101 protein-coding genes, 1 tRNA gene and 1 pseudogene (2 of these 103 running past the window's edge) are annotated in these 115,343 nt (G+C 74.5%); 37 read left to right on the top strand and 66 right to left on the bottom strand.

Annotation, left to right across the window (positions count from 1 at the left end):
- From BJ968_RS27010 to BJ968_RS27005, 6 genes are all read left to right on the top strand, one after another.
- On the top strand, positions 1-282 hold the 3' end of the coding sequence (locus BJ968_RS27010; protein WP_179755181.1) for a DUF58 domain-containing protein. The gene continues 783 nt to the left of window position 1, outside the view; only the last 282 of its 1,065 coding nucleotides appear in the window; its start codon lies beyond the left edge, outside the window; its stop codon occupies positions 280-282.
- Positions 279-2,399 (top strand): transglutaminaseTgpA domain-containing protein, encoded by a 2,121-nt coding sequence (locus tag BJ968_RS21085; RefSeq protein WP_179755179.1) that lies wholly within the window; start codon positions 279-281, stop codon positions 2,397-2,399. The genes BJ968_RS27010 and BJ968_RS21085 overlap by 4 nt, the downstream gene beginning before the upstream one ends.
- A gap of 68 nt (positions 2,400-2,467) precedes the next feature.
- Positions 2,468-3,544 (top strand): 3-oxoacyl-ACP synthase III, encoded by a 1,077-nt coding sequence (locus tag BJ968_RS21080; protein WP_218885211.1) that lies wholly within the window; start codon positions 2,468-2,470, stop codon positions 3,542-3,544.
- Positions 3,541-6,204 (top strand): alpha/beta fold hydrolase, encoded by a 2,664-nt coding sequence (locus tag BJ968_RS21075; protein WP_218885210.1) that lies wholly within the window; start codon positions 3,541-3,543, stop codon positions 6,202-6,204. The genes BJ968_RS21080 and BJ968_RS21075 overlap by 4 nt, the downstream gene beginning before the upstream one ends.
- A complete protein-coding gene (locus BJ968_RS21070) occupies positions 6,201-7,178 on the top strand; it encodes an NAD-dependent epimerase/dehydratase family protein (protein WP_179755175.1) in 978 nt (325 codons plus the stop codon). The genes BJ968_RS21075 and BJ968_RS21070 overlap by 4 nt, the downstream gene beginning before the upstream one ends.
- 127 nt (positions 7,179-7,305) lie before the next feature.
- On the top strand, positions 7,306-8,415 hold the full coding sequence (locus tag BJ968_RS27005) for an App1 family protein phosphatidate phosphatase (RefSeq protein WP_179757132.1): 1,110 nt from the start codon (positions 7,306-7,308) through the stop codon (positions 8,413-8,415).
- A 358-nt stretch (positions 8,416-8,773) separates the two neighbouring features.
- Here BJ968_RS27005 and BJ968_RS21060 read toward each other — a convergent pair whose 3' ends face one another.
- The 6 genes from BJ968_RS21060 to flhA all read right to left on the bottom strand — a co-directional run bounded on the left by BJ968_RS21060 (position 8,774) and on the right by flhA (position 16,540).
- On the bottom strand, positions 8,774-10,486 hold the full coding sequence (locus BJ968_RS21060) for a diguanylate cyclase domain-containing protein (RefSeq protein ID WP_179755173.1): 1,713 nt from the start codon (positions 10,484-10,486) through the stop codon (positions 8,774-8,776).
- A 216-nt stretch (positions 10,487-10,702) separates the two neighbouring features.
- On the bottom strand, positions 10,703-10,945 hold the full coding sequence (csrA, locus tag BJ968_RS27000; RefSeq protein ID WP_179755171.1) for a carbon storage regulator CsrA: 243 nt from the start codon (positions 10,943-10,945) through the stop codon (positions 10,703-10,705).
- Between the two features lie 151 nt (positions 10,946-11,096).
- Positions 11,097-11,336 (bottom strand): hypothetical protein, encoded by a 240-nt coding sequence (locus tag BJ968_RS21050; RefSeq protein ID WP_179755169.1) that lies wholly within the window; start codon positions 11,334-11,336, stop codon positions 11,097-11,099.
- Positions 11,333-12,064 carry a PilZ domain-containing protein gene (locus BJ968_RS21045; protein WP_179755167.1) on the bottom strand — a complete coding sequence of 244 codons (732 nt, stop codon included), beginning with the start codon at positions 12,062-12,064 and terminating at the stop codon, positions 11,333-11,335. The genes BJ968_RS21050 and BJ968_RS21045 overlap by 4 nt, the downstream gene beginning before the upstream one ends.
- 35 nt (positions 12,065-12,099) lie before the next feature.
- On the bottom strand, positions 12,100-14,508 hold the full coding sequence (locus tag BJ968_RS21040) for a hypothetical protein (protein WP_179755165.1): 2,409 nt from the start codon (positions 14,506-14,508) through the stop codon (positions 12,100-12,102).
- Complete coding sequence (gene flhA, locus BJ968_RS21035) at positions 14,486-16,540, bottom strand: flagellar biosynthesis protein FlhA (protein ID WP_179755163.1); 2,055 nt, start codon at positions 16,538-16,540, stop codon at positions 14,486-14,488. Before flhA ends, BJ968_RS21040 begins: the two co-directional genes overlap by 23 nt.
- A 269-nt stretch (positions 16,541-16,809) precedes the next feature.
- Between flhA and BJ968_RS21030 the strand changes: the two genes are divergently transcribed.
- Positions 16,810-17,763 carry a phosphotriesterase family protein gene (locus BJ968_RS21030; protein WP_343078194.1) on the top strand — a complete coding sequence of 318 codons (954 nt, stop codon included), beginning with the start codon at positions 16,810-16,812 and terminating at the stop codon, positions 17,761-17,763.
- A gap of 120 nt (positions 17,764-17,883) precedes the next feature.
- Here BJ968_RS21030 and BJ968_RS21025 read toward each other — a convergent pair whose 3' ends face one another.
- The 10 genes from BJ968_RS21025 to BJ968_RS26995 form a co-directional block, all read right to left on the bottom strand.
- Entirely contained in the window at positions 17,884-18,273 is a 390-nt protein-coding gene (locus BJ968_RS21025; protein WP_179755161.1) for a response regulator, read from the bottom strand.
- Positions 18,274-18,335: 62 nt separating this feature from the next.
- Positions 18,336-20,156 carry a sensor histidine kinase gene (locus BJ968_RS21020; protein ID WP_179755159.1) on the bottom strand — a complete coding sequence of 607 codons (1,821 nt, stop codon included), beginning with the start codon at positions 20,154-20,156 and terminating at the stop codon, positions 18,336-18,338.
- Positions 20,153-22,378, bottom strand: a complete 2,226-nt coding sequence (locus BJ968_RS21015) for an ATP-binding protein (RefSeq protein ID WP_179755157.1) — start codon at positions 22,376-22,378, stop codon at positions 20,153-20,155. Before BJ968_RS21015 ends, BJ968_RS21020 begins: the two co-directional genes overlap by 4 nt.
- An 80-nt stretch (positions 22,379-22,458) precedes the next feature.
- Entirely contained in the window at positions 22,459-23,541 is a 1,083-nt protein-coding gene (locus BJ968_RS21010) for an EscU/YscU/HrcU family type III secretion system export apparatus switch protein (RefSeq protein WP_179755155.1), read from the bottom strand.
- Entirely contained in the window at positions 23,538-24,329 is a 792-nt protein-coding gene (locus BJ968_RS21005; protein ID WP_179755153.1) for a flagellar biosynthetic protein FliR, read from the bottom strand. Before BJ968_RS21005 ends, BJ968_RS21010 begins: the two co-directional genes overlap by 4 nt.
- Positions 24,330-24,334: 5 nt before the next feature.
- A complete protein-coding gene (locus BJ968_RS21000) occupies positions 24,335-24,613 on the bottom strand; it encodes a flagellar biosynthetic protein FliQ (RefSeq protein WP_179755151.1) in 279 nt (92 codons plus the stop codon).
- Positions 24,614-24,909: 296 nt separating this feature from the next.
- Complete coding sequence (gene fliP, locus BJ968_RS20995) at positions 24,910-25,800, bottom strand: flagellar type III secretion system pore protein FliP (protein WP_179757128.1); 891 nt, start codon at positions 25,798-25,800, stop codon at positions 24,910-24,912.
- Positions 25,800-26,318, bottom strand: a complete 519-nt coding sequence (locus tag BJ968_RS20990) for a FliO/MopB family protein (protein WP_179755149.1) — start codon at positions 26,316-26,318, stop codon at positions 25,800-25,802. Before BJ968_RS20990 ends, fliP begins: the two co-directional genes overlap by 1 nt.
- Positions 26,318-27,070 carry a flagellar motor switch protein FliN gene (fliN, locus tag BJ968_RS20985; protein ID WP_179755147.1) on the bottom strand — a complete coding sequence of 251 codons (753 nt, stop codon included), beginning with the start codon at positions 27,068-27,070 and terminating at the stop codon, positions 26,318-26,320. The genes BJ968_RS20990 and fliN overlap by 1 nt, the downstream gene beginning before the upstream one ends.
- Positions 27,067-28,011 carry a FliM/FliN family flagellar motor switch protein gene (locus tag BJ968_RS26995; RefSeq protein ID WP_179755145.1) on the bottom strand — a complete coding sequence of 315 codons (945 nt, stop codon included), beginning with the start codon at positions 28,009-28,011 and terminating at the stop codon, positions 27,067-27,069. The genes fliN and BJ968_RS26995 overlap by 4 nt, the downstream gene beginning before the upstream one ends.
- A gap of 125 nt (positions 28,012-28,136) precedes the next feature.
- Here BJ968_RS26995 and BJ968_RS20975 point away from each other — a divergent pair, with 125 nt between their 5' ends.
- Complete coding sequence (locus BJ968_RS20975; RefSeq protein ID WP_179755143.1) at positions 28,137-28,679, top strand: Uma2 family endonuclease; 543 nt, start codon at positions 28,137-28,139, stop codon at positions 28,677-28,679.
- Positions 28,680-28,797: 118 nt separating this feature from the next.
- Here the strand turns inward: BJ968_RS20975 and mprF are convergent, their stop codons facing one another.
- The 17 genes from mprF to flgB form a co-directional block, all read right to left on the bottom strand.
- Positions 28,798-31,344, bottom strand: coding sequence for a bifunctional lysylphosphatidylglycerol flippase/synthetase MprF (gene mprF / locus BJ968_RS20970; protein ID WP_343078192.1), 2,547 nt, complete (start codon positions 31,342-31,344; stop codon positions 28,798-28,800).
- A gap of 112 nt (positions 31,345-31,456) precedes the next feature.
- The gene (locus BJ968_RS20965) at positions 31,457-31,963 is read right to left on the bottom strand and encodes a flagellar basal body-associated FliL family protein (RefSeq protein WP_179755141.1); all 507 of its coding nucleotides are present in this window, start codon (positions 31,961-31,963) and stop codon (positions 31,457-31,459) included.
- Between the two features lie 34 nt (positions 31,964-31,997).
- Entirely contained in the window at positions 31,998-33,035 is a 1,038-nt protein-coding gene (locus tag BJ968_RS20960; RefSeq protein ID WP_179755139.1) for an OmpA/MotB family protein, read from the bottom strand.
- Entirely contained in the window at positions 33,035-33,808 is a 774-nt protein-coding gene (locus BJ968_RS20955; protein WP_179755137.1) for a motility protein A, read from the bottom strand. The genes BJ968_RS20960 and BJ968_RS20955 overlap by 1 nt, the downstream gene beginning before the upstream one ends.
- Before the next feature lie 3 nt (positions 33,809-33,811).
- On the bottom strand, positions 33,812-34,123 hold the full coding sequence (locus BJ968_RS20950) for a flagellar FlbD family protein (RefSeq protein WP_179755135.1): 312 nt from the start codon (positions 34,121-34,123) through the stop codon (positions 33,812-33,814).
- A 267-nt stretch (positions 34,124-34,390) separates the two neighbouring features.
- Entirely contained in the window at positions 34,391-35,767 is a 1,377-nt protein-coding gene (locus tag BJ968_RS20945; protein ID WP_179755133.1) for a flagellar hook protein FlgE, read from the bottom strand.
- Positions 35,768-35,818: 51 nt separating this feature from the next.
- A complete protein-coding gene (locus tag BJ968_RS20940) occupies positions 35,819-36,598 on the bottom strand; it encodes a flagellar hook capping FlgD N-terminal domain-containing protein (protein WP_179755131.1) in 780 nt (259 codons plus the stop codon).
- 90 nt (positions 36,599-36,688) lie between these two features.
- Positions 36,689-38,575, bottom strand: a complete 1,887-nt coding sequence (locus BJ968_RS26990; RefSeq protein ID WP_179755129.1) for a flagellar hook-length control protein FliK — start codon at positions 38,573-38,575, stop codon at positions 36,689-36,691.
- Complete coding sequence (locus tag BJ968_RS25985; protein ID WP_179755127.1) at positions 38,572-39,702, bottom strand: transglycosylase SLT domain-containing protein; 1,131 nt, start codon at positions 39,700-39,702, stop codon at positions 38,572-38,574. The genes BJ968_RS26990 and BJ968_RS25985 overlap by 4 nt, the downstream gene beginning before the upstream one ends.
- Positions 39,699-40,151: a flagellar export protein FliJ gene (locus tag BJ968_RS25145; protein ID WP_179755125.1), complete on the bottom strand. Its 453-nt coding sequence runs from the start codon at positions 40,149-40,151 to the stop codon at positions 39,699-39,701. The genes BJ968_RS25985 and BJ968_RS25145 overlap by 4 nt, the downstream gene beginning before the upstream one ends.
- Positions 40,148-41,470 (bottom strand): FliI/YscN family ATPase, encoded by a 1,323-nt coding sequence (locus BJ968_RS20920; RefSeq protein WP_179757124.1) that lies wholly within the window; start codon positions 41,468-41,470, stop codon positions 40,148-40,150. Before BJ968_RS20920 ends, BJ968_RS25145 begins: the two co-directional genes overlap by 4 nt.
- A 32-nt stretch (positions 41,471-41,502) precedes the next feature.
- Complete coding sequence (locus BJ968_RS20915) at positions 41,503-42,252, bottom strand: FliH/SctL family protein (RefSeq protein WP_179755123.1); 750 nt, start codon at positions 42,250-42,252, stop codon at positions 41,503-41,505.
- The gene (gene fliG / locus BJ968_RS20910) at positions 42,236-43,261 is read right to left on the bottom strand and encodes a flagellar motor switch protein FliG (protein ID WP_179755121.1); all 1,026 of its coding nucleotides are present in this window, start codon (positions 43,259-43,261) and stop codon (positions 42,236-42,238) included. Before fliG ends, BJ968_RS20915 begins: the two co-directional genes overlap by 17 nt.
- A 3-nt stretch (positions 43,262-43,264) precedes the next feature.
- Entirely contained in the window at positions 43,265-44,884 is a 1,620-nt protein-coding gene (gene fliF, locus BJ968_RS20905) for a flagellar basal-body MS-ring/collar protein FliF (RefSeq protein ID WP_179755119.1), read from the bottom strand.
- Complete coding sequence (gene fliE, locus BJ968_RS20900; protein ID WP_179757122.1) at positions 44,884-45,219, bottom strand: flagellar hook-basal body complex protein FliE; 336 nt, start codon at positions 45,217-45,219, stop codon at positions 44,884-44,886. The genes fliF and fliE overlap by 1 nt, the downstream gene beginning before the upstream one ends.
- Before the next feature lie 107 nt (positions 45,220-45,326).
- On the bottom strand, positions 45,327-45,722 hold the full coding sequence (flgC, locus tag BJ968_RS20895; RefSeq protein WP_179755117.1) for a flagellar basal body rod protein FlgC: 396 nt from the start codon (positions 45,720-45,722) through the stop codon (positions 45,327-45,329).
- Positions 45,723-45,778: 56 nt separating this feature from the next.
- The gene (flgB, locus tag BJ968_RS20890) at positions 45,779-46,129 is read right to left on the bottom strand and encodes a flagellar basal body rod protein FlgB (protein ID WP_179755115.1); all 351 of its coding nucleotides are present in this window, start codon (positions 46,127-46,129) and stop codon (positions 45,779-45,781) included.
- Between the two features lie 440 nt (positions 46,130-46,569).
- Between flgB and BJ968_RS20885 the strand changes: the two genes are divergently transcribed.
- From BJ968_RS20885 to BJ968_RS26985, 5 genes are all read left to right on the top strand, one after another.
- Positions 46,570-48,678 carry a methyl-accepting chemotaxis protein gene (locus BJ968_RS20885; protein ID WP_179755113.1) on the top strand — a complete coding sequence of 703 codons (2,109 nt, stop codon included), beginning with the start codon at positions 46,570-46,572 and terminating at the stop codon, positions 48,676-48,678.
- The gene (locus tag BJ968_RS20880; RefSeq protein WP_179755111.1) at positions 48,675-49,259 is read left to right on the top strand and encodes a hypothetical protein; all 585 of its coding nucleotides are present in this window, start codon (positions 48,675-48,677) and stop codon (positions 49,257-49,259) included. The genes BJ968_RS20885 and BJ968_RS20880 overlap by 4 nt, the downstream gene beginning before the upstream one ends.
- 157 nt (positions 49,260-49,416) lie before the next feature.
- On the top strand, positions 49,417-50,256 hold the full coding sequence (locus BJ968_RS20875) for an EamA family transporter (protein WP_179755109.1): 840 nt from the start codon (positions 49,417-49,419) through the stop codon (positions 50,254-50,256).
- A gap of 77 nt (positions 50,257-50,333) precedes the next feature.
- Positions 50,334-52,676, top strand: coding sequence for an EAL domain-containing protein (locus BJ968_RS20870; RefSeq protein WP_179755107.1), 2,343 nt, complete (start codon positions 50,334-50,336; stop codon positions 52,674-52,676).
- Positions 52,673-53,737, top strand: coding sequence for a GNAT family N-acetyltransferase (locus tag BJ968_RS26985; RefSeq protein WP_179755105.1), 1,065 nt, complete (start codon positions 52,673-52,675; stop codon positions 53,735-53,737). The genes BJ968_RS20870 and BJ968_RS26985 overlap by 4 nt, the downstream gene beginning before the upstream one ends.
- On the opposite strand, the gene BJ968_RS26980 is transcribed toward BJ968_RS26985, so the two are convergent.
- Both BJ968_RS26980 and BJ968_RS20855 read right to left on the bottom strand, forming a co-directional pair.
- Positions 53,716-54,657, bottom strand: coding sequence for a M48 family metalloprotease (locus BJ968_RS26980; RefSeq protein WP_179755103.1), 942 nt, complete (start codon positions 54,655-54,657; stop codon positions 53,716-53,718). The two genes, BJ968_RS26985 and BJ968_RS26980, sit on opposite strands and share 22 nt — an antisense overlap.
- Positions 54,658-54,679: 22 nt before the next feature.
- Positions 54,680-55,072 carry a BlaI/MecI/CopY family transcriptional regulator gene (locus tag BJ968_RS20855; RefSeq protein WP_179755101.1) on the bottom strand — a complete coding sequence of 131 codons (393 nt, stop codon included), beginning with the start codon at positions 55,070-55,072 and terminating at the stop codon, positions 54,680-54,682.
- Positions 55,073-55,191: 119 nt separating this feature from the next.
- On the opposite strand from BJ968_RS20855, the gene BJ968_RS20850 reads away from it, so the two are divergent.
- Genes BJ968_RS20850 through BJ968_RS20835 form a run of 4 tightly spaced genes read left to right on the top strand, consistent with a single transcriptional unit; the run spans position 55,192 to position 61,733 of the window.
- Complete coding sequence (locus BJ968_RS20850) at positions 55,192-56,628, top strand: cytochrome ubiquinol oxidase subunit I (RefSeq protein ID WP_179755099.1); 1,437 nt, start codon at positions 55,192-55,194, stop codon at positions 56,626-56,628.
- Positions 56,629-56,647: 19 nt separating this feature from the next.
- Entirely contained in the window at positions 56,648-57,673 is a 1,026-nt protein-coding gene (gene cydB / locus BJ968_RS20845) for a cytochrome d ubiquinol oxidase subunit II (protein WP_179755097.1), read from the top strand.
- Positions 57,674-57,693: 20 nt separating this feature from the next.
- Entirely contained in the window at positions 57,694-61,074 is a 3,381-nt protein-coding gene (cydD, locus tag BJ968_RS20840; protein WP_179755095.1) for a thiol reductant ABC exporter subunit CydD, read from the top strand.
- Positions 61,071-61,733, top strand: coding sequence for a M15 family metallopeptidase (locus BJ968_RS20835; RefSeq protein ID WP_179755093.1), 663 nt, complete (start codon positions 61,071-61,073; stop codon positions 61,731-61,733). The genes cydD and BJ968_RS20835 overlap by 4 nt, the downstream gene beginning before the upstream one ends.
- A gap of 5 nt (positions 61,734-61,738) precedes the next feature.
- On the opposite strand, the gene BJ968_RS20830 is transcribed toward BJ968_RS20835, so the two are convergent.
- On the bottom strand, positions 61,739-62,158 hold the full coding sequence (locus BJ968_RS20830) for a hypothetical protein (RefSeq protein ID WP_179755091.1): 420 nt from the start codon (positions 62,156-62,158) through the stop codon (positions 61,739-61,741).
- Between the two features lie 179 nt (positions 62,159-62,337).
- On the opposite strand from BJ968_RS20830, the gene BJ968_RS20825 reads away from it, so the two are divergent.
- Positions 62,338-62,502, top strand: a complete 165-nt coding sequence (locus BJ968_RS20825) for a hypothetical protein (protein WP_179755089.1) — start codon at positions 62,338-62,340, stop codon at positions 62,500-62,502.
- Complete coding sequence (locus BJ968_RS20820; protein ID WP_179755087.1) at positions 62,499-62,720, top strand: hypothetical protein; 222 nt, start codon at positions 62,499-62,501, stop codon at positions 62,718-62,720. The genes BJ968_RS20825 and BJ968_RS20820 overlap by 4 nt, the downstream gene beginning before the upstream one ends.
- Before the next feature lie 2 nt (positions 62,721-62,722).
- Here BJ968_RS20820 and BJ968_RS20815 read toward each other — a convergent pair whose 3' ends face one another.
- Together BJ968_RS20815 and BJ968_RS26975 are read right to left on the bottom strand one after the other, a co-directional pair.
- On the bottom strand, positions 62,723-63,265 hold the full coding sequence (locus BJ968_RS20815; RefSeq protein ID WP_179755085.1) for a glycosyltransferase family protein: 543 nt from the start codon (positions 63,263-63,265) through the stop codon (positions 62,723-62,725).
- 630 nt (positions 63,266-63,895) lie between these two features.
- Entirely contained in the window at positions 63,896-65,047 is a 1,152-nt protein-coding gene (locus tag BJ968_RS26975; protein ID WP_179755083.1) for an LbetaH domain-containing protein, read from the bottom strand.
- 217 nt (positions 65,048-65,264) lie between these two features.
- Here BJ968_RS26975 and BJ968_RS20805 point away from each other — a divergent pair, with 217 nt between their 5' ends.
- Positions 65,265-66,206 carry a methionyl-tRNA formyltransferase gene (locus tag BJ968_RS20805; protein ID WP_179755080.1) on the top strand — a complete coding sequence of 314 codons (942 nt, stop codon included), beginning with the start codon at positions 65,265-65,267 and terminating at the stop codon, positions 66,204-66,206.
- Positions 66,203-67,372, top strand: a complete 1,170-nt coding sequence (locus tag BJ968_RS20800) for an aminotransferase class I/II-fold pyridoxal phosphate-dependent enzyme (RefSeq protein WP_179755078.1) — start codon at positions 66,203-66,205, stop codon at positions 67,370-67,372. Before BJ968_RS20805 ends, BJ968_RS20800 begins: the two co-directional genes overlap by 4 nt.
- A 33-nt stretch (positions 67,373-67,405) precedes the next feature.
- On the opposite strand, the gene BJ968_RS20795 is transcribed toward BJ968_RS20800, so the two are convergent.
- Both BJ968_RS20795 and BJ968_RS20790 read right to left on the bottom strand, forming a co-directional pair.
- The gene (locus BJ968_RS20795) at positions 67,406-69,493 is read right to left on the bottom strand and encodes a glycosyltransferase family protein (RefSeq protein ID WP_179755076.1); all 2,088 of its coding nucleotides are present in this window, start codon (positions 69,491-69,493) and stop codon (positions 67,406-67,408) included.
- Positions 69,494-69,503: 10 nt separating this feature from the next.
- Complete coding sequence (locus BJ968_RS20790; RefSeq protein WP_179755074.1) at positions 69,504-70,580, bottom strand: glycosyltransferase; 1,077 nt, start codon at positions 70,578-70,580, stop codon at positions 69,504-69,506.
- An 84-nt stretch (positions 70,581-70,664) separates the two neighbouring features.
- On the opposite strand from BJ968_RS20790, the gene BJ968_RS20785 reads away from it, so the two are divergent.
- Both BJ968_RS20785 and BJ968_RS20780 read left to right on the top strand, forming a co-directional pair.
- Complete coding sequence (locus tag BJ968_RS20785; protein ID WP_179755072.1) at positions 70,665-71,189, top strand: hypothetical protein; 525 nt, start codon at positions 70,665-70,667, stop codon at positions 71,187-71,189.
- Complete coding sequence (locus BJ968_RS20780) at positions 71,186-72,622, top strand: CgeB family protein (protein WP_179755070.1); 1,437 nt, start codon at positions 71,186-71,188, stop codon at positions 72,620-72,622. The genes BJ968_RS20785 and BJ968_RS20780 overlap by 4 nt, the downstream gene beginning before the upstream one ends.
- Before the next feature lie 30 nt (positions 72,623-72,652).
- On the opposite strand, the gene BJ968_RS26970 is transcribed toward BJ968_RS20780, so the two are convergent.
- The 10 genes from BJ968_RS26970 to BJ968_RS20730 form a co-directional block, all read right to left on the bottom strand.
- On the bottom strand, positions 72,653-74,059 hold the full coding sequence (locus BJ968_RS26970) for a methyltransferase domain-containing protein (protein ID WP_179755068.1): 1,407 nt from the start codon (positions 74,057-74,059) through the stop codon (positions 72,653-72,655).
- A gap of 81 nt (positions 74,060-74,140) precedes the next feature.
- Positions 74,141-75,670 carry a glycosyltransferase gene (locus BJ968_RS20770; RefSeq protein WP_179755066.1) on the bottom strand — a complete coding sequence of 510 codons (1,530 nt, stop codon included), beginning with the start codon at positions 75,668-75,670 and terminating at the stop codon, positions 74,141-74,143.
- A gap of 12 nt (positions 75,671-75,682) precedes the next feature.
- Positions 75,683-77,215: a glycosyltransferase family 2 protein gene (locus BJ968_RS25980; RefSeq protein ID WP_179755064.1), complete on the bottom strand. Its 1,533-nt coding sequence runs from the start codon at positions 77,213-77,215 to the stop codon at positions 75,683-75,685.
- Between the two features lie 37 nt (positions 77,216-77,252).
- The gene (locus tag BJ968_RS20760; RefSeq protein WP_179755062.1) at positions 77,253-77,627 is read right to left on the bottom strand and encodes a hypothetical protein; all 375 of its coding nucleotides are present in this window, start codon (positions 77,625-77,627) and stop codon (positions 77,253-77,255) included.
- A complete protein-coding gene (gene fliS / locus BJ968_RS20755) occupies positions 77,624-78,043 on the bottom strand; it encodes a flagellar export chaperone FliS (protein ID WP_246314176.1) in 420 nt (139 codons plus the stop codon). The genes BJ968_RS20760 and fliS overlap by 4 nt, the downstream gene beginning before the upstream one ends.
- Positions 78,044-78,201: 158 nt before the next feature.
- Positions 78,202-79,644, bottom strand: a complete 1,443-nt coding sequence (gene fliD / locus BJ968_RS20750; RefSeq protein ID WP_179755060.1) for a flagellar filament capping protein FliD — start codon at positions 79,642-79,644, stop codon at positions 78,202-78,204.
- Positions 79,645-79,765: 121 nt separating this feature from the next.
- The gene (locus BJ968_RS20745; protein ID WP_179755059.1) at positions 79,766-80,593 is read right to left on the bottom strand and encodes a flagellin N-terminal helical domain-containing protein; all 828 of its coding nucleotides are present in this window, start codon (positions 80,591-80,593) and stop codon (positions 79,766-79,768) included.
- Between the two features lie 218 nt (positions 80,594-80,811).
- The gene (locus tag BJ968_RS20740; RefSeq protein ID WP_179755057.1) at positions 80,812-81,651 is read right to left on the bottom strand and encodes a flagellin N-terminal helical domain-containing protein; all 840 of its coding nucleotides are present in this window, start codon (positions 81,649-81,651) and stop codon (positions 80,812-80,814) included.
- A gap of 151 nt (positions 81,652-81,802) precedes the next feature.
- A complete protein-coding gene (locus BJ968_RS20735) occupies positions 81,803-82,636 on the bottom strand; it encodes a flagellin N-terminal helical domain-containing protein (RefSeq protein WP_179755056.1) in 834 nt (277 codons plus the stop codon).
- A 330-nt stretch (positions 82,637-82,966) separates the two neighbouring features.
- Positions 82,967-83,872 (bottom strand): sigma-70 family RNA polymerase sigma factor, encoded by a 906-nt coding sequence (locus tag BJ968_RS20730; protein WP_343078189.1) that lies wholly within the window; start codon positions 83,870-83,872, stop codon positions 82,967-82,969.
- A gap of 255 nt (positions 83,873-84,127) precedes the next feature.
- Here BJ968_RS20730 and BJ968_RS20725 point away from each other — a divergent pair, with 255 nt between their 5' ends.
- The 9 genes from BJ968_RS20725 to BJ968_RS20685 all read left to right on the top strand — a co-directional run bounded on the left by BJ968_RS20725 (position 84,128) and on the right by BJ968_RS20685 (position 89,966).
- Positions 84,128-84,475: a hypothetical protein gene (locus tag BJ968_RS20725; protein WP_179755054.1), complete on the top strand. Its 348-nt coding sequence runs from the start codon at positions 84,128-84,130 to the stop codon at positions 84,473-84,475.
- Between the two features lie 91 nt (positions 84,476-84,566).
- Positions 84,567-85,058: a flagellar export chaperone FlgN gene (gene flgN / locus BJ968_RS20720; protein ID WP_179755052.1), complete on the top strand. Its 492-nt coding sequence runs from the start codon at positions 84,567-84,569 to the stop codon at positions 85,056-85,058.
- 13 nt (positions 85,059-85,071) lie between these two features.
- Positions 85,072-86,466, top strand: coding sequence for a flagellar hook-associated protein FlgK (gene flgK, locus BJ968_RS20715; RefSeq protein WP_179755050.1), 1,395 nt, complete (start codon positions 85,072-85,074; stop codon positions 86,464-86,466).
- Between the two features lie 32 nt (positions 86,467-86,498).
- On the top strand, positions 86,499-87,386 hold the full coding sequence (flgL, locus tag BJ968_RS20710) for a flagellar hook-associated protein FlgL (protein WP_179755048.1): 888 nt from the start codon (positions 86,499-86,501) through the stop codon (positions 87,384-87,386).
- Positions 87,387-87,432: 46 nt separating this feature from the next.
- Positions 87,433-87,834: a flagellar assembly protein FliW gene (locus BJ968_RS20705; protein WP_179755046.1), complete on the top strand. Its 402-nt coding sequence runs from the start codon at positions 87,433-87,435 to the stop codon at positions 87,832-87,834.
- A gap of 231 nt (positions 87,835-88,065) precedes the next feature.
- Positions 88,066-88,473, top strand: a complete 408-nt coding sequence (gene fliW / locus BJ968_RS20700) for a flagellar assembly protein FliW (protein ID WP_179755044.1) — start codon at positions 88,066-88,068, stop codon at positions 88,471-88,473.
- Between the two features lie 67 nt (positions 88,474-88,540).
- Positions 88,541-89,047 carry a YbhB/YbcL family Raf kinase inhibitor-like protein gene (locus BJ968_RS20695; protein WP_179755042.1) on the top strand — a complete coding sequence of 169 codons (507 nt, stop codon included), beginning with the start codon at positions 88,541-88,543 and terminating at the stop codon, positions 89,045-89,047.
- A complete protein-coding gene (locus tag BJ968_RS20690) occupies positions 89,044-89,607 on the top strand; it encodes a YbaK/EbsC family protein (protein WP_425491540.1) in 564 nt (187 codons plus the stop codon). The genes BJ968_RS20695 and BJ968_RS20690 overlap by 4 nt, the downstream gene beginning before the upstream one ends.
- Positions 89,604-89,966 carry an SRPBCC family protein gene (locus tag BJ968_RS20685; protein ID WP_179755040.1) on the top strand — a complete coding sequence of 121 codons (363 nt, stop codon included), beginning with the start codon at positions 89,604-89,606 and terminating at the stop codon, positions 89,964-89,966. The genes BJ968_RS20690 and BJ968_RS20685 overlap by 4 nt, the downstream gene beginning before the upstream one ends.
- Here BJ968_RS20685 and BJ968_RS20680 read toward each other — a convergent pair.
- The 4 genes from BJ968_RS20680 to BJ968_RS20665 are packed head-to-tail and all read right to left on the bottom strand — an operon-like array spanning position 89,925 to position 93,494.
- The gene (locus tag BJ968_RS20680; RefSeq protein WP_179755038.1) at positions 89,925-90,884 is read right to left on the bottom strand and encodes an NAD(P)H-dependent glycerol-3-phosphate dehydrogenase; all 960 of its coding nucleotides are present in this window, start codon (positions 90,882-90,884) and stop codon (positions 89,925-89,927) included. The genes BJ968_RS20685 and BJ968_RS20680 overlap by 42 nt on opposite strands.
- 10 nt (positions 90,885-90,894) lie before the next feature.
- The gene (locus tag BJ968_RS20675; protein WP_179755036.1) at positions 90,895-91,713 is read right to left on the bottom strand and encodes a TrmH family RNA methyltransferase; all 819 of its coding nucleotides are present in this window, start codon (positions 91,711-91,713) and stop codon (positions 90,895-90,897) included.
- A gap of 9 nt (positions 91,714-91,722) precedes the next feature.
- A complete protein-coding gene (locus BJ968_RS20670) occupies positions 91,723-91,899 on the bottom strand; it encodes a hypothetical protein (protein ID WP_179755034.1) in 177 nt (58 codons plus the stop codon).
- A complete protein-coding gene (locus tag BJ968_RS20665) occupies positions 91,896-93,494 on the bottom strand; it encodes a putative bifunctional diguanylate cyclase/phosphodiesterase (protein ID WP_179755032.1) in 1,599 nt (532 codons plus the stop codon). The genes BJ968_RS20670 and BJ968_RS20665 overlap by 4 nt, the downstream gene beginning before the upstream one ends.
- 259 nt (positions 93,495-93,753) lie before the next feature.
- Here BJ968_RS20665 and BJ968_RS20660 point away from each other — a divergent pair, with 259 nt between their 5' ends.
- Both BJ968_RS20660 and BJ968_RS20655 read left to right on the top strand, forming a co-directional pair.
- A complete protein-coding gene (locus BJ968_RS20660; RefSeq protein ID WP_179755030.1) occupies positions 93,754-96,177 on the top strand; it encodes a fibronectin type III domain-containing protein in 2,424 nt (807 codons plus the stop codon).
- Positions 96,174-97,607, top strand: coding sequence for a diguanylate cyclase (locus BJ968_RS20655; protein ID WP_179755028.1), 1,434 nt, complete (start codon positions 96,174-96,176; stop codon positions 97,605-97,607). Before BJ968_RS20660 ends, BJ968_RS20655 begins: the two co-directional genes overlap by 4 nt.
- Positions 97,608-97,649: 42 nt before the next feature.
- Here BJ968_RS20655 and BJ968_RS23825 read toward each other — a convergent pair whose 3' ends face one another.
- Positions 97,650-98,324: a response regulator transcription factor gene (locus tag BJ968_RS23825; RefSeq protein WP_218885206.1), complete on the bottom strand. Its 675-nt coding sequence runs from the start codon at positions 98,322-98,324 to the stop codon at positions 97,650-97,652.
- Complete coding sequence (locus tag BJ968_RS20650; RefSeq protein WP_218885205.1) at positions 98,324-99,943, bottom strand: ATP-binding protein; 1,620 nt, start codon at positions 99,941-99,943, stop codon at positions 98,324-98,326. Before BJ968_RS20650 ends, BJ968_RS23825 begins: the two co-directional genes overlap by 1 nt.
- 157 nt (positions 99,944-100,100) lie before the next feature.
- On the opposite strand from BJ968_RS20650, the gene BJ968_RS20645 reads away from it, so the two are divergent.
- Complete coding sequence (locus BJ968_RS20645; RefSeq protein WP_179755026.1) at positions 100,101-101,525, top strand: CitMHS family transporter; 1,425 nt, start codon at positions 100,101-100,103, stop codon at positions 101,523-101,525.
- Here the strand turns inward: BJ968_RS20645 and BJ968_RS20640 are convergent.
- From BJ968_RS20640 to BJ968_RS20625, 4 genes are all read right to left on the bottom strand, one after another.
- On the bottom strand, positions 101,509-102,654 hold the full coding sequence (locus BJ968_RS20640) for an anhydro-N-acetylmuramic acid kinase (RefSeq protein WP_179755024.1): 1,146 nt from the start codon (positions 102,652-102,654) through the stop codon (positions 101,509-101,511). The two genes, BJ968_RS20645 and BJ968_RS20640, sit on opposite strands and share 17 nt — an antisense overlap.
- A gap of 3 nt (positions 102,655-102,657) precedes the next feature.
- A complete protein-coding gene (locus BJ968_RS20635) occupies positions 102,658-104,439 on the bottom strand; it encodes a SelB domain-containing protein (RefSeq protein ID WP_179755022.1) in 1,782 nt (593 codons plus the stop codon).
- Positions 104,439-105,779: an L-seryl-tRNA(Sec) selenium transferase gene (gene selA / locus BJ968_RS20630; RefSeq protein ID WP_179755020.1), complete on the bottom strand. Its 1,341-nt coding sequence runs from the start codon at positions 105,777-105,779 to the stop codon at positions 104,439-104,441. Before selA ends, BJ968_RS20635 begins: the two co-directional genes overlap by 1 nt.
- Before the next feature lie 15 nt (positions 105,780-105,794).
- Positions 105,795-105,890: transfer RNA gene (locus BJ968_RS20625), tRNA-Sec, on the bottom strand.
- A gap of 27 nt (positions 105,891-105,917) precedes the next feature.
- Between BJ968_RS20625 and selD the strand changes: the two genes are divergently transcribed.
- A complete protein-coding gene (gene selD, locus BJ968_RS20620) occupies positions 105,918-106,898 on the top strand; it encodes a selenide, water dikinase SelD (RefSeq protein WP_179755018.1) in 981 nt (326 codons plus the stop codon).
- A gap of 21 nt (positions 106,899-106,919) precedes the next feature.
- Here the strand turns inward: selD and BJ968_RS20615 are convergent, their stop codons facing one another.
- From BJ968_RS20615 to fdh, 4 genes and pseudogenes are all read right to left on the bottom strand, one after another.
- Positions 106,920-107,777, bottom strand: coding sequence for a formate/nitrite transporter family protein (locus tag BJ968_RS20615; protein WP_179755016.1), 858 nt, complete (start codon positions 107,775-107,777; stop codon positions 106,920-106,922).
- Positions 107,778-107,803: 26 nt separating this feature from the next.
- Positions 107,804-108,922, bottom strand: coding sequence for an NrfD/PsrC family molybdoenzyme membrane anchor subunit (gene nrfD, locus BJ968_RS20610; RefSeq protein ID WP_179755014.1), 1,119 nt, complete (start codon positions 108,920-108,922; stop codon positions 107,804-107,806).
- A complete protein-coding gene (locus BJ968_RS20605; RefSeq protein WP_179755012.1) occupies positions 108,919-110,073 on the bottom strand; it encodes a 4Fe-4S dicluster domain-containing protein in 1,155 nt (384 codons plus the stop codon). The genes nrfD and BJ968_RS20605 overlap by 4 nt, the downstream gene beginning before the upstream one ends.
- 215 nt (positions 110,074-110,288) lie before the next feature.
- Positions 110,289-113,537, bottom strand: a pseudogene (fdh, locus tag BJ968_RS20600) (formate dehydrogenase); the annotation flags it as partial.
- 66 nt (positions 113,538-113,603) lie between these two features.
- On the opposite strand from fdh, the gene BJ968_RS20590 reads away from it, so the two are divergent.
- Positions 113,604-114,446 (top strand): aldo/keto reductase, encoded by an 843-nt coding sequence (locus BJ968_RS20590; RefSeq protein ID WP_179755006.1) that lies wholly within the window; start codon positions 113,604-113,606, stop codon positions 114,444-114,446.
- A gap of 203 nt (positions 114,447-114,649) precedes the next feature.
- Here BJ968_RS20590 and BJ968_RS20585 read toward each other — a convergent pair whose 3' ends face one another.
- Together BJ968_RS20585 and BJ968_RS20580 are read right to left on the bottom strand one after the other, a co-directional pair.
- On the bottom strand, positions 114,650-114,982 hold the full coding sequence (locus BJ968_RS20585) for a hypothetical protein (RefSeq protein WP_179755004.1): 333 nt from the start codon (positions 114,980-114,982) through the stop codon (positions 114,650-114,652).
- A gap of 194 nt (positions 114,983-115,176) precedes the next feature.
- Positions 115,177-115,343 carry the 3' portion of a zinc-dependent alcohol dehydrogenase gene (locus BJ968_RS20580; protein ID WP_179755002.1) on the bottom strand. 811 nt of this gene lie beyond the right edge of the window, so the window shows 167 of its 978 coding nt (coding positions 812-978); its start codon lies beyond the right edge, outside the window — the gene reads right to left on this strand; the stop codon is at positions 115,177-115,179.

Below are 115,343 nucleotides of genomic sequence, written 5' to 3'. Positions count from 1 at the left end.
CTGCTGGTCCTGCTCCTGGACCCGGTCCCCGGGCTGGGCGAGGAGGGTTTCGAGGCGCTGCTGGCGTCGGCGAGCGCCCTGGTGCTCGCCGAGCGCGGCGCGGGCCGCCGGGTGGCGGTGCTGGACGCCGGGGGGCGGGCCGCGGAGGGGCTGGCGGCGCTGGACGTGCTGGCGGCCGCCGAGCGCGGTGCGGTGGCGCGGCCGGAGCTCGCGGTGCGGGCGGCGGGTCGTGACGGCCGGGTGCTGGTGGGGGACGGTCAGCGCTGGAGGTACCTGTCGTGAGCGCGCAGGAGCGCACCGGGTCCGAGCGCACCGGGGAGGCCGGGGACCTGCTGGCCACGCACGTCGCGTCGGGGCTGGCCGCGGCGTGCGCGGCGGTGGCCGTCGTGGCCGCGGTGCTGGGGCTCGTCGTGACGGACGGGGTGCCCGGCGGGGCGGTCGTGACGACCGCCGCGGCGGTGCTCGCGGCGGTCGCGCTGCAGCGGCTGCGGGGGGACTCGCGGGGGGACTCGCACGGGCAGCTGCGCGGGGTGCTGCAGGGGGTCGGCGTCCTCGGGGCGCTGGCGACGCTGGCGTGGTCCCCGCAGGTCGTGGCCGACCGCGGTGCGCTGGGGATCTGGCCGGTGCTGGCGAGCGCCGTGGCGGTGCGCCAGTTCGCGGTGGCCCGCACGGCGCGGGAGGTGCGCGCGGTGCTGGGGCTGGCGGTCCTGGTGACGGTGGCGGCCGCGGGGGTCTCCCCCACGAACGCCCTGGTGGGGCCCGCGGTGCTGGTCTCGGTGGCGGCACTGGCGGGCACGGCCTCCTCGGTGCCGCACCGGCCCGCCGACCGCGTCCAGGTGCGCCGCACGGTCCTCGGCGTGTCGGCGGCCTCGACGGCCGCGCTGGTGCTGTTCCTGCTCGTGCCGACCCCCCAGGGCGGACGGGCCCTGGGGTCGGCGGAGCTGGCGGCGTCGGCCCGCGCCCTGGGCGCGGACGGGGCGCCGGGGGACCTGGGGGCCGCCGACCGCTCGGCGCAGGCGTACGCGGGCGGCACGCTCGACACGTCCGCGCGCGGTGAGCTGCCGGACACGCCGCTGCTGTCGGTGCCGGTGGGCTCGCCGGAGCTGTGGCGCTCGGCGGTCCTGGACGCCTACGACGGGCGCACGTGGACGGCGACGTCGCCGGCGACGCCCTGGACGGCGCGCGCGGGGGCCACGCGCTGGAGCACCCCCGTGCCGGACGGCGCCTCGCGCGACGAGCGCACCGACGCGGTGCAGCCCCTGGCCGACTACCCGGCGCTGGCGGCGCCGGGCCTCCCGGTCGGCGTCGCGACGACGGCCGGGGTCCGGGCGGACGCGGCCGTGACGCACCTGACGCCGGCGGGCACCACCTACGAGATCACCTCACGGGTGGTGCCCTCGGTGGACGACGAGGGGCTGCGGGCGGTGGGCTCGGTGGGCCCGGTGGACGCGCAGCGGTGGTCCCAGCTGCCGGTCTCGGTGCCGGCGCGCGTGCGGGACCTGGGGGTGCGGCTGGCCGCGGGCGGCGACGCGGTGACCGCGACGCGGGCCGTGGCGGCGTACCTGCGCGCGAACGCGCGGTACTCGGTGGACTCGCCGGTGCCGGCCCCGGGCCGGGACGCGGTGGACGCGTTCCTGTTCACCGACCGCGTGGGCTTCTGCGAGCAGTTCGCGGCCGCCGAGGTCGTGCTGCTGCGCTCGGCGGGGTTCCCCGCGCGGCTGGTGACGGGTCTGGCCGGGGGCACCGAGAGCGGCGGGAGCCGGGTGCTGCGCGCCGAGGACGCCCACGCGTGGGTGGAGGTGTGGGTGCCGGGCACGGGATGGGTGTCTTCGGACCCGACGGCGGGCACGGCGGCGGCCGGGTCGGGGGCCGGGTCCTCGGCGTGGGCGCGGCTGTGGTCGTGGGTGCAGTCCGCGGGAGCCGCGGTGCTGGCCGGGCCGGGGCTGCGGTACGGCCTGGCCGGTGCGCTGCTGGTCGTCGCCGCGCTGGCGTGGTGGCTGGCGTGGTGGCTGGTGCGGCGGGCGGGCCGGGACGCGGCGGCGGTGCCGGTGGCCGCGGCGGAGCGGCGCGCCGACCCGGCGGTCGCGGCGCTGCTGCTGGCGGTGCGGCGCTGGGACGCGGCGGTGCCGGTGCCGTGGCGGCGCGGGGCGGCCGAGGGCGTCTCGGCGTGGCGGGACCGGCTGGTCGCGGCGGGCCCGCAGGGCCCGGCGGGTGCGCTGGGAGGGGCGTGGGACGCGGTGCCGGGCGCCCTGGCCGTGGTGGAACGCGCCTGCTACGGGCGCGAGCTGCCCCCGCGGGCGGAACTGGACGGGGCGCGGGCGGCGTTGGAGGCTGCGTCGTCCGCGGTGCTGGCGCTGCGGGCGGGTGCAGGGGCGGGTGGGGCGGGCGAGGCCCGGTGAGCGGATCGTTCGTCGGCGGTTAACCTGAGTTCCCGCCCGCGCGGCCAACGATGAGATCGGGGAAGCCCTTGTTCGACCCTTCCAGCTCCGACGCTGCCTCCGCGCACCGCGTGGGGTCGCCCTTCCAGGGCAACTCCACGTTCGCGCCGTCGAACGCCGCGCTCCTGTCGATCTCGCACGTGGAGGCGCCGGTGGTGGTGCCCTCCTCGCACTTCGACGACGTGCTGGCGCCGACGCTGGAGCGGCTGCGCCTGCGCCCGGGCCTGCTGGAGAAGGTCGCCGGGGTGCGCGAGCGCCGCTGGTGGGCCCCCGGCCAGGCCGCCTCCGACGTCGCGGCCGAGTGCGGGGCCAAGGCCCTGTCGGAGGCCGGGGTGGACGCCTCCCAGGTCGGCATGGTGATCTCCACGACCGTCACGCGCCCGCACCTGGAGCCGGCGGTGGCCACGAGCGTGCACCACGGCATGGACCTGCCGACGTCGGCGCTGAACTTCGACATCGCCAACGCGTGCCTGGCGTGGGTGAACGGCGTGCAGGTGGCGTCGGCGATGATCGACGCGGGGATGATCGAGTACGCCGTGGTGCTGGGCGCCGAGGACGTGCGCTCCATGCACGAGGGCACGGTCGCGCGGTTGCAGCGCGAGGGGATCACGCGCAAGGACTTCCTCAACGAGTTCGCGACGATGACGCTGGGCTGCGGTGCGGCCGCGGCGGTCATCGGCCGGGCGGACAGGCACCCGGAGGGGCACCGGATCGTCGGCGGGGTCTCGCGGGCGGGCACGGCGCACCACGAGCTGTGCATCGGGGACATGAACCACATGCGCACCGACGCCAAGCTGATGCTCACCGAGGGCATCGAGATCGTCGTGGACGCCTTCGAGGCCGGGGACGCGCTGTGGGGGTGGCGCGACGCGCGCAAGTTCGTCATCCACCAGATCTCCCGCGTGCACACCGAGACGCTGGTGAACCGGATCGGGGTGGACCCCGCGAAGGTGCCCATGACGTTCCCGACGTGGGGCAACGTGGGCCCGATCTCGCTGCCGATGACGCTCGCGGCCTCGGCCCCGGAGTTCTCCCCCGGCGACAAGGTCATCGCGATGGGCGTGGGCTCGGGGCTGAACACCGCGATGCTCGAGCTGGCCTGGTGAGCGCTGGCACGACGGGGGCGGTGCTGCCGGCGGTGACGCCGGCGGCGGACCTGCCGGGCTGGGACCCGCGCTGGTCGCAGCTGGTGACGGCACCGGACCACACCGGGGCGGAGCGGACCTGGCACGTGCTGGACACCGCGCCGCACGCCCGCGACGGGGAGGTCGTGGGCACGCTGCTGTGCGTGCACGGCAACCCGACGTGGTCCTACCTGTGGCGCGGTCTGGCCACGGCGGCCTCGGCGGTGCCGCTGGGCTGGCGCGTGGTGGCGGTGGACCAGCTGGAGATGGGCTTCTCCGAGCGCACGGGGGTGCAGCGCCGGCTGGCCGACCGGGTCGAGGACCTCGCGGGCCTGGTCGGGGCGCTGGGGCTGTCGGGCCCGGTGGTGGCCGTGGGGCAGGACTGGGGCGGGATCGTCGCCTCGGGGTGGGCGGCGTCGCTGCACCACCGGCCCGCCTCCCCCGTGGAGCTGGTGGGCCTGGTGGTGGCGAACACCGCAGCGAGCTGGCCGGCGGACGCCGGCGCCCCGGGGGTCCTCAAGGCGGTCCTGGCGCCGGGGGTGCGCCGGCGCGTGACGTCGGGGTCGGAGGCGTTCCTGCGCACGACGCTGGCCCTGCCGCGACCGGCGCTGCCCGCGGCGGTCAAGGCCGCCTACCGCGCGCCGTACTCCACCCCGGCCGAGCGCGCCGGGATCGACGCGTTCGTGGCGGACGTCCCCGTGGGGGCGCAGCACCCGAGCCGGCCCGCGCTGGACGCGGTGAGCGCCGGGATCGGTGAGCTCGCGGCGGCGGGGGTGCCGACCCTGGTGGCGTGGGGTCCGCGGGACCCGGTGTTCACCGAGTGGTTCCTGCGGGACTGGCGGGCGCGCGTGCCGCACGCCGACGTGCACCGGTTCGCCTCGGCCTCGCACCTGACGCCGGAGGACCCCGCGTTCGCCGACGTGGTGCTGCGGTGGCTCGACGCGCGGGTGCTGGCCCCGGCGGCGCACGAGGAGGCGCCCGACCCCGGGCCGGCGGTGCCGGTGCCGCCGCTGTGGGCGGCGCTGCGGGAGCGCTCGGGCGACCCGGCGGTGTCCGGGTCGCCGGCGGTCGTGGAGATGCGCCCCGACGGCACGTCGCGGGCGGTGTCGTGGGCGCTGCTGGCGCGGCGCACCGACGAGCTGGCGGCCGGTTTCGCCGCGCGCGGGATGGCGCCGGGGCAGCGGGTGTCGCTGCTGGTCCCGCCGGGCGCGGACCTGACCGCGGCGCTGTACGCGGTGCTGCGCGTGGGCGCGGTCGCGGTCGTCGCCGACGCCGGCCTGGGCGTGCGGGGGCTGTCGCGGGCCGTCACCGGCGCGGGCGTGGACTGGGTCGTGGGGGTGCCGAGGGCGCTGCTGGCGGCGCGGGTCCTGCGCTGGCCGGGGCGGCGGGTCGCGGTCGCGGACCTGGTCGACGTGGCCGCCGAGGGTGCCCGGGCGCTGGCCGCCGGGACGGCGCTGCCGCCCGAGCCGGGCCCCGGGGCCGAGGGCGCGGTGCTGTTCACGTCGGGCTCGACGGGCCCGGCCAAGGGCGTGGTCTACACCCACGGGCAGCTGGCGCAGCTGGCGCAGGCCATGGGCCGGGTCATCCGGATCGGGCCGGGGCAGCCGCTGGTGTCGGCGTTCGCGCCGTTCGCGCTGTTCGGCCCGGCGCTGGGCGCCACGGGCGTGGTGCCCGCGATGGACGTGACCAAGCCGGCGACCCTGACCGCGGTGGCGCTGGCCGACGCGGTCGCGGCGGCCTCGGCGACGTCGGTGTTCCTGTCCCCCGCCGCGGTCGTCAACGTCCTGGCCACCGCCGGGGACCTCGACGAGCGGCAGCGGCGGGCGCTGGGCACGGTCACGACGCTGCTGTCGGCGGGGGCGCCGGTGCCCACCCCGCTGCTGCAGCGGGTCAAGGAGCTGATGCCGCTGGCGGACCCGCGGACCCCGTACGGGGCCACCGAGGTGCTGCCGGCCACCGACGTCGGCCTGTCGGACATCCTGGCCGCCGGGGCCGGGGAGGGCATCTGCGTGGGGCTGCCGGTGCCGGGCGTCACGGTGGCGGTCGCGCCGCTGGACGCCGACGGCGTCGCCGGGGTGGACCTGGTGGGCACCCCCGGGGTCGTCGGCGAGCTCGTCGTCGGCGGGGAGCACGTCAAGGACCACTACGACCAGCTGTGGGCCACCCAGGCCGCCAGCGTCGACGTGCGGCCCTCCCCCACCCTGCGCGGCACGGTCCGGGCCGGGCGCTGGCACCGCACGGGTGACGTGGGGCACCTGGACGAGCAGGGCCGGGTCTGGGTCGAGGGCCGGCTGGCGCACGTGGTGACCACGGCCGACGAGGTCGTCACCCCCGTCGGGGTCGAGCAGCGCGCCGAGTCCGTGCCGGGCATCGCCCGGGCGGCGTTCGTCGGGATCGGCCCGCGGGCCGCGCGCCAGCTCGTCGTGGTGGCCGAGGCCACCGACGCCGTGCGGCGCACGACCGTCGCGGACCCGGTGCTGTCGCAGGCGGTGCGGACGGCCACCGGCCGCAACCTGGTGGCGGTGCTGCTGGTCCCGGCGCTGCCGACCGACGTGCGGCACAACTCCAAGATCGACCGGGCCCGCGTCACGGCGTGGGCCGAGCGGGTCCTGGCGGGCGAGAGGGCGGGGAAGCTGGCGTGAAGGTCCTGGTGACGGGGGCCAGCGGGATGCTGGGCCGGGAGACCGCGCGGGCGCTGGCCGCCCGCGGTGACGGGGTGCGCCTGCTGCAGCGCCGCCCGGCTGGTCTGGACGGCTTCGAGGAGGTCCTGGGCTCGGTGACGGACCCGGACGCGTGCGCGCGCGCCGTGGCCGGGGTCGAGGCCGTGGTGCACCTGGCGGCGAAGGTGTCGGTGACCGGCCCCCACCCGGAGTACGTGGCCACCAACGTCGACGGCACCGCCAACCTCCTGGCGGCCGCCCGGGCCGCGGGCGTGCAGCGGTTCGTCATGGTCTCCTCCCCCTCGGTGGCGCACGCGGGCTCGGCGCTGATCGGGGTGGGCACGACGCCGGCGGACCCGGCCGCGGCGCACGGGTCGTACGCGCGGACGAAGGCGCAGGCCGAGCTGCTGGCGCTGGCCGCCGACTCCCCCGGCTTCGCGGTCTGCGCGGTCCGCCCGCACATCGTGCTGGGGCCCGGGGACACCCAGCTGGTGCAGCGCATCGCCGACCGGGCCCGCGCGGGGCGGCTGCCGCTGCTGGACGACGGGACCGCGCTGATCGACACGACGTACGTCGACAACGCGGTGGACGCGCTCGTGGCGGCGCTGGACCGCTGCGCGGACGAGGGCGTGCACGGCGAGGCGTTCGTGGTGACCAACGGCGAGCCGCGCACGGTGGCGGAGGTCTTCGCCCGCATCTGCGCCGCCGCGGGCGTGCCCGCGCCGACGCGCCGGGTCCCCTCGGCGGTGGCCAAGGTCGCCGGCAGCGTCGTGGAGCGGGTCTGGACGCGGCTGGCGCTCCCGGACGAGCCGCCCATGACGCGGTTCCTGGCCGAGCAGCTGTCCACCGCGCACTGGTTCGACACCACCCGCACCCGGCAGCGGCTGGGCTGGTCGCCGCGGGTGCCGCTGGACGAGGGCTTCGACCGCCTCGCCGGAGGGTTCGCGGCCCGTTAGGGTCGCTGGGGTGATCAACGGGCCCGCCCTGACCCCCGCGCAACGACGGGCGCGACGCGTCCAGGAGGCGCGCCGAGACCTCGCCGACCTCGCCGGGGACCTCACCCCGCGCCCGGGCGAGCACGGCCTGCACCGGGCCGCGCGCATCGAGGACGCCGTCAAGGGCCTGGTGGGGTCCCGGCTGCGCCGGCGCGGCTACCACGCCCGCGCGCTGGCCTACCCCGGCTACGGCGGCCCCGGCTGGGTGCGGGTCTTCGGGCGGGTGCTGCTGGGCCGGGAGGGCACCCTCCAGGAGACCGAGCGCGACGAGGCCCGCAGCGTGCGGGGCTGGCGCAACTTCCTCACCGTCCCGGTGGCCGGAGCGGCGGTCACCGTGCGCATCGGCGGCCACGAACGGGTGGTGCACACCAGCCGCGACGGGTACGTCGACGAGCGCGTCGAGGTGGACCTGCCCCCCGGCACCCACGAGGTGGTCCTGACCGTGGGCCCGGAGTCCTTCGACCCGGGCACCCTGCCGCCGGACGTGGAGCTCGTCGAGGACGACACCGAGGGCGGCGCCGAGCGCCCCGAGGACAGCGCGGTCCGCCACAGCGGGACCGCGCCGGTGGTCGTCGTGGGGCCCGACCCGGTGACGGGGCTGCTGTCGGACATCGACGACACGGTCGTGGTGACCCGCCTGCCGCGGCCGCTGGTGGCGGCGTGGAACTCCTTCGTCCTGGACGAGCGGGCGCGCGTGCCGGTCAACGGGATGGCCGAGCTGTACCGGCAGGTGGTGGCCGAGAACCCCGGCGCGCCGGTGCTGTACCTGTCGACGGGGGCGTGGAACGCGGCGCCGACGCTGACGCGGTTCCTGCGCCGCTCCGGCTACCCCGACGGGCCGCTGCTGCTGACCGACTGGGGCCCGACGAACACGGGCTGGTTCCGCGACGGCTCGGCGCACAAGCGCGGCTCCCTGGCGCGGCTGGCGCAGGAGCTGCCGCAGGTGCGGTGGCTGCTCGTCGGCGACGACGGCCAGCACGACCCGACCCTGTACGCCGAGTTCCTCGCCGCCGCCCCCGAGCGGGTCGCCGGGGTCGGGATCCGCCGCCTGACCCCCGCCGAGCAGCTGCTGGCCGGCGGTCACCCGCTGGCCTCGGCGGCGACGCCGGAGTCCTCCCCCGTGCCGTGGGTCACCGGGGACGACGGCTACGAGATCCTGCACCGCTGGTACCGGGCGGGGATCCTGCAGGCCCCCTGAGGGCGGCCGCCCCCGGACGCGCGAAGGCCCCACCCCGGCAGGGGGTGGGGCCTTCGCGGTGCGGTCGGTCAGAGCTGGGTGCGGCGGGGGTTGGCGACCGAGGTCAGCTCCGCGGCCTCGCGCACGTCGATGACGACGGTCTCGGTGGTGGTGTTCTCGTCCATCTCAGGCCTCCTGGGGTCAGACGGTGCCGGTGCTTCGACCGCAGACGACGCTGTCCTCACCTGGTGGTGGCGGGTCGTTGGCAAGGTTAACGACCGCCCGTCGTCAGGCAATCCCCAGCTGCACCCGTTCGGGCGTGACGTTGGTCACCCGCCCGGACGCCGGCCGGACACGCAGCGCGAGGGGGTGCGAGGGGTCAGTCGGCGCGCCAGCAGGAGCGCCCGGCGGCCTTGGCCCGGTACATCGCCCGGTCGGCGGCGGCCAGCAACTCCTCGGGGCTCAGGCCGCCGTCGGTGCGGGCGGCGCCGACGCTGGCGGTGACGGTCACCGTGCGCGAGCCCAGGTCGACGGGGATGGTGATCCGCTCGCAGACGCGGTCGGCGATGGCCGCCAGCGCCTTGGCGTCGGCGACGTCCTGGCACACCAGCACGAACTCGTCACCGCCCAGGCGCGCGGCCAGGTCCCCGGTGCGCACCAGCCCGCTGAGCCGGTCGGCCACGTCGCGCAGCAGCTCGTCCCCGGCGGCGTGCCCGAGGGTGTCGTTGACGTCCTTGAAGTGGTCGAGGTCGACGAACAGCACCGCGCACCCGCCCCCGCGCCGCTGCGTGCGCCCGACGGCGGTGCGCAGCTGCTCCTCGGCCTTGGCCCGGTTCGGCAGCCCCGTCAGCGGGTCGTGCAGCGCGGCGCGCTCGAGCCGCTCGGCCTCGTTCCGGCGGGCGGTGATGTCCTCGACGAAGGCGAGGAAGGCCGGTTCGCCCGTGCTGGAGGACGTCAGCGACAGCGAGACCTGCGCCCACGCCGTCCGCCCGCTGGGCAGGTCGTAGCGCCGCTCCCGGTGCACGACCTCCGCGGTGCCCTCCAGCAGCGCCGCCAGCGCCTGCGCGGTGGGGGCCTCGGCGGGCTCGTCCCCGCCGCCGTCCCCGCAGGGGTCGGCGGGCGGGTCCACGAGCTCGGCGGCCGGGGCCCCGACCAGCTCGGACGCGTCGCGCTCGAGGAAGGTGCACAGGGCCTCGTTGACCTCGTGGATCCAGCCCTCGAGCCCGAACAGCAGCATGCCGACGGGGCCGCGGGCGAAGATCTCGTGGAAGCGCCGCTCGGAACCGGCCAGGGCGTCCATCGTCGTGATGGTCTCGGTGAGGTCCTGGGCGATGCCCACGGCCCGCACGGGCTGCCCGGCGGCGCCGCGGTCGGAGACGGTGGAACGGGTGTGCACCCAGCGCTCGTCGCCGTAGTCGCCCACGACGCGGTAGGTGCACTCGACGACCTCGCCGGGGCCCGCGGTCCGCAGCGAGCGGACGGCCCGCTCGACGCCGGGGGCGTCGTCGGGGTGGACGACGGCCAGCGGCAGGCTGCGGTCGGCCGAGGGCAGCCCCATGAGGGAGGCCCCGCCGGTGTTGGTCCACTCCACCAGGCCCGCGCCGAGGTTGATGCGGTAGATCGTGTCGGGGCTGGCGGCGATGACGGCCTGCTGACGGCCCAGCATGGTGCGCAGGGTCTGCGCCTGGGCGCGGGCGGCGGTGACGTCGCGGACGAGCAGGACCGCTCCCCCGTCGGTGGTGGCCCGCGCGTCCACGTGCGCGACCAGCAGCTGGCCGTCGGCGCGGCCGACGTCGACGTCGACCTCGACGTCCCCGGCGCGCACCGCGTCCAGGACGGCCGAGCCCGCGGGCACGGCGGTGGACAGGAGGGCGCGGTGGGCCGGCGGCGCCGCGGACCGGTCCGGGCCGGGGTCGTCCGCGCCGGCCGGGCCCAGGGTCGGCCCCAGCCACCAGGACAGGCGGTCCTCGCCGACGAGCTCGCCGGGGTCGCGGCCGACGGTGCGGGCGAAACCGGCGGTGACGTGCGCGACGCGCCCGGTCTCGTCCAGCAGGACGAGGGCGACGCCGGACTGCTCGAGGGCGGAGGCCACCCGGGACTCCGGGAACGCCCCGGCACGGCTCGACGACGGCGCTGCCGCCATGGTCCACCTCACCCCCGCTGGTCCCGCCGCTCGCGCGGGAGACCGCGCGACGTCTGGTCATGTCCTCGGACCGGACGGGGGTGACCTTGAGGGCTCGACGGGGACCGGTGCGGTGCCCCGTCGGCCGTCGGGCCGACGGGGGGTCGGCGGCGGGTCAGCGCGGGGTCACTGGGGGGCGCCGGCGCGGCGCACGATGCCCTGCAGGGCGGAGATGGCCTCCTCGGAGGCGGTGGCGGCGGCGATGTTCGCCTCGCGCACGGCCTCGTAGACCTCCTGGCGGTGCACCTGGACGTCCCGCGGGGCGTCGATGCCGACCCGGACGACGTCACCGCGGACCTCGAGCACACGCACGACGACCTCGTCGCCGATGACGACGGACTCCCCGGCCTTGCGGGTCAGGACCAGCATGCGACCAGTGTAGGTGACGAACCGTGGCCAGCCATGTCGTTCGTGTGACAAGAATGGCGCGTCCGCGTGACGCGGGCGGCGCCCGGGCGCTGACGCGCGGCGCCCGCCCTCCCCGAGGGGGAGGACGGGCGCCGGGACGTGCGGTGGGCGGTCAGCGGTCCCCGCGGCGGCGGCCGGTGGGCTCGTCCACGACCGGCTCGGCCGGGGCCTGCGCGGCCTGGGCCTGGTAGCCGCGCACGACCGCGCGCAGGACCTGGGCGGCCACCGAGGTGACGACCAGGGCCAGCACGAGGTGCAACAGGGCGGTGTCGACCTGGCCGGTGCCCCGGGCCACGGCCAGGATCGAGGGCCCGGCCAGCACCAGGCTGACGGCCAGCACGATCGCGGTCATCGGTCTCCTCCACGGCGTTGCCGGATCTGGGTCTGCATGACGTAGCGCCGCAGGCGGTCCGCGGCCGGGACCGGTTCGCTGAACGCGACGACGGCCTCGAGGCGGTCGGGGTCGAGGGCGCTGACGCACCGCACGACCTGACCGGCCTGGTCGACGGGCTGGCCCTCCAGGTCGAAGGAGAGCCGGGCCAGGCGGCCCAGGCGCACCCAGCTGCTGACCGGGACCGACAGCGCCGCCCCACCCTCGGACAGGTCCACCAGGTGGGCGGCCACGACGGCCTCCACCTCGGCATCGGCAGCACCGGCCTCGTCCTGGAGGGGGTCGCCGGCGACGGGCGAGACGTGCGCCCGCCCCGTGGCCGGGACCCGGGCGAAGCGGCGGCGCTGCTCGACCACGACCTCGCCGCACGGGGCGAGGTCCCAGGCCGGGACGCGGCGGCGGGTGACCTCGGCGATCAGGAAGTCCTGACGGCTCTGCCCGCGCTGACCGGCCCAGAGCACCGAGACCGCCAGCCCGGGGGCCACGACGTGCAGGTCCCCGCGGAAGCTGGGGGCCGCCACGACGAGGCCGCCCTCGGAGGCGTCCTCCACGCGGGTGGGGACGCGGACGGTCTCACCGCCGAACGCGTCGGGTATCTGGACCTCGACCCAGACCCGGTCGTTCAGACCGGGCCAGTGGGCCGGACCCGAGCGGTGCGGCGGTGCGCCCGCGGTGGCGCGTCTGGACATGGGTGCGTGATCCGGGGTTGCGCGGCGACGGGCGCTCAGCGCATCCCGGGGTCGCCGGCCGCGTCCAGCAGCAGGCCCGCCCAGGCGCCGGAGGTCGCGGGGCGGCCGTCGAGGAAGCCGACGGGCACGTCCAGGGACAGCACGTCCAGCGGGTCCGGGCTCTCGGCGGCGCGGTGCACGGCCAGGCGGCGGGCCGGCAGGCCGACACCCTCCAGGGCGCGCAGCAGGCTGGCGACGGCGTGGCTGCGGCGGGTGGCGTCGACGCAGACGACGACCGAGGCGGCACCGATCTCGGCGGCCATGCGGGCCGCGCGCTCGGCGTCGGCACCGGTCGGGCGGGCCGGGACGGCCACGGTCAGCGGCGCGCTCCAGCGGCGGGCCTGCTCCTGGCGGGCCGGCAGCTCGTCGGCGGTCACGGTGTTCTGCACGTCGGCGCGGCCCAGGACGAGCGGGGCCTCGGAGCCGACCTCGTCGGCGACCAGCAGCGCGGCGGCCACGACGGCGTCGGCCTCGCCGATGACGACCACGAGCTCACCGGCGCCCACGCGCAGCGGCGCGGGGACGTCGATGTCGCGCGCCAGGCGCAGCACGTCGCTGGTGTCCTGCGGTTCGCGGTAGGACATGCGCGACGACCCAGGGCGGTCGCTGTAAGTGGTCACGGGTTCACGGTAAGTCAGATCCATGGTCATCGCCTCGCTGTCGTCCCCGGTTCGGTTGCCTGCTCGTTCGACGCCGCGGTCGGCGGGGCGCTCGGTGGCGCGCTCACGCTGCGGCTGGGTGCGCACCGGACGGTCGTCCTGGCGCTCGTAGGCCTGCTCGAAGCCCTGACCGAACTGGTCGTAGGACTGCTCGTAGGGCTGGTCGTAGGGCTGCTCGAGCGCCTCGTAGTCGTGCGCCCACTCACCGCGGCGGTCGGTCTCGAAGCGCTCGCCGAACTGGTCGCCGAACTGGTCGCCGAACTGGTCCTCGACGGCCGTGGGGCGGCGCAGTTCCGGGCGGCGGGCCGGGCCACGGCCCTCCGGGCGGGTGCTCGCGCCGTTGGCTGCACCGAACTGATCGGACACGCGTTCCTCCGGGGTGCGAACGGGACGGTCGAAGCGGGACTGCACACGGGCCTCGGGGCGCCCCTCGCGGGGACGGGCGGGACGCTCCGACGTCGTCACGGAGCGTACATCAGCCGTTACTCCAGTCGCAGGAGTTCGCGTGGCGCCCGACCGCATCGCGGCCATCGTGCGGGCGAAGGAGTCGCTCTCGGTCGAGATCGGCCGGTGCGGGCGGACCGGGCGCTCGGCCGCGGCCTGCGCCGGGACCGGGCGCTGCGCGGGACGCTGCACCGGGCGCTGGACGGGGGTCTGCGCCCGGGTCGGGGCGGGGGCCTGCGCGGGACGCTCGGCGGCGCCCTGGCCGGCGGCGAACATGGCGCCCAGGCGGTCGGTGCCGTCCACGGCGTCGGCCGCGGCCAGCACCTCCCCCAGGGACCGCGGCGCGGTCGGCGCGGGCCGCTCCGCGACGCGCGCGGCCTGGCGGCGGCGGACCTCGGCGGTGCGCAGCTCGCGCTGGCGCTCCAGCTCGGCCCGCTCCCTGTCCCGGCGCTCGATCATCTGCTGCTGCATCCGCTCCTCTTCCAGGGCACGTTCGGCGGCTCCACGCTGACGGGCGACGCGCTCGGCCTCGGCCCGCTCGGCGGCGGCCCGCTCGGCCTCGGCGCGCTCGGCGGCGGCCCGCTCGGCCAGCACGCGCTCGGCCTCGGCGCGTTCAGCCTGCACACGCTCGGCTTCGGCGCGCTCGACCTCGGCGCGCGCCTGCTCGAGCAGCTCCTCCTCGAACGCGGCGACGGCCTGCTCGGCGGTCTCCTCGTCGGACTCCGCCGGAGCGGTGTCACCCGTTTGCGCGATCACGAGGTGGTCCTCGGCACCGGCGGCGGGAACCTTGAGCGCCTCCCGCACCTCGTCCTGCGCCTCGTCCTGCACCTGGTCCTGCACCTGGTCCTGCACCTGGTCCCGGACGTCCTCGCCGGCCGCGCCACCGCTGGCGCGCAGCATCTCCAGCAGACCCGCCCGGGCGGCCTCGAACTCCTGCGCGGGGGCCTCGGCGACGGCGATCGCCGCAGCGGGCGCGGCGGCCGGGGCGCTGAGGGCGGTGCTCTCGGCGGCGTCGGCGGCGGCCAGCAGGGCCTCGAAGTCGAGGGCCTCGCGCTGCTCCTCCCCCTCGGCGGGGACGGAGGTACGGGGTGCGGGGTCGGTCAAGGCGTCTCCTGTGCTGCCGTCGGCCGGGCCGTCCATCTCGACGGTCACCTCGTAGCGTTCCTTGCTGAAGAAGCCGGCGACGCCTCCGGAACGGATGCGCTCGGCGCGGACGACGCGGGCTGCGGGGCCGTGCTGCTCGCGGACCTCCTTCAGGAGGTCCTGCAGGTCAGAGCCTTCAAGAAGCAAGTGCATGGACACCGCTCACCGATCCAACCGTCTCGATCCGGGGGTGGTTGCTCACGTCGTCGTAGGACAGGACGTGCAGGCGGCCCACGGCCACCTTCAGCAGACGTCGCAGGGGCGCCCGCAGGGGGGGTGCGCACACCAGGACCGCGCTGATGCCCTGCCCTTCGGCACGTTCGAGGCAGGAACTTGAGCCGGTCACCAGGTGCTCGGCGGTCAGGGCGTCCAGGGCGAGGCTGGCGCCGTGCTCACCGGGTCGCAGGGACTCGGCCAGCTGCTGCTCCAGCACCGGGTCCAGCGTGATGACGTGCAGGACGCCGTCCTGCTCGTGGACGGCCGCCACGGCCGGGCCCAGGGCGCGGCGGGAGGCCTCCACGAGGCCGTCGAGGTCGGAGCCGGCCTTGGCGCGCAGCGAGAGCGCCTCGAAGATGCGGGCCAGGTCCCGGATCGGGACAGCCTCGTCGAGCATGGCCTGCAGGACGCGCTGGACCTCGCCGAGGGTGAGCACCGCGGGGGTGAGCTCGTCGACGACGGCGGGGTGGGTGCGCTTGAGCGCCTCGACCAGGGAGCGCACGTCCTCGCGGGACAGCAGGCGCGGGGCGTGGGTCCGCACGAGCTCACCGAGGTGGGTGATGAGCACGCTGGCGCGGTCGACGACGGTGGCGCCGGTGAGCTGGGCCTGGTGGCGCAGCTCGGCGGGGATCCACTTGCCGGCCAGGCCGAAGACGGGCTCGACCGTGGTGCGGCCGGGCAGGCCGTCGAGGTTGTCGCCCAGGGCCAGGACCTGCCCGGGCGGGGCCATGCCGCGGGCGACCTCGACGCCGGAGATGCGCACCGCGTAGGTGGACACGGGCAGGTCGAGGGAGTCGCGGGTGCGGACCGGGGGCACGACGAGGCCCAGCTCCAGGGCGATCTTGCGGCGCAGGGCGCGGACGCGCTCGAGCAGGTCGCCACCGCCGGAGGTGTCGACGAGGTCGACGAGGTCGGGGGCCAGGACCACCTCGAGGGGGTCGACGCGCATCTCCTCGAGGAGGTTCTCGGCGGCCTCGCCGGGGTTGACGGGCGCGGGGGCCAGCTCGGCCAGCGCGGCCTGGCGGGCGGTCTCCTTGTCCCGCTTGGCGATGCGGGTGGAGGCGAAGATCGCCGCGCCGCCGATGACGAGGAACGGCAGCTTGGGCATGCTCGGGATGAGCGCCAGGACGATGAGCGCACCGCCGGCGATCTGGAAGGCCAGCTTCTGCGAGGACAGCTGCTTGATCGCCTCCGAGCCCATGTCCCCGGTGCTCGTGGAGCGGGTGACGATGAGGCCGGTGGCCACCGACAGCAGCAGCGCGGGCACCTGGGAGACGAGGCCGTCGCCGATGCTCAGCAGCGCGTACTTCTGGATCGACTCGGCCGGGCCCAGGCCGTGCTGGACCATCCCGATGGCGAAGCCGCCGATGAGGTTGATCAGCACGATGATGATGCCGGCGATGGCGTCGCCCTTGACGAACTTCGAGCCACCGTCCATGGCGCCGTAGAAGTCCGCCTCGGCGCTGACGTCGGCGCGGCGCTGGCGGGCGGTGGCCTCGTCGATCAGACCGGCGTTCAGGTCGGCGTCGATGGCCATCTGCTTGCCGGGCATGGCGTCCAGGGTGAAGCGGGCCCCGACCTCGGCGACGCGCTCGGCGCCCTTGGTGATGACGACGAACTGGATGACGATGAGGATCAGGAAGATCACCAGGCCGATGACCAGCGACCCGGAGATCACGAAGTGGCCGAAGGCCTCGATGACCTTGCCGGCGTAGCCGTTGGACAGGACCAGCCGCGTGGAGGCGACGTTCAGGCCCAGCCGGAAGAGCGTGAGCACCAGGATGAGCGAGGGGAAGACCGAGAAGTCCAGGACCCGCTTGACGAACATCGTCATCAGCAGCGCGATGAGCGAGAGCGTGATGTTGAGGGCGATGAGGAAGTCCAGCAGCGCCGCCGGCAGGGGCACGACGAGCAGCAGGACGATGCTGACGACCCCCGCGGGGACCACCAGTTGCGAGAGGTTGGGGAGTCTCACTGCACCGCCTGTCGATCTCGGGACCCGTTCGGGTGTCCCTCGTCCAGCGGCCCGTCCAGGGCCTCGCTTCAGCCTTCCTGGCTACGCCCTCCTTCGGCACGCGGCACCGCGACCTTTAACCGGCCCGGCCTCACCCGTCCGGGTGCACCCGCCCCCGCGGGCGGCGCGCGCCGCGTGACCTCCGGCCCGGGGGTGGCGGAGCGGGGCGACGGCGCTCCTAGGATGTCGGGCCCTGGACCGAGGTCCACCCACCGCCGCCGGGAGACGACGTGACCGAGCCGACCGACACCGCCGCGCGGGGACGACGCCTGCACACGACGCTCGGCGCCCTCGGCGCGCAGGACGTGGGCCTCGTCCTGCCGCACGAGCACCTCCTCGTCGACTTCCGGCCCGCCGGCTCCCCCGGCTTCGCCCGGGCCGACCCGGCCGTGTTCGCCTCCGTCGTGGACCCGCTGCTGGCCGGGGCCGCCGCGGCCGGGGTCACCGCGCTCGTCGAGTGCACGCCCCCCGGCCTCGGGCGGCGCGTCGACCTCGTCCTCGACGCCAGCCGCCGCACGGGCCTGCCCGTGGTGGTCGCGACCGGGGTCTACCGGGAACCGTGGGTGCCGGACTGGGTGTACGGCGCGAGCGACGACGAGCTCGAGGCGTGGATGCACCGGGAGCTGACCGAGGGCGTCGAGGGCTCCGGCGTCCTGGCGGGGTTCATCAAGATCTCGGCGGCCGAGGACGGCATCCGGCCGGTCGAGGAGCGCGTCGTGCGCGCGGCGGCCCGGGCCGCGGCGCGCACCGGGGCGCTGGTGGGGTCCCACACCACGGACGGGCGCGTGGTGCTGGGGCAGATCGACCTCGCCGTGGCCGAGGGCCTGGCCCCGGACCGCTTCCTGTCGATCCACACGCAGACCATCACCGACCCGGGTCTGCGGCAGGCGATCGTCGACCGCGGTGCGTGGATCGAGTTCGACGACGTCGGGCAGGGCGGTCGGGACGGGGACGCCCGGACGCTGGAGCTGGTGCTCGACAGCCTCGCGGCGGGGCAGACCGGCCGGGTCCTGCTGTCCCACGACGCGGGCTGGTTCGACCCGGCCCTGCCCGGTGGCGGCACCCCGCGGCCGTTCACGGACCTGACCGGCTCGTTCCTGCCGGCGCTGCGGGCCGCGGGGGTCGGGGCCGGGGTCCTCGACGAGCTCTGCGTCCGCAACCCGTTCCGCGCCTTCGCGCGGTGAGCCGCGCCCCCCGCGAGCACGACAGCCCCGCTCCCGGGGTCGGGGGCGGGGCTGTCGCGGCCGGTCAGCGGTGGTGGGTGACGGCCGGCGGGGTGGTCGGCGGGGTGGTCGGCGGGGTGGTCACCAGCCGGCGGCGGCCTGCCCGGCCCCGGCGAGGGCCTTGTCGATGGCGGCGGCCAGCGCGCTGACGACGAACGGCTTGGTCAGGTAGGTCGCCCCCAGCGCCTCCCCGGCGGCGATGTCCTCGGGGCGCACCCGCGCGGACAGGAAGATGGCGGGCAGCTCGGCGTGCTCGGGCTGGGCGCGCAGGTTGTGCAGCAGCTCCAGGCCGGTCATCCCGGGCATGGCGACGTCCAGGACGACGACCTCGGGGGTGCCGCGCTCGGCGATGACCGTCAGGGCCTCCGGGCCGGAGGCCGCCGAGACGACGCGGTGGCCCAGCCCCCGCAGCCGCAGCTCGACGAGCTGGCGGATGTCGGGGTCGTCCTCGACGACCAGCACTCGAGCCATGGCGGGGTCCTCCTGGACCTGGAAGGGGCGTGGGGGTTCTCGTCCGGCCTGTTCGGCCGGGTTCAGGCCGACCTGAGCGGCGCGGTGGTCCCGCCCACCGCACCGGCCCCGGGCTGGACGCCGGCCCGGTCCCCAGTCTGGCCGACGGCGGGGAAGGTGGCGCGCAGCGTCGCGCCGCCGCCGGGGGTCGGCTCGGCGGCGATGCGCCCGCCGTGGCGCTCGACGATGCGCTGGCAGGTGGCCAGCCCGATGCCGTGCCCGGGGCGGCGCTGGGCGCCGGTGCCCTCCCCGCCGGTGCCGGCGACGGCGAACATGGCGAAGACCTGCTCGCGCTGGGCGGCGGGGATGCCGCGGCCGTTGTCGGCCACGGTCAGCTCCCAGCCGCCGGTGGGCAGGTCCCGCACGGCGACCTCGACGTGGCTGGCGCGCGCGGGGTCGCGGTAGCGCACGGCGTTGCCGACGAGGTTCTGCAGCAGCTGGCGCAGCAGGACCGGGTCGGCCCGCACGTGGGCGGGCGCGCCGCCGGGACCGGCGCCGCGCTCGGCGTAGGTGATGCGCGAGGGCGCGGCCGCGGTGCCGAGGTCCTCCACGACGTGGGACAGGACGTCGCGGACCGCGACGGGCTGCAGGACCAGGCCGGTGGAGTCGGCGCGCGCGTGCTCCAGGACGGCCTCGATGAGCCCCTGCATGCGCTGCGCGGCGCGCAGGGCGGTGCCGGCCCACTGCGCGCCCTCGGGGCCCAGGGTGGTGGTGTGGACGTCCAGCAGGAGCTCGAGGTAGCCGACGACGGCGGTCAGGGGGGCGGCCAGGTCGTGGCTGGCGACGGCGGCGAGGTTGGCCAGCTCGTCGTTGGAGCGCCGCAGCTGCTCCCCGGCCCGTTCGAGGGCCTCGACGTGGGCCCGGTCGGCGGTGACGTCCTGCATGGCCACGACGGCGCCGATGACGGTGCCGGCCGCGTCGTGCAGCGCGCGGCCGGTGCAGACCACCCGCACGGGGTCGCCGTCGCGGGGGGCGATGAGCACCTCCACGCCGCGCACGGCCTCCCCGGCCAGGGCGCGGCGCAGGGGGACCTCGCCGTCGGCCAGCGGGGTGCCGTCGACGGCCAGGAGCCGGTGCGCGGCGCCGGAGGAGCCGTCGGGGCCGTGGACGAGGCCGTGCAGGCGGCGGGCGGTGGGGTTGAAGACGGTGAGCCGGCCCGTGGCGTCGCACGCCACGACGGCGACGTCGACGGAGTCCAGTAGGGCGAGGGTGAACTCCTCGCGGCGCTCCAGCTCGGCCAGGGTCAGCTGGGCCAGCTCGCGCTGCTCCTCGACCTCGGCGGCCAGGACGGCCTGCTCGCGGTGGCGCCGGTGGCGCTCGAGCAGGGCCACGACGACGCCGGCGAGGTCGCGCAGCCGCTGGACCTGCTCACCGGTCAGGTCGTGGCGGACGGTGTCGAAGACGCACAGGCTGCCCAGGTGGTGCCCCTCGGGGCTGACCAGGGGCGCGGAGGCGTAGAAGACGACGTCGGCGAGGCGGCCGTCGACCCAGGCGGAGTCGCGGTAGCGGGCGTCGGCGCGGGCGTCGGGGACGACGACGACGTCGGGGTCGCCGAGGTTGCGGGCGCACAGCGACTCCAGGCGGTCCGAGGCGGCGCCGCGGAAGCCGACGGCCGACAGCTGGCACTGGCGGTGGGCGTCGATGAGGTTGACGGTCGCGGTGGGCACCCCGGCGAGGGAGGCGGCGATGCGGACCACGGCGTCGAGCTCGGGGTCGCCGGGGCGGTCGAGCAGGCCGTAGCCGCGCAGCGCGGCGACCCGCTGGGCCTCCCGGTGCGGGGGCAGCGGCCGGGGGCCGCCGGCGGGCACGGGTGCGGGGGCGGGGGACGTGGGGACGGTGGTCATCGGGCACCTCCTGCGCCGAGGTCGAGGGGTTCGCGGGCGGGCGGGGGCCCGGGGGGCGCGGTGAGCTCCCCGGACCGCAGGGGCAGGGTAAGGACGGCGGTGGTCCCCCGGTCCTCGACGGAGTCCAGCTCGACCCGCCCGCCGTGCAGGCGGAGCAGGTCGCGGGCCACGGTCAGGCCCAGGCCGGTGCCGGGGACCTGCTGCAGGGCGGCGTTCGAGCCGCGCGCGAAGCGGTCGAAGACCCCGGCGACCTCCCCGGCGGGGATGCCCATCCCGTTGTCCTGCACGACGATCCGCACCGCGTCCGGGTGGCGTTCGACGCGCAGGCGGACGAGGGACCCGGCCGGGGAGAACTTCACGGCGTTGTCGACGACGGCCAGCAGGGCCCGGTGCAGGTGGTCGCGGTCGCCGGGCACGCTCAGCCCGGCGAGCTCGTCGGGGGCGCTGGTGCAGCGCACGGTGCCGCCGCGGGCCGGGCCGGCGGCGACGGTCGCCAGGACGCTGCCGACGAGGTCGGCGAGCTCCGTGGTGCCCCGGCCGGGGGCCGCGGACTCCACGCGGGACAGCAGCAGGAGGTCCTCGATGAGGGCGCGCAGCCGCTCGGTGTTGCGCTCGACGATGGCGAGCACGGCGGCGACGTCGTCGCCGACCGGTCCCAGGGCCCCGTCGCGCAGCAGTTCCAGGTAGCCGGCGATGGAGGTCAGGGGCGTGCGCAGCTCGTGGGAGACGGTCGCCAGGAGGTCGGACTTGACCGACTCGACATCGCGCAGCTCCCCCAGCAGCCGTTCCTGGGCGCGGTACAGGCCGGCCAGGACGAGGGCGCGGGCCAGGTCCACGGCCACCGACCGGGCCAGCTCGACCTCCTCGGCGCTCCAGTCGCGGGGACCGCGGCCGCACACCAGGGTGAGCAGCCCGTGCGGGTTCTCCCCCACCCCGATGGGCACCAGCAGCACCGCGCGGGCGTCGGTGCCGCGCACGAACGCGTCGGGGACCGCCGAGCGGCCGCGCGCGGCGCGGGTGTCGGCGACGGCGTGGACGTCCCCGGCGGCGTGCAGCCCGGCCAGCCAGGCGCGGGCGTCGCCGGGGACCTCGCCGGGGACCTCACCGGGGACCTCGCCGGGGGCGTCGGTGAAGACCTCCTCGGCCAGCGGCAGCAGGGGGTCGCGGGCCCACTCCCCGGCCACCGGCCCCAGCCCGGTGCCGCCGGGACCCACGGGACCCTCGGGGTCCCGGGGGTCGCGGAGCATGCGCACCCACGCGCGGCTGACGTCGAGCTCATGGCCCAGGCGGGTCACCGCGACCTGCAGGGCGTCGCGGGCGACGAGCTGGTCGCGCACCTCGCGGCCGATGTCGCCGGCCACCCGGTGCAGGTGGGCGGAGCGCTCGGCGGCCTCCAGCAGCCGGCGGTTCTCCCGGGCCAGGTCGTTGACGGCCAGCGCGACCGTGCGGACCTCCGCGGGCCCGCCGGCGGGGTCGGCCTGGGCGCGGCGGTCACCGCGGCCGAGGGCGTCGAGGACGTCCACCAGGGCGCGCAGGGGGTCCACGAGGGCCCGGCGGGTGCGGGCGCCGGCGGTGGCGACGACGGCGAGCGCCGCGAGGAGGGTCAGGCCGGTGCCGGCCAGGGCGCCGTAGCGGACCAGGTTCTCGGTGCTCGTCGCGTCGCGGCGCTGGTGGCGGGCCAGGGCGTCCAGGCGGGTGTTGGCGTCGCGCGCCGCGGCGTACGCGGCGACCTCGGCGGCGGCCCCGGCGGTGTCGGCGGCCCCGCGGTCGGGGTCGGTGCTGGCCAGCCAGACGTCGATGAGCCGGGACTGCTCGGTGAACAGGCTGCGCTGCAACGGGTCGGTGAGCAGGGACTGGACGCGGCCGCGCAGGGCGGGCAGGGCGGCCACGGCGTCGGTGTAGGTGCGCAGGCGCGCGGGCTGGCCGCTGTCGCGGTAGTCGCGGACGGCGGCGTCGGCGTCGGCGAGGGTCAGCTGCACCGTGGCGTTGGCGGCTTCGAGGCCGCGCAGCTGGGTCTCGCGGTCGCGGGAGGCGCCGGTCAGCAGCAGGCCGCCGGCGCCGGTGACGCCGACGAGCAGCAGGAGGGCGACGACGCCGCCGAGGACGCGGGTCAGGCGGGCGGCGACGGAGGCGCCGCGGGTGGTGCGGGCACCGGGCGCGGGGCGCGGGGCGTGCCCGCCCGGCGCGCGTCGCGCGTCGTCACCATCACCCGTTCGGCCCACGTGTGCACCATCGGCCCCGAGGTCCGCCACCTTGAACCCCCTCGCCCGCGGGACTCCCCCACCGCGGGCGCCCGCCCGGCTCAGGCCGGGACCGTGTGGGCCTCGCCGAACGCCGTGAGCGAACCGCGCGTGCGCAGGCTCATGACGAAGGCCAGGACCTTGGCGACGGCGGCGAAGAACTCCGGGGGGATCTCCTGGCCGACCTTGACGCCCTTGTACATGGCGCGGGCCAGCTCGACGTCCTTGACGAGGGGCACGTCGTGCTCCTTGGCCTTCTCGCGGATCTTGGAGGCGATGGCGCCGGCGCCCCGGGCCACGACCTTGGGCGCGCCGGTGCCCGGCTCGTAGCGCAGGGCGATGGCGATGTGGGTGGGGTTGACCAGCACGACGTCGGCCTTGGCGACGTCGGCCATCATGCGGTTGCGGGACATGGCCATCTGCTTGGAGCGGATGGCGCCCTTGAGCAGCGGGTCGCCCTCGGCGTTCTTGTGCTCCTGCTTGATGTCCTGCTTGCTCATCTTCAGCTTGCCCATGACGCGGCGCCGGCTCATGGCGTAGTCGGCGGCGGCGATGAGCAGACCCACGACGATGGTGACGACGATCATCTTCACGACGGCCGCGCCGGTCATCGACAGGACCGCGCCGGTCGGCATGAGGCCCTGGCCGATGAGCTCGGGGGCGAGGTTCTTGACGACCAGCCACACCGCGACGCCGATGAGGACGGTCTTCAGCAGCGACTTGACGCCCTCCCACAGCGCCTGCGGGCCCCAGTGCTGCTTGAAGCCGTTGACGGGGTTGAGGTTGGAGAACTTCGGCTTCAGCTTCTTCGGCGCCGGCCGCAGGGTGCCCTGGACCGCGCCGGCGACCACGACGGCCAGGACGGTGGCGACGGCCAGCGGCCCCAGGACGCCGGGGATCCCGGCGAAGGTGTCGGTGAGCACGCTCAGGGCCCGCCCGGGTTCGGGGTCGGCGGCGACCTCGGCGATGCGGCCCAGGGTGCGCTGGCCCAGGACCTTGCCGGCCTCGATGGTGTGCGGGATGGCCACGGCGCCGGCACCGGTGGACAGCCAGGCCCCGACGTCCCGGGAGAACGGGATGTTGCCCTCGTCGCGCGCCTCCTTGAGGCGCTTGGCGGTCGGCTTCTCGGTCTTCTCCCCGCTCACCCGGTCCCACCCCCGACCACGGGGGTGACCATCCGCACGACGGTCTCGCGGGCGGTGTCGGCCATGTCGGAGACGACGCCGGGCAGCAGGGAGAAGGTGAAGCCGGCCAGGGTGAGGCAGATGAGGATCTTCACGGGGAAGCTCATGGCGAAGACGTTGAGGGCCGGGGCGACGCGCGACAGCAGGCCCAGCCCGATGTCGGTGATGAACAGGACGGCGATGAGGGGCGCGGCGATCTGCAGGGCGGACAGCGCGAGCTGGCCGACGCCCTCGGTGAAGACCCTCGCGACGGTGCCGGCGTCGACGCCGGCGTTCAGCGGCAGGACGTCGAAGGAGCGGAAGAACCCCTGCAGGATGAGCAGGTGGCCGCCGGTGACGACGAGCAGCGCCGTCGTGGTCCACGCGTAGAGCTTGCCGAAGATGGCCGTCTGGGTCTGCATGAGCGGGTCGTAGGCGCTGGCGAGCTGGAAGCCGCCGAAGAGGTCGAGCATGTCCCCGGCGGCCTGCACGGCGGCGAACACGAGCGCGACGAAGGCGCCCATGACGACGCCGACGAGGGCCTGCTGGACGACGGCGGTGATGAGGGCGGCCGGCTCCACGGCGGGGACGGTGCCGCGCAGCCCCTGGGCCAGCGGCAGCGCGATGGCGACCGACAGCATGGCCTTGACGCGGCCGTTGACGGCCTTGTTGGCGAACGGCGGGGCGAGCACCACGAAGGCGGCGGCGCGCACCGAGGCCAGCAGGACCGCCACGAGCAGGTCGAGGGGGACGTTCGGGAGGCCTTCCACGCGGCTCAGCCGCCGTGGGTCAGCAGGGCGGGGATCTGCTCGTACAGCGCGGTGGTGAAGCTGGTGAGCTCCCCGAGCATCCACTTGCCGCAGATGACGATGGCCGCACCGACCGCGAGGGCCTTGGGGACGAAGGAGATCGTCTGCTCCTGCAGCTGGGTGACGCTCTGGAACAGCGAGATGCCGAAACCGACCGCCAGGGCCGTCAGGAGCATGGGGGCGCAGAGCTTGGCGGCGAGGACGAGAGCGGTCATCCCCAGGTGGATGACGGTCACGTCGGTCATCAGCTTCGCCTTCCGGTCGCGGGGGTGTTCTGCAGACTGTTTCGGCCGTACGGGTGAAACCCTTGAGCCCGAACGGGTCAGCGCCCGCGGCGCCCGTCCCTCACCTCCCCACCCCGCGGTGATCAAGCACTTCGGTGATCGAGCACTCGTGGACAGGAGTGCTTGATCACCGAAGTGCTTGATCACCGCGGGGAGGGGGTGGGAGGGGCCGGGACGCACGACGCCGCGCCGCGGCCCCGGGCGGTCGGGACCGCGGCGCGGCGTTCGGGTGGTGGCAGCGCCTGCGGCGCAGCGGGTCAGCCGGCGTAGGAGGCGACGAGGGACTTGATGACCAGGCCCCAGCCGTCGACCATCACGAACAGCAGCAGCTTGAACGGCAGGGACACCGTGACCGGGGGCAGCATCATCATGCCCAGGCTCATCAGCGCCCCGGAGACGACGATGTCGATCACCAGGAAGGGGATGAAGATGACGAACCCGATGATGAACGCGCTGCGCAGCTCCGACAGGGCGAACGCCGGCACGAGCGTCGTCAGCGGCGTCTCCTCGCGGGTCTCGGGCAGGTCCCGCTTGGCGGCCTTGGTCATCAGCGCCAGCTCCTCCGGGCGCGTCTGCTTGAGCATGAACTCCTTCATCGGCTGCGAACCGTCCGTGAAGGCGACCGTCGCGGTCTTCTCGCCCTTGAGGTAGGGCTGGATCGCGGCGTCGTTGACGGCGCTGAACGTCGGCGCCATGACGAACATCGTCAGGAACAGCGCCAGACCGGCCAGGACCTGGTTCGGCGGGGTCCCCTGCAGGCCCAGGGCGTTGCGGGTCAGGCCCAGGACGATGAGGATCTTGGTGAAGCTCGTCGTGAGCAGCAGCAGCGCGGGGGCCACCGACAGCAGGGTCAGGGCGATGATGACGGTGATCGACTGGCTGGGCTTGCCGTCCAGGCCGTTGATCGTCACCGACCCCGAGACGGGCCCGGTCGGCGCGGCCGGGGCCGCCGGTGCCGTGGGGGCCTGCACGCCCGCGCCCAGCGCGGTGCTCATGGCGGCGGGCGCGGCGGCCACGGCGGGGGCGCTCGCGGGGGCCGACGCCTGGGCGCTGAGGGCGCCCCCGACGACCAGGCCGCCGGAGAGCACCAGCGCGGCGGCCAGGCTCCGCGCCCGGCGGGGGGCGCGGCGGGTGGCTCGGGACTCCATCACCTGCGGGTCGTCCTCTCACGCAGAACGTCGACTGCCTTGGACCAGGTGGCCGGGGACAGGGCCGAACCGCTCACACCGGGGGCGGTGTACCGGGCGGGGGCCTTCACGGCGATCGTCTCGCCGGCCTTGCGGACGTACCGCTCCCCCACCGCGGGGGCCGGGACGTCCGGTGCGTCGTCGGCGTCCGTGCCGTTCGTGCGCTCCGCCGCGTCCGTGGCGGTGCCGCCGACCTCTTCGACAGCTTCGGCCGAGGGCTTGAACACGGCCTCGACGTCGGTCTCCCCCAGCAGGCTCACCCCGGCGTCGGAGACCCCGACGACCAGGGCCTTGTCGCCGACCTTGACCAGCGCGACGGCGGCCTTCGCACCCAGGCTCTGCTTGGCCAGGACGGCGAAGTCAGCCCCGCCGGCCGCGGCGCCCTGACGGCGGCGCAGCCAGCGGGAGATCAGGTACACCAGGCCGAGCACCGCGACCAGCGAGATGCTCGTCCGCGCGATCGCGGCGACGGCGTCCATCAGGCGCCGGCCTCCGGGGTGACGATCTCGGTGATGCGGATGGCGTAGTCCTCGTCCACGACGACGACCTCACCGCGGGCGATGAGCTGGCCGTTGACCAGGATGTCGGCGGGCGAGCCCGCCGCGCGGTCCAGCTCCACGACCGAGCCCGGCGTCAGGGCCAGCAGGTCCTGCACCGTCATCGAGGTGCGGCCCAGCTCGACCGTGACGTCCATCTGCACGTCGCGCAGCAGGTCCATCGTGCGGCGCGGGCCGGCGGCGGCCGGGGACGCACCGGCGAACGCCGCCGCCGAGGGCGCCGGGGCCGGGGCCTCGGTCTGCGCGGTGAGGGTCAGGCCGATGAGGGCCAGGGTCTCCCCCGCCGCGTCGACGACCGCGACCGCGCCCCCGTCGAGCTGGCGCAGGGCCTGGGCGGGGTCGCCCTCGACACCGGCCTCCAGGACGCACTGGCCCAGGGCGTGCACGACGGTCTCCAGCGCCGGGCGCAGGGCGTCGACGGGGTCCAGGGCGCCCTCGGGGCTCATGAGGAGCGTGTTCAGCGTCTCCTCCCCTACGATGACGGTGACGCGGCCGTTGGAGGCGCCGGCGAAGTTCGCCGACACGGCGGTGCCCTCGTCGCCGAGGTCGGGGGCCTGAGCGACCGCGAGGACGCTGGAGATGGTCCCGGGCGCCGACAGGGGCAGGACGGCGAGCGCAGCCTGGGCGGCCTCGCGCAGCGTGGACATGAGGTCGGCGTGGGTGGCGGTGCTCATCGTGCGTTCTCCTCGGGGGTCGGGACGATCAGGCAGGCGAGTTTGGCGCCGCGCGTTCCGGCGACGGCGGAGGCCACGGAAGCGCCCTGGGCGACGACCTCGAGGGGCTCGTCGGCGCGGTGCGGCAGACGCAGCACGTCTCCGGGGATGAGGGAGAGGATCTCGTCGGGACGCATCTGGGCGGCCTTCATGCGCACCGAGACGTCGACCGGGATGTTCTCCAGGTGGTCGTCGAGGCGGTCGCGCATGAGGCGGCGGACCCGCAGCTCCTCGGGGCTCGCCACGCGCAGCTCGGCGGCCGTCAGCGCCGCCGACAGCGGGTCCAGCGGCATGGCCAGGGTCGCGGTGCCCGTGACGCCCTCGATCTGCAGGTGGAACGCGGAGACGATCATCACGTCGGTGGCCGCGGCGGCCTGCGCGAACGCGGGGTTCTGGTCGATCGCCGTCAGCTTGGGCTTGAGGTCGGTGACCGTGGCCAGCGAGGAGGACAGCTCCACGAGGGTGCGCTCGACCAGACCGCGGGCCAGGACGGCCTCGATGTCGGTCAGCTGCCGGCTGGGCTGGGCGTTGGTCCCGGTCCCGCCGAGCATCCGCTCGATGCTGGAGAGCACGAAGCCGATGTCGACGTGCAGGACCGCCGCGCCCACGAGGGGCTCGGGGTCGAACACGGCCATGACGGTCGGCATCGGCAGGGAGGCCGCGTACTCGTCGTAGCTGTACTGCTGGATGCCGTCCAGCTCGACCTGCACGGTGGTGCGCAGGGTCGAGGACAGCAGCGTCGCCCACTGGCGGCAGAAGCCCTCGTAGGTGATCTCCAGCACGCGGGCGTGCTGGCGCGACAGCTTGGTCGGCCGTCGGAAGTCGTACGGGACGGGGACGCCACGTCGCCGGGAGCGACGGGTGCCTGTCCGCTCTGCGGTGCTGGGGGTCTCGGCTGCCACGAGCTGTCTATCGGCACGAACGGCCGTCACCCTTTAGCGCGAGCCCGAACGGGTGGTCCTGGACGCTGCGGCTCAAGGTCGGCGAGAGCCCGGGACGGGCCGGGGCGCCCGCGTACGCTGGGGACGTGGCAGCTGAGGTGAGCGAGACTCCCCAGGCGGTACCCATGTCCTGGGAGGAGTTCGGTGAGCTGGCGGAGGACGTCCGCGGTGAGTACGTCGACGGGGCGCTCGTCGTGAGCCCCCGCGGCACGGCCCGCCACCAGCTCGCCGTCGCCAACGTCCGCGAGCTGCTGCGCGGCTTCGAGGGGGTCGCGCTGAGCGAGTGGGCGTGGCGGCCGGCGGGTGCCGCGCGCGAGTACCAGCCGGACGTCATGCTCCTGGCCGGTCTCGACCCGGACGCGCACTTCACCGAGGAGCCGCCGGTCCTGGTCGTGGAGGTCACCTCGCCGTCGAACGCCGCGAAGGACTGGGTCCGCAACCTGCGCGACTACGCCCGCTACGGCGCCGCGAACTACTGGATCCTCGACCACGGCGACCGGTGCCTGTACGCGTTCACCCTGGTCGAGGGGCGCTACGAGCCGGCGGGGCAGGGCGGGGAGCGGGTGGAGATCACCGGCGGTGCCCTCGCGGGGACCGTGGTCGACGTGCCGCCGCTGTGGAGGGCGTGAACGCCGCACCGCGGCGGTGGTCCCGGGCGCGGACGCCGACGGCTCCCCCGCCGCGTGCGACGAGGGAGCCGTGGAGGGGCTGGTGAGGGCCCCGGGGTGGGGGGTGACCGGGCGCGGGTCAGCCGCGCAGCAGCCCCCGCACGCCGCCGCCGACGAGGGTGGCGACCCCGGCCATGGCCGTCGGCAGCGCCGGGCCGCCGGGCGCGGCGACGTAGCAGGACCGCCACTGCGGGGCGAACCCCTGCTTGAAGGTGCGCAGGCCCTGGAAGTTGTAGAAGCGCTCGCCGTGGGTCCACACCAGGTGCCCCAGCCGCTCCCAGGCCAGGGCCCCGGGGCAGCGGGAGGCGCTGGTGAGCAGCCCCGACAGGGGGGCCATGCCCATGTTGAACGTGGCGTAGCCGTTCTCCTGCGCCCACAGGATGCACTCGACGAACAGGTACGTCATGACGGTGCGGGGGCCCTCGGGCAGCCGGCGCATGAGGTCGACCTGCACGTCGCGGCCGTCGGCGCTGGTCCACAGCGTCGCGAAGGCGGTGACGCGCCCCTCGTGCCGGACCAGGACCAGCGGGAAGCGGCGGACGTAGTCCTCGTCGAAGGCGCCGAGGGAGAAACGCTTCTCCCGGCCGTTGCGGTGGGTCAGCCACGCGTCGGAGACCTCCCGCAGGTGCGGCAGCAGCGGCTCCACCTCGTGCGCGGGGACGAACTCCACCGACATCCCCGACTTCTGGGACTTGTTGCGGCAGTTGCGCAACCCCATCCGGGCCTTGCCGGCCAGGGTGAACCCCTCCAGCGGCACCACGGCCTCCTCCCCCAGCTTGGCCAGGCTCAGCCCGCACGCGCGGTAGAGGTCGGCGTGGTCGGGGGCGACGTTGTAGAACACCGGCCGGCCCCCGCGGCGGTCGACCTCGGCGACGAAGCCGGTGACCAGCTCGCGCACGTCGGCCGGCTCCCCGACGGGGTCGCCCATGACGACCCAGCTGCGGCCCTGGACCTGGTACATGAGGAAGGCGGTGCCGGCGGGGTTGAAGTGGAAGAGCTTGTCCCCGGTGAAGGCGAGGTGGGACAGGCAGCGGCCGGAGCGGGTGACGATGTCGGCGGCGCGCGCCACCTCCTCCCCGGCCAGGTCCGCGGGCTCGACGCGCGGGCCGACGGCCACGCCCCGCGAGACCCAGCGGCCTCCCACGAGGAGCCCGGCGGCACCGGCGGCGACGGCGAGCACGTCCCAGCCGCGGCCGGGCCCGCCGGCGTGGCCGCTGACCTCGTGCCACCACAGCGCCGGCCCGACGAGGGCGGCGGCGGTCAACGGCAGCAGCAGGTCCTGCGCCCGCCAGGCGCGCGGCGCGAGGAGCTGCAGCAGGGGCCGCAGGAGGGACCCGCCGCGGTGGAACGCCGGCCGCGCGGGCAGGAGCCCGGCCGCGAGCAGCGCCGTCACGGCGGCGGCCGGGAGGTCGTCGCGGAGGGCGGCGGCCGCGGCGAGCCCGAGCAGGGCCGCGACCGCCGCCGTCCAGGCCGCCCGCAGCCGCCGGTGCAGGCCCCACGCGAGCAGCACGGTCGCCAGGCCGATCAGGCCGGTCGTGACGTGCGAGGTGTCCACCGCGCGACCGGGCACGTCCCCGGCGACCACGACGGCCGCACCGGCCGTCCCGACCCCCAGGGCCAGCCACGTCGGCAGCCCGACCGCGCGCGCCGTGGGCAGCTCCAGGGCCGGCAGCCGCCGCAGCTCGTGCCGCAGCAGCAGCACCACCGCCGGCAGCATCGGGACGAGGAAGTAGCACAGGCGGTAGCCGACGAGGGCGGCGGCGAACTGGGCCGGTGACGTGAGCGGGCCCGTGAGCAGCAGCAGCGTGGACTCGAAGACGCCGACGCCGCCGGGGGTGCTGCTGAGCAGGCCGGCGACGGTGGCGGTGGCGAAGGCGACGGCGAAGGTGAGGAAGGGCGGCCTGTCGGCCGGGGGCAGCAGCACGAACAGGACCGCGGCCATGGCCAGCCACTCGACGCTCGACAGGACGACCTGCGCCAGCGCGGTCCCGAACGCGGGGCGGTGCAGGCGCCGGCCGCGCAGGCCCACCGACGCCGGGCCGGCGGCGGTCCACAGCAGGTAGCCCAGGACACCGGCGGCCAGGACGGCACCGACGGTGGTGGCCGCGGCCGGCGACACGTGCAGCGCCGCGGCGACGCCGGTGGGGTCCAGCAGCGCCCCGCCGCCGACGAGCACCGCCGCGCCCAGCGTCAGGGTCAGCAGGTTGAGCCCCACGACGCGGGCCACGTCGGTGCGCGAGACGCCCCAGGAGGTGTGGAACCGCGCGCGCAGCACGGCACCGACGACGGCGGAGGCGCCCAGGGAGTTGCCGAAGGCGGTGGCGACGAAGGCGGCGGTCCCGTAGCGGCGGAAGGGCATCCGGTGCCCGACGTGCCGCAGCGCGAGGGCGTCGTAGCCGGTCATCGCCAGGTGCGAGCAGGCCGTGGCGGCCAGCGCGAGCAGCAGTCCCGCGGGTCCGACCGCGCGCAGGGCGTCGGCGACGTCGGCGGCGGACAGGTGGCCGAAGGTGCGGTGCAGCACGGCGACGGCGACGACGACGGCGGCGACCGCGACGCCGCCGCCGATCGCGGCCCGCACGGGGAAGCGGCGTCCGGGGGCGGCCTGCGCGGCGGTGGGGGAACTCACGGTTAGAGGGTCGGCAGGACGGCCGGATCCCTTGAAACGGGTTCCCCGGGGCCGGGAACGCGAACACCCCGGGCGGTCAGCCCGGGGTGCTCGGTGCGTGCTGGTGGTCCTGCTACTGCATCACAAAACTCGTCAGGTAGATCCCCATGACGGAGTCGACCTCCTCGCCCTTCTCGTCGTGCGTCTTGTACGCCTCGACGATCTTCTCCTGGAGCACCTCCTTGTGGTGGGCGCGCTGCTCGGCGTTCTGCAGGTCGGCCATCGACAGGTTGGAGAACTCGGAGATGATCAGGTCGTAGGCCTTGGAGCCGTCGAGGGCGTCGCCGCCGCCGCCGTGCCCGCCGCCCTCGGAGGCCACGCCCTGCAGGCCCACGCCGATCTTCAGGTAGTGCCCGTCGGCCAGGTTGACGCTGATGGGGTCCAGCGCGGTGACGGTGCCGGGGGTCAGGGTGGGCGTCGGGGCGGCCTCGGCCGCCGAGGCGGAGTCGCCCTTGGTGAGCAGGAAGACGCCACCGCCGGTGCCGCCGGCCAGCAGCACGGCCGCGGCCGCGCCGATGATGATGAGCTTCTTCGCGCCGCCGGGCTTGGCCTCGCCGTCGCCCTTGTCCTTCTTGGCCATGGTGGCCTCCTTACGGGTTCGTGGGTCAGTCAGGTCAGTGGGCGACGTTGCTCGCCAGGTCCGGCGCGATGCCGGCCGAGAGGTCGCTGGTCGCTGCTCCGGCGCCGTCGGTGGTGCTGTCGGTGCCGGTGGTGGTGCCGTCGGTGTGCGTGTCGGTGGTGCCGGTGAGCTCCGCCGGCCCGTCGCCGGTGGCGGTCTGCTGCGCGACCTCCGGCAGCAGGGCCTTGACGGCGTCGGAGCTGGGCGAGGCGACGACCAGGTCGACGCGGCGGTTGCCGGTCAGGGCCTTGGGGTCCTCGTCCGGGTACAGCGGCCGGGAGTCGGCGTAGCCGGTGCCGGACAGCCGGACCGGGGCGATGCCGTGGGAGATGAACCGCGTCACCACGGTGTTGGCCCGGGCCGAGGACAGGTCCCAGTTGTCGCGGTACCGGGCGTTGCCGTTGAGGGCCAGGTTGTTGGTGTGACCCTGCACGGCGATGTCGTTGGGCAGCTGCGCCAGGATCGGCGCGATGGTGTCCAGGACCTCCTGGCCCGTCGTCTCCACGTCGGCGGAGGCGTTGGCGAAGAAGACGTTGTCGGCCACCAGGCCCACGACCAGGCCGTCGGCGGTGATCCGGTAGGTCACCTGGTTCTGCTGGCCCTTCTCGGTCAGGGCCGCGTCGATCTTCTTCTCGATCTCGCGGTAGTCCTGGACCTCCTCCTTGGCGGCGTTGAGGTCCTTGGCCTTCTGCGCGGTCTGCGCCGACTGCAGGATCTGCTGCACCTGCTCGGAGGAGGTGTTCAGCTGCTCACCGGTGGAGTACGGCGAGACCTGGACGACCGAGTTGCCGTTGGTGACGTCCATGACGCCGGAGGCGCCGGAGACCGCCTGGTTGCTGTCGGGGGTCCCCTTGCTGAGACCGTCCTTGAACTGGGCGAACTTCAGCTGGTCGATCTGGCTGAGGGCGAACAGGACGATGAACAGCGCCATGAGGACCGTCAGCATGTCGGCGTAGGAGACCAGCCACCGCTCGTGGTTGACGTGCTCCTCGTGCTCCTCGTGCTTGTGGCGCCGCTTGTGCGCTGCGGACATCAGGCCGCCTTCTTGTCCGGGACCGCGGTGCCCGGGGGCAGCAGGCTCTCGAGCTTCTTGGCCACCGAGCGCGGGTTGGAGCCGGCCTGGATGGCGAGGATGCCCTCGACGACGAGCTCCATCTGCGCGGTCTCCAGGCCCGAGAGGCGCTGCAGGCGGGACTGGACGGGCAGGAAGAAGAAGTTGGCGGCGGCCACGCCCCACAGGGTCGCGACGAACGCGCCGGCGATCATCGGGCCCAGGGCCGCGGCGTCGGACAGGTTTGCCAGGACGACGGTGAGGGAGATGACGGTGCCGCAGATGCCGACGGTGGGGGCGTAGCCACCCATGTCGCCGAAGATCTTCGCGGCCTGCTTGTCAGCGGCCTTCTTCGCCTGGATCTGGGCGGTGAGGATCTCGTACAGCTCGTCGGGGTCGGTGCCGTCGATGGCGGTCTGCAGGCCGTCGCGCAGGAACTGGTCGTCGACCTCCTTGATGGCGTCCTCCAGGGCCAGCAGGCCCTCGCGGCGGGCGCGCTCGGCCATCTTGACGATGACGGAGACGGTCTCCGCGGAGTTCTTCGGCTTGCCCAGGAACGCCTTCTGCAGCTGCTTGATCGAGCCGAGGCCGTCCTTGAGGATCCCGCCCATGAAGCCGACGCCGATGGTGCCGACGAAGACGAGGACGAGGGGGCCGGGCAGCAGGATGTCGGTGACCGCACCGCCCTCGTGGTTCTGCGCCCAGAGGATGGCGGCGGCGGCGATGATGAGGCCGCCGAGGGTTGCGAAGTCCATGGCTCACGGCCTCCTGCGGTGCAGCTGCACCGGGGCCGGCAGGTCGCCGTCGGTGTCGCTGGTGGTCTGGGTGTCGGTGTGGGTCGGCAGCTCGAGGACGTCGGCCGTCCCCGTCTCCTCCAGCGAGTGCGCGGTCGCGACGACGCGCGCGCGGAAGGCCATGACGCGCTCGACGATCTGCGCCAACGGCTCGGTGACGACGAACTTCGCGCCGTCGACGAGGGTGATGACGGTGTCGGGGGTCGAGTCGACGCGCTGGATCAGATCGGGGTTCACGGCGAACACCGACCCGTTGAGGCGAGTCACGAGGATCACGTGTGGTCCGTCCTTGGCGGTGGAGGCGGGGGCGCCCGTCCGTGGGCTGGGTGGTTCCACCCAGTCCATCGGCCCGGCGGGGTTCGACCTGAGAGGGGGTTGCAGGGTGCACCCGTTCGTGCTAACGCACCGGTTTCCGTCACGCTCTGCAACCACCCTGGACGCAGAACACCCTCCCGGAGCAGGTGCTCCGGGAGGGTGTTCGGCAGCTCCGGGCCAGCCCTTGAACGGGCCCGGGTCAGCGGCCGGGGGGCCGGCCGCTCAGGGTCAGCGCTTGAGGTTGACCAGGTCCTGCAGGATCTCGTCCGAGGACGTGATGACCTTCGAGTTCGCCTGGAAACCGCGCTGGGCGAGGATGAGGCTGGTGAACTCGGCCGACAGGTCGACGTTGGACATCTCCAGCGACCCGGCGAGCAGGCCACCGCGGCCGGCCTGGCCGGCGATGCCGTAGACGGGGTTGCCCGAGTTCGTCGAGACGCTGTAGAGGGAGTTGCCCTCCTTGCGCAGACCCGCGACGTTGTTGAACGACGCGATGGCGATCTGCCCCAGGGTCTGCTTGTACCCGTTGGAGTAGTTGCCGGTGATGACGCCGTCGGTGCCGAACGCGTAGCTCGTCAGGGTGCCGATGGGGGCGCCGTCGGTGCTCGGGTTGATGTTGCTGGCGCCGGAGGACCCGACGTAGGCGGTCAGGGCCGACAGGTCGATGGTCAGCTCACGGCCGGCCGGGCTGCCCGGGGCGGCGACGAAGACCTTCTTGTGGGCCGCGTCGACCGAGGTGCCGCTGGGGTCGAAGCTCAGCGCCTGGTCGGTCGCGGTGGCGGTCCCCGCACTGCCGGCGGTGGTCGTGGACGGCACGACGGTGCCGTTGGCGTCGGTGACGACCATCTTCCAGTCGTTGCTCGGCTGGTACTTGTCCGGGGTGGCCCCGCTGGCCGGGGTGTGGAAGACGGTGTTGGTGAAGGTCACCGTGTACTTGGTCAGGATGCCCTGGGCGTCGTAGGCGTTGACCGCCGTCGTGACGACCGTCCCGGGGACCTTGGTGGTGCCGGCGGGCGCCGTGCCCGGCAGGGTCGGGTCGGCGGTCGGCACGGCCGTGGGCGTCTTGAACGTGCGGTCGATGTTGCCCTTGAGGGTGCTGGACGTCGTCGCGACGGCCGGCATGACCGCGTCGGAGGGGATGACCAGCTTGCCGATCTGGGCGTTGGTGTTGATGGCGCCCTGGGCGTCGGCCTTCCAGCCCATGACGTACCCGCCGTCGTTGGTGACGATGGAGCCGTTGGCGTCGAGGGTGAACGACCCGTTGCGGGAGTAGAACGTGCCCTCGCCCTGCTGGACGGCGAACATGCCCTCGCCCTGCAGCATGAGGTCGGTCGACTTGCCCGTGGCCTGCGCCGAACCCTGCGTCATGTTCTGCGTGATCGCGTTGACACGCACACCCAGACCGACCTGGGACGGGTTGGTCCCGCCGCTGGAGTTGGTCGGGGCGCCGGCGGCCTTGGTGAGCTGGGACAGGGTGTCGGCGAAGACGACGCTGGAGCTCTTGTAGCCGGTCGTGTTGACGTTGGCGATGTTGTTGCCGACGACGTCCATCATCGTCTGGTGCGAACGGAGGCCGCTGACACCGGAGAACATGGAGCGGAGCATGCTTCAGACCTTTCGAGGGGGCTGACGGGGAACTGGAGGGGCGAGCGGAGGTCAGGCGGACGGCGAGGAGGCCGTCGGACCCGGGGTTCCGGTGGTTCCGGAGTTCGGGGTGGTGTCAGACGCGGTGGCCGGGGTGGTTCCCGTGGTCTGAGGGGTTCCCGTGGCTCCGGAGGTCCCCGTGGCACCGGTGGTGCCCGGGGTTCCGGAGGACGCGGTGGACGAGGCGGGGGCGGTCGTGGCCGGGGCGGTGGTCGCCGGGGCCGCGGTCCCCCCCTCGGCCGTCGCCGTGGCCTCCGCGGCGGCCTTCGCCGCCGCCGCGTTGAGCGCGGAGGCGTCGATCGAGCCGACCCCGGTGACCTTGGACAGGACGACGCTGACGCCGTTCACGTTCAGGACCGGTTCACCGTTGGTGCCACCGACCGAGCCCTGGGAGAAGGAGACCGACTTGACCTCGCCGGTCACGACCTGGCCGTTCTCGTCGGTGTAGGAGACCGTCTGGCCGACCATCGTGCTGGCCTGCAGCTTGTTCTGCGCCGCCACCATGGTGCTGGACTGCGTGGCGACGTCCTGCATGGCCTCCAGCGCCGAGAACTGCGCCGTCTGGGCCATGAAGGCCGTGGTGTCGGCCGGCTTGGACGGGTCCTGGTACCGCAGCTGGGCGACCAGGAGCTTGAGGAACATGTCCTTGTCGTCCTTGGTCTTCGCCCTGGCCGCCGCGGACGTGTCGGTCGCGTTGGCGGTCCTCGTGGCGCTCGCCGCGGCCAGCGCGTCCGAGTTGGCGCTGAGCTGGGCGTAGTAGCTGCTCGAGCCGCTGGCCGCATCGATCGTCATGCATACTCCTTCGGCGGAACGGGTGAGGGTCTGTAGCCCGAACGAGGTGTTCACAGCGTCCAGCCAGGTGAACGTCCCGCCCGGGACGGGTCAGACGCTCAGGTCCAGCCGGCCGTCGGCCGCGGCGGCGGCCTGGCGGGCCGTGCGGCGCTCGGCCGCGGCGGCCGAGAACGCCGACCGGGCGCTCTGCCCGGCGTCCTGCTGCGCGGTGGAGCCCTGGCGGCCCGACGAGCCCTGCTGACCGGCGCCGGACTGCGCGTCGGCCGAGCGCTGCTGCTGCGAGGACCCGGAGTCGGCGCGCACGTCGACGGTGGTCTGGGTGAAGCTCGTGGTCGCCAGCTCCCGCTGCAGGTCGCCGACGGCGGCCTTCAGCGCGTGCCGGGCCGCCTCGGAGGCCCCGGCGAGGGAGACGTGCAGCGCTCCCCCGGTGACCTCGGCGGTGATCCGCACCGGCCCCAGCCCCTGGGGGGTGACCTCGACGCTCATGCGGTGCACGGCGTCGCCGGCCGGCAGCTCCTCGACCCTGCCCGCGACCCCGTGCGCGAAGGCGGCGGGGTTGGTCAGGGGCAGCGGGGCCGGCGGGGTGGACGCGGTCGCCACGGCGGGCGCGGTGACGGTGCCGGCCCCGGTGACGGTCGGGGGCAGCGCGGGCACCACGGCCGCGGCCGGGTCGAGGTCGGCGGGCCGGCCGGTGGCCGCGGCCGTGACCGGCGGGGCGATCGGCTGGGTGACGGCGGGGCTGGCGGCCAGGACGGTCGGCAGCGGCTGCGCCGGGGTCTCCCCCGCCGCGGCGCGCGGCGGGGCCACGACGGCCGGCTGCGGCGGCGCGGCCGGGTTCTGGCCCGGCTGCTGCCCGGTCTGCTGGCCCGTCTGCTGGCCGGTCTGCTGACCCGTCTGCCCGGTGGTCACGACGGGCGTGGCCGCGGCGGGCGTGGTCGGCTCGGCCGGCGCCGCGGCGACCGGCTGGGCGGTGCCCGCGCCGGTCGGGGCCACCGGGGCGGCCTGGGCCGCGACCTGCTGCGCCGCACCGGCGACGGCCGGGGCGGCGGGCACCTGGCCCTGCCCGGGCACGGCGGCCGGCGCGGCCTCGGCGGACGGCTGCGCGACGTGCCGCGGCAGGCCGGTCAGGACGGTCTGCACGGCCGCGGCGGGCGCGGACGTCGCCGGGCCGGCCGGGGTGGAGGTGACCGTCGCGGCCGCGAGCGCCGCGTCGACGGGGCTCAGGGGGCCCTGCGCGCTCGGGGCCGGGCCGGTGGCGACGGACGCCTGGCCGGGCGTCGGCGCGGTGGGCTGCGCGGACGACGGCGCGGTGGCCGGCGCGGTCGCCAGGGCGGGGCCCTGGGCGGTGGTCTGCGCCGACGCGGCGGGCAGGTCGGTCGCGGCGGGGGCCGCGCTGGGACCGGCGGCCGGGCCCGTGGTGCCGGTGGCGGCCGCGGGGACCGGCTGCGTCGCGGCGACGCCCCCGACGGGCGCCTGACCCCCGGCGGCCGGGTCGGTGGGCGCGGTGGGGGCGGTGGGCGTCAGGGCGGCGCGCAGCGCGGCGGGCAGGCCGAGCAGGGAGGGGTCGACGGGCACGGTCGGCAGCTGCGCGGCGGCGGCTCCGGCGTCCTGGGGACCGGTGCCGTCGGCCGGCTCCGTCCCGCCCTCGGCGGGGCCCTCGCGGCCCGGCCCGCCGCGCTGGGCCGCGGGCCCCTCGGCGCCGTGCTCGACCCGGTCGGTGGCCTTGTGCGGGTGGGCGTGCGGGGCGGCCGGGCGCTCGGCGGCGCGGTCCTCGGGCCGGGTCTCGGGCCGGGTCTCGGGGCGGGTCTCGTCCCGGGGGGCGGGCCGGTCCTCGCGCGCGGAGGTCCGCAGCTCCTGCACGGCCTGCCCGAAGGAGTCGGCGAAGTCGGCGGCGGAGCCGGTGGAGGACGTGGAGCGGACGGTGTCGCGGGCGGTCGGCGCGCAGGGCAGCGTCGTCACGGACAGGTTGGTGCTCACGCGGCACTCCCGAGGTCGGCGGTGATCTTCTTGACGTAGTCCTGGGTCTCGCGGAACGGCGGGACCCCGCCGTACTTCTTCACGTTGCCCGCGCCGGCGTTGTAGGCGGCCAGCGCCAGGGACACCGACCCGAAGGTCTTCAGGTGCTGCGAGAGGTACTTGCCCGCGGCGTCGATGGAGGCGAAGGGGTCGGTCGGGTCGAGGCCCAGGCCGCGGGCGGTGGCGGGCATGAACTGCATGAGCCCGACGGCCCCGGCGCGGCTGCGGGCGGCGGGGTTGAAGCCCGACTCCTGCTTGGCGACGGCCTTGAGCAGGCCGGCCGGCAGGCCGTACTGCTGCTCGGCCGCGGTGAAGGCCGCCTCGTACGGGGCGGACTTCGACGTCGTGCTGGACAGCGCGGCGGGCCGCACGTAGGAGGCGGTGCCGGTGCCGCTGGTGCCGGTGAGGCCGCTGAGGCCCGTGAGCAGGCTGGCGGCCACGGCGGTGCCGGCCGCGGCGGTCGCGGCCGTGGTCCCCAGGCGGCGGATGGTCATCGGGGTCTCCCAGACCTTCGAGATCTTCACGACGTCACCCGTCTTCGGCGCGTGGAGCATCTTCCCGTCGCCGACGTAGATCCCGATGTGGTGGCCGTTCTCCAGGACGACGAGGTCGCCGGGCTGGGCCTGGGCGAGGCCGGGGACCGCGGTGCCGACCTTGGCCTGCTGGGCCGCGGTGCGGGGCAGGCTGAGGCCGAGCTGCTTGCCGGCGTACTGGATGAGGCCGGAGCAGTCGAAGCCGCCGGGGGTCGCCCCGCCCCACTCGTACGGCGTGCCCAGGTACTGCTGGGCGACCGACAGGAGCTTGGCCCCGGTGCTGGCGCCGGTGCCGGCCCCGGTGCCGGTGCCGGTGCTGGGGTCGGCCAGGGTGCGCAGGCCCCGCGTGACGGTGCCGGCGGCGCGGGACCCGGCGCTGGACAGCGCGTCGGCGAAGCCGGTGGAGGTGCCGGCGACCTTCGCCGCGGCGGTCGAGGCGGTCGAGGCGGCGCTGAGCACCTGCCCGGTGACCTGCCCCGGGACCTGGCCGGAGAGCTGGGCGATGCGGGACTGGATGTCGCTGATGCGGGACTGGACGTCCTCGACGAGGCTCACGGCTGGTCCCCTCCCTGCTGGGCCCGGCGACGGGCGCGGGCGGCGAACTCGGCGACGGTGCGGTCGTCGAGGGCCTTCTGGTCGGCGCGCAGCGCCGCCTCCTCCTGGGCGAGCTCGTGCCGTTCGACGATGCGCTCCAGGGACCGCTCGGCGCGGCGGGCGCGGGCCCAGGAGGCCTGCTTCTCCCCCAGGTCGGCCTCGGCGCGGGCCACGAGGGCGCGGGCGTTGTCGAGGTCGGCCACGAGGGCGGAGCGGCGGGCCACGGCCGCGGTCCAGGCGGCCATGGTCTCGTCGGTCAGGTGCGCCTCGCCCAGCTCGCGGCGGACGCGGGCGGCGCGCCGCTGCTCGTTGCGCAGCACGGCGTTGGCGGCCGCGACGTCGACCTTGATCTGGTCGGCCTGCACCTTGCGCAGCTTCAGCAGGGCCAGGATGGCCTTGGTGGCGCTCACCGCACTCCTCCGAAGCTGCTCGCCAGCTGCTGCAGCTGGGCCCACGCCCGGGCGGCGGGGGTGATGTCGTGGATGTCCTGGCGCAGGAAGGCGTTGATGGCGGGCAGGTGGGCCACGGCCGCGTCGACCTCCGGGTTGGCGCCGGGCTGGTAGGCGCCGACGTCGATGAGCTCCTTGGCGTCGCGGTGGGCGGCCATGACCCGTCGCAGGGCCGTCGCGGCGGCCTTCTGGTCGGGGGTGGTGACGCGGCCGGCGACGCGGGAGACCGACTCGAGCACGTCGATGGTCGGGAAGTGCCCGGCGGTGGCCAGGCGCCGGTCCAGGACGACGTGGCCGTCGAGGATGGAACGGGCGGCGTCGGCGATGGGCTCGTTGTGGTCGTCCCCGTCGACCAGGACCGTGTAGATCCCGGTGATGGAGCCGGTGACGCCGGGCCCGGCGCGCTCGAGCAGGCGGGGCATGAGGGCGAAGACGCTCGGCGGGTACCCGCGGGTGGCGGGGGGCTCGCCGACGGACAGGCCGATCTCGCGCTGGGCCATGGACACGCGCGTGAGGGAGTCCATCATGAGGACCGCGTCGGCGCCGAGGTCGCGGAACGACTCGGCGATCGCGGTGGCCGTCAGGGAGGCGCGCAGGCGCAGCACGGGCGCCTCGTCGGAGGTGGCGACGACGACGACGGAGCGGGCCAGGCCCTCGGGGCCCAGGTCGTCCTCGAGGAACTCGCGGACCTCCCGGCCACGCTCGCCGATGAGGGCGAGGACGGACACGTCGGCGGACGTGCCGCGGGCGATCATGGACAGCAGCGAGGACTTGCCGACGCCGGAGCCGGCGAAGATGCCGAAGCGCTGCCCGCGCCCGGCGGGCACGAGGGTGTCCAGGGCGCGCACGCCCAGGCTCAGCGGGGTGTCGACGCGGCCGCGGCTCAGGGCCGGCGGCGGGCTGTTGTGCAGCGCGGCGCGCGGGGCGGCGGTGAAGGGCGCACCGCCGTCGAGGGGGTTGCCCAGGGCGTCGACGACGCGGCCGAGCAGCGAGGGGCCGACGGGGACGTCGGAGGGGCGGCGGGTGGCGACGGCGGGGGCGCCGGCGGCCAGGCCGGTGAGGTGGCCCAGCGGCAGGCACCGCAGGGTGCGGCCCTCCGCGGCGACGACCTCGGCGGGGATGCCGTGCTGCCCGCGGCCGAGGAGGATCGTCTCCCCCACGGCGGCTTCGAGGCCGGTGACCTCGACGGACAGCCCGACGATGGCGCTGACGCGGCCGGTGATCTGCGGGGCCGCGGCCGTGGCGGCGCGGGCGACCTGGGGGGCCAGGAGCTCGCGCACGCCGGCGGCGAGGCGGTGGGACACCAGCTGGGTCACGCCAGGACTCCGTTCGTGCCCTCTCCGACGAGGGCAGCCAGGGCGCGGGAGACGCTGGCCCGCAGGCCGGCGTCCACCTCGGTGTCACCCTGGCGGGCGACGGCGTCACCCGGTGCGACGGTGGGGTCGGGGAGGAAGCTCACGAGTTCTGTGTCGGACAGCGAGTGCTTCCCCTTGAGGGCGTCACCCGTCAGGGCCATCAAGTCCTCGGGGTTGACGCGCACGGTGACGGGCTTCTCCCCGTCCAGGGGCTTCAGGGCGCGGCGCACGGCCTCCCCGACCTGGGAGTCCATGAGCTGGACCTCGCGGTCCAGGACGGCCCCGGCGAGCTCCAGGGCCAGCTCCAGGACGGTGTCGGCCAGGGCGCCGACGGCCGGTTCCCGCTCGGCGCGCAGGGCGTCGCCGGCGGCCAGCAGGGCCTCCTCGGCCCGGGTGCGGACCGCGCGGCGCTCGTCGCGGTCCAGCCGGGCCGCGGTGTGCGCGGCCTCCTTCTGGGCCTCCAGCTCGGCGGCGGCCTTCTCCGCCGCCTGCCGCATGCCGGCGGCCCAGCCGGCGGCGTAGCCCTCGGCGCGGGCCCGCTCGCGGCGCGCCGCGAGCTCCTCGGTCTCCTCGCGCTGGGCGAGGTCGAGGCCCACGAAACCGCGGGCCGAGGTGCTCGTCGCGGCCGGGACCGCGACGAACACCCGGGGCTCCCGGCCCGTGGCGGGCCGGGAGTCGGCGAGCTGGAAGCTACGCGACGAAGTCATCGTCACCACCGCGCGTCAGCACGATCTGGCCGGACTCCTCGAGCTGGCGGATGATCGCGACCACCTTCTGCTGCGACTCCTCGACGGCGGACATGCGGACCGGGCCCATGAGCTCGATCTCGTCGAGGAGGTTCTCGCGGGCGCGCTCGGAGACGTTCTTGAGGATCTTGTCCCGGACCGTCTCGGTGACGCCCTTGAGAGCGGTGGCCAGGTCGGCCGTCTCCACCCCGCGCAGCACCAGCTGGATGGCGCGGTCGTCGAGGGTGGTGATGTCCTCGAAGACGAACATGAGGCCGCGGATCTCCTCGGCCAGCGCCGCGTCCTTGGCCGCCAGGCCCTCCAGGATGGAGCGCTCGGTGCCGCGGTCGGCGCGGTTGATGATGTCGACCAGGGGCTGGACGCCGCCGACGGCGGTGTTCGTCTTGGCCTGCAGCACCGTGGAGGTGCGGCGCTGGACGACGTCCTCGACGAGGCGGACGTACTCGGAGCTGGTCGCCTCCATCGTCGCGATGCGCAGCGCGATGTCGGCCTGCATCTCCGAGGACAGCCCGCCGAGGATCATCGAGGCCTGGTCCGGGCGCAGGTGCGCCACGACCAGGGCGATGGTCTGCGGGTGCTCACCGGTGAGGAAGGTGAGGATCTGCTGCGGGTCGGCCTGGTGCAGGAACTGGAACGGCTGCACGACCGCGGCCTCGGCGACCCGGCCCAGGACCTCCGCGGCCCCGTCCGCGCCCAGCGCCCCCTCCAGGAGGGACTGGGCGTAGTCGAGCCCACCGAGCCCGCCGCGCAGCGGCGAGGCGATCATGGAGTGGAACTCCTCCAGGACCACGCCGGCGACCTCGGGGCTGACCGAGCGCAGGCGCAGGATCTCGGCGGTCAGCTCCTCGATCTCCGCGGGGCGAAGGTGACCCAGCACCTTCGCGGCGTTCTCCTGACCGACCTGCAGCAGCAGGACGGCGGCCTTCTGCGCCCCCGTCAGGGGAGCGACCTCGAGCTCGGTGGACACCACGGGTCAGGACCTCCGATCGGCGAGCCAGCCGCGGAGCAGTTCCGCGACTTCCTCGGGCTGGCGGGAGACGAGTTCGACGACCTCGGTGCGGCGGGCGGCCGCGGCCTCCAGGGCCGGGTCCACCGGTGCTGCTTCGAGCGCCACAGGCTTCTCGACCGCCGGGGCGATCTCCTTGAGGTCCTCGCCCGGGGCGGTGATGTCGCCGAGCTGGAGGGGGTCGACGTCCAGGACGTCGACCGTCTCCACCTTGCGGCGGCGGAAGGCGACGAGGATGACGATCAGCATGATCAGGACGAGCAGGGCCAGGGCCGCGGTCTTGCCGTACCCGATGAGCTGCGCCTGCTGGTCGGCCTTCTCGGCCTCGGCCAGCTCCTCGGCGGCGCTGGCGGCGGCGGTGGTGTCGAACGCGGTCTTGACGACCGTGATCTGGTCCCCGCGGGTCGCGTCCACGCCGGCGGCCTGGGTGGCGATCTGGGTGACCTGGTTGACGTCCGCGGCGCCCGCGGCACCCTTGGCGCCGGCGTTCAGCACGACCGAGACGGTCTGCTTGGTGACCTTGCCGGGGGCCTGCTTGATGACCGTGTTGGTCTCGTTGATCGCGTTGTTGCTGGTCGTGTCGTCCTTGGCGTAACCACCGCCACCGGTGGTGCCCGTGGTGCCGGGGACCGCGATGTTGTCCGGGCCCAGGACGCCGGTGGCGGCGGTACCGGCCCCGGAGCCCTCGTAGGTCTCGGTGCTCTTGGACTGCGCCAGCGGGTCGATCCTGTTCGGCTGGGTGTACTCCTTGGACTGGACGGTCTTGTCGTCGAAGTCCAGGGTCGCCTTGACGGTCGCCTTGACGTTGCCCTTGCCGTAGATGCTCTCCAGGTACGTCTGCAGGTCCGAGGAGGCCGAGGCGTTGTAGTCGCTGGTCTTCTCGTTCTGCGCGCTGGAGCCGGTGCCGTCGGTGGACAGCGTGTTGCCCTGGTCGTCGACCACGGAGACGTTCTTCGGGTCCATGCCCTCGACGCCGCCGGCGACGAGGTTGACGATCGCGGTGACGTTGTCGTTGGTCAGCGTCGTGCCCGGCTTGAGCTTGAGCAGCACCGACGCGGTGGTCGGGTCCTGCTCGTCGAGGAAGACGTCCTTCTGCGGGACGGCCAGGTTCACGACGGCCTTCTGCACGCCGTCGATCGAGGAGATCGTGGTGCCCAGGACGTCCTGCAGCGCGATCTGGTACTTCTTCTGCTGCATGAACTCGGAGGTGGTGACCCCGGAGTCCTCCAGCAGCGTGTACCCCGAGCCGGTGTCGGCGGGCAGGCCCGCGCCGGCCATGGCCAGGCGCTCGGCGTCGACCCGGTCGGCCGGCACGAGGACGGTCTTGCCGCCGTCGGCCAGCTCGAACTCCACGCCGTCGGCGGTGAGCTTGTCGGTGATGGCGCTGGCGTCGGTGCCCGACAGGTTCGTGAACACCGGCGCGAACGTCGGCTTGGACGCCCACTGGGAGAAGACGACCGCGCCGGCGACGAGGGCGGCGACCACCGCGATGACGACGGCCTTCTGGCCCGTCGAGAAGGTCCGGAAACCGGAGACGAAGTTCTTGGCGTTCTCGACGATCGCCGCGCTTCCCTTGGCCTTGGCCATCAGACCTGCATCCTCATGATCTCGTTGAAGGCGTCGACCGCCTTGTTGCGGACAGCGACGGTGAGCTGAGTGGCCAGCTGCGCTTCGTTGCTGGCGATCATGTAGTCGTGGACGTTGGTGAGGTCACCGGTGGCCGCCTTGAGGGCCAGGTCGTCCGAGGTGGACTGCAGGCCCTGGAGCTTGTCCAGGCCGCCCGAGAGCAGGGACGCGAAGTCCGTGCCCGAGCTGCCGCCCACCGGGGTGCTCGCCCCGACGCCCGCGGTGCCGGTGACCGTGACGGGCGCGACGCTGCCGGTGTAGGAGACCCCGCTGCCGCCGCCGATCGCGCTGGTCATCTGCGCGTTGTCGGTGTCGGCGATCCCCTGGCCGTAGCCGGTGGCCAGCGTGCCCAGGGTGTTGGCGACGTCGCCGACGCCACCGATCGACTCGATGCTCACCTAGCTCACCCCTTCCCGAGCTGCAGGGCGGAGGAGTAGGCCTCCTTGGCCGTGGTGATGGTCTGCAGGTTCGCCTGGTAGGCGCGCTGGGCCATCATCAGGCTCGTCATCTGGCTGCTCATGTCGATGTCGGGGTACTTCACGTACCCCTGCTCGTCGGCGAGGGGGTGGGTGGGCTCGTACACCCGCCGGCCCTCGGCGCTGCCGGTGACGATGCCGGCGACCTGGGTGCCCTTGCCGTCGGCGGCCTCGGCGGCCACGACGTACTTGGCCTCGTAGGCCGGGTCGGACGTGCGGGTCGCGGTGTTGATGTTCGCCAGGTTGTCGCTGACGGCGTCCATCCACTTGCGGTTCACGGTGACGCCGGTGCCGGCGATGCCGATCGCGTCGAAGATGCTCATGGGTTTCGCTCCGGATGTCAGGTCAGGGGGCGGGGATCAGGAGGGGTGCGTCCCCGTCATTGGCTGCTCATCGCGGTGCGCAGCATCGAGTACTTGGAGTTCAGCGCGCCCAGCACCGTCTGGTAGCTGAGGTTGGTCGAGATGTTGGAGATCGTCTCCTCGTCGAGGTTGACGTTGTTGCCGTCCTCGCGGGTCGGCTCCAGCGACTTCCTCGTGGCGATGCCGGTGCTCGCGGCCGCCCGGGCGTCACCGCCGGCGACGGCGCTGGCGAGGGCGTCCTCGAACTGCACCTTGTTGGCCAGGTAGCCCTTGGTGTTGATGTTGGCGATGTTGTCGGCGATGGCCCGCTGGCGCGCCTGCAGACCGTTCAACGCGGTGTGCAGCGCGACGCTGGTGAGATCGGACACGAGGCCACCCTCCGGGGTTTCGAACTAGGGGATCTGGCGGGGATCTGCTGGGTGCTGGCTGGTGCGGACCGGGGTCCTTGAGGCTCAGACACTCCTTCGGCCCACGGGGGTGGGTCCTTGAGCCCCGACCGGTGCGCAGCAGCACGGTTCGGCGGCGATCCCCCCGTCGCGGTCACCACCGTCACCCGGACGGCGGTACCGGCCGGCCGGACCTCACGCAGGGTCAGCGCCGGCTGCCCCTCGCGGGCGGGGACGGCACCGTCCCCTCCCCCGTCCGGTCCCCCGCCGGCGTCCGGCGCGCGCCCGCGGCCGCGGCCGCGCCGCTCACCGCGCGTCCACCGGTTGGGCCGGACGGGTGACCCACGGCCGGCCCATCCAGGCCCTCAAGGTCCCGGCCGGTCCCGCCGAGGTAGGTGGCAGCGATCCACCCGTCCCACCGGATGACCGACGAGACGCCTGACGAGAAGGACACCGCCGCCACCATGGACGACGCCGAACGTTCCACCGACCCGGGGACCACGCCGGGGACCACGCCGGTGACCCCGGGCGAGCTGCCCCGGCTGGCCGCCGAGGCCGAGCGGCTCGCCGCGGGCGAACCGTGCGCGCACCGCGCCGACGTGCTGCGCGAGCTGGCCGGCTCCGTGCGGGCCGAGGCCGACGGCGAGGACGGGCGGCTGGGCCGGTGGGCCGACGCGGACCTGTTCCAGCTGCTGGACACCGACGCCGCCACGGCGCCGCTGGAGCAGCGCCGCAGCCTCCTGCGCTCGGGGTCGCTGCGCACCGTCCTGGTCTTCGCCCCGATCATGGTCACCTGGATCGGCCTGCTGTTCGCCGGCCGCGCCTACGGGGCGATGAGCCGCGCCGGTGAGGCCGACGGCGGCGAGTCGTTCCTGCAGCTGTGGCTCGACGGCTTCGGCGGGCGCACCTTCTTCTCCCTGGACCGCGTCGCCGAGCTGGCGGTCCTGCTGATCTCCGCGGCCATCGTCGCGGCCGTGGCCACCGACCGCCGCCAGCGCGTCGACGACCTCGCCGCCGCGCACGCCGACGAGTCCCACCGGACCGTCCTGCGCGCCTTCGCCGCCCGCGCCACGCTGGCGCTGGCGCCCTTCCGCAGCAACGCCGCCGAGCAGCTGGGCGCGCACTTCGAGCGCGGCCTGACCGAGCTGGGGCGCCTGGTCTCCGAGACGATCCGGCTGCACGCCGACACCAGCGAGCTCGTCGCGACCGTGCGGGCCTCGGCCCAGCACGCCATCACCGCCGCCGAGCTGGCCAACACCGGCGGCGCCGACGTGGCGCGCGCCGCGACGCAGCTGCAGGGCGCCGTCACCGAGGCCGTCAGCACCCACGGCGCGCTCATCGCCGCCGACCGCGAGCAGCACACCCGCACCCTGGCCGAGTCCACCGCGACCCTCAGCGAGCACCTGGAGCAGGTCCGCGCCGGCACCGCCGAGGCGCTGCGCGAGGGCCTGCAGGGCCGCGACCGGGTCCTGTCCGCCGTCGAGGGCGTCTCCTCGGCGGTCGAGGCCCTGTCCACCCAGACCCGCGAGTCCATCACCGAGCTGTCCACCGCGGCGGCGACCATGAGCCGGCACTCCGCCGACTTCGGCGAGGCCGTCACCGGTCACGTCGCGGCGCTGTCGACGACGGCCCGGGAGTCGGTGGAGACGATGCACGCCACCGTCGTCGAGAGCGTCCAGCAGGTCACCACGATGACCGGGGAGGCGTTCAGCGAGCACGTCTCGGCCTCGGCCGAGCACGCCGCGCAGACCATGGAGACGCTGCGCCGCGACGTCGCCCGCACCTCCGAGGCGGCCGAGGCCGCCCTGGGCACCGCGACCCACGTCCTGGCCACCGCGGCCGAGGCCGCCGACCGCCGCGTGCGGCACGAGGAGCGCCTGGCCGACCTGCTGGCCACCCAGAACGAGGTCCTGGACTCCTGGCGGGGCATCGAGAACCGCCTGGTCGAGGCCGCGCACGACATGCGCTCGGTGCCGCGCTGGCTGGAGAAGGTCCAGCACGAGCACGCCGACGCCACCGGCCGCGCGCTGCGCAGCATCGGCTCGACGCTGCGCGAGGACGTCTCCGCGGTCGTGGCGCAGACCCTGGCCATGGCCGGTGAGGACCACGTCCGGCAGGTCAACCGGGCCTACCGCGACGCCTCCCGCACCCTGACCCAGGACCTGACCCAGACCCTGGGCCACGAGCTGGGCACCGTGGTCGACCAGGTCATGGGCCAGCTCTCGCACCAGGTCGACACGCTGCCCGAGCGCATCGCGATCGCCTCGGCCCGTCAGCAGCAGCGCACGGCCCCCGTCGCCCCCCAGCGCCGCCCCGACCCGCGCCCCGAACCCCGGCCCGAGGCCCGCGCCGAGGTGCGCCAGGACGTGCGCCAGGACGTGCGGCCCGAACCCGCCCGGCGCGTGGTCCGCGCCCCCGAGCCCCGCCCCGAGGCCCGCCCCGAACCCGAGGTCGAGGAGCAGTTCGTGGCCGTCGCGCCCCGCACCCTGCAGGACCTGGCCGCCCGCCGCTACGCCCGGGTCGGCCAGTGAGGCGCCCCGCGGTCCGCGTCCGCGGCGCGCTCGGCGGCCGCCGGGAGAACGCCACCGTCGGCCTGGCCGGCTGGGTCTTCGCCGACGCGCTGCTGGCCCTGACGATCATCGGGCTGGCGGCCGGCGGGGCCGTGCACGCCGGCGCCGACGACCAGAGGGCCGTCGCGGCCACCGTGGCCCCCACCGCCCCGGCCCCCGTCCCGAGCCCCACGCCCGTCCCGACGGTGACGGTCACCGCCCCCGCGCCGGTGCCCTCGATGCCCGCGGGCGTCGCGCAGGCCCCCGTGGTGCTGCAGGTCGACGTGGACAGCTCCTCCGACGAGGCGATCCGCGCCTCGGTCGCCGCCGCCGTGCAGGACCTGGCCGCCCAGGGCCGGCACGCCGCGTTCGTCCTGACCTTCGGGACCTCCGGCGACCCCGGCAGCGGGACCGCCCTGGCCCGCCGCGTCAACGCCCAGCTCGACGTGGCGGCGCCGGGGGTCTTCACCGGCTCGGCCAAGCGCGACTTCTGGCGCGCGGTCAACGCCCAGTCCCCGCAGGCCGGGGTCGTGCAGCTGGAGCTGTACCTGTTGCAGCAGTAGCGAGATCCACACAGGTGGCGGAAGGTCCTCAAGGGGGCGCGCGCGGTGGTCGAGGAGACCCCGTGCGCGCCCCCTGCTTCGTTCCGGTCCCCGGTCCCGCCCCCGTCCACCCGCCCGTGCCCGCGTCCGTGCCCACGGCCACGCCCGGGAGCCGGGCGTGAGCGCCGGGCTGGCCCTGCTGGCCAGCGTCCTGTGGGGGTCCTCGGACTTCCTCGGCGGCAGCGTCAGCCGGCGCCTGCGCGCCGTGCAGGTCCTCGCCGTCTCCCAGGTGCTGTCGGCCCTCGTGCTGCTGGCCGTCCTCGCGGGCTCCGGTCAGCTGGGCCGGCTGCCGGCCGGCGGCTGGCTGGGCTGGTCGGTGCTCGCCGGGGTGACGTGGGCCGGGGCGATGGCCGCCCTCTACACGGCGCTGGCCCGCGGCACCATGGGCGTGGTCGCGCCCATCGCCTCCTGCGGGATGCTCGTGCCCTTCGCCGCCGGGCTCGCCCTGGGCGAGCGGCCCGGCGCGCTCGCGGTCCTCGGCGCCGCGCTCGCGCTGGTCGGGGTCGTCGGGGTGGCCGGCCCGGAGCTGTCGCCCACCGCGAAGCAGCCCTCGTCGGCGGTGTGGCTGGCCCTGCTGGCCGCGCTGCTGTTCGGCGTGGAGATCTTCGCCCTGGCCCGCGGCAGCGAGTCCTCGGTCGCCGGGTCGCTGCTGGCGATGCGCCTGACGTCGGTGGTCCTCGTCGTCGCCGCCGCCGTCGCGGGGCGCCGCGGCAGCGGCCCCGTCCAGGCCCGGGACCTGCCGGTCCTGCTGGCCCTGGGCTTCCTCGACCTCGCCGCCACCGCGGCGTTCGCCGTGGCCTCCGGGAGCGGGATGGTCAGCGTCGTGTCCGTCCTGGCGTCCCTGTACCCGGCCGTCACGGTGCTGCTGGCGCGGCGCTTCCACGGCGAGCGGCTGACCCGGGTGCAGGTCGTGGCGGTCTGCCTCGTGCTCGTCGGCGCCGTCCTGACCGCGCTCTGAGGAACGCCCACCACCCGTTCGGCGGGTCGAGCGTTGGCTCAGCGCAACCGATCCCTCCTGTGACCTTGGAGGTGGACGTGGAACCGACCGCACAGCACCGTCTGGTGCTGCCCGCGCGCGCCCAGCGCGCGGCGCACGTGCTGCTGCTGCTGTTCCCGGCGGCCTTCGTGCTCTCGACGCTGCCGGGCGTGCGCCCGCACGCGGGGTACTCCTTCGCGCTGGACGGCCTGCTGAACAACCTCGCCTACGAAGCCGCCGCCGCGCTGTGCCTGGTCCGCACGCTGGGCCACGACGGCCCGCGCCGCGGCGGGTACCTGCTGACCGCCGCGCTGGCGGTCTACGGCTCCGGCAACGTGTTCTGGACCGCCTTCGTGCGGCCGCTGCCCGACCAGCCCTACCCCTCCGGGGCGGACGTGGGCTTCCTGCTCTTCTACCCGCTCGTCTTCGTGGCCCTCATCCTGCTGGCCAAGGGCCGCGACGCCCGCCACGCCCGCAGCCTGTGGCTCGACGGCGTCGTGGGGGCGCTGGCGGTCGGGGCGGTCGCCGCCGCCGCGGTCATCGGCCCCATCGTCGCCACGACCGGTTCCTGGGCCGCGGTCGCCACCACCACCGCCTACCCGGCCCTGGACCTGGTGCTGCTCATGGTCCTGGCGGCCGTGCTGGCCCTGTTCGGCTGGCGCCCCCCCAAGGGGCTGTGGCTGCTGGCCGCCGGGCTGGTCGTCTTCGTCGTCGCCGACGTGGCGTACCTGTTCTCCACGGCCACCGGCACCTACGTCTCCGGCGGGCTCACCGACGGCGTCTGGGTCACCGGGGTGGTGCTCATGGGCTTGACGCCCGGCTGGACCTCGGCGCCGACCGGGCCGCGGCTGCCGGCCTGGGCGCTGCTGTCCATCCCCGTGCTGGCCACCGCGGCCGCCCTGGGCGTCCTGGTCGTCGACCACCGCTACCCGCTGCACCCGGTCGCCATCGCGGTCGCCGCGGCCACCGTGCTCAGCGCGCTGGCCCGGCTCCTGTTCACCCTGCGCGAGGTCACGCGCCTGGCCGAGCAGCGCGAGCTGGCGCAGACCGACGAGCTCACGGGGCTGGGCAACCGCCGCGCCCTGTACGGCCGCACGCCGCAGCTGCTGGCGGGGTCAGACGGGGACGACCACGTGGCTCTGCTGCTGCTGGACCTCGACGGGTTCAAGGAGGTCAACGACAGCCTCGGGCACCACGCCGGGGACGCCCTGCTGCGCGACGTCGCCCGCCGCCTGCGGGAGATCGCCCACAGCCCGCGCAGCGTCGTCGTGCGCCTGGGCGGCGACGAGTTCGCCGTCGTCCGCGCGGGCGTGGGCACGGACGAGGCGCTGGAGCTGGCCACGGCGCTGCACGAGGCCCTGCACCAGCCCTACGACCTCGAGGGTGTCCACGTCCGCACCCGCGGCAGCATCGGCGTCTCGGTGCTGCCGGTGGGGACCGCGGAGCTGACCACGCTGCTGCGCCAGGCCGACGTGGCCATGTACCACGCCAAGGCGCGGCAGCTGGGCAGCTTCGCCTACTCCCCCGACGTCGACGAGTTCGCCTCCGGGGAGCGCCTGGAGACCGCCGAGCTGCTGCGCTCCGACATCGCCGCGCGGCGGATGCTGCTGCACTACCAGCCCAAGGTGGACGTCGCGACCGGCCTCGTGCACGGCGTCGAGGCGCTCGTGCGCTGGGAGCACCCCCGGCGGGGCCTGCTGTTCCCCGACGCCTTCCTCCCCGTCGTCGAGGCCGCCGGGCTGATGGAGGACCTCACCCGCGCCGTGCTGGAGCAGGCCCTGGACCAGGCCGCCCGGTGGTGGCGCGCCGGCCGCCCGCTGGCGGTCGCGGTCAACCTGTCGGCCTCCTCCCTGGGCGACGCCCGGTTGCCCGACCGCGTCCAGGACCTGCTCACCGCCCGCGGCCTGCCCGCCCACCTGCTCGAGATCGAGATCACCGAGGACTTCCTCATGGCCGACCGCGAGCGCGCCCAGGTGATCCTCGAGGGCCTGCGCCGGCGCGGAGTGCGGGTGGCCGTGGACGACTACGGGACCGGCTACTCCTCGCTGGCCTACCTGCGCCAGCTCCCCCTGGACGACCTCAAGCTCGACAAGTCCTTCCTCACCGACCTCGTGGGCGACCCGCGGGCCCTGGCCATCGTCCGCTCGACGATCGTGCTGGCCCACTCCCTGGGCCTGCGCCTGGTCGCCGAGGGCGTCGAGGACGAGGAGACCAGCCGGGAGCTGGCCGCGGCCGGCTGCGACGTCCTGCAGGGCTGGCTGTACGCCAAGGCGCTGCCCGCCGACGCGCTGGACCGCTGGCTGCTCGAGCACGTCCCCGTCCCCGCCCTCGTCCCCGCTCCCGTCCCCGATCCCGTTCCCGCTCTCGTCCCCGCCCCTGCGACGCCTGGACCTCTCTCGTGAACCTCACCTGGACCCTGACCCCGACCGTGCCCGCCCAGCGCGACGTGCACGTCCTGACCGGCCCCGAGGCCGTGCGCGAGGCCGTGCACGCGTCCGGTGCCCCCTCGCCGACCGCGGCGACCGCCTCCCCGGCCTGGGTGCGCGCGGCCTCGGCCGGGGCACCACCGGCCTCGCTGTGGGCGGTGCAGCTGCGCAGCGCCGGGCGGGTGGAGGCGCTGGCCGTCCTGCGCGACGACGTCCACGACGACGGGACCTCCACGCGGCTGCTCACCGGTGGCGACGGCTACGAGGCCGGTGTCCTGGCCGCCTCCCCGAGGGCGGCCCGCGCGCTGGGGGCCGCCCTGGCCGCGCAGGCCGACCGCCGGGGCACGGCGCTGCGGCTGGAGGACCTGCCCGACGACCCGCTGGTCCGGGCGCTGGCCGCCGGCGCGGGCGCGCGGGTGCGCGCGCTGGACCCGGTGCCGGTCGTCGTGCGCCCCGGTGAGGGCGAGGCGCTGGTCAGCGCCGGGATGCGCAAGAACCTGCGCAAGACGGCCAACCGGCTGCGCACCGACGGCGTGGACGTCGAGCTGCGCATCAGCACCGACCCGGCGGCCTTCGCAGCGGCGGTGCCGGAGCTGGAGGTGGCCTACCGCGACCGCGACACCGTCCACGGCATCGCGTGCGCGCTGGACACCCCGCAGGGCCGGCGCACGTGGCGCTCGCGCCTGGAGGCGCTGGGTGAGCTGGGCCGCCGGGAGCTGGCCGAGCTGCGCCTGGACGGGGAGCTGGCCGCGTACGTCGTCGGCGTGCCCGGGGGCCCCCGCTACGGGATCTTCGAGGGCCGGTTCGTGACGCGCTGGGCGCGGTACTCCCCCGGCCGGCTGCTGGAGCACGCGGTGCTGGAGCACGCCTTCGCCAGCCCGGGGGTGCAGGTCGTGGACTGGATGACGGGGGTGGCCCCGGAGACGCTGCTCGCGGTGAGCCGCTTCGAGTCGCGCCTGTGCCTGGACCGGCCGGCGCCGGACCGGGTCCCGCCGGTGGGTGCGCGCCGGGTGCCTCAGCCCGCCAGCGCGCGGTAGCTGGCCTGCAGCCAGGGCACGGCGACGGCCAGGGTGGGCCCGCCCAGGACGACGGCGGCGGCGGCGTAGACGGCCACCGACAACCCCCGGGGGGCGGGCCGGGCGGCCAGGCGGCGCACGCGGGCCAGGGCCGCCGAGCCCACGGGCATCTCCGACTCCACCCCGCCGCCCGCGTCGGGCTGGCCCGCGAGGGCGACCAGGGCGCGGGCCAGCGGCAGGGAGCCGGTGCGCCGGCGGGCGGAGTCGTCGGCGAGCATCTCCACGAGCAGCCGCACCGAGTCGAGGGCGGCCTGGCTGGAGACGACGCGGGGGAAGGCGGCGTGCAGGGCGGTGAAGCCCTCCAGCACGAGGTCGTGGCGGGCGCGCAGGTGGGCCCGCTCGTGGGCCAGGACGGCGCGGACCTCCTCGGGGGTCAGGGAGTCGAGCATGGCGTCGGAGACGACGACGCGGGCGCGCACGCCGGGGACGCAGTAGGCGACGCGGCCGGGGCCGGTCAGGACGCGGACACCGGTCTGGGCCAGCAGGGCGGCGTCGACCTCGGAGGTGGACTCCTTGCGGTGCAGCAGGTCGACCATCTCGCGGTGGCGGTTGCGGCGGCGGCGGGTGCGGATGCCGACGAGGGTGGCCACGACCCAGAAGCGGACGGTGACGACGGCGACGAGGGTCGAGCCGAGCCCGATGAGGGTCGTCTGGACGGGGCCGTGCCGTTCGAGGAAGGGGAAGCCGGGTTCCTCGGTGAACAGCAGAGACAGGGAGGCCAGCCCGGCGCCGAGGGTCGCCAGGACGGCGGCCAGGGCGATGGACTGCCACAGCACGAGGGCGGCGCGCGGCACCTGCCAGGTCCAGCGGGCGCGGGCCAGCAGGGCCGGGACGGGTCCGGCCAGGAGCAGCGCCAGTGCTGCGAACCAGACGGCGGTCACCCGGAGAACCTACGGGGTCCGGTCAGGCGGTGGGGGCCGCGTCCCCCGGGCCGCCGGCGGCGATCTGGTCGAGGGCCTCGCGCAGGGCGGCGGCCTCGGCGGGCGAGACACCGCCGATGAAGTGGACGAGGGCGGCCTGGCGGTCGTCGACGGTGGGCACGCCGCCGAGGGCGTCGAGCATGAGCTCGGCGACCATCTGCTCGCGCGAGGCGGCCGGGGTGTAGCGGAAGGCGCGGCCCTCGCGCTCCTGGCGCACGACGTGCTTCTTGGCGAGGCGGTCCAGCACCGTCATGACGGTCGTGTAGGCGATCTTGCGGTGCTCGGCCAGCTGCTCGTGGACCTCGCGCACGGTCAGCGGCCCGGGGGCCGCCCACAGCCGGTCCATGACGTCGCGTTCGAGTTCTCCCAGGCCCACGCGGGGATGTTACGTCAACCACACCGGTGAACGCGAGCCGTCGTACTACCGATGGGCGTACTACGCTTAGTCGTAGTACGACGCACCGTCGTAGTAGCCCCGGAAGGACCGGACCCGCTGTGACCATCGAGGCGCTCACCCGTCTGCAGTTCGCCGTGACGACGCTGTACCACTACCTCTTCGTGCCGCTGTCGATCAGCCTCGCGCTGTTCACCGCCGTCCTGCAGACCGCCCACGTGCGGCACGTGGCCCGCACCGGCGACGACCGCTACGGCCGGCTCTCCCTGCTCGTCGGCAAGCTGCTCATGACCACCTTCGCCGTCGGCGTCGTCACCGGCCTGGTCCAGGAGTTCCAGTTCGGCCTGTCCTGGAGCGCCTTCGCCCGCTTCTACGGCGACGTCTTCGGCCCCACCCTGGCCGTGGAGGGCATGCTCGCCTTCTTCCTGGAGGCCACCTTCCTGGGGCTGTGGTGGTTCGGGCGCGACCGGCTGCCGGTGCTGGTGCACCTGGCCACCATCTGGGTCGTCGCGGTCGGCACGGCCATCAGCGCCTTCGTCATCCTCGCCGCCAACTCCTTCATGCAGAACCCCGTGGCCTACACCGTCGACGCCGCCACCGGCCGCGCCCGCCTCGGCAGCTTCCGGGACCTGCTGCTCAACGAGCTCAACCTCGCGGCCTTCCCGCACACCTACGCCGGGGCCGTCATGGCCGGCGGCGCCCTGGTCATGGCCGTCGGCGTGTGGCACCTGCTGCGCGGGCAGTACGCCCACGGCACCCCCGAGTTCGCCGCCTTCCGCACGCTGTCGCGGTTCGGCGCCTGGGCCACCCTCGCCGGCGGCGCCCTCGTCTCGATCAGCGGCGACCTGCTGGGCAAGGTCATCACCGAGGTCCAGCCGATGAAGATGGCCGCCGCCGAGGCGCTGTACCGGACCACGACCGGCGCGCCGTTCTCGATCTTCTCCTACGCCCCCCTGGGCAGCGACGACCCGACGTTCTCCGTCGAGGTGCCCGGCTTCCTGTCCTTCCTGGCCAAGGGGTCCTTCACCGCGCAGGTCCTGGGCCTGAAGGACCTGCAGGACGCCTACGCCGCGCAGTTCGGCCCCGGCGACTACACGCCCTCGATCCCGGTGGCGTTCTGGAGCTTCCGGCTCATGATCGGCGTCGGGATGTTCGCCGCGGTCGTCGCGCTCGTCCACCTGTGGGTCACGCGGCGGTCCCGCACGCTCGACCCCGACCCCCGGCTGGCCCAGGGGCTGCTGTGGTCGGTCGGCCTGCTGCCCCTGCTGCCGCTGTTCGCCAACTCCTTCGGCTGGATCTTCACCGAGACCGCCCGCCAGCCCTGGCTCGTCTTCGGCCTGTTCAAGACCTCCGAGGGCGTCTCCCCCGGCCTCAGCTTCGCCGAGGTCGCCACCAGCCTCGTCGCCTTCACCCTCGTCTACGGCGCGCTGGCCCTCGTCTGGGTCAAGCTCGCGGTCCGGCTGGTGCGCCGGGGGCTGCCCGAGCTTCCGGCCCCGGCGCCCGAGCCCGCCGACGACGAGCTCACCCCGAGCTACTGACCCCGAGACCCCTGGAGAGATGACCGTGGACCTGCCCGTCCTCTGGTACGGCGTCACCGTCCTGGCCTGGGTGCTGTTCTTCGTCCTGGAGGGCTTCGACTTCGGCGTCGGGTTCCTCGGGCCGCTGCTGGGCCGCACCGAGGCCGAGCGCGGCGCCGCCGTGCGCACCGTCGGCCCCGTCTGGGACGGCAACGAGGTGTGGCTCGTCGCCGCGGTCGGCGTGACCTTCGCCGCCTTCCCCGACTGGTACGCCGCCCTGCTGTCCGGCCTGTACCTGCCGATGATCGCCCTGCTGCTCCTGCTGGCCGTGCGCGGCGTGGCCATCGAGTTCCGCGGCAAGCACGACACCGCCCGCTGGCGCGACGGCTGCGACGCGGCCCTGGCCACCAGCTCGCTGCTGCTGGCCGGGACCTGGGGCGCGGTCCTGGGCGTCCTGGTCTCGGGCCTGGCGCTGTCGCCCGACGGGGAGGTGCACGGCGGCGGCCTCACCCGCTCGCTGGCCCCGGTGCTCGGGCCGTGGGCCGTCCTGGGCGGTTTCGCCGGCGTCCTGCTGGCCACCGTCCACGGCGCCACCTTCCTGTCGCTGCGCACCACCGGCGTCCTGCGGGTGCGGGCCCGCCGGCTGACCGTCGCCGCCGCCCCCGCCCTCGTCGTCATCGCCCTGGCCCTGTTCATCGCCGCCGGGCACGCCGTCGTGGCCGCCGCCGCGGCCCTGCTGGCCCTGGCCGCGGTCGCCGCCTGGCGCCGGGCCGAGGCCCTGGCCTTCGCCGCCACCACCGCGGCCGTCGCCGGTACCGTCGTGGCGGTGTTCACCGCGCACCTGGCCGAGGGGTCGCAGGTCCTGCTGCGGTCCACGCTGTCCCCCGCCGGGGACGTGACGCTGCGCGCGGCCGCGGCCTCCGACGGGGCGCTGCACCTCATCACCGTCGCCGGGGTCGTCGTCCTGCCCGCCGTCGTGGCCTACCAGGCGTGGTCGTACTGGGTGTTCCGCCGCCGGGTCGCCACCGGGTTCGCGCGCGAGCCGCGGGTCCGCGTCGCCCGGTGAGCGGTCCGGGGAGCGGTCCCGTGAGCGGCCGGGCGGCCCGGCCGCGGGGTCCGGTCGACCCCCGCCTGCTGCGGCACGCCCGGCCCGCGCGCGCCGGGATCGCCGCCACCGCGGCCGTCGAGGTCGTCCAGGCCGCGCTCGCCGTCCTGCAGGCCCTCGCCCTGGCCGACCTCGTCACCGGCCTGTGGCAGGGCCGGGTCGCCGGCCTGGGTCTGCTCGCCGGGACCGTCGCCGGGCGGGTCGTGACCGCCTGGGCCGCCGCGCACCTGGCCCAGCGCACCGCCACCGCCGTCCGCGACGACCTGCGCACCCGGGTCCTGGCCCGGGCCCTGGAGCTGGGCCCGGCCTGGGTGGAGCGGTTCGGCCGGGCCCGGCTGGCCGCCGTCCTCACCCAGGGCCTGCCGTCCCTGGACGGCTGGTTCACCCGCTACCTGCCGGCCCTGGTCCCCGGCGTCCTGCTCCCCCCGGCGGTCCTGCTGCTGCTGGCCCTCACCGACCTGGAGTCGGCCCTCACGGTCGCGCTGACCCTGCCGCTGGTGCCCGTGTTCGCGGTCCTGCTCGGCAAGGCCACCCAGGCGCGCGCCGACCGCCAGTGGCGCACCCAGCGCGCCCTGGCCGCCCACTTCCTCGACACCGTCCGCGGCCTGCCGACCCTGCGCGCCCACCGCCGCGCCGCGCGCCAGGTCGCCGTCGTGGCCGCCACCACCGACGCCTCCCGCCGCGCCACCCTGTCGGTGCTGCGGGTCGCGTTCCTGTCCTCCACCGCCCTCGACCTCGTCGGGACGCTGTCGGTCGGCCTGGTCGCGGTCACCGCGGGCATGCGGCTGGCCGGCGGCACCCTGGACCTGCACACCGCCCTCCTGGTCATCCTGCTGGCCCCCGAGGCCTACCGGCCGCTGCGCGAGGTCGGCGCCCGCTTCCACGACTCCGCCGACGCCGCGGCCGTCGTCGCCGACGTCGACGAGGTCCTCACCGCCCCGGCCCCGGCCACCCCGGCCGTCCGGGCCGCCGGGGGGCACACCGAGGGGATCCGCCTGCGCGGGGTCGAGGTGCGCCGCCCCGACGGGTCCGCGGTCCTGACCGGGTTCGACCTCGACGTCGCGCCCGGGCGGCTGCACGTCCTGGCCGGCCCCAGCGGGGCGGGCAAGACGACCGCCGCCCGCGTCGCCGCGGGCGTCCTCGTCCCCGACGCCGGGACCGTGGAGCACGACCCGGGCGCCGTGGCCCACCTGCCCCAGCGGCCGGGGTTCCCGCACGCCACCACCGTCGCCGAGGCCGTCCGCGCCGGCCGAGACGTCCCCGACGAGCTCGTCGCCCGGGCCCTGCGGGACGCCGGGGCCGGTGAGCTGGACCCCGCGGGCGCGCTCGGGGAGGACGCCGGGGGCCTGTCCGCGGGGCAGCGCCAGCGCGTGGCCCTGGCCCGCACGTTCCTGTCCGTCCGCCTCGGCGCGCGGGTGCTGGTCCTGGACGAGCCCACCGCCCACCTCGACCCCGCCGGGGAGGCGGCCGTCGTGGCGACGCTGCGCCGGCTCGCGCACGAGGAGGGCTGCGCCGTGCTGGCCGTCGCCCACCGCCCCGCGCTGCCGGCCGCCGCCGACCGCACCACCACCCTCACCCGCCCCGCCCCCGCTACTCCCCCCGAACCCCCCGCGCCCCTCGCGCCCACCGAACCCGCCGCGACTCCCGCTCGAAGCACGGTTAGGGCCCCCCAACCCCCCGTCGCGGGGGCCCGGACCGTGCTCGGAGCCCCCCGGGTGCGGGGCCGCTGGGCCGGGGCGCTGGCCGTCGCGACGGGCGTGGCCGCCGTCCTGGCCGCCACGACCCTGACCGCGGCCGCCACCTGGCTGCTCGTCACCGCCGCCGGCCGTCCACCTGTGCTGACGCTGTCGGTGGCCGCCGTCGTCGTGCGCGCCAGCGCCACCGCCCGCCCGCTGCTCGTCTACGCCGAGCGCCTGCTCAGCCACGACGTCGCCTTCTCCCGCCTGGCCCGCTGGCGCTCCGACGTCGTCGCGGCCCTCGTGCCCCGGCTGCCGGGACGGCTGACGCGGCAGCGGTCGGGCCGCTCGGGGCAACTGCTGGTCCAGCTCGTCGACGACGTCGACGCCCGCGTCGACGGCACCCTGCGGTACCGCCACCCCGTGACGGTGACGGTGATCGCCGTCGCGCTCGCCCTGGCCGCGGCCGCGGTCCTGTCCCCGCGCCTGGCCCTGGCCGCGCTGCCCGGGCTGCTCGTGGCCCTCGTCGTGGCCCCCGTCGTCGCCGGGCGCGCCGAGCGGGGCGAGGACGCCCACCGCGAGGACGTCGGGGCCCTGTCGGCCGCCACCGTGGAGACCCTCGACGCCGTGGAGGACCTGCAGACCCTGCGGTCGGTCCACCCCCTGCGCGCCGTGCAGCGCCGGCAGGCCGCGCTGGCCCGCGCCGAGCGCCGGCGCGCCCGGGCCGCGGCGTGGACGGCGGGGCTGACCAGCGCCGGGACGGGCCTGGCCGTCCTGGGCCCGGCCGTGGCCGCCGGCGGCTCCCCCGCCCCGCTGGCCTGGGTGTGCGCCGCCGTGCTGGCCGCGGTCACCGTCGCCGACGCCACGCGCGCCCTGCCCGACGCCGCCCGCGCCCGCGAGCGCGCCCGCCGGGCCGCCGCCCGGGCCTCAGCGCTGCTCGCCACCCCGGTCGCCGCGGTCGAACCGGCCGCGCCGCAGCCGCTGCCGGCGCCGACGCGCACGGTCCTGCGGCTGCGCGACGTCACGGCCGGCTGGGACGGGCCCACCCTGCGCCACCTGGACCTGGACCTGGCCGCCGGGGACGTCGTCGCCGTCCGCGGCCCCTCCGGCGCGGGCAAGTCGACGCTGGCCGCGCTGCTGCAGCGCTTCCTGGACCCCGCCGCCGGGCAGGTCCTGCTCGACGGGGTGCCCGTCACGTCCCTGGCCGGGGACGACGTGCGCTCGGTCGTGGGCCGCGTCGGCGACGACGAGCACGTCTTCGCCACCTCGCTGCGGGAGAACCTGCTGCTGGCCGCGCCCGGCACCGCCGACGACGCCCTCGTCGCGGTGCTGCACCGGGTGCGCCTCGGCGAGTGGTTCGCGGCGCTGCCGCACGGCCTGGACTCCCGCCTCGGCGACGGTGGCGCGCCGCTGTCCGGCGGGGAGCGGCGGCGCCTGGCGATGGCCCGGGCCCTGCTGGCCGACGTGCGGGTGCTGGTGCTCGACGAGCCCTCCGAGGGGCTGGACGAGGTGACCGGCGCCCGGCTGGTGGGCGACCTCCTCGACGCCCGCGGGGACCAGGCCGTGCTGCTGCTGGCGCACCGCGTCGAGGGCGTGGACCGGGCGGGCCGGGTGTACGACCTGCTCGACGGCCGGCTCGTGCCTGCACCCCTCCCGCAGCGCGGGGGGACTACCGTGCGGTCATGAGGCGCTCACGCTCCGTCGCGCTCGCGTTGCTGCCCGTCCTGCTGGCGGCCGCCCCGGTCCTGGACCGGCGCACCCGCGACGTGTCCGACCCGCCGCTGCCGACGTTCACGTCCACGGTCTCCCCCGTCAGCGCCGCGGAGCTGTCGGCGTCCTGGCGCCCGGGGTGCCCCGTGCCTCCCGAGCAGCTGCGGACGGTCGCGGTCACCCACGTCGACCTCGCCGGCCACCCCGCCACCGGCCGCCTCGTGGTGCACGCCGACGTCGCCGACGCCGTGGTCGCCGTCTTCGCCCGCCTGTACGCGCTGCGGTTCCCGGTCGCGCGGATGGTCCCCGTCGAGGCCTACGGCGGCTCCGACGACGCGTCGATGGCCGCCGACAACACCTCGGCCTTCAACTGCCGCGCCACCACCGGCGGGTCGGGGTTCTCCGAGCACTCCTACGGCACCGCCATCGACCTCAACCCCGTGGAGAACCCCTACGTGAAGGGCACCACGGTGCTGCCCGCGGCCGGGCGCGCGTTCACCGACCGCAGGCCCGCCCCCGGCGTCGTCCTCGCGGGGGACGCCGTCGTGCAGGCCTTCGCCCAGCACGGGTTCTCCTGGGGCGGGGACTGGAGCTCCCTGAAGGACTACCAGCACTTCTCCGTCTCGGGCGACTGAGGGGCTCAGCCGCGCAGCAGCCGGGTGGCGTCCTCCGCGCTGAGCCGGACGTCGACGACCAGCGGGACGTCCCCGGCGCTGGCCTCGGCGACCGCCCCGGCGATCTGCGAGGCGCGCTCGACCTGCACCAGGTCCACGTGGTCGGGGACGCCGGGCAGCGGCTCCCGGCCGCACCCGCACACCACCAACACCGCCCGGCGCTCGCGGACCCGGTCCACCGCGTGGGCCAGCGGTCCGTCCAGGGCCTCGCGCGAGCAGATGCCCACCGACAGCGCCGCGGGCCGCGTGGCGGGGGTGCCCAGCCAGCGCCCGAACTGGTCGTCGTCGGTGGGGACGCTCACGTCGACCTCGGAGTACCCGGCGAAGCACTCCCGCAAGTGCTCCACCAGGTCGGCGGTCAGGGATTCGAGCGGATCTCGGGCCACGTGCAGCTCCAGGTGACGAGCGGGAGAGCAGCCGCGTCTCGACCGGGCCTGACGTTAACGCTGAGTCCCTGCTCGCGCACCCCCCGGTGCCGGGTCCCGTTTCGGGGTGCGGGCGGCGGGCAGCAGCGGCACGGTGTCGGGCACAGGAGCACCACCGTCCACGGAAGGACCGAACGAAGTTGCTGGTCGTGCTGTCGTGCCTCGCCCTCGTCGTCGCGGGCTTCGTCGCCGCGCTGCGGATGGAGGCGGCCTGGTTCGGGCCGGGCCCCACCACCGCCGCGCGCCCCCCGGCCGTCCCCGGCCCGCGGGAGGAGGCGGTCCCGCAGGGGGTCCCCGCCCCGTGAGCGCGACCCCGGAACCAGGGCTCCCCGAGCCCGGGCTCCCCGAGCCCGGGCTCCCCGAGCGGCAGGACACCGAGCGGGCCGCGCGCCGCGCCGCCCTGCTCGCGGCCCGGCACGCCGCCTGGGTGCGCCGCCGCGTGCGCGGGTTCCAGCCGCGGCGGCTGCCGGTCCCCCCGACCAGCGGCACCCGCCCGGCCCGGCCCGGCCGCGACGAGGACTGAGGTCAGACCCGGCCGAACACGCCCCGCTGCGAGGGGACCCTCGCCGTCGTCGCCACCGGCTGGCACACCGTCAGCACCGAGCTGGGCACCTCGGCGACCGGGCCGGTGAACCCGTCCCCCTGGTGCACCAGCCGCGCCGAGCGGTGCGTCCCGCGCACCACGTCGTCCACCCGCACCGACAACGCCGGCAGGTCCGCGGCCGCGCGCAGCAGCTCCCGCAGCTCCTCCGGAGCAGCGGTGACGCGCTCCCCCGCCAGCACGCACAGCGCCCAGTCCGCCTCCACGTGCGCCAGCGCGGCCTCCCGGGCCCGCGCCTGGTCGTCGGCCCAGAAGCCCGAGACGACCGTCACTGCCGGGTGCAGCGTCGCGTCGAACGCCGCCGTGCCGGGGGTGAGGTGGTCGGCCGTGTCGTAGACGACGACCTCGTCCGCGACGTCGACCAGACCGCGCAGGTCCTGCTCCAGCGCCGGGGCGAGGGTCGCGGTGTCGGGGGTGCCCTGGAGGACGAGGCACGCGGCGAGGGTGGTGCGAGCGGCGTCAGCCATGATCATCCCGTCGTTCGGGGAGCGCCCCGTCCGCGCTCCTGACGGTCCATCGACCGGGAGGGCCGGAGTGTTTCGCACGTCACACGTTCTTAACACGGTGTTGACCACACCTGCGGGTGCGCGACGGCCGCCAGGCTCGGACTCACGCCGAAGACCTCAGGCGGCCCTTCTGGAAGACCGGTGATCCCGACCGCGGAAGATGACCGGCGCGTGCAGGCGACCGAGAGCCGCCGGCGAAGTGACCGTCGACGCGGTCGGCACGCAGCTGCTGCGGCGGACCGCACCCTCTCACGGTCGAGGGCTCACCCCTGAGGCGCGCTCGATCGGTCGGCCCGCGCGGTTCTGCAGCACTCTGCCGTCGGATCCGCCTGACACACTGGAGAGACGTCGACACCAGGGTGAGGGTCCACTCCCTCGTTCCCGCCGACACTGTCCTCGAGGAACACGGGCGTTGACCACCCGCCTCAACAGTCACCTGGAACGCACGAGCGGGGACGACTTCCCGAGGTCACCATCGCCCGCCTCCGCTGTCCCCGCACAGCGCCGACGGGGACGAGGGGTCTTCGTGGTCGCCGTTGGACAGCCACCGGATGTTCCGGTTCCGCGGTGGGTGAGGTCATTGGCGCAGAGCTACGACTCACCCGCCGGGTCGAAGTGCCGCAAGAAGTCCGCGACGTCACGCCGGAACCACTGGTGAGCCCCCGTCACGAACGGTTGCAGCCAGTTCCACCACGAGACGGCGAGGAGGCGCTGGACCGTCGCGTCGTCGAACCGTGGTCGCAGCACCCGGGCGGGAACTCCTCCGACGACCGTATAGGGGGGAACGTCCCTGACGACCAGCGCCCCTGCACCGATGACCGCCCCTGTCCCGATCACGACGTTCCCCATGATCCGGGCGCCGTACCCGATCCAGACGTCGTCCCCGACGACCAGCCGCTCGCCCACGGCGCCATCCGGGGGATCGTCGTAGGGGACGTCCGGCACCAGGATGCCGATGGGGAAGGTGGAGGCGGACCGCATGCGGTGCACCCCCCGTTGCACGAGAGGGATCTCGCGGCCGTCAGCCGCGAAGACTCGCCCGCCGGGCAAGATGATCCGCGCTTCGTCCGCGATGGAGCAGTACGCCCCCACTTCGATCTCATCGAGCGGCGCGTAGGACTTGATCAGCGTACTGGGGCTGCTGTAGGAGCCTGGCCCCGCAGTGAACTTCCCGGGCACCACCTGCATGCTCGCGCCGATGTCCCGCGGCGTTCGGGACCGCGCACTGACGCACCCCGCGCCGGCAACTCGAGCGACTGCGAGATCCGCTCGGAGGCACCGCGTGACGAGCTCGGGCACAGCGTCGGTGTCAATCGTCGCCTCGAGGCTCAGCTTCTCGAGGAGCGGGAGGGCGTCCGCCGCCAGGGCGGCGTAGGGGGCAGGATCCGAGGAGGCTGCCAGGGCCATGCTCAAGCCGCGCCCCACGGCGTCCACGAGGACCGACAGCGCGGAGGGCCTGGGGGCTGAATCGCTCACCCCCAACCAGACGACCTCGCCTCGGGCGACCTCCGCACCAGCGATGAGGGCCTGGGCTCGGGTGGCTCCAGGGAGCCGGAGCACGCGCGCACCTTCGAGCCTGTCGAGGAAGCCTGTGACACGCGGGTCGGCGGACGTGTCGACGATGACCGTGGTGACTGCGTGGCGCTCCTCTTCCAGGACGTCGATCGCCTCCGCTAGCGCCGTGATCGACGCCACGACGGTTTCGATAGGCGTGTCCGCGACGAGGACGACGGCGCATTCCACGTGTCGATCGTAAGCGGCCGCTCGCCACGCGTCCCGCGCAGGAGAGCGAGTGGCGCCGCTGGTACTGGAGCAGCGCCGAGGTGCAGCACCTGGCGCGCGAGCTAGCTTCGGTGGTCGACGGCGTCGTAGCTCGGGATCAAGTGGTCGTTGCCGCTGATGCTGAGGAACGGACTCTCACCACGTCCACCCCACGATTCAATCTGCTACCGTGCGTAACATGGCTTTTACGGGCCGTAAGGTCGTCCTGGCGGGTAACAACAGCCCAGCCATCGAGGTGCTGCGCCTCCTCCTGGAACGCCTGGACGCGGGGTCCGTGCTCGCGGTCGCTCCCACTGAAGGCTCGAAGCACGAGTGGCAACCTTCTCTGGCTGACGCGGCCCACGCAGCCGGCGTGCGGTGCCTGCAACCTGCAGACGTGAACGACCCGTCCACCATCGCCGCAGTGCGCGAGCACGACGCCGATCTCCTCCTGTCCGTCTACTACACGCAGATCTTCAAAGCACCCTTCCTCGCTGCCATCAGAGGGCCCAAGATCAACTTCCACCCGGCCCTCCTGCCGCGGCACCGAGGTACTGCTCCGCTCATCTGGGCGATCGTTTCGGGTGACGCCATGGCGGGAGTCACCGCGCACCACATCGACGAGGGCATCGACACCGGTGCCCCCATCGCCCGGAAGCCCTTCCCCATCCACCACGAGGACACCGGTTTCGACCTGCACCGCAAGGCGACCCGCCTGGTGCACCGCATGGCAGCCGACCTCCTGAACGACCTCCTCACGGGCCGCCCCCTCCCGAACCAGGAGGTCGGGCACCATGAACCGAGCTACCACGGCCGCGCGGACGCGCGGTTGAACCACCTGAACTGGAAGGATTCCAGCCACCGGATCCGCAACATCGTCCGGGCACTTGCCCACCCGTTCCCGGGAGCGTACGTGATCGCGGGCGCCGAACGCGTGATCTTGGAACGCGTGCAGTCCGTGGAGCCATCGGCCGACCTCGGCAGCCGTCCGCCCGGCAGCGTGGAGCTACCCCACGGCAAAGGGCCACTCGTGTGGACCTCCACGGGGCTGTTGCGCATCGAGACGTGGAGGGACGGGGATGCCATGCGCTCAGGGGAAGAAATGAAGCGCTTCCTCCACGAAGGGATGATGTTGCGGTGACGTACCACCCCTCGCCGATCATCTTCGGGCAGCCCTGGTTCGACCACGAGGAGGAAGAACTCCTCGTGCAGACCCTTCGTAGCGGGTGGATCGGCCAGGGTCCCCTGGTACAGCGTTTCGAAGAGGAACTCGCCCAGTACCTGGGATCACCACACGTCGTGGCCACCAGTTCCTGCACCGCCTCCCTCCACCTGGCTCTGGTGGCGATGGGTGTTGGTCCGGGTGACGAGGTCATCACCACGCCGTTCACCTTCGTCGCCACCGTCAACGCCATCGAACACGCGGGCGCCACCCCGGTCCTCGTGGACATCGACCGCGACACTTTCTCCATCTCGGCAGAATCGATCGAGGGCGCTCTCACCAGCCGAACCCGCGCCGTGGTGCCGGTCCACTTCGCAGGGCGCGCTGCAGGGCTCAGCGAGATCTACCGGCTGGCGGAGGAGCACGACCTGGTCGTCGTCGAAGACGCCGCTCACGCACTGGGTGCGGTGCATGACGGAGCGCGGGTGGGCAACGCCCAAAATCCCCGTTCTTTGACGTGCTTCAGCTTCTACCCCAACAAGAACCTGGCCACTGCCGAAGGAGGGGCGATCTCACTGGCCGATCCCGAGACCGCACAGCGCTTGAAGTCGCTCCGACTGCACGGACTCGACGGCGACGCCTGGGCCAGGTACCGGACTCGAACCTTCCAGCCCACCCTGGCGACCTACCCGGGATTCAAGTACAACTTCACCGACCTCCAGGCTTCCATCGCCCTCGGCCAGCTGCACAAGCTGGAGGGCTTCCTCGCCGGCCGGGAGTTCCTCGCCGACTGCTACGACGAACTCATCAGCGATCTCCCAGGCGTCCGGATCGTCGATCGCGGCCGGCCGACGATGAACCACCGTCACGCCCTGCACCTCTACCAAGTGATCATCGAGGGACCCACCGGGCGCCGTGACCAGGTCCTCGATGAGCTTCGCGGTCAGAACATCGGCGCGGCGGTGCACTACGTTGGCGTCAACCAGCACCCGTACTACCAGGAAAAGCTTCCCGGGGACTTCCCCAACTCCGATTGGGCGACTGACGCGCTGCTGACCCTACCCCTGCACCTGCACATGAGCCGGCGCAGCGTGGAACGCGTGGCCAGCGGTCTCATCAGCGCGCTGGAGCGCACCCGGACCTAGATCGTCCACGCACCGTTTCCCCGGCGCCGGACGTCAGAGCACGTCCACCTCCACGGACGTGCCCGGCGCCGTGGCAGCTTCACGCACCTCCCCTGCGAGTAGACGCTCGCGGTGCGCGAAGAGGCAGACGTCGTGCGTGCTCCCGATCGCGCCATGGACGCGTTCCACACCCGTGGCGTCGACGAGGCGGGGCACCACCGCTTTTGCTCCACCCAGGTCCAACAGGTGGGACATGCACGCCGCAGCTGTGGTTGCAGTCAACCGGACGTCGTCGGACAGAGCGACGAGCCAAGGGGCAACAGCTCGCCCGAGAGCTCGTTCCCAGCTCAGCTGCATCGATGTCCCCACGTCTGCCAGGTCCCCGAACGTCGATGGGGAGCACCGCTCGTCGACTGCAGCTTCTTCGACGTGGGCGATCCCCTCGGGACGCAGATCACCGAGGACGACGTGGACCTCGAGACGGCCCCACCCCTTGAAAGCGGTTTCCACCGTGCTCAATCCACGTTCCACCTCGGCACGCCCTCCGGAGAGGACGAGCAGGACGGACAGGTCGGGGGGACGTAGTTCCTCGGGTGCGACGGCGCTCGCCGCATGCGTTGGATCGAACACCTCGACCTTCGAACGGTCCCGAAGGACCTCGATCAGCGGGCGGACCAGTCCGCTCACCCGGTGCCCTCGAGCGACGACTGCGTCGGTGAGGCCAGGACTGGTCTGCACCTGCGTGAGCGCCCGCTCCTCAGGGGTCGTCACCTCGGCGCTGTCGAGGAGCTGATCCACCGCTGCGGGCCACTGGTGGCAGTGCGCGTCGAGGATGTCCTGACGGAGAAGGGCACCGCGCTGTGCCGCCGCGGCCGGATCGACCAGCAGGGCTCGCACGGCGCTCAGCCATGCCGACGGATCGCTGGCAACCAGGAGGTGGGTCTCGGCCGGGTCATCGGCGGCGAGCGTGCTGCCACTCACCCACGCGGGGCGGTAGGAAACCACCGGAACTCCGGCCGACGCAGCGTCGAGCCAGGAGGTGTAACTGGCGAGGGGGTAGGAGTCCACGTAGGCGGTCGCTCCGGCGAAGGTGCGCAGGTCCGTGTCCACGTGCCCACGGAGGTGGAGCCGAGCTCCGTGAGCCTTCACCAACGGCGCCCAGGTGCGGTCGTGCGGCCGAGGGCCGATCGCTGTGAAGGTCACCGTCGGCTCCGCGTCCAGCAGCATGCCGACGAGCGACACCAGGGTCTCACCTTGGAAGGGGACGAACTTGTGCGGACTCGCGACGGTCATCACGTGTCGCGTGGCCGGTTCGGACCGACGCCCCGTGGGCACTTGGGGCACTTGGGGTACTTGGGGTACTTGGGGTAGTTGGGGTAGTTGAGGCGACAGTGGGATCGGCAGCAGCGTGAGACGCCCCGGGTGGACCCCGCGCCGGGTCATGGACAGGTCGAGCCCGCTCTGCCGCAGGCAGACCACCTTGTCCGCAGCGGTGACCCCGGGCCAGAAGACGTGGTCGGCGTGGTTCAGGAGAAGGACCGGCACGGTGCGGTGCGGGTGCGCGACCGCTGAGATCGACAGGACGTCGAAGGGGTGGACGTTGAGGACCACCGTGTCGGCACGGGCCGCAGCAGCCCGGAGAGCGCGCAGGCGCCCGAGGCGTGTGCCGTTCAGACGGACGACCTCGCCGCCGCAGGCCTCGACGGCTGCCACAAGCTGCGCCGGCACCGCACCTGCGTGCTGGGTGAGGACGACGTCGTGACGGATCCCGGCCTGCTGCTCGATCCAGCGCCAGGTCAACCGCGTGTGACCGCCGACCGCGTACGCCTCCGTGAGAACGTGCAGCACACGACGAGGGGCACCAGGGACCGGGCGACCAGCAGGCCAGGCACCAGCAGCCTCCCCGGCTACGGTGAGCAGCTCCTCCATCTCGGCGCTGACGAAGTCCCCGCTGTGGTCCAACCACCCGACTTCGGCGGCCGCGGTCAACAACCCCAAGCCAGCCTCGACGTCACCGGCTGCAATGGCGGCACCAGCCTGAGACTCCAGACGCCGCCTGCGACGGGCGGCGCGTTCGGCCAGAGCCGGGAAGCCGCCTGGGAGCCGGAGGCCGGGACCGGTGTCGCGCGGGGAGAAGTTCACGACTGCACTCCTAAGGTTCTTGAACGGGAGGACTCACTCGATGGGTGACCGGAGCGCCCGCCGCACGCTGCAGAGCCAGCTGCATCTCACGACAGAGTGAACGCAGTTCACGGACCGCCTCGGTCCCGCGAATCCGGCCGTCCAGATCGACGAGCTGGTCGACGTGGGCCAAAGCCTCCAGCGCCTCACCAGGGCGTCGCAGCTGCGCCAGCGCCTGCGCACGCAGCCAGTCGCAGTGCTTCGTTCCCGCTCCCCGCGCTCGCAGTTGCTCCGCGAGGCCGAGCGCGAGATCCGGCTGCCCTGCACCGAGCAGAAGCCGGGCCAGGTAGTCGGTGGCCCGCTGCCAGGAGCGTCCGTCGGCCTCGGCGTCGCGCACTGCTTCGAACACCTCGACCGCTCGTTGCAACTGCCCCGCCCCCATGTGCGCACGTCCCAGGTCGAGGGCCACGTCAGCTACCGCACGAGGATCGACTCCCGGCGTGACGAGCAGTTCGTCGAGGGCCCGTCGAGCCAGGACGGCGTTGCGCTCTCCTTTGCGTCGAAGCGCCTCCGGGGTCGAGTAACCCGAGTGGTGGAGACTGAGCACGGCAGGGGGCACGAGTGCGGGTTCAGCCTCCGGGTCACGCTCGTGCAGGATCCGCTCGTGGAGCCGCCCGTTCCACCTGGCTCCATCCCTCCTGAAGAGGCGCACCGCGGTGAAGGAGTAACCCCCGGCGGGTGGGACTTCCTCGTTGAGAATGGTGACGAGCCGTCGCGGAGGACCACCGCTGTCCAGGTGAGCCCGCAGGGCGCGAGGATCGGCGCTCACGACTTCGTCGGCGTCCAGGCTGAGGACCCATTCGCCCCGAGCAGCGGCGAGCGCGGTGTTGCGCGCGGCGGCGAAGTCGTCTCGCCAGGCCCCCTCGACCAGGACGACGTCCCGCCGGTGCAGCTCCTCGAGCGTGCCGTCAGTGGAACCGGTGTCGTGCACGACGATCTCGTCGGCCAAGCCGGGCAGAGCGTCGAGGCACTCACCGACCCGGTGCACCTCGTCGCGGACGATGAGCACCGCGCTGAGGAAGGGCGCACGAGCCGGTCGAGCGGTCACCACACCATTCTGGCGGACGACCGGCCATTGCGCTCAGTAGTCACTCGCTTCCCTTCCGCAACGATGAGCGCATAGGGTGCTGCCATGCGGTTGTTCGCCCTCTGCCCCGGTCAGGAGGATCTCGCCGGAGCGCAACAAGTGCACCGCGTGGTCGAGTCCGCCGCCGCCCTGGCTTACGAGGCCGCCGTCGTCCACTCGGCGGTAGACGGCGCCACGTGCGAGGCGGCGTCAGCGTCCAGCACCGTCACCGACTTCCCCGACGCACCGGACGCGCTCGTCCTCGTGCGCAACGAAGACGTGCTGGCCGTTCTGGACATCAGGCTCTGCGTGGTAGCGATCTGGTGGGTGGAGGTCCTCGACTTCCCCGCGGACCTGGAGCGCGCGGCACAGGACCAGGGGTTGGGGCCCGGGTTGGTGCCCCTGGTGCACGGGACCGTCTTCACGCACCTCGCCGCGGACTCCCAGGCGCAGCAGTACCTGTCCAGCCGCGGGTGCACCTTCGCCAGGCTGGAGGCGGACGCCGGGCCGACGGTGCTGAACCAGCAGGTCTTCGACCTGGTGTCGCAGCAGGAGGTGAAGCACCTGTCCGCGACGCAGTGGGTGAGGTGACCGCGTCGACGACCCGGCGGGCCACGATCTCCATCGTGCAGCCGCGCGGGTACGTGCACTCCCTCGTCCTGCTGGACCCGGCCTTGTACCTGCAGGAGCAGTTGCGCCGACGCGGGGTCCGCGTGCAGGTCGTGAAGAACCGGCTCACCGCCGGGGAGGTCAACTTCGTCTTCGGAGCCCACCTGGGCTTCGACCGCCGTTGGTGCGAGCAGTTCGACTGCGTCTTCGTGAACCTCGAGCAGCTGGGCCCCTCCGGGGCAGCCCTCTCGAACCGGTACCTGCAGCTGCTGCGGGAGAACCGCGTCGTGGACTACGACCCCGCGCACCGTGAGCACCTCGGGCCCGCTCACGCCGCGGCACCCCTGCTCTCGTTCGGTTACGCCCCCTACCTGGCACCTGCCGACCCGGTGCCGATCGAGGAACGCCCGCTCGACCTGCTGTTCTTCGGAAGCTTCAACGAGCGCCGCAAGACCGTCCTCGAACGCCTCCAGCGGGCAGGGGCGAACGTCTTCACCGCACCCTTCGGCGTCTACGGGGCCGACCGGGACGATCTCGTGCGCCAGGCGAAGGCCGTGGTCAACGTCGGTCACTACGGCAGCGGCCGGTTCGAGCAGGTCCGCGCCTCGGTGGTGCTCTCGTGCGGAACCCCTCTCGTCAGCGAGGTGCGCCCACCCGGTGACGACGTCGGCGTCTACACCTCGACGGTGCACTGGTTCGACCCGGAGGCGCCGGAGGCGTTCCTGGAGTTCTTCCGCTCACCCGAGTTCGCAGCGCGCTCGCACGCCATGTTGGAGGAGTTCGCCCGGACACCCGCTCCCGCGGCTGGGGTGTACGACGAACTGGCGAGCTGGGCGAAGGTCTCCCCGGTGCCGACCATGCCGGTGCCGTCACTGCGTGAGGCCGCCGCGCGCGACGGCTCACCGGTCCGCGTGGTCCTCGACGCACCCGAGGGGTACCGCCCCGGCTGGGTCAACGTGAGCACCCGCCCCGAACGACGCCCCGACTGGCTGCTGCCCGCATTCAGCGACCGCGGCGAGCTCACCGTCGCCACCGAGCGGTGGGGTCCGGTCGGTGTCGTGGGCGGCGAGGCCGACGTGGTGGAGCTCGGCGAGGTCGACCCGCACCCGGTACGACTGGACGCCGTGCTGCGCTGGGCGCTGCACCTGCTCGCGGAGAACGGGGCGGTGTCCTTGGTGTGGCCCGGCGGCGCACCGGTGGAGGTCCTGGAATCCGCTCTGCAGGAGCTGTGGCTTCACGAGGACCCGAGGCACCTGCTCGCCCTGATGCACGCTTCGGCAGTACCAGCCACCCCGGGGACTCCAGCCGGCTCGCCTCCCGCCGCACGAGTCGTACTGCGCAAGACCCCCTGCTCCCCCACCCAGCGCAGCCTAGGGATGGCGGCGGGCCAGACGTTCGGCCGCTACGCCGAGTGAAGAACGGCACCGACCGGATGCCAGGGCTGCTCAGACGACGACGGCGACCACGCGCAGGAGTTCCAGCGGCGGTTCCCCGCCGGCCCGCCGCCACTCCCGCGTCCGCAGGTCCCAGGTGGACGCTGCGTCGTAGACGCGCGTCGTGAAGGGCAGGGAGGTGACGACGCGGAAACCCTCCTGCTCCAGCAGCGCACGCAGGCCGCGCTCGGAGAAGTGGTGGAGGTGGCCGGGGTGCTCAGCGAGCCAACGAGCCGGGTCACGTCGGGCTGTCCACGCCTCGCCGTTGGGGACCTCCAGGAGGAGGTGCCCCCCGGTCTTGAGCAGGGCGCGGACGTGCCGGAGGAACTCCGCCGGCTCCGGTAGCCGGGGCAGGACGTGCCAGGCCGCGACGGCGTCGAGGGTGTTGTCGCGCAACGAGACGCGCAGGTCGGCGATCGAACCGGCCAGGGTCGCCAGACCCAGCTGCTCGCACTCGCGCGCGGCCCGCGCGTCGGACTCCAGAGCGACGACGGTGTACCCGTCGTCCTGCGCGGCGCGGGCGAACTCCCCCGTGCCGGCCCCCACTTCCAGCAGGGCGCCCTGGGGGCGGTGCGTCTCCAGCCAATCGACCCGGATGCGCGCCTCACGTCGTCGTTGCTCACGCCCGGCGGGACTCATCCACGCGCCTTCGCGACCCTCTGTCCCTCCGGGGACGGGGAAGGTGACCGCCGTGCCGCACTCGGTGCACGTCACGAGCTCGGGCGCGCCGTCGGCAGTGGCGCGGACCGGGTTGGTGCAGCAAGGGCAGGCCGCCTCGCGGACGGGGGACGCCGGGAACCACTTCGCCCGGAACTCCGCGTCGCAGCGATGGTAGTTGTCCTCGTCCCCCAGACCTCCCTTGGTGTGGTGGAAGAGGTCGAACTCCACTACCCGGACACGCTTGCCGGCCGCACGCGCGGCGAAGCAGAAGTCCACGTCGTAGCCGTGGAAGCCGGTGTAGCGGTCGGCGTCGAAGCGCAGGTTCCGCACTGCCCAGGGTGAGAGCACCATGAGCAACCCGTCCACGCTGTCGGCGTCGTGCTCGCCGCCGCCGAAGTCGACGGTTCCCCGGGTCTCGGTGCACCGGCCGAGCCCTTCGGCCTGCCACCAGGCGAGCGACGTCACCCCCCGGGCTCCGACGGTCCCGACCACGGCGACCTCGGGGTCGGCCAGCGCGGTACGCACCTTGACGCAGAAGTCCGGGTCGCGGATCTCGGTGTCCTCGTGCAGCAGGACGAGCGCTTCGAGGCCCTCAGCATCGCCGAAGGCGTCGAGGATCTCGTTGTAGGCCGTGAAGATGGAGTCGTTGTCGCGGGACTCGGCGATCGGTGCGTCCGGTTCGCCGTGGCGGGCGATCCCGGCGGCGGCGAAGTCCCGGAACTTCTGCTCGGTGCCGATGCAGACACCGAAGGCGATCACCGGCCACCTTCCGGCGACGAGGAAGGGGGAGCGGTCCGCGGGCCGGGCTGGAACCTCATGGGTATCACTCTATGTCACACGTCACACACGTTCAGTCGAAGCGGGTAGGAGAGCTGCGGTGAACCGCGGTGCCACTCGGCGGAGCCGGGGCAGCAGCCGGGCCGCGGTCTCCTCGTCGATGGCCGCCAGCAGCGGCTCGAGGTGCCGCAGCGCCGCGTGCTCCCCGATCTCCACGAGCACCGCGCCGCTGAGCACGCGCGTGACGAGGTCGCGCTCCCCACCCGTGAGGACGCGCCGCAGCGGGCAGTGCCCGGCCAGGCCGGCCTCCCGCAACCGCAGCGACCAGGTGAGCGCCTCGTCGAAGGGCAACGTGGCCCACTGGCCAGCCGCCGCAGCCAGCACCGCGGGACGGCAGCGATCAGCCGCCCACAGCCCCTCGAAGAACGCGCAGGTGACCTCCGCTCCGTGCGGGGCGAGCTCACCGATCCACGGCACGAGCAGGGCTTCGGGCACGGCACGCGCCAGCCGGCCCGGGCCGCCGGGCGCGCGACCGGCCAGTAGGACCGCCCGGACCGGGGACACCACGAAGGTGCTGGCCGCCACGTGCTCGACCAGCAGGTCGACCGCCTCGTCGAAGCGGGCGAGCCGGGTGAGGGCGTCGATCAGGGTGTCGGCGAAGGTGAGACCCGCGGCGATGGCGCTGTCCACCCGCACGGTCCGCGCCTGCCTCGCCAGCAGCGCCACTGCGCTGGCAGCGTCCCCGGTGCTCAGCGCGAGCCGGGCGGCGAGGCCGTCGCGCACGGCGTCGGTCTCGCCCCACTCCCGCAGTCGGCCGAGCCAGGGCGCGGCGAGGCTCGGCTCCCCCACGGCCACGGCGACGTCGACGGCGACGTGCGCGGCCCGCAGACCCAGGTGCCCGGACAGCGATCCGGGGTCGGCCTCCGCCAGAGCCACCGCAGCCCGCGACGGCTGCCCCGCCGCCCACGCCGCGCGGGTGACCTCGACCAGGTGCGGACCGGTGTCCTCCCCGTCGCGGCGCGCGCGGGCCAGGGCCTGCTCGGCCACCCGCAGGTTGCGGTCGTCCTTCCCCTGCGCGCGGCGGCGCGCGGGATCCAGACCGCTGTGCTCCAGCAGGAGCTCGGTCGTCCCCGCTCCACGGACGGGAGCGCCGATCGCCACGATCTGCTCGTGGATCGCACCCTCCCAGCGGCACGTGGCCGGCCGCAGGAGACGGGGGACGAAGCACTCCACGGACCGGCCGGTGCCGGCGATGACCTCCGACACCTGCGCGACGTGGAGCCAGTCCACCGTGCTCGCGCGCAACGCGTCGCGGAAGGCCCCTGCGTCACCGCGGACCAGCTCGTCGGCGTCGACGGCGAAGACCCACCGACCCCGGCAGTGCTCCAGCGCCCGGTTGCGCGCCGCCCCGAAGTCGTCGTCCCAGAGACCCTCCACCACCACCGCACCGAACTCCCGCGCGATCTCACGCGTGCGGTCCGAGCTCCCGGTGTCGTAGACCACGATCTCGTCCACGAAGGGGCCCAGCGCCTGCAGCGAAGCCGCCAGCACGTCCTCCTCGTCCTTGACGATGTAGCAACCGCTGACCAGCACGGCGACCCCGGATCAGGCCGGGACGAGGGCGGCGGCGAAGGCGGGTGCGACGGCCCGCAGCTCGGCCAGCAGTGCCGGGACCTCACTCTCGTCGAGCTGCTCCAGGAGCGGCTCCAGGACAGCCAGGACCTCGCCCTCGCCGATCTCGACGAGGACAGCGCCGCTGAGCACGCGCGTGCGGGCGTCCCGTTCCGGGGATGCGACGATGCGCCGCAGCGGGCACTCGTCGGGGAAGCCGGCTTCCCTCAGGCGCAACGACCACACGAGGGCGCGCTCGAAGGGGAGCTGGAGCCACCGGCGGCTGGCGCTGGCCAGGACAGCTGCCGTGGACCCACCGCGGACCCAGAGCGCTTCGAGGAGCTCGTCCACGAGGCGCGGGTCGCTGACCTCCAGCTGCCCCAGGCAGGGCACGACGAGCTCGGCCGGGAGAGCCTCGGCGAACCGGCGCACCCCGCCGTCGAGCTGGGACAGCACGAGCAGGGAACCCGCGTAGCTGGTGCTCAGGCGCCCCCCGGCCACGTGCCGCAAGAGCAGGCTGACCGCCTCCTCCAGACGTTCCTGCTTGAGGAGGGCGTTGACGTGCACTTCGGCGAACGTCAGTCCCCGGAACACGACCCCGTCGACCTGGGGAAGGTGCTCCTGGTCCTGCAGCAGCTCCACGGCCCGAGCCGCGTCACCGGCGGCCAGGGCGATCCGGGCCTCCAGGCCCGCCAGCACCGGCTGGGTCTCGCCCCAACCGGCAGCGGCGGTCAGCCACTCGCGAGCCGCCTCCAGGTCCCCGGTCCCCGTGGCGGCCGCGATGGCGTTGTGCGCAGCCACCACGCCCTGAGCGGAGGTCAGGACCCGGCGGTCGACCTCGGCGAAGGCCGCGGCGGCCTCCTCCAGGGCCCCGGCCATGAGCGCTGACCGACCCAGGTCGATGAGGTGGGTGTCGAGGCGGGGAGACCCGTGCGGGCGGGACTCCTCGACGCTGCGCCGGGCCAGCCGCAGGTTGCGCTCGCCCTTGCCCCGCTGGTGCTGGCGGACGGTGGTGTACCCGCTGTGCTGAAGCCCGACACCGGTGGTGGGCTGGGCAGCGGGAGCGCCCTGGGTCGTCATCAGCTGTTCGTGCAGCGCACCCTCCCAGTGGCACAGCCGCCGCAGGAAGACCCGGACCAGGGGGAAGCTGAGCGTCCCCGTCACGCCGTCCCACGTGTCGGAGGTCAGCGGCACGCTGAGGGCCGTGGCGTCCGAGCGCTGGAGGCAGCGCCGGAAGGCGCGGGGGTCACCCGTGGCGACCTCGTCGGCGTCGACGGCGAAGACCCACCGACCCCGGCAGTGCTCCAGCGCCCGGTTGCGCGCCGCCCCGAAGTCGTCGTCCCAGAAACCCTCCACCACCACCGCACCGAACTCCCGCGCGATCTCACGCGTGCGGTCCGAGCTCCCGGTGTCGTAGACCACGACCTCGTCCACGAAGGGGCCCAGCGCCTGCAGCGAGGCCGCCAGCACGTCCTCCTCGTCCTTGACGATGTAGCAACCGCTGACCAGCACCTGCTGGTTCGACATGCGCGTCTCCTGGTTCGGTGTTCGGGACGGGCCGTGTTCAGGCCGAGCGGTCGACGAAGACCGGCCGGGCTTCCGCACGGTCCATCTTGCCCAGAACGCGCCGTTGCGCGCGCACCTGGACCATGGCCTCGGCGAGCCGCTCCCCCAGGCTGAGCTGGCGCTGGAGCAGGCGGCGCGCCCGATCGGCGAAGTCCCCGGGCATCGGGCCCAGTGCGGTGTCGGCCACCCAGTCCTGGGCCACGGGGAGGGGGACGTCCTCCAGCTGCTCGACGCTGCCGTCGTGCAGGTGCTCCAAGAGCTCCTCCGCGGCCCGGACGTCCAGTTCCAGGGCGTCGAGGGCCTCGGTCCAGGCCTCCCGCCAGCGGCGGTCCTCCCGCGTCGCCACCTCGACGGCTCCGGGAGTGGCCGTCATGCGCTCGTCGGAGGGGGCGTCGCGCCGAGGACCTCCAGAGCGGCCTGGCGCCAGGCCTCGGCCAGCGGTTCGACGACCTCGGTGCGGGCACTGCGCACGCGCTCGGCGTCGCCCTCGACGTTGGCGGCGACGAACTCCTGGTAGAGCCAGGTGTAGAGGGAGCCCAGCCCCTGCGCCCCCTCCCACGCGTCGGTGTTCAGGCTGGACAGGAGTTCACGGACGATGTCCTGGGCGTGGACGAGGTTGGTGTGCGCGCTCGTCCGGTCCTGCGCTCCCAGGGCTTCCTCGGCCCGCTTGAGGTCCAGCACCAGGCGGTCGTACAGCATGACGAGCAGCGCCGACGGGCTGGCGGTCTCGAGGCTGTTCTCGAAGTAGCGGTTCTTGTTCGGGACGCGACCGAAGGTCATCGCGGGCATGCCATCGTCCTCCGTGAGTGGGGTGTGCTTGCACCGCCCTATCGGCACCGACCGGGCGAACCGTAGGGGTTGCCGGCACGGACGCGCCGCGAACGACGGAGGGCCGGGTGGACGCGGACGTCCACCCGGCCCTCGCCGGTACCACGGTCAGGACCGGGTCAGCCGAGGCTGGCCAGCTGGCCGGACAGCCAGGAGCCCTGGGTCTTGAGCTTGCTCAGGGAGGACTCGAGGTTGGCGTAGTACTTCGCGTACGCCTCCCGCTTCTGGGCCAGCCGGGTGTCCCAGTCGGAGATCCGGCCCTGCATGGTCCTGATGGACGTCTCCTGGGAGGAGATCGACGTCTTGAAGGGTGCGACGGCGTCCTTGGCCAGCGTGCTGAGCCGCTCGACGAGCCCGACCGCGTTGCTCTTGGGATCGGCCGACGTGGGCGCCAGCAGCTTCTGCACGCCCGCCGGGTCCTTCGCGAAGGCGGTGAGGAACTTGTCCTTGTCGAAGGTGAGCGTGCCGGTCGACGTCGACTGGATCCCCAGGGTGGCGGGCGACGCACCGTTGCCGAGCGCGCTCGTCACCGTGTTGAGCAGGTCCGTGCGCAGGGTGCGCAGCGCGCCGTCCCCGCGCAGGGGGCCGGCACCGGTGAGCTTGCCGTCCGCCCCCACGGTCCCGGCCTTGGACTGCGTCGTGAGCTCGCTCAGCGCGGTGTTGGCCGCGTCGACGAGGGCCTGCATCGAGGCCGCGACGGCCTTGGGGTCGCTGGCCACGGAGACCGACACCGGCTTGTCGGCGGCGGTCTTGGCGGACACCGTCAGGGTGACTCCGGGCATGATGTCGGAGAACGTGTTGGTCGCCGACGTGACCTTGACCGCCAGGGTCTTGGTCGCATCGTTGGGGTCCGGCACGTTGCCGGGCAGGACGATCTGGGCGTCCTTGGGGCTCGACACGGTGGTGAAGTCAGACGAGAAGGGCACGGGGGCGCTGTAGGGGTCGCCGACCTTGCGCTCGTTGGGCGAGCCGTTGGACGGTACGAAGCCGAAGTCCCCCTTCTTCTCGCCCGTCGTGGTGGAGGTGATCTGGAGGCGGTACTTGCCGTCGCTGACGCGGACCGCGACGGCGGTGATGCCGAGGTTGGTCGCCTTGTTGATGGCGTCCACCACGTCGGACAGGCTGCCGGTGCTGGGACTGACCGTCCCGACGATCTTGCCGTCACGAACGACGTCCAGGGGGTAGCCGCCGAGCGCGTTCGCGGCGTTGTCCGTGAGGGCCATGCCGGCCTCGTCCTGGCTGATGACGGACCGCCCGGCGGCCAGTTCCTTGACCTGGAAGCTCAGAGCACCGGCAGGGGCCGTTGCCGCGGCAGTGACCGCCACCGAGGTGTCGGAGGTGGTGGCGGTGCTGGGCGACCACCCGGCCGCCTTCTTGAGGTTGTCCGCCGCGGTCTGCAGGGCGGTGAGCTTGGTGTTGATGGACTGGAACGCCGTGACCTTCTGCTGAGCAGCGCTGACGCTGCTCTTCAACCGGGTCTGCGGCGCCGCGTCCACGGAGATGAGCGAGTTGATGATGCTGGTGGTGTCCAGGCCGCTGGAGAGGCCGTCGACGGAGGGCATCGCTCTTCCTCCTTTCCCTTCGGTGAGTAGTTGGAACGCAGACGACGACGGGGGTCACCGGGTCTCCGGTGACCCCCGCGGCGAGGTCCTGCTGGTTTCAGCCGGCCTCGAAGGAACGGTCTCAGCCGCGCAGGAGCGAGAGGACGTTCTGCGAGGCGGAGTTGGCCTGGGCCAGCATGCTCGTCCCGGCCTGGGACAGGATCTGGCTGCGGGTGAACTTCGTCATCTCCTGCGCCATGTCGGTGTCGCGGATCGCCGACTGCGACGCCGACAGGTTCTCGATCGACACGTTCAGGTTGTTGATGATGTGCTGGAACCGGTTCTGCGCCGCACCCAGGTCCGCACGCTTCGCGGCGATGTTCGTGATCGCGGTGTTGATGGTGCCGATCGCGGTGGACGCGTTGGCCATGCTCGTCAGGTCGCCACCGTTGACGTTCGTCCCGGCGACATCGGCGGAAGTCAGCGCGATGGCGGCGACGACGAGGGTCTCACCACCGTTGGCTCCCACCTGGAAGGTGGAACCCGCGGTGCCGTTGAACAGGGCCGTCGTGCCGAACTTCGTCTGCGACCCGATGTCGTTGATCTGCTGGGCCAGCGCCTTGAACTCCTTGTTCGCGGCGGTGCGGGCGGTGTCGTCGGTGGTGACGTTGGAGGCCTGCACGGCCAGGTCGCGCATGCGGGTCAGCATGTCACCCACGGTCGACAGCGCGCCGTCGGCGATCTGCACGTAGTTGACACCGTCCTGCGCGTTGCGCGCCGCGGTGCTCAGGCCACCGATCTGCGCACGCAGACCCTCGGAGACCACCAGGCCGGCCGCGTCGTCGGCGGCGCGGTTGATGCGCAGACCCGAGGACAGCTTCTCCAGGGAGGAGTTCAGCGCCTTGTCGGTCGCCTGCAGGTTGCGGTAGCTGTTCAGCGCCGCGGTGTTGGTGTTGATGCGAAGACCCATGGTGACTTCCTCCGTGATGTGGGGTCTGACGGTGTACCCGTGCGTGGCCATCCGTGGCCGACGTTCTCTTCATCGGCAGTCTCGCGCCCGACTTGAGCTCCGAGTGCGTTGCCGGTTCCGAACGTGTGGTGGACGTGCGGGAACGAGGAAGGGGACCGCCCGATGGACGGTCCCCTTCAAGTCGACGAGCCGGGGTCACCGGCGCGGTGAGAGCTCGATCAGCCGCGCAGGAGCGAGAGGACGTTCTGCGAGGCGGAGTTGGCCTGGGCCAGCATGCTCGTCCCGGCCTGGGACAGGATCTGGCTGCGGGTGAACTTCGTCATCTCCTGCGCCATGTCGGTGTCGCGGATCGCCGACTGCGACGCCGACAGGTTCTCGATCGACACGTTCAGGTTGTTGATGACGTGCTGGAACCGGTTCTGCACCGCACCCAGGTCCGCGCGGGAGGAGGCGACCTTCGTGATCGCGTCGTTGATCTTGCCGATGGCCAGCGACGCACCGGCCATGCTGCTGAGGTCGAGGCCGGCGATGCTGCCGCCCGCGACGCCGTCGTTGCTGCCGCCGTTGAGGGTGATCGCGCTGACGACGATGGTCTCGCCCTGGTTCGCGCCGACCTGGAAGGTCGCCCCGGCCGCACCGTTGTTGAAGAGAGGGGTACCACCGAACTTCGTCTGCGAACCGATCGCGGTGATCTGGTCCTGCAGGGCGGTGAACTCCTTCTGCACCGCGGTGCGGGCGGTGTCGTCGGTGGTGACGTTGGAGGCCTGCACGGCCAGGTCGCGCATGCGGGTCAGCATGTCACCCACGGTCGACAGCGCGCCGTCGGCGATCTGCACGTAGTTGACACCGTCCTGCGCGTTGCGCGCCGCGGTCGACAGACCACCGATCTGCGCACGCAGACCCTCGGAGACCACCAGGCCGGCCGCGTCGTCGGCGGCGCGGTTGATGCGCAGACCCGAGGACAGCTTCTCCAGGGAGGAGTTCAGCGCCTTGTCGGTCGCCTGCAAGTTGCGGTAGCTGTTCAGCGCCGCGGTGTTGGTGTTGATGCGAAGACCCATGGTGACTTCCTCCGTGATGTGGGGTGCTCTCGTCGTGAGCCGTCCGTGGCTGGCGACGTCCGTGCCGTGGTGTGCGCTCCACCGGTCCCCGGCGAGCGTCGTGAGGGACCGCGGGACCGCCGGTCAGGACGGTCCCGCGGTGAGGGCTCGATCAGCCGCGCAGGAGCGAGAGGACGTTCTGCGAGGCGGAGTTGGCCTGGGCCAGCATGCTCGTCCCGGCCTGGGACAGGATCTGGCTGCGGGTGAACTTCGTCATCTCCTGCGCCATGTCGGTGTCGCGGATCGCCGACTGCGACGCCGACAGGTTCTCGATCGACACGTTCAGGTTGTTGATGACGTGCTGGAACCGGTTCTGCACCGCACCCAGGTCCGCGCGGGAGGAGGCGACCTTCGTGATCGCGTCGTTGATCTCCCCGATCGCGGCAGAGGCCAGCGCCATGGTGGTCAGGCTGCTGGAGCTCAGGGTGCCGCCGGCGATGCCGCCCGCGGTGTTGCTCAGGGTGATCGAGCTGATGACGATGGTCTCGCCCTGGTTCGCGCCGACCTGGAAGGTCGCCCCGGCCGCACCGTTGAAGATCCCCGTGCCGCCGAACTTCGTCTGCGAGCCGATGTTGTCGATCTGGGTGCGCAGCGCCTCGAACTCCTTGTTCGCGGCGGTGCGGGCGTCGGTGTCGGCGGTGACGTTGGAGGCCTGCACGGCCAGGTCGCGCATGCGGGTCAGCATGTCACCCACGGTCGACAGCGCGCCGTCGGCGATCTGCACGTAGTTGACACCGTCCTGCGCGTTGCGCGCCGCGGTGCTCAGGCCACCGATCTGCGCACGCAGACCCTCGGAGACCACCAGGCCGGCCGCGTCGTCGGCGGCGCGGTTGATGCGCAGACCCGAGGACAGCTTCTCCAGGGAGGAGTTCAGCGCCTTGTCGGTCGCCTGCAGGTTGCGGTAGCTGTTCAGCGCCGCGGTGTTGGTGTTGATGCGAAGACCCATGGTGACTTCCTCCGTGATGTGGGGTCTGACGGTCTACCCGTGCGTGGCCGTCCGTGGCCTGGCACTCCCTTCATCGGCAGCCACCGCCTCGACCTGAACAGGAACCTCAGGGCGAACGGGTGACGCTCCAGCACCGGCACTCGCTGGAGTCCCTCCAGCCACTCGCGTGCCGGCTCTGCACCGACGGGACCGGGACAACCCACACCCCGGTCCTTCTGTAACCAGTCAACCACAGAGAGTGCTCACCTGTCTCGGGAACGCCGAGAGCCCCGCACCGGAACGGTGCGGGGCTCTCGACGGTGACCTGCGGGCGCGGCCGTCCGCGCGGGCTCAGGCGGAGCGGTGCAGCGGCGCGACGACGCCGGCCGAGGCGAAGGCGGACAGCGCCAGCCGCGCCTTGAAGTCGGAGTGGGCGCCGACGGCGGCGAAGTAGGACTCCTTGCGCTTGACCGCCGCGGAGGACGCGCCGCCGCGGGCGGCCACCATCTCCGGGGACAGGTGGGTGTTCATGCCGTCGCGCAGCAGCGTCAGCGCCTCGGCGCGCATCTGGGAGATGCGCGACTCGGAGACCCCGAGCTCCTCGGCGAGCTCGGCCATGGGCCGCTCCTGGACGAAGTAGCCCTCGACGACGTGCCGCAGGCGCTCGGGCAGCACGGCGACGGCCGAGCGCAGGTAGCCCAGCCGCTCGCGGTGCAGCAGCTCCTGCTCGGGGCTGGGGATCTGGGTGGGCAGGTGGTCGTCCAGGGACGCGCCCTCGGCCGTGAAGCCCTGCATCGACAGCACCATCGAGCGCTGCGCCTCGTCGCGGGTCTCGGCCAGCTCCTTCTCCGAGACGCCGAGGGTGGCGGCCAGCTCGGCGGCGGTGGGGGTGCGGCCGAGCTCCGCGGTCAGCTCGTCCTCGGTCCGGTTCAGCTTGCGCTGCCGGCTGCGGACGCCGCGCGAGGCCCAGTCCGCTCCCCGCAGGTCGTCGAGGATGGCGCCGCGGATGCGGGTGTTGGCGTAGCGGTTGAAGGGGACGCCGGTGGTGGGGTCGTAGGCCCGCGACGCCTGGAACAGCGCCATCAGCCCGGCCGAGGTGAGGTCGTCGCGGCTGACGTGCGACGGCAGACGACCGATGAACTCGCTGGTGATGTAGCCGACGAGGGGCAGGTGCTTCTCCACGAGCGCGTGGCGCTCAGCGGCGGAGAGCTCGATCACGGGGAGCTCCCGGGTGGCGGAGGCGGTGTCTGCGGTCACACACCCCTTCTCGGCACGCCGCCCCCGCCGACTTGAGCGCCGAACGGGTGACGGCTGCGCGCCGGCCGCTGCGCCGAACAGGTCGCGCACCGTCACCGGTCGTGGTCGGCACCGCCACCCGGGTGGACCCTCCCCCGGACGGCGCGGGTCCCTTCAGTCGCGGGCCCGGACCGGCCGATGGTGGGCGGGTGCGCCCACGCCGCGAAACCACGTGGCGGGTGTGGCGCTTGAGGTTCGTGTTTCTGGAGGGAAGACGTGAAGCCGCTGTGGGAGGTCGTCCGCGACCTGGAGTTCGCGTACAAGAAGGGGCGGCTCACCCCGTCCTTCCTGGACGACTACGCCGTCAAGCACGGTGAGCGCATCAGCGCCCTCTACGCGCTGTGCGCCAAGAACTACCTCGACGTCGAGCACGAGATCGGCCGCAACGACCACCTCGCCCGCGAGCGGGAGATGAGCGTGGACCAGAACGCCGTCAACCGCGCCATGGAGGAGGAGGCGCGCGTGCTGAACCAGGAGATGCGCAACGCCCGCGAGGACGGCCGGCCGTACTACCTGCGCAAGCCGACCAAGAACGCGCAGTTCATCCGCAGGACCGGCTCCTGACCAGCCCGGCGCCTCAGCTCACGCCGGTCGGCGTCGATGGAGGGCTCGAGCACCACTGACGACGGCACGACGGCATCGTGGAAGGACACGCATGGGACTCGCCGAGGTCTCCGGCATCCTCTGGAAGGAGCGGGAGCTGCTGGAGCTGCTCCTGTTCAAGCTCGAGGAGGAGCAGCTCGTGCTGGCCAGCGGCCGCACGCGCTGGTTGGCGCACGCGACCCGGGAGGTCGAGTTCGTCATGGAGCAGATCCGCTCCACGGAGCTCCTGCGGGCCGTCGAGGTCGACGCCATCGCCGCCGACCTCGGGCTGGAGCCCGGGCCGAGCCTGAACGCGATCGCCGAGGCCGCCCCCGAACCGTGGGGGCAGCTGTTCACGTCGCACCGCGACGCCTTCCTGACCCTGACCTCGGAGATCCAGGACCTGGCCGACGCCAACCGGGACCTGCTCAAGGCCGGGTCCCGCGCCCTGCGCGAGACCCTCCTGGGGCTGGACCAGCCCCTGGACACCTACACCGCCCGGGGCAAGAACACGACTGCGTCGACCGGCGGGTCCCGCGCCCACTTCGTCGACGAAGCCCTCTGAAAGGACCTGGACGATGAGCACCTTCTCCGGCATCAACAACGCTTCCCGCGCCCTCGGCGCCGCCCAGCGCGGCATGGAGACGACGGGGCAGAACATCGCCAACGTGAACACCCCGGGCTACTCCCGCCAGCGGGTCGAGCAGTCCGCGAGCGTCCTGAACCAGACGGGCCAGTTCACCCAGAAGCACGTCCCGGGCGACGGCGTCGTGGTCAACGGCCTGACCCGCGTCAACGACGCGCTGGCGACCGCGACCGCCCGCCAGGACTCGGCCAACGCCCAGGAGCAGGCCACCGCGGCGACCGTCCTGTCCGCGGCCGAGGCCGCGATCGGCGACACCGGCACCACGGGCCTGAGCAAGGACCTCGCCGACCTCACCTCGGCGTGGAACTCGCTGGTCAACGCCGGCACCACGGGTCTGGAGGGCGCGAAGTCCCTGGTCGTGACGACCAGCCAGAGCGTCGCCGCGACGATCAGCGGGATGGACCAGCAGCTCCAGGGCCAGTACGCCCAGCTGGGCCTGCAGGCGGAGACCCTGGTCACGCAGGCCAACACCGCGAGCGCCAACATCGCCCGGCTGAACACCTCGATCCGCGAGACGCTGGCCTCCGGCGCCTCGGCGAACGAGCTGCTGGACCAGCGCGACCAGTACCTCAACCAGCTGGCCGACCTGACCGGCGCCCGCACCGTCGCCCGCGAGAACGGCACCGTCGACGTCCTGGTGGGCAACACCTTCGTCGTGAACGGGGACTTCGCCCACGACATGACGGTCGGCTACCGGGCGAGCGACGGCACGACGCCGGGCAACCCGCAGCTGCGCAGGGGCGACCAGCTCGTCGTCACCGTCGGCAACCAGACCACGGCGCCGGTCTCGGGCTCGCTGAAGGCCACGATCGACGGGGCCAACACCACGCTGGCCAAGCAGTGGGACGGGCTGAACACGTTCACCCAGAAGTTCGCCGCCGACGTCAACGCCAAGTACGACTCCACGGGGACGCGGAAGTTCTTCACCCCCGCCGGCGGGGACACCACGATCACCGCCCACAGCCTGCAGGTGGAGGCGAGCCTCGTGGCCTCCCCCACCGCGCTGGTCGACAGCCCGGCCGGCCTGTCCGACCGCAGCGTCGCCAAGGACGTCCTGGCGACCTTCGGCGGCAGCGCGGGCACCAAGGCGACCTGGCAGGCGAACGTGACCAAGCTGGCGGCCTCGACCCAGTCGGCGAACAACCGCGCCGAGCTGGCCTCGCAGGTGTCGCTGAAGTCCAGCGCCGTCCGCGACGGCGTCTCGGGCGTCAACCTGGACGAGGAGATGACCAACCTCGTCGCCTACCAGCACGCGTACTCCGCGGCGGCCAAGGTCCTCACCACCATGGACCAGGCGCTCGACGCGCTGCTGAACATGGTCCGCTGACCCCCACCACCCCCTGAGAGGAGCTCCCGACGATGATCGGCCGAGTGACCCAGCGCAGCATCGCGCTCAACTCCCTGACCAACCTGCAGAACGCGCAGTCGCGCACCGCGAAGCTGCAGGAGCAGCTGTCCAGCGGCAAGTCCCTGTCCAAGGGCTCCGACGACTCGGTGCGGGCCGCGGCCGCGCTGCGCCTGAACGACCAGATCGCCGGCAACGACGCCAACACCCGCAACATCGCCGACGCGCGGGCGTGGAACACGACGCAGGAGGAGGCGCTCACGAGCGTCGCCGACCGGCTCAGCTACGTGCGCGACCTCGCGGTGCGCGCCGGCAACGCGACCCTGGACGACAAGGGCCGCGCGGCGATCGTCGCGGAGATCAACGAGGCGAAGGCGTCCATCCTGGGCTCGGCCAACGCCCAGTACCAGGGGCGCGCCGTCTTCGCCGGGACGAGGGACACCACCCAGGCCTACGACCCGGTGACGTACGCGTCCGCCGACAACGGCGCCGCGGTGACCCGGACGATCTCCCCCGGCGTGGACATGACCGTCAACGTCAACGGCGGCGCGGTCTTCGGCACCGCCCCGAACTCGCTGTTCGACGAGCTGACCGACCTGGCCGCGGCCGTCACGGCGAACAACGGCACGGCGATCGGCGCCAGCCTGGTGGGGCTGGACTCGCGGATCAGCAAGAACGCCACCGCGCTGGCGACGATCGGCGCGCGCGACAACCAGCTCGACCACGCCGAGGAGGTCAACGCCAACCAGCTGCAGTACCTGCGGACGCAGCTGGACGACGTCGAGGGCGTCGACATGGCCAAGACCTACGTCGAGTTCAACATGCAGAACGTCGCCTACCAGGCGGCCCTGCAGGCGACGGCCAAGACGATCCAGCCGACGCTGCTGGACTTCCTGCGCTGACGGCCGCCGTCAGCCGCCCCGACCCGGAGCTCCTGGAGTGACCCCCATGACCGACCTGTCCGTGACCACCCGCGCGATCGAGTTCGTCGCCCCCCTCATGGGCTTCGCCGAGCAGACGACGTTCCACCTCCTCCCGCTGGACGAGGAGGGGACGCTGTCGTCGCTGCGGGCGGCCGACGGCAGCGGGGTGCGGCTGGTGGTGGTGGCCCCGGGCCGCTTCTTCCCCGACTACGCCCCGCGGGTCGACGACGAGGTCGTCCACGCCCTGGACCTGCAGGACGCCTCCGAGGCCGTGGTGCTCAACGTCGTGAACATCGGGGACGACCCGGCCACGGCGACGGTGAACCTGCTGGCCCCGATCGTGGTGAACCAGCGCACGCTGCGGGCGGCCCAGGTCGTCCTGGCGGGCACCGAGCTGCCGCTGCGGGCGCCGCTGCTGGTGGCCTGAGCAGCTTCGCCCCCGCCCCACCGGCACCTCCCCCCGGACGCCCCGTCGCCGCGCGCGACGGGGCGTCCGGCGTTTCCCGCGTTCCGGTCAACACCGCGACGCTGAGCCACTTTTCGGCTACTGTCTGTATCAGTCGAGCGACCGCCGGGCCAACGTGCCGAGCCCGGTGGTGGGAAGCCCGATGCCCGGGCACAGGAAGCCCGGGGAACTGCAGACGAAGGGATCGACGACGTGAGCATCGCCTCCGAAACCACCCCGAAGATCGAGTTCGTCACTCCGCTCATGGGCTTCGACGAGCACACCCGCTTCGAGCTCGAGCCCCTCGACGAGGACGGACTCTTCCTCACCATGCGGTCGACGTCCGACCCGGACCTGCGCCTGGTCCTGGCCGACCCGCAGCCGTTCTACCCCGACTACGACGCCGTGATCGACCCCGACACGGCCAAGGCCCTCCAGATCGAGAAGGAGGAGGACGGGGCCGTCCTGGCCATCGTCAACCTCGCCGAGGGCATGGAGAAGGCGACCATGAACCTCTTCGCCCCCATCGTGGTCAACCCCAAGGCCCACCGCGCCGTCCAGGCCATGCTCTACGGCGAGGACCACCCGCTGGACGCCCCGCTGCCGCCCAAGGGGAACTAGTCACCTTCACCCGGGTGCCGGCTCGGCCCGCCGGGCCGGTCCGGCACCCGTTCGTTAGGTTCGTCCCGTGAACCTCGAACGCCCCGTGGCCCCCGACCCCTACTCCCTGCTGCCGGCGGTCCCCGCCTTCGCCCTGCACTCCTCCGACGTCACCTCGGGTGAGCAGATGGACGAGCGGCACGCCGGCGGGAACGTCTCCCCCCAGCTGAGCTGGGACGGCTTCCCCGAGGGCACCAGGAGCTTCCTGGTCAACTGCTTCGACCCCGACGCACCGACGCCCGCGGGGTTCTGGCACTGGACCCTCGTCGACGTCCCGGTCTCGGTGACGAGCCTGGAGCGGGGCGCGGCGGCGCCGCAGGGCGCGCTGGCGCTGGACAACGACATGGGCTCGCCCGACTTCACGGGCGCGGCCCCGCCGCCCGGGGACCGCCCGCACCGGTACGTCTTCGCCGTCCACGCCCTCGACGTGGAGTCCCTCGGCCTGCCCGCGGGGGCGACGCCGACGGTCGCGGCCTTCATGTCGCTGGGTCACGTCCTCGCCCGGGCCACCCTGAGCCCCGTCTACTCCCGGTGACGGACGCCCACCCCGTCGTCCCGCCCGCGGCCCAGCGCGCCGCGGGCACGCTGGACCTGTCCCCCGCCGCCGCTCACCCCGAACTGCTGCCGGAGGTCGTGCGGGCCGCGCTGCCCGACGGCGCGTGGGTCACCGCCATCGACCCCGGTGTGGCCGACACCGCCGCCCTCGTCGAGGCGGCCGGCGTGCCGCTGGACGCCTCGGCGAACTGCGTCGTCGTGGCCGGCAAGCGCGAGGGCGCCGAACGGGTCGCGGCCTGCGTGGTCCTGGCCGGCACCCGCGCCGACGTCAACGGGGCGGTGAAGAAGCTGCTGGAGGTCCGCAAGGCCTCGTTCCTGCCGGTGGAGCGGGCCGTGACCGAGTCCGGCATGGAGTTCGGCGGCATCACCCCCGTCGGGCTGCCGGCGCACTGGCGCGTGCTCGTCGACACCCGGGTCGCGGCCACCGACTGGGTGCTCGTCGGCTCCGGCGTGCGCCGCTCCAAGCTCGTCGTGCGCGGCGCGGACCTCGCGGCGCTGCCGAACGCCGAGGTCGTCGACATCGCGCTGGCCGCCGGGTGATCCACGCCCGCGGGACCCGGCCGGCGGGGCAGGCGTGGGAGGACTACGCCCGCCCCGCCCGCTGGCCGTCCTGGTCCCCGCAGGTCCGGCGCGTGCGGGCCTCGGCGGAGCGGATCGCCCCCGGCGTCACCGGGACGGTGAACTTCGTCCCCTTCACGGTGACCGCCGTCGACGAGGCGGCCATGACCTGGTCGTGGCGCGTCGCCGGGATCGACCTGCAACACGCCGTCCGGGCCACCCCCGGCGGGTGCCTCACGACCTTCGAGGGCCCGCTGCCCTACCTGCCGTTCGCGTGGCCGGCGCTGCGGCGGCTGGTCTCAGGACGCCGACAGGAGCCGGGAGACCGCCTGCACGGGTGAGACGTCCCCCTCCAGCACGGCCACGACGTCGCGCACGAACGGCAGGTCGGCGTCGCGCCGCAGCAGCGCCGGAGCCGTCGCGACCCCCTCGGCGGTGCCGCCGGCCCGCTGGACCGCCGCCGGCAGCGGCAGCCCCTCCCCCAGCGCCACCCCGACCCGGTGGTTGCGCGAGAGCGACGACGTGCTCGTCGCGACGAGGTCCCCAGCCCCGGCCAGCCCGAGGAACGTCGAGGTCGAGGCTCCCAGCCGGCACCCCAGCGCGGCCATCTCGCTCAGGCCCAGCGTCAGGACCGCGGCGCGCGCGTTCGCGCCCAGCCCCGCCCCCTCGACCATCCCGACGGCCAGCGCCACGACGTTCTTGAACGCCCCCGCGACGTCCACCCCGACGACGTCGGTCACCGCGTGCGCGTGGAACACCGGGGTCGTGAAGGCCTCGGCCACCTCCTGCGCCACCGCGAGGTCGGTCCCCGCCACGACGGTCGCCGCGGGCTGCCCGCGGGCGATCTCGGCGGCCAGGTTCGGCCCCGACAGGGCCAGCACGTGCGGGACGTCGAGGACCTCCCGCACGATCTCGGTGCCGAACTCGCCCGTGGCCGCCTCGACGCCCTTGGCGAGGTTCACGACGGGCACCGCGGGGAACTCCCCGGCCCACTGCGAGAGCCGGGACCGCAACTGCTGCAACGGGACCGCCAGGACGACGAAGGAGGCACCGGCCACCACGGCCGCGAACTCCGAACCGGCCGCGATGCGCGGTGAGAGCGGGACGCCCGGCAGGTAGGCCTCGTTGGAACCCGTCGCGCGGACCTGCGCGGCCAGTTCCTCCCGCCGGCACCACAACCCCACGCTGTCGGCGCGGTGGGCCAGGACCCCGGCCACGGCCGTGCCCCACGACCCGGCTCCCAGGACGGCGACGTGCACGTCCGCCACGCTACGCCCGCCTCGTCTCCCACAGCGCGACGGCGCCGGCGGCCGCCACGTTGAGGCTGTCCACCCGCGGGTCCATCGGGATCCGCACGACGACGTCGGCGGCCGCGAGCGCGCGCCGGCTCAGCCCGTCGCCCTCGGTGCCCAGCAGGAACGCGAGCCGTTCGGGCACCTCGAACTCCCCCAGCGCCACGGAGTCGTCCGACAGCGCCAGGGCCGCGACGGTGAACCCCGCGCCCCGCAGCAGGTCCAGGTCGCCGGGCCAGGACCGGGCGCGGGCCCACGGCAGGTGCAGGACGGTGCCCATGGACACCCGCACGGCGCGCCGGTAGAGGGGGTCGGCGCAGCGCGGGGACACGACGACCCCGTCGACGCCGAACGCGGCGACCGAGCGCACGACGGCGCCGACGTTCGTGGCGTCGGCGACGTCCTCCAGCACCACCAGGCGCGCCGGCCCGGGCGGCAGGGCCGCGAGCAGGTCCTCGACGGTGCGGGGGGCCGGGCGCACGAACGAGCCCAGCGCCCCGCGGTGCAGGTCGACGCCGGTCAGCTCCTCCACGGCCGCGGGCGGGGCGACGAACACGGGCACGTCGGCGGGCAGGACGTCGGCGAGCTCGGCGTGGCGGTGCGGGGAGAGGAGGAACGAGCGCGGGACGTACCCGGCCTCCAGGGCCCGGCGGATGACCTCGGCGCTCTCGGCCAGGAACAACCCCTCGGCCGGTTCCCGGCGGGTGCGCAGCTGCACGTCGCGCAGGGAGGTGTAGTCGCGCAGGAAGCTGGCGTGCGCCGGGTCGTGGAGGTCCTGCAGGTCGATCGTCGGCACGGGCGCACGTTATCCCAGGGCGTCGTCCCCGGGTTCGGGGTGGGGAGCGCCCCGGAGGTCGGGGGTCCGTGCGGTCAGCCCCAGGGGCACCGGTTCGAACTCGACGTCGGTCCCGTCCTGCACGCCCGGGAGGTCGACGAGGGTCGGCGGTACCGCGTCGTCCGGCGCAGCGCTCGCGGTGCTCACCGCGTCACGACCGCCCGCTCCACCGCGTCCTGCGCCCGCTCCACCGCGGGCAGGTCGATGACGTCGCGGACGTCGGCGCTGGGGCGACCGAGCAGGAACCCCTGGGCGGAGTCGCAGCCGAGCCGCTTGAGGGCCTCGAGCTGGTCGGAGGACTCCACGCCCTCGGCGACGACCCCCACCCCCATGTTCTTGGCCAGCCCGATGATGCCCGCGACGACGGCCTCGTCCTGCCGGTGCCGGCCCAGGCCGGCCACGAAGTGCCGGTCGACCTTGACGTGGTCGATGGGCATGGTCTGCAGGTGCGCCAGGGAGGAGACGCCGGCGCCGAAGTCGTCGACGGCGACGCGCACGCCCATCATCCGCAGGGCGTGCAGGGTGGAGAACCCGGCGTTGGCGTCGGCCACGAGCAGGTCCTCGCTGACCTCGACGAGCAGCGCGTTCCCGGCCGGCCCGGTGGGCTGGTTGGTGGCGACGGCGTCCAGGAGCTGGGCGTTGGCGAGCTGGCGGCGCGAGACGTTGACGGCGATCGTCAGCCGGCAGTCCTCGATGGTGGCGTACCAGTGCTCCAGCGTCCGCCAGGCCTCGTCGATGACCCACTTGCCGATGTCGACGATGAGGCCGCTGCGCTCGGCCAGCGGCACGAACTCCGCCGGCTGGAGCAGGCCGCGGCGGGGGTGCTGCCAGCGCAGCAGCGCCTCGACGCCCTGCACGTGCCCGTCGCGCAGGTCGACGATCGGCTGGTAGTGCAGGCGCAGCTGGCCCTCGGCGACGGCGAGGGCGAGGTCGTCCTCGGTCTGCAGGGTGTCGACGGCCTGGGCCTGCATGCGCTCGTCGAACAGCTCCGAGCGGGCCTTGCCGCCCTCCTTGGCGCGGTACAGGGCGGCGTCGGCCCGGCGCAGCAGCTTGGAGGCGTCGGCCTCGTCGCGGGCCAGCGCGATGCCCACGCTGGGGGTGATGACGAGCTGGCGGCCCTCGCCGAACTCGATGGGGCGGTCGGCGATCGAGTTCACGACGCGGTCGGCGATGCGGGAGGCGTTCAGCTCGTCGGACAGGTCCTCGCACAGCACGGCGAACTCGTCGCCGCCGAAGCGGGCGACGGTGTCCTCGGGGCGCACGGCGGCGCGCAGCCGGTTGGCGACCTCGACGAGCACGACGTCGCCGACGGCGTGCCCGTGGGTGTCGTTGACGCCCTTGAACCCGTCGAGGTCGAGGTAGAGGACCGCGCACGCCTTGGACCCGCGGCGGGCCAGGGCGTGCTGGAGGCGGTCGGTGAACAGCTGCCGGTTGCCGAGGTCGGTGAGGGGGTCGTGCAGGGCCTGGCGCAGCGCGGCGTCGAGCTCGAGCTGCCGGTGGCGGCCGTCGGCGTCGAGCCGGACGGCGGACTGCAGGGCCAGCAGGAGCAGCAGCGCGGAGGAGACCACCCCGCCCATGAGCGCGGCCACGAGGGACCCCAGGGTGGGGCCGCCGTCGTAGGCCACCTGCCACAGCGCGAAGACGCCGACGGCGACGAGCGGGGAGAAGATCGCCCAGGGCACGACGCGGGTGCGCACGTCGTCGCCTGCTTGGTGCCGGGCCGACCAGGGCCACCGGCTCATCCGCAGCTCCTCCCTCGTTAACTGCTCATGGTCACCGGTTCGTCGCAGTCTGTCTACTTCGACCCGTTCAGGCCACCTGCTTCTTCTACTCAGCGTGCTCACATCACCACGCCTCGCCGGGCTCGTCCTGCTGAGGCACCCACCGATCACCCGATCGGCCCCCTCCCGGCGGAGCCCGTGAGCGGATCGACGGCTGACGGCTTGGCCCACCCGGTGGACCGGCCGTCACGTCCGGTGGCCGAACGCCCGAACACCCACCGTGCCCTCCTCGACACCGACCCGAACGGCCCGCGCCCTGCGCTGGGCCGTCGCGGTCGTCGTCGGCGTCCTCGTGAGCGTCCCCACCCCCGCCCTGGCCGCCGACACCGTCGGCTACACGGCCACCGTCATCGCCGACAACACCGGCCACACCGGCACCCCGCTCGAGATCGGCGCGGCCGTCGACACCGCCGTGGACAGCCACGGCAACACCTACGTCTCGGACGCCGGCCGGAACCGGGTCTTCCGGATCGCCCCCGACGGGACCCGGACGGTCTTCGCCGGCACGGGTGAGTGGGGGAACGCCGCGGCGCAGCCCGCGAGCACCGCCACGGCGGCGGACCTCATGCAGCCCATGGGCATCGACGTCGACGCCCGGGACGACGTGTACATCGCCGTCATGGGCCACGGCCGGGTCGTCCGGGTGACCCCGGGCGGGGTCCTGACCGTCGTCGCGGGCAACGGGACCCTCGGCGCACCCGTCGCCGGCGACGCCCTGTCCTCGCCCCTGTGGCAACCGGTCGAGGTCGCCGTCCACGACGGGACGGTCTTCGTCGCCGACCAGAACGCCGAGCAGGTCCTCGCCGTGAGCGACGGGCGGCTGGACGTCGTGGCGGGGGCCGGCAAGACCGGCGGGACGTCGGACCTGTCGCGCCCGGCCACCGAGGTCGCGCTCGGCGGCGCGGTGGGACTGGCCGTCACCCCCGGCGGGGTGCTGGACATCGTCTCGAAGTCCCACCAGCGCGTCTACGCGCTCCAGGGCGGGCGCCTGTCGGTCGTCGCGGGCAACGGCGACGTGGGGCGGATCGTCGTCGGGCCGGCCACCCGCAGCCCCCTCTACTACCCCGAGCGCATCACCGTCGACGCCGACGGCAACCTCTACCTCGCCGACGCCGGCAACAAGGCCGTCGACGTCATCGACGCCGACGGGACCATCCGTGAGCTCGACCTGCGCGGCCTCAGCCTCGACGAGCCGACCGGGGTGTCGACGTCCGGCTCGGACGTCCTCATCGCCGACCAGCGCAACCACCGCGTCGTGCGGTGGTCCCCGAGCAGCCCCGCCGTCATCGACGACCCGGGGGTGCTGCGGGCCACCTGGGGCGCGCCCTCCTCGTTCGCGCTGTCGGGTCAGCGCACCGGCAGCTGGGCGCTCGTCGGCGCCGTCCCCGACGGGTTGAGCCTCGACGGGGCCACCGGCACGCTCAGCTGGACGCCCGCGCGGGCCGGCACCGGCACCGCCACGGTGCGCACCTGCGCCTACCAGCTCCGCGGCTGCGCGGCCCGGACGCTCTCGCTCCTCGCCGACCCCACCACGCCGGGGGCACCGTCGGACGTCTCCGCGACGGCGGGGGAGCTGAGCGCCACCGTGACCTGGACTCCTCCCGCCCGGGACGGCGGTTCCCCGGTCACCGGCTACGTCGTCGAGGTGCTCGACGGGTCCGGGCGCAGCACCGGGCGCACCGTCCGGGTCGGCGCCGTCGGGACGGCGGTCGTCGACGGCCTCGCCCCCGGCCGGGACCACGCCTTCTCCGTCAGCGCCGTCAACGCCCAGGGTGCGGGGCCCGCGACCACGACGACCGGGACGGTCCGCCCCCGTCCGAGCGCCGCACCCACCACCGCGCCGACCAGCGCACCCACCACCGCACCGACCAGCGCACCCACCACCGCACCGACCACCGCACCGACCACCGCACCGACCACCGCACCGACCACGACACCGGTGGTGCGACCCACCACCGCACCCACCACCGCACCGACCACCGCACCCGCCACCGAGCCGGTGGTGGCACCGACCACCGAGCCGACCACCCCGCCCACCGGGCAGCCCCTCCCGGGGCCGACCTCACGACCCACCACCACCCCCGCGGCGACGGCCGCCGCACCCACCCCGCGCTCGCCGACCGGTCCCGGCGCGCGCACCCCGGTCACCACCGCCCCCGCCCCAGCGGCGACGCCGTCCGACGCCCCCACCCCCCTCCCCGTGCCCGCCGCGGCGAACGCCGGCACGGCACCGCCCACCCCGGGAACCACCCCGGGGACCGCCCCCGGGACCGCTCCCGGCTCCCCCACGAGCGCCCCGGCGGTCGGCGCCCCGCCCGCACCGCCGCCCCCGGGACCCCGCACCACGGGGCCGCGGGAGCGGGACGGCCGCGCGTGGGGCGCCCCGCTGGACGCCCTGCTGCCCGACCTCCCGCAGGCCCTGCGCGACCCGGCGCGCGCGGTGGCCACGGTGGGCGTGGCGATGGTCCGCCACGCCCAGTACCCCGCCGGGGTGCTGCTCGTCGCCGCGGTGTTCCTGGTGCTGCAGCACCGCATCGACCGCGACGACCCCAAGCTCGCGCTCTCCCCGGTCGTCCCCGACGACCGGCTGGCCTTCGACGAGGCGACCCCGGCACGACTCCCCGCGGAAGGGGGCCCGACGTGAGTCCCTCGAGGGACACCAGCTCCCTGGTCCCGCTGGCCGACCGCATCCGCTGGACCGTCGTCCTGCGCCTGCTGCTGGCGGGCACGGCGGCCGTGCTGTGGTGGGCCGCCGACGGCCGCGACCCGGCGAACGGCGCGGCGCTGCTCGCGCTGGCCGCCGGGCACCTGGTGCTGACCAGCCTGCTCGCGCTGCTGGTGCGGGCCGGCCGCCGCGCCGCCCGCGCCGGGCTCGACCTGGGCCTGGTCCTGGACAGCCTGGCCCTGACGGCGGCCCTGCCGACCCTGGGGGCTCCCGGGGTCGCGCTGTTCGCCGTCCACGCGATGGCCGTGACGCTCGTGACGTCGTTCCGGACCGGGGTGAAGGTCGCCGTCGTGCAGAGCGTCCTGGTCCTCCTGCTCCTGCAGGCCGGAGCGACGGGCGTGCTCGACCTGGGGCCGGGCACCGGGACGTCGGGGCGCGACGCGACCGCGGCGGCGGCCGTCATCTGGGCCGCCACGCTGGGCACGGCGACGTTCGCGGCCGTCAACGAGCGGGAGCTGCGCCGGCGGCGGCTGGACGCCGAGGCGCTGCACGGGCTGCTGGGCGACCTCGCGACCGTCGACGACGCCGACCGGGTCGCCGACCTGCTGACGGCCTTCGCCGTCGAGCAGCTGCCGGCGCGCCGGGCCCGGCTGCTGCGCACCGCCGTCGACGACACCAGCCTCGTCACGGCGAGCGCGCAGCAGCGCCCGGTCCTGCTGCGCCGCCCCCACGCCGCCCGGGACCCGTGGCTGGCGGCGCTGTGGCCCGACGCCCGCGGCGTCGCGGTGCTGCCGCTGCCGCCGGGCACCGGCGGCGGGTGGCTGCTCGTCGACTTCGGCCGCGACCGCGGCCTGGAGCGGCGGGTCCTGCGCACCGCCGAGCAGGCCGTCTCGCACGCGGCCCTGGCGCTGTCGCGGGCCGCGGCGGTCGCCGGGCTGCGGCGGGCCGCGACCCTCGACGGCCTGACCGGGGTGGCGAACCGCCGGACCCTGGACGGGGCCCTGGCCGGGCTGGACCGCGCCGGGGCCCCCTGGTCGATCGCGCTGGTCGACCTGGACCACTTCAAGGCGGTCAACGACACCCACGGGCACCAGGCGGGGGACGAGGTGCTGCGGACGGCGGCCGCGGGCCTGGTGGCCGCCGCGCGCGAGGGCGACCTGGTGGCCCGCTACGGCGGGGAGGAGTTCGCGGTGCTGCTGCCGCGCACGGGCCCGGCCGAGGCGCGCGCGGTCGCCGAGCGGCTGCGGGCCGCGGTGGCGGCCGGCACCCGGCCCCGCGTCACCTGCAGCGTCGGCGTGGCCACCGGGGACGCGGACGCGGCGGCGGCGGACGTGCTCGCCGCGGCCGACCGGGCGCTCTACGCCGCCAAGGCCGGCGGCCGGGACCGCTGCGTCCTGGCCGGGGACTGACGCCTCAGCGTCCCCCGGTCAGCGGCCCCGGTCAGCGGCCCCTCAGGGGTTCGGCAGCGGCGCGTACCGCTGCTCGGGCCGGCCGGTGGCGCCGTAGCGCAACCGCAGCGCCAGCCGCCCCTCCCCGTCCAGGGCCGCCAGGTGGCGCTGGGCGGTGGCGCGCGAGACGCCGGTGGCGGCCGCCACCTCGGCCGCCGACAGCGGCCCGGGCGCCTCCGCCAGCGCCCGCAGCACCAGCTCCCGCGTCGCGCTCGTCGCCGCGCTGGCGCCGCGGGCCGCGCCGGACTCGGCGTGCAGCGCCCGCAGCGCCGCGTCCGCCACGTCCTGGTCCAGCGGCTGGCCGTGCTCCTCGGCCGTCGACAGCACCCGCCGGTACCGCGCGTAGGCCCGCAACCGGGTGTGCAGCGCCGCCTCGCCGAAGGGTTTGACCAGGTACCCCAGCGCCCCGGACCGCACGGCCCGGCGGAACGTGGCCGGTTCCCCCGCCGCCGTCAGGACGAACGCGTCGCGGTCGCCCAGCAGGTCCAGCCCGGAACCGTCGGGCAGGTACACGTCGACCAGCAGCAGGTCCACCGGGTTGCCCCGGGCCAGCGCGGCGCGCGCCTGCCCCACCGAGCCGGCCGTGCCCGCCACCTCGAACCCCGCGACGGCCTCGACGTACCCGGCGTGCAGGGACGCGACGCGGAAGTCGTCGTCGACCACCAGGACCCGCAGCATCAGCCCACCTCCACCGCGTGCACGGGCGTCAGGGCGCCGGGCAGCCGGGCGACGAACACCGCCCCCGCACCGGGGGCCGACGGGGCCAGCCACGCGTCGCCGCCGCGGGCCCGCGCGACCTGGCGCACCAGCCCCAGCCCGATGCCCTGCCCGTCGTGCCGGGTCGTCACCCCCGTCTCGAACACGGTGTCGCGCAACTCCTCGGGAACCCCCGGGCCGGAGTCGGCGACGGCCAGCACGAGGTCGGAACCCTCCTGCACCAGGTCCACCTCGACCCACGCCCCGGGCCGACCCGCGGCCGCCGCGAGGGCGTTGTCGACGAGGTTGCCCAGCACCGTCGTGACGTCCACCGGGTCGGCCACGCGCCCGGCCACCGAGACCTCCCCCAGCCCCAGCGCGACCTGCTTCTCGCGGGCGTGGGCGGCCTTGGCCGCGACGAAGGCCTGCAGGTACGGGTCGGCGACGGCGTCCAGCCCGTCGACGCGCGACCCCAGCGGCCCCGTGGCCAGCAACGCCCGCACGTAGTCCGCGGCCTCCTGCGGGCGGCCGGTCTCCAGGAGCCCGGAGACCAGGTGCAGGCGGTTGGCGAACTCGTGCCGCTGCGCCCGCAGGACCTCCCCCACGGCGTGCACGGCGTCCAGCTGGCGGGTCAGCAGCTCCACGTCGGTCCGGTCGGCGACCGTCACGACGTGGCCCAGCAGGTGCCCGTCGCGCTCGACGGCGCGCGCGGCCAGCAGCAGCGCCCGGTCCCCCACCACCGCCAGCGCCGGCACCGCCCGCGGCCGCTCGACGACGTCGCGCACGGGGACCGGCAGGTCGGCCAGCGACGACCCGGCCGGGACGGGCCGCCCGAGCAGGCGGGCCGCCTCCCCGTTGGCCAGCACGACGCGCCCGTCCGGGCCCAGCGAGACCACGCCCTCGGCGATGCCGTGCAGCACGGCGTCGTGCGCCTGCAGGATCCCGCCGAGGTCGTCCGGCTGCAGGCCCAGGGTCAGCCGGCGCAGCCGCCGGGCCAGGACGTGGGCGCCGACCAGGCCCACCACGAGCGCGCCGGCGGCCACGGCCAGGGCCGGCCACAGCGCGTCCCGGGCCCGGTCGGCGACCGCGGCGGCCCCCACGCCGACGCTGACCTCGCCCACGACCCGGGCCGAGGCCGGCGCGTACACGGGCACCTTGGCCCGCGCCGACTCCCCCAGCGTCCCGGTCTCGTCGGTGACGACCTCCTGACCGGCCAGCGCCCGGGAGGGGTCGGTGCTGACGCGGCGGCCCAGCAGCTGCGGGTTCGGGTGGGCCAGCCGCAGCCCGCGGTCGTCGGTCACGACGACGAACAGGGCTCCGGTCCGGGCCCGCACCGCCTCGGCCTCCCGCTGCACCTCCCCGTCGGCCAGCTGCGCCGCGCTCGCCGGCGGGGCGTCGCCGGCGGCGGCCACCGCCGCGCGGACGGTGTCGTCCTCGGCCAGGGTGCGGGCGACGTCGAGGCTGCGGTTGCGCGACTCCACGACGGCCTGCTGGTGCAGCAGGTAGACCGACCCCCCGCACCCGACGGCGAGGACCACGGCGACCAGGAGCAGCAGGACGGCCAGCACCTGCCGGCTGAACGGCCATCGTCGGGGGTCCACGCGGGAACGGTAGTCCTCCCGGCGGCCGTGAGCAGAACGCGCACAACGCACGGATCGGGTCCGCCCGCGCTCAGTGCGCGCAACCCCTCACCGGCCGGTGGGCACCCCTAGCGTTCCCCGCGTCCCGTTCGACGGAGAACTCGGAGTCGGAGCCACGATGCTCGTCACCCTCGGTTTCACCATGGTCGCCCTGTTCATGGTCCTCATCATGACCAAGCGGCTCACCCCGGTCGTCGCCCTCATCCTCGTCCCGCTGTGCTTCGCGGTGATCGCCGGCGCCGGGGCCGGCGTCGGGGACGCCGTCATGGACCAGGTCGGGGAGTTCGCCCCCACGGCCGCGCTGCTGTTCTTCGCGATCGTCTACTTCGGGCTGATGATCGACGTCGGGTTGTTCGACCCCCTCATCCGGCTGATCCTGCGGCTGTGCGGGAACTCCCCCGTGCGCGTGGTCGTCGGCTCCGCGGTGCTCGCCGCGCTCGTGTCCCTCGACGGCGACGGGTCGACGACGTTCATCATCACCGTCTCGGCCATGCTGCCGCTGTACCTGCGCCTGAAGCTGTCCCCCGTGGTCCTGACCGTCGTGGCGAACCTGTCCGCCGGGGTCATGAACGTCATCCCCTGGGGCGGGCCCACGGTCCGGGCCGCCACCGCGCTGGGCGTGTCCCCCTCGGAACTGTTCAACCCGATGATCCCCAGCATGCTCGCCGGCATGGTCGCGGTCGTCCTCATGGCCTGGGCGCTGGGCGTCTCGGAGAAGCGGCGGCTGCAGCGGCAGGGCCTGGAGATGTCCCTCGGGACGGTGCAGACCGTCGAGGTCGTCGAGTCCCGCGAACTGGCGCTGTCCGGCGGCGGCCCCCGCTCCCGCACCGGCGGGTCCTCCCCCGCCGCGGGTTCCGCCGGTGACGGCGGGCCGGCCGGTGGGGACGCCGACCGCGGCGCCCTCGACCCCGGCCGCCCCACGTTGCGCCCCAGGCTGATCTGGTTCAACGGCGCCCTGACGGTGGCGCTGCTCGTGCTGCTCGGGATGGACGTCCTGCCGCTGCCCTTCCTGTTCATGGTGGCCACCGCGGTCGCCCTGCTGGTGAACTTCCCCCGCCCCGCCGAGCAGGTCGAGCGGATCAAGGAGCACTCCTCGAGCATCGTCTCGGTCGTCTCCATGGTGTTCGCGGCGGCCGTGCTGACCGCGGTGCTGTCGCAGACCGGGATGGACACCGCGATGGCGAACTGGCTCGTCGACGTCGTCCCCGACGCGTGGGGCCCGCACCTGGCCGTCATCACCGGCGTCCTGAGCATGCCGCTGACGTTCTTCCTGTCCAACGACGGCTTCTACTTCGGGGTGCTGCCGATCCTGTCGCAGGCCGCGGCCGAGTACGGCATCTCCGGGGTGGAGATGGCGCGCGCCTCGATCGTCGGCCAGCCCGTGCACTTCACCTCCCCGCTGGTCCCGGCGATGCTGCTGCTCGTGTCGCTGGCCAAGGTCGAGCTCGCCGACCACCACCGCAAGGTCATCTGGCGGGCCGTGGTGCTGTCGCTGGTGATGCTCCTCGCGGCGCTCGCCACGGGCGTCATCCCGCTGGGCTGAGGTCCAGCGAGACGGGCCACCGGGAGGTCCCCGGGGGGCTCCACGAGGGGTTCCCCGGGGACCTCCCCGGGGTCAGCCGCCCCAGCAGACGTTCCCCGCGGGCGCCCGTGCACGAGGGGACGTTGCCCGGCCAGCCCCGCGCGCCGGCGTAGCCGAGCAGGGCGAAGGCGACGGCCTCCTTGGCGTCGGCCGGGCAGCCGAGCTCGTCGGAGACGACCAGCCCGGGCAGCCGGGCCCGCAGCCCGGACAGCAGGACCGGGTTGCGCACCCCGCCGCCGGAGGCGACGACGACGTCGACACCGTCCAGCGCGTCCGCCACGGTCCGCACGGTGAGCTCGGTCAGCGTCGCGACCAGGTCGGCGGTGGCGAGGTGGGAGAACCGCCGCAGGTACCCGGGGTGGAACAGTTCCTTGCCCGTCGTCTTCGGCGGGGCCAGCGCGTAGTAGGGCTCGGCGAGCAGTTCGGCCAGGACGGCCCGGTCCACCGTCCCCGCGGCCGCGAGCCGCCCGTCGAGGTCCACGCCGCCGGCCGCGGCGTCCAGGAGGGCGTTGGCCGGGCCGGTGTCCCAGGCCCGCGGCGGCCGGCCGGGCGCGCAGACCGTCACGTTCGCGATGCCGCCGAGGTTCAGGGCCGCGGCGCTCGCACCCCGCGCGAGGAACGGCGCGAGCAGCAGGCGGTCCAGGACGGGGACCAGCGGCGCACCCTGACCGCCGGCGGCGACGTCGGCGGTCCGCAGGTCGGAGACCACGGGGACGCCGGTCGCCTCCGCGATCCACGCCGGCTGCCCCAGTTGCAGCGTGCCGCGCACGGTGCCGTCCTGCACCCAGTGGAACACCGTCTGCCCGTGCGAGCAGACCAGGTCGAACCCCTCGCCCACCGAGGCGGCCGCGGCGGCGAACTCCTGCCCGATCCGCACGTCCAGGGCGCACACCTGCGCCAGGTCGACCCGGCCCGGGGGCAGGGCGGCGACGAGGTCGGCGCGCAGGTCGTCGGAGTACGGCACGGTGCGGTGCTCGCCCAGCCGGGCCCGCAGGACGTCGCCGTGCTCCCCCGGGTGGACGGAGAAGTCCACGACCGCGAGGTCGATGCCGTCGTGGGAGGTCCCCGACAGCATCCCCAGCACCCGCACGGGTCAGCGCCCCGTGAGCCGGCGGCGGTCGTCGGCCCCGCGCGCGGTGCGGCCCGCGGCGTCCAGCGCCTCCAGCAGCGGCACCGCGACGCGGCGCGACGTCGACAGCGCCCGTTTGGCGTCGCTGGCCGAGAACGGCTGCGGGACGGCGCGCAGCGCCTCGACGGCCCGGTCGGCCCAGCCGGGGGCCAGCACGATCCCCTCGGCCACCTTCGCCAGCCGGCCCGCGCGCACGGCGGCGGCCAGCTCGGCCCGGCCCAGCCGCAGCTCCCGCAGCCGCTCGACGTCGGGGGCCGTGAACGGGGCGCCGGCCAGGTCCGCCAGGACGGCCGCCACCGACCGCTCGACGGCCGGGGGCAGGTCGTCGGTGCGCTCGACGACCCGGCCCCCGCGCACCCGCAGGGGCTCGGCGACCAGGGCGGTGACCAGGTCCAGGTCGGGCAGGGCGAGGTCGCGGCGGACCTGCTCCAGGGTCGGCCCCGGCTGCAGGGGGTCGGCGGCGGCGAACGCGGCGACGAGCGGGCGCAGCCGGGCCCGGCACTGCGCCCAGAACCCCGGGTCGGCGTACCAGTCGCCCACCACCGGCGTCCCGGCGACCGGGACCCCCATCTCCCGCAACCTGCTGCCGCGCAACACCTTCCGCCGCCGCAACTCGGAGGCGGCGTCGGGGCCGCGCACGTCGGCCAGCTCCGCCGCGCGCGCCGCCGCGGCCCCCCGCCGGCGCAGCGGGGGCGGGTCGACGTCGAGGACGGTGCCGGGGCCGAGGACCTCGTGCCGGGCCGGGTCCCGCAGCAGCAGCCGGTCGCCCACCACCAGCGGCAGCGCCGAGCCCAGCCGCAGCCGCACGAGGTCGGCGCCCAGCGGCCGCACGTGCGCCGGGACCGCGGCCGACCCGACGTGCACGACGAGCTCGGGGGGCAGGTCGGCGGCCGCCACGTCGCCGGCTGTGTCGTCGGCCGCGTCGTCGGCCGTGGCCCCGACCCGCAGGTCGACGACGTCGGTGCGCACGTGGGTGCCCGGCGTCAGCAGCGCGTCGCCGCGGCGCACGTCGCGCCGGTCGACCCCGCGCAGGTTCAGCGCGACCCGCGCCACGCCCTGCGCCCGCGGCACGGGGTGCTCGAGGGACTGCACGCCCCGCACGTGGACCGTGCGCTCGCCCAGCCGCAGCTCGTCGCCCACCGCGACCGCCCCCGCCGGCAGCGTGCCCGTGACGACGGTCCCGGCACCGGTCACCGAGAAGCTGCGGTCCACCCAGAACCGCACGGGTGCGGCCGGGTCGGGGGACGGGACCCGCGCCAGCACGGCGGCCAGGGCGGCGCGGACGTCGTCCAGCCCAGCGCCGGTGACGACGCTGCACGCCACGGCGGGCACGTCGCGCAGGGACCCGCCGCGCAGTTCGGCCAGCGCCTCGGCGGTGGCGTCGGCGGGGTCGGCGAGGTCGGCGCGGGTCACGACCAGCAGGCCGTGCCGGACCCCGAGGGCGTCCAGGGCCGCGAGGTGCTCGGCCGACTGCGGCATCCAGCCGCCGTCGGCGGCCACGACGAACAGCGCGACGGGCACCGGCCCGACCCCGGCGAGCATGGTCGGCACGAACCGCTCGTGGCCGGGGACGTCGACGAACGCGACCTGCCCCGCGCCGGGCAGGTCCGTCCAGGCGTACCCGAGGTCCAGGGTCAGCCCCCGGCGCTTCTCCTCGGCGTAGCGGTCGGGGTCGCGGCCGGTGAGCGCGCGCACCAGCGAGGACTTGCCGTGGTCGACGTGCCCGGCGGTGGCGACGACGTGCATCAGCGGAGCACCTCAGCGGTGGTGGCGGCGGTGGTGGCGGCGGTGGTGGTGACGGCCTCGACGAGCAGGTCGTCGGCGCCGGCGGGGACGGTGCGCAGGTCCAGCAGCAGCCGCCCGCCCTCCACGCGCCCGGCGACCGGGCGCGCGCCGGTCCGCAGCGGGACGGCCAGCTCGGCGGGCAGCACCACCACCCACGACGGCAGCTCGACCCCGGGGGCGCCGCCGCCGCCCACGACGGCGACGGACGGCTCCACGCCCGCCGCGACCCCGGCGCCGGCCAGCGCCCGCACCACCCGCTCGCTGCGGTCCCGCAGCTCGCCGGGGTCGGCGTGCACGGCGTCGCGCGTGGGGTTCGGCGCGGCCCGCAGCGTCGCCTCCAGCGCGGCCAGGGTCAGCTTGTCGACGCGCAGGGCCCGGGCCAGCGGGTGCCGCCGCAACCGCTCCACGAGCCCGGCCTCGCCCAGCAGCAGCCCGGCCTGGGGGCCGCCGAGGAGCTTGTCCCCCGAGGCGGTCACCAGGTCGGCGCCCGCCGCCAGGGCCGAGGCCGCGTCCGGTTCGGCCGGCAGCAGCGGGTCCGGGGCGAGCAGGCCGGAGCCGATGTCCACCACGACGGGGACCCCCAGGCCGCGCAGCTGCTCCGGCCCGACGGCCGCGGTGAACCCGCTGACGACGAAGTTCGACGGGTGCACCTTCAGGACGAACCCCGTCCGCTCCCCGACGGCGTCGCGGTAGTCCGCGACCGAGGTGCGGTTGGTGGTCCCGACCTCCCGCAGCCGGGCCCCGGTCGACTCCAGCAGGTCCGTCAGCCGGAACCCGTCGCCGATCTCCACGAGCTCACCGCGGCTGACGACGATCTCGCGGTCGGCGGCGAGGGCGGTGGCGGCCAGGACGAGGGCGGCGGCGCCGTTGTTCACGACGTGCACGTCCCCGGCGGCGGGCACGGCCCCGCGCAGCGCGTCCAGCGTCCCCCGGCCCCGCCGGGCCCGGCGCCCCGTCGTCAGGTCCATCTCGACGTCGGTCGCCCCGGCCGCCGCGACGACGGCCTCGACCGCGGCCGCGGACAGCTGCGCGCGCCCGAGGTTGGTGTGCAGGACCGCGCCGGTCGCGTTGAGGACCGGGCGCAGCGTCGTCCCCGCCGGGGGCAGCGCGGCCAGGACCGCCTCGACGACGCGGCCGGGGTCCAGGGCGCCGTCGCGGACCTGCTGCTGGGCCCGGCGCACCGCGGCCTTCACGACGTCGCGGCCCCGGTCGCGCACGGCGCTGACCAGGCGCTCGTCGGCGAGCAGCGCGTCGGTGCGCGGGACGGTCCGCCGGTGGTCCTGGGTCGCGTCCTGGGTCACGGGGCCCACCGTACGTGGCGGAGGCGGATGGGAATCGAACCCACCTGACCGAGGTGCTCGGTCACGTCGGTGTTGAAGACCGCGGGGGCCACCAGGCACCCGTACGCCTCCTCGCACGTGCGCCCAGGGTGCCATACGGTGACGCGCGTGAGACTCACCCAGTACGCCCACGGCGGCGGATGCGCGTGCAAGATCCCGCCCGGTGAGCTGGAGGAGATGGTCGCGGGCCTGACCGGCCCGGCCGGTGGGGACCTGCTCGTGGGGGTCGGCGACGACGCGGCCGTGGTGCGGGTCGAGGGCGGCCGGGCCGTCATCGCGACCGCCGACTTCTTCACCCCCGTCGTCGACGACGCCTACACCTTCGGCCGCATCGCGGCGACGAACGCGCTGTCGGACGTGTACGCCATGGGCGGGGAACCGCTGGTGGCGGTGAACCTGCTGGGCTGGCCGCGCGACGTCCTGCCCCCCGAGCTGGCCCGGGAGGTCCTGCGCGGCGGCGCCGACGCGGCCGCCGCGGCCGGCTGCCACCTCGGCGGCGGGCACAGCATCGACGACCCCGAACCCAAGTACGGGATGGCCGTCACCGGCCTCGGCGACCCCGAGCGGTTGCTGCGGGGCGACGCCGCGCAGCCCGGTCTGCCGCTGACCCTCACCAAACCGCTCGGCCTGGGGGTCCTGAACAACCGCCACAAGGCCACCGGGGAGGTGTTCGCCGAAGCGGTCGCCGTCATGACGACCCTGAACGCCGACGCCTCCCGCGCGGCCCTGGCCGCCGGGGCCCGCTGCGCCACCGACGTCACGGGGTTCGGTCTGCTGGGCCACCTGCACGAGGTCGCGCGCGCCAGCGGGGTGACGGCCGTCGTGGACGCCGCGGCCGTCCCCTACGTCGAGGGCGCACGCCGGTCCCTGGCCGAGGGTTTCGTGCCCGGCGGCAGCCGCCGCAACCTGGAGTGGGTCCGCCCGCACCTGGACGCCGGGGCGGTGGGCGAGGACGAGCTGGTGCTGCTGGCCGACGCGCAGACCTCCGGCGGCCTGCTGGTGGCCGGGGAGGTCCCCGGCTACCCGGTCGTGGGGGAACTGGTGCCGCGGCGGGGGGACACGACGCTGGTGGTGCGCTGACCCCCCGCCCTCAGCGGGTCCTCAGCGGTGCGGGGCCCCGGCGGTCCCGGCCCCGTCCGAGGTGGCCGCCGGGGCCGACGTCGCGTCGGCCCCGCGCCCGCGCAGGTACAGGAACCAGTAGGCGAGCCCGACGAACACCCCGCCGCCGACGACGTTGCCCAGGCCGGCGAACACCCAGTTGCGCACGATGTCGCCCCAGCCGAACCCGGGCACCCCGGCCCAGTGCGCGGCGGGCAGGAAGAACATGTTCGCCACGACGTGGTCGAACCCGAGCGCCACGAACGCGGTGATGGGGAAGAAGATCGCCAGCACCTTGCCGGCGACGTCCTCGGCGGCCATGGCCATCCACACCCCCAGGCACACCAGCCAGTTGCACCCGATGGCGCGCAGGAAGATCGTCGTCTCGTCCTCGGTGACGGCCTTGCCGGTGGCGATGGCGGCCAGCCGGGTGAAGGTGGCCGAGCCCTCGGCGCCGATGACGTGGGTCTGCACGGCCAGGAAGTACGCCACGAACAGCGCCCCGAGCAGGTTCGCGACGAGGACGACCCCCCAGTTCAGGCCGAGCCGGCCCAGGGTGGTCCGCCGGGTGAGCAGTGCGATGGGCACCAGGGCCATGTTCCCGGTGAGCAGCTCGGACCCGGCGATGATGACGAGCACCAGGCCGAGGCTGAAGACGGCCCCGGTGAGCAGGGTCGTCACCCCGCCCCAGATCGCCGGGTCCAGCCCGGCCGTGACGTCGACGGCGAGCAACCCGGCGAAGGCGATGTACGCCCCGGCGAGGAAACCGCCGACGACCATCTTCGAGACGGGCAGGTGCGCCTTCTTCTCACCGCTGGCGGCGGCGGCGACGGCGATCTGGTCGGGCGTCTTGTACGCCATGGGACCTCCTGGGGACGACGGGCGGCTCAGGAGGCGCGCCGACGCGCCTCCAGCCGTTCCCGTTGCGGGACGACGACGTACTTGGGGTCCTTGGTGGAGGCGACCCCGGCCTCGAAGACCGCCATGCGGGTCAGGAACGACCCGGCGAGCAGGCTCGCCCCCGCGACGGCGGACACCACCCGGGCCACCCGGGTGGGCAGCGCGCGGCTGAGCACCGCACCGGCGGCACCGGACGCGGTGAGCGTCCGGGCAGCGGTGAGGAACTTCCCCGGGCGCCCGAGGTGGAAGGGTTCGCTGACCAGCCCGTGCGAGGTCTCCATCCGGTGCGCGGCAGCGAGTTCCACGGTGGCACCGATCGCCGCGACGCGCGCGGCGGAACCGGTCTGGGCCGTGGGCGCCAGCAGCAGCGCCGTCCCGGCCCCGGCGGCCAGGGCGCTGCCGCCGAAGACGAACGGCAGTTCGCGGTACGGCTCGTGCCAGCTCGGCACGGCGGTGTCGGCGAACAGCACCGCGGTGTAGGTGGCCAGCAGCGGGCCGGTGAGGGCGGCGCCCACCCCGGCCACCGACCCGGCGGGCCGGGCCAGTCGGCGCACGAGCCCCAGCGGGCCGCGCTCGGGCAGCAGCGCCGCCAGCTCGGAGGCGGCCGCGACGCCGGACAGCGGGCCGAACACCGACAGGATGTACGTCCCCACCGACATGGGCGACGTCACCTTCGCCACCCGCAGCATGTTGTAGAACCGCTCGGGCCGGCCCAGGTCGGCGATGAGGAAGTAGGCGCTGGCGCCCACCGCGCCCAGCGACGTGGTCCGCAGGACCCGGCGCGCGGCGACGTGCCCGTGGGCGTCGGCCACCGCGGCGAGCATCGAGGACCCCGCCGCGAGGCCGCCGGCGAACAGGTAGTAGGCGATCTCGTGGGTCCACACGGGGGGTTTGAGCACGGCCCGGCCGTAGTAGGACCGGAACTCCGCGTCGGGGACGACGGCGTTGACGTCGCCGCGCCGCTTCCTGCCCCCGCCCTTGCGCCGGCCCATCCCGGCGTCCCACATGCGGGCCGCCTGACCCCCGATCGGGTCCGTGCCGGGCACGTGCTCGGACCCGGGCTGACCGGGCTGGTGCGGGGTGCGCTGCGACGGCGCCGGGTTCATCGCTTCCCCAGCGCGGCCGCGGCGACCCCGAGGACCATGAAACCCGCCGCGGCGATCATGTGCTTGTACATCGAGGGCAGGTCGCGCGTGGTGACGACAGGGTCCGGCGGCAGGCCGTACACCTCCGGCTCGTCGAGCAGCAGGAAGAACGCCCCGTCCCCGCCGACACCGTCGTCGGGGTCCTCCCCGTACAGCCGCGCCTCGGTGACGCCGACGTCGTGCAGCTGCTGGCGGCGGCGCTCGGCGCGTTCGCGCAGCTCGTCGAGGTCGCCGAACTGGATGGACTCCGTCGGGCAGGCCTTGGCGCACGCGGGGGTCTCGTCGTCCCCGAGGCGGTCGTAGCACAGCGTGCACTTCCAGGCCCGGCCGTCGCCCTCGCGCTTGTCGATGACGCCGTAGGGGCAGGCCGAGACGCAGTACCCGCAGCCGTTGCAGACGTCCTGCTGGACCACGACGGTGCCGAACTCGGTGCGGAACAGCGCCCCCGTGGGGCACACGTCGAGGCAGGCGGCGTGCGTGCAGTGCTTGCAGACGTTGGACATCATCAGCCAGCGCACGTCCGAGCGGCCGTCGCGGTCGGGCAGCGGCGCGGGGGCCAGCATCCCGGGCATCCCGAGGAACTGGCCGCCGGACTCCCGGGCCGCGGGCGCCGCCGGGGCCGTGGCCGACGTGGCCGCCGCGCCGCCGCCGCAGCTGCCGCCGCACCCGCCGCCGCGGTTCTCGTGGGCCCGCTCGGCCAGCGGGTGACCGCCGGCGACACCGGTGCCCAGGCGCTCGGCCTCGGCGAAGACGTCGAACCCGGCCGCCACGGCGTCCTGCTGGAGCTGCTCGGAGGACGGGCCCGTCGCCGTGCCGGCGAACGGGGAGGTCTGGTTCCCCACCGGGCGGGACTGCTCGATGAACGCCACCGCCCGCCAGGAGTCCGCGCCGAGCCCACCGGTGTTGTCGTAGGACAGGCCCAGCAGGTCGATGCCGTCCTCGGGGACGGCGTTCCACTCCTTGCAGGCCACCTCGCAGGCCTTGCAGCCGATGCACACCGACGTGTCGGTGAAGAACCCCTTGCGCGGCGGCGGGTCGGCGTACCCCGCGTCGCGCGCGGGGTCGTCGAGCCGGCCGTACAGGCTGCTCGACAGGTTGTCCAGCGAGACCACTAGCGGTCCCCTCCTTCGTCCAGGCCCTCTGCGGGGTGCGCGTCGAGCACCGCCGGGTCGACACCGTTCTGCTGCGGGTCCCCCGGGCGGGAGCGGGTGTCGTGGCGGACCCCGACGACCTTCTCGAGCAGGTCGCTGGTGTGCCCGGCCCCCACCTGCGTCGCGCCGCCCTCGGCGAGGTCGGCGACGCCCCGGCCGCCGCGGGCGATGAGGTCGGCGGTGACGGCCACGGCCCCGGAGGCCATCGTGACCCCGCCCCGGACCCGGTACTCGTCGATCAGCTCCAGCACCGCGCCGCCCCGGGGCCGGCGGCCCGGCAGCACGTCGCACGTCCCGGCCTTGAACTCCTGGATGTGGACGTTCGGGTCCAGCGTCAGGTGCATGAGGTCGTTGACGACGTCACCGGTGGTCAGGCCGCCCTGTCCCCAGTGGTAGGGCAGCCAGATCTGGTGCACCAGCTGGTCCTGGACCTTCAGCGGCGTGAGCCGGTCGGTGACCAGCACGCGCGCCTCCACGACCGCGCGGGCCGTGACCACGTGCGCCCAGCCGAGGTGCTCCAGCCCCCGCAGCCGCGCCAGCTCCGGGGAGACCTCCATGAACAGGGCCGGCTGGAGCTCGGCGAGGTAGGGCAGGTAGCGGCTCATGCCGCCGGCCGTGTGGTGTTCGGTGAGCCGGGAGGTCAGCCACACGAAGGGGAACACCTGGCTGCCCAGTTCCGGCGGCGAGGGGTGCACCTCGTTGAGGTGGTTGGTGTAGATCTCCCGGGCCGGGTTGGCCTGCTGGGTGTAGACGGCGTTGCGGAACGGGGACTCGGCCGGTTCGTAGTGCGCCGGCAGCGGGCCGTCGACGACGCCCTTGGGCGCGTAGAGCCAGCCCTTGCCGTCGCTCTGCATGATGAACGGGTCGTCACCGGCGATGGCCGCCACGCCCGTCGCCCCCTCCGGGGGACGGTACGAGGGGGGTTTGGTCGCCTCGAAGTCGGCGACGTCGTCGCCCACCCACCGCTGCGCGTCCTCGTCCCACCACACGAGCGCCTTGCGCTCGCTCCACGGCTTCCCGTCGGGGTCGGCCGAGGCCCGGTTGTAGAGCATGCGGCGGTTCATGGGCCACGCCCAGCCCCACTCGGGGGCGTGCAGCGACTGCTCACGGCCGGGCTTGCGGCGCGCGGCCTGGTTCACGTCGTCGGCGTAGACCCCGGAGTAGATCCAGCACCCGCTGGAGGTGGACCCGTCCGCCTTCAGCGCCGTGTACCCGGGCAGCAGCTCCCCGGTCGTGCGGTCGTAGCCGTTGATCTCCCGGAGCACGTCCTCGGAGCTGGGTTCCTGCTCCTCGCCGTGCAGCGGGTAGTCCCACGCCAGCTTCAGCAGCAGCTGGTCGCGCGGGTCGGTGGACGCGGCCAGCTTCTCCCGCATGCGCCGGCCCAGGTGGTAGAAGAACCACAGCTCGCTGGTGGCGTCACCCGGCGGGTTGACCGCCTTCTCGCGCCACTGCAGCAGCCGCTGGGTCTGGGTGAACGTGCCCTCCTTCTCCACGTGGGAGGCGGCGGGCAGGAAGAACACCTCGGTGCGGCACTGCTCGGTGACGATCTCGCCGGTCTCGACCTCCGGTGCGTCCTTCCAGAACGTCGCGCTCTCGATCATCACGAGGTCCCGCACGACGAGCCAGTCCAGGTTCGCCATGCCCAGGCGCTGCGCGCGGCCGTTGGCCGAGCCGACGGCCGGGTTCTGCCCCAGCAGAAAGTACCCGAAGATCTTCCCGCCCTCGATCATGTCCATGACCTGGCTGTAGGTGCCGTGGTCACCGCTGATCTTCGGCAGGTCGTCGAACAGGTAGTCGTTCTCCGCCGTGGCGTTCTCACCGAAGTACGCCTTCAGGAGGCTGACGGTGTAGGCGTCGGCGTTGGCCCAGAACCCCTTCTGGTTCGTGCCACGGATCGCGTCGACGTACCCCGCGAGGTCCGGGTGCCGCTCGGCGTGCGGCATCTGCAGGTACCCCGGCAGCAGGTTGTACAGCGTCGGGATGTCGGTCGAGCCCTGGATGGAGGCGTGCCCGCGCAGCGCCATGACCCCGCCGCCGGGCCGGCCCATGTTCCCCAGCAGCAGCTGCAGGATCGCACCGGCGCGGATGTACTGCACGCCCGTGCCGCGCTGGGTCCAGCCGACGCTGTAGACCAGCGCCGCGGTCTTCTCCCGGCCCGAGTTGGAGATCCAGGCCTCGGCGAGCTCCTCGAACACGTCGACCGGGATGCCGCACACGTCGGCGACCATCTCCGGGGTGTAGCGGGCGAAGTGCCGCTTGAGCACCTGGTAGACGCAGCGCGGGTCCTGCAGGGTCTCGTCCCGCTGGATGGACCGGTGGTCCACCGCGGCGCCCCCGGAGCCGAGGGCGTGGCCGGACTCGCTGTCGCTGGACTCGGCGGTCTCCTCCTCCTCGTCGCCGTGCTCCTCCGCGCCGGCGTACTGCCACGAGGACGTGTCGTAGGACCGCGTCTCATGGTCGAACCCGGAGAAGAGGCCGTCGAGGTCCTCGGTGTCCTGGAAGTCCTCGCTCACCAGGTGCGAGGCGTTGGTGTACGCCACGACGTACTCGCGGAAGTCCCGCTCCTGGGTCAGGACGCGGTTGATGACCGCCCCCAGCAGGACGATGTCCGTGCCGGTGCGGATCGGGACGTACGTGTCCGCCAGCGCACTGGTGCGGGTGAAGCGCGGGTCGATGTGGAAGACCTTCGCGCCGCGCGCCTTGGCCTCCATCACCCACTGGAACCCGACCGGGTGGCACTCGGCCATGTTCGAGCCCTGGATGACGATGACGTCGGCGTTGCTCAGGTCCTGCAGGTCACCGGTGGCTCCACCACGACCGAACGAGGCACCCAGACCGGGCACCGTGGCGGAGTGTCAAATGCGCGCCTGGTTCTCCACCTGGATCGCGCCCATGGCGGTGAACAGCTTCTTGATGAGGTAGTTCTCCTCGTTGTCCAGCGTCGCACCACCGAGGCTGGCGATCCCCATCGTCCGGTTCAGCCGCCGGCCCTGGGCGTCGGCGTCCTGCCAGCCGCGCCGCCGGGCGTCCAGCACCCGGTCGGTGATCATGTCCATGGCGGTGTCGAGGTCGAGGTCGGACCACTCCGTCGCGTACGGCGCGCGGTAGCGGATCCTCGTGGCGCGCGAGTCGCCGTTGACCAGCTGCTCGCTGGCCGAGCCCTTGGGGCACAGCCGCCCGCGCGAGTGCGGGGAGTCCGGGTCGCCCTCGATCTGCACGACCTTCTCGTCCTTGACGTACACGCGCTGGCCGCAGCCCACGGCGCAGTACGGGCAGACCGACTTCGCGACGCGGTCGGCGGTGGCGGTGCGGGGCGTCAGCGACTTCGAGCGCGCCGACTGCGTCGCCGCGCCACGACCCAGCGGGTCGTCGCCGGTCAGCTGCCGGTAGACCGGCCACCCCTCGAGGAACGTCTTCAGGCCCACGTCGCAGAACGTACTCCCGGAACTCCCCGCGTGCGCGCCCGACCCGCCCGCACCAGGATCGGGGCCGTGACCGTTCCCACCATCCTGCTCAACGACGGCCGTGAGATCCCCCAGCTGGGCTTCGGGGTCTTCCAGATCCCGCCGGCCGAGACCGCCGCCGCCGTGCGGACCGCCCTGGAGGTCGGCTACCGCCACCTCGACACCGCGCAGATGTACGGCAACGAGGCCGAGACGCTCCAGGGCGTCCTGGACTCCGGTGTGCCGCGCGAGGACGTCTGGATCACCAGCAAGCTCAGCAACGCCGCCCACGAACCCGACGCCGCCCGCGCCGCGATCGACTCCTCGGTCGACAAGCTCGGCGGCCCCATCGACCTGTACCTCATCCACTGGCCGCTGCCGACCCTGTACGGCGGCGACTTCGTCTCGACGTGGAAGGTGCTGGAGGAGGCCCGCGCCGACGGCCGCCTGCGCTCCATCGGCGTGTCGAACTTCCAGGTCCCGCACCTGCAGCGGCTGGCCCAGGAGACCACCGTCGTGCCCGCGGTCAACCAGATCGAGGTGCACCCGTACTTCGGCAACGAGGCGGTGCGCACCTACTGCGGTGAACACCAGATCGGCGTCGAGGCCTGGTCGCCCATCGCCCAGGGCAAGGTCCTGGACAACCCGACGATCACCGAGGTCGCCCAGCGGCTGGGCAAGAGCCCGGCCCAGGTCGTGCTGCGCTGGCACATCGAGCGCGGCGACATCGTCTTCCCCAAGTCGGTGACGCGCTCGCGCGTGGAGGAGAACTTCGACCTCTTCGACGTGGAGCTGACCGAGGAGGACCTGGCCCTCATCACCGCCCTGGACCAGGGCGACGCCGGCCGCATCGGCGGGCACCCCGACACCATGGACTACGTCCCCGTCTGATCCCCACCGCCCGGCTCCACCGCTGGGCCCCGGCGCCGGCGCGGGTCGGGACGGCGCGGGCGTAGCGCCCGCCCACCAGCCACCTGCGCCGGGGCACCGACGTGCACGAGACGTGGGGGAACTCCCCGGCTGGCCGCAGCGCTTCGACGCCGCGCGCGGTCTGCCACTGGGACCGGCGGGGAGACGGGGACCCGCCGGTGCGCTCAGCCGCCGCCGCCCACGGGCACCACCCGGGCCCGGGCGAGGGTGCGGTCCGCGGCCACCAGCGCGAGGGCCAGGGCCGCCGCCTCCCCCGGCCGCGCCACGCTCCCCCACCGCGAGGCCACCTCGCCGCGGTCGTCGAGGAGCTCCACGTCGCACGCGCCCCCGGTCCCGGGGTCGGCGAGGTGGTGGCGGACCCGCGGCAGCGCTCCCACCGGCACGGGCAGCACCACGACGAGCCCGTGGCCGTCGCCGACGGACAGCCGCGGGTGCCCGGCGCCGGAGTCGTGCAGGCTCACCGCCAGCGGTCCCCGTCCCGTGCGCTGCCTCGTCACCGCGCCCCCTCCTGCTCCGGCCGCCCGCGACGACGCGGGGGCGGGACCGAACCTGCCGCGGCGGGCTGGGAGCCCCCTGCGACGCGGCTGGCAGGCCGCCACGAGGGAGGACCTCGGCGACGGTGGCGGCGGGAGGAGTCGTCACGGCGCCGCCCCCGGCCCGGAACGGTGCCCCCGCGCTCGGGCCGGTCCCCTCAGTAGCTGAACCGGTGGCACAGCGCGCCGCCGTCGGCGGCCGCCACGCGCGGCAGCACCTCGGCGCCCGTCGCGAACGGCGTCACGCCGTCCAGCAGGGCGTCGAAGCGCTCGTCGGCCAGCAGGTCCAGCGCCAGGGCCAGGCGCCGGCGGGTCGTCCAGCGCG

This window comes from Kineococcus aurantiacus (genome assembly GCF_013409345.1).
In the GTDB taxonomy this organism is placed as follows: Bacteria; Actinomycetota; Actinomycetes; order Actinomycetales; family Kineococcaceae; genus Kineococcus; species Kineococcus aurantiacus.
The sequence above is the reverse complement of the archived record's forward strand: the minus strand, read 5'-3'. Positions and strand labels throughout refer to the sequence as shown.

Bases quoted from the DNA above. Each gene is read 5' to 3' on its own strand.
- csrA (WP_179755171.1), bottom strand. From the start codon at position 10,945: ATGCTGGTCCTGACCCGCAAGGCCGGGGAGTCCGTCGTCATCGGCGAC.
- BJ968_RS21050 (WP_179755169.1), bottom strand. From the start codon at position 11,336: ATGACCGCGATCGTGCTGGCCGTCAGCCTGGTGCTGGCCGGGCCCTCG.
- BJ968_RS21045 (WP_179755167.1), bottom strand. From the start codon at position 12,064: ATGTCCAGACGCGCCACCGCGGGCGCACCGCCGCACCGCTCGGGTCCG.
- BJ968_RS21025 (WP_179755161.1), bottom strand. From the start codon at position 18,273: ATGGCTCGAGTGCTGGTCGTCGAGGACGACCCCGACATCCGCCAGCTC.
- BJ968_RS21020 (WP_179755159.1), bottom strand. From the start codon at position 20,156: ATGACCACCGTCCCCACGTCCCCCGCCCCCGCACCCGTGCCCGCCGGC.
- BJ968_RS21000 (WP_179755151.1), bottom strand. From the start codon at position 24,613: ATGACCGACGTGACCGTCATCCACCTGGGGATGACCGCTCTCGTCCTC.
- fliP (WP_179757128.1), bottom strand. From the start codon at position 25,800: ATGGAGTCCCGAGCCACCCGCCGCGCCCCCCGCCGGGCGCGGAGCCTG.
- BJ968_RS20990 (WP_179755149.1), bottom strand. From the start codon at position 26,318: ATGGACGCCGTCGCCGCGATCGCGCGGACGAGCATCTCGCTGGTCGCG.
- fliN (WP_179755147.1), bottom strand. From the start codon at position 27,070: ATGAGCACCGCCACCCACGCCGACCTCATGTCCACGCTGCGCGAGGCC.
- BJ968_RS20965 (WP_179755141.1), bottom strand. From the start codon at position 31,963: ATGGCCAAGAAGGACAAGGGCGACGGCGAGGCCAAGCCCGGCGGCGCG.
- BJ968_RS20960 (WP_179755139.1), bottom strand. From the start codon at position 33,035: ATGTCCGCAGCGCACAAGCGGCGCCACAAGCACGAGGAGCACGAGGAG.
- BJ968_RS20955 (WP_179755137.1), bottom strand. From the start codon at position 33,808: ATGGACTTCGCAACCCTCGGCGGCCTCATCATCGCCGCCGCCGCCATC.
- BJ968_RS20945 (WP_179755133.1), bottom strand. From the start codon at position 35,767: ATGCTCCGCTCCATGTTCTCCGGTGTCAGCGGCCTCCGTTCGCACCAG.
- BJ968_RS20940 (WP_179755131.1), bottom strand. From the start codon at position 36,598: ATGACGATCGATGCGGCCAGCGGCTCGAGCAGCTACTACGCCCAGCTC.
- BJ968_RS20915 (WP_179755123.1), bottom strand. From the start codon at position 42,252: ATGACTTCGTCGCGTAGCTTCCAGCTCGCCGACTCCCGGCCCGCCACG.
- fliF (WP_179755119.1), bottom strand. From the start codon at position 44,884: ATGGCCAAGGCCAAGGGAAGCGCGGCGATCGTCGAGAACGCCAAGAAC.
- fliE (WP_179757122.1), bottom strand. From the start codon at position 45,219: ATGACCAGCGCGATCGGCGGCGGCAGCGGGGTCTCCTACACCGGCAGC.
- flgC (WP_179755117.1), bottom strand. From the start codon at position 45,722: ATGAGCATCTTCGACGCGATCGGCATCGCCGGCACCGGCGTCACCGTG.
- BJ968_RS20885 (WP_179755113.1), top strand. From the start codon at position 46,570: ATGACCGACGAGACGCCTGACGAGAAGGACACCGCCGCCACCATGGAC.
- cydB (WP_179755097.1), top strand. From the start codon at position 56,648: ATGACCGTGGACCTGCCCGTCCTCTGGTACGGCGTCACCGTCCTGGCC.
- BJ968_RS20835 (WP_179755093.1), top strand. From the start codon at position 61,071: ATGAGGCGCTCACGCTCCGTCGCGCTCGCGTTGCTGCCCGTCCTGCTG.
- BJ968_RS20815 (WP_179755085.1), bottom strand. From the start codon at position 63,265: ATGGCTGACGCCGCTCGCACCACCCTCGCCGCGTGCCTCGTCCTCCAG.
- BJ968_RS20805 (WP_179755080.1), top strand. From the start codon at position 65,265: ATGGCTTTTACGGGCCGTAAGGTCGTCCTGGCGGGTAACAACAGCCCA.
- BJ968_RS20785 (WP_179755072.1), top strand. From the start codon at position 70,665: ATGCGGTTGTTCGCCCTCTGCCCCGGTCAGGAGGATCTCGCCGGAGCG.
- BJ968_RS25980 (WP_179755064.1), bottom strand. From the start codon at position 77,215: ATGTCGAACCAGCAGGTGCTGGTCAGCGGTTGCTACATCGTCAAGGAC.
- BJ968_RS20760 (WP_179755062.1), bottom strand. From the start codon at position 77,627: ATGACGGCCACTCCCGGAGCCGTCGAGGTGGCGACGCGGGAGGACCGC.
- fliS (WP_246314176.1), bottom strand. From the start codon at position 78,043: ATGCCCGCGATGACCTTCGGTCGCGTCCCGAACAAGAACCGCTACTTC.
- fliD (WP_179755060.1), bottom strand. From the start codon at position 79,644: ATGCCCTCCGTCGACGGCCTCTCCAGCGGCCTGGACACCACCAGCATC.
- BJ968_RS20745 (WP_179755059.1), bottom strand. From the start codon at position 80,593: ATGGGTCTTCGCATCAACACCAACACCGCGGCGCTGAACAGCTACCGC.
- BJ968_RS20740 (WP_179755057.1), bottom strand. From the start codon at position 81,651: ATGGGTCTTCGCATCAACACCAACACCGCGGCGCTGAACAGCTACCGC.
- BJ968_RS20735 (WP_179755056.1), bottom strand. From the start codon at position 82,636: ATGGGTCTTCGCATCAACACCAACACCGCGGCGCTGAACAGCTACCGC.
- flgN (WP_179755052.1), top strand. From the start codon at position 84,567: ATGGGACTCGCCGAGGTCTCCGGCATCCTCTGGAAGGAGCGGGAGCTG.
- flgK (WP_179755050.1), top strand. From the start codon at position 85,072: ATGAGCACCTTCTCCGGCATCAACAACGCTTCCCGCGCCCTCGGCGCC.
- flgL (WP_179755048.1), top strand. From the start codon at position 86,499: ATGATCGGCCGAGTGACCCAGCGCAGCATCGCGCTCAACTCCCTGACC.
- BJ968_RS20705 (WP_179755046.1), top strand. From the start codon at position 87,433: ATGACCGACCTGTCCGTGACCACCCGCGCGATCGAGTTCGTCGCCCCC.
- BJ968_RS20665 (WP_179755032.1), bottom strand. From the start codon at position 93,494: ATGAGCCGGTGGCCCTGGTCGGCCCGGCACCAAGCAGGCGACGACGTG.
- BJ968_RS23825 (WP_218885206.1), bottom strand. From the start codon at position 98,324: ATGCTGCGGGTCCTGGTGGTCGACGACGACTTCCGCGTCGCGTCCCTG.
- BJ968_RS20645 (WP_179755026.1), top strand. From the start codon at position 100,101: ATGCTCGTCACCCTCGGTTTCACCATGGTCGCCCTGTTCATGGTCCTC.
- BJ968_RS20635 (WP_179755022.1), bottom strand. From the start codon at position 104,439: ATGCACGTCGTCGCCACCGCCGGGCACGTCGACCACGGCAAGTCCTCG.
- BJ968_RS20615 (WP_179755016.1), bottom strand. From the start codon at position 107,777: ATGGCGTACAAGACGCCCGACCAGATCGCCGTCGCCGCCGCCGCCAGC.
- nrfD (WP_179755014.1), bottom strand. From the start codon at position 108,922: ATGAACCCGGCGCCGTCGCAGCGCACCCCGCACCAGCCCGGTCAGCCC.